Annotated in this window: 95 protein-coding genes and 1 tRNA gene (1 of these 96 cut by a window edge); 45 read left to right on the forward strand and 51 right to left on the reverse strand. The window is 72.0% G+C overall.

The window, feature by feature from the left end; translation table 11 throughout:
- Positions 1 to 383, forward strand: the 3' end of a protein-coding gene (locus tag MWU75_RS12925) for an NAD-dependent epimerase/dehydratase family protein (protein ID WP_247091334.1). Its footprint begins 550 nt before the window's first position; the window shows 383 of its 933 coding nt (coding positions 551-933); its start codon lies beyond the left edge, outside the window; it ends in the stop codon at positions 381 to 383.
- 67 nt (positions 384 to 450) lie between these two features.
- Here the strand turns inward: MWU75_RS12925 and MWU75_RS12930 are convergent, their stop codons facing one another.
- On the reverse strand, positions 451 to 1,860 hold the full coding sequence (locus MWU75_RS12930) for a sodium:proton antiporter (RefSeq protein ID WP_247091336.1): 1,410 nt from the start codon (positions 1,858 to 1,860) through the stop codon (positions 451 to 453).
- A gap of 165 nt (positions 1,861 to 2,025) precedes the next feature.
- On the opposite strand from MWU75_RS12930, the gene MWU75_RS12935 reads away from it, so the two are divergent.
- The 7 genes from MWU75_RS12935 (at position 2,026) to MWU75_RS12965 (ending at position 12,999) form a co-directional block, all read left to right on the forward strand.
- Positions 2,026 to 4,014, forward strand: coding sequence for a histidine kinase (locus tag MWU75_RS12935; protein WP_247091338.1), 1,989 nt, complete (start codon positions 2,026 to 2,028; stop codon positions 4,012 to 4,014).
- Positions 4,011 to 4,667 (forward strand): response regulator transcription factor, encoded by a 657-nt coding sequence (locus tag MWU75_RS12940; protein ID WP_247091341.1) that lies wholly within the window; start codon positions 4,011 to 4,013, stop codon positions 4,665 to 4,667. Before MWU75_RS12935 ends, MWU75_RS12940 begins: the two co-directional genes overlap by 4 nt.
- Positions 4,668 to 4,715: 48 nt before the next feature.
- Positions 4,716 to 5,828, forward strand: a complete 1,113-nt coding sequence (locus MWU75_RS12945) for a glutamate--cysteine ligase (RefSeq protein WP_247091343.1) — start codon at positions 4,716 to 4,718, stop codon at positions 5,826 to 5,828.
- Positions 5,829 to 5,940: 112 nt separating this feature from the next.
- On the forward strand, positions 5,941 to 6,447 hold the full coding sequence (locus tag MWU75_RS12950; RefSeq protein ID WP_247091345.1) for a SigE family RNA polymerase sigma factor: 507 nt from the start codon (positions 5,941 to 5,943) through the stop codon (positions 6,445 to 6,447).
- Complete coding sequence (locus tag MWU75_RS12955) at positions 6,440 to 7,936, forward strand: hypothetical protein (protein ID WP_247091349.1); 1,497 nt, start codon at positions 6,440 to 6,442, stop codon at positions 7,934 to 7,936. Before MWU75_RS12950 ends, MWU75_RS12955 begins: the two co-directional genes overlap by 8 nt.
- A 141-nt stretch (positions 7,937 to 8,077) precedes the next feature.
- Positions 8,078 to 10,108, forward strand: coding sequence for an NlpC/P60 family protein (locus tag MWU75_RS12960; RefSeq protein ID WP_247091351.1), 2,031 nt, complete (start codon positions 8,078 to 8,080; stop codon positions 10,106 to 10,108).
- Positions 10,105 to 12,999, forward strand: a complete 2,895-nt coding sequence (locus MWU75_RS12965; RefSeq protein WP_247091353.1) for a BTAD domain-containing putative transcriptional regulator — start codon at positions 10,105 to 10,107, stop codon at positions 12,997 to 12,999. Before MWU75_RS12960 ends, MWU75_RS12965 begins: the two co-directional genes overlap by 4 nt.
- Here the strand turns inward: MWU75_RS12965 and MWU75_RS12970 are convergent.
- The 8 genes from MWU75_RS12970 to MWU75_RS13005 all read right to left on the reverse strand — a co-directional run bounded on the left by MWU75_RS12970 (position 12,956) and on the right by MWU75_RS13005 (position 19,691).
- Entirely contained in the window at positions 12,956 to 13,495 is a 540-nt protein-coding gene (locus MWU75_RS12970) for a phage tail protein (RefSeq protein WP_247091355.1), read from the reverse strand. The genes MWU75_RS12965 and MWU75_RS12970 overlap by 44 nt on opposite strands.
- Positions 13,495 to 15,444 carry a putative baseplate assembly protein gene (locus MWU75_RS12975; protein WP_247091357.1) on the reverse strand — a complete coding sequence of 650 codons (1,950 nt, stop codon included), beginning with the start codon at positions 15,442 to 15,444 and terminating at the stop codon, positions 13,495 to 13,497. Before MWU75_RS12975 ends, MWU75_RS12970 begins: the two co-directional genes overlap by 1 nt.
- Before the next feature lie 16 nt (positions 15,445 to 15,460).
- A complete protein-coding gene (locus MWU75_RS12980) occupies positions 15,461 to 15,889 on the reverse strand; it encodes a GPW/gp25 family protein (protein ID WP_247091359.1) in 429 nt (142 codons plus the stop codon).
- Positions 15,890 to 15,894: 5 nt separating this feature from the next.
- On the reverse strand, positions 15,895 to 16,176 hold the full coding sequence (locus tag MWU75_RS12985) for a PAAR domain-containing protein (RefSeq protein ID WP_247091361.1): 282 nt from the start codon (positions 16,174 to 16,176) through the stop codon (positions 15,895 to 15,897).
- Positions 16,177 to 16,245: 69 nt separating this feature from the next.
- On the reverse strand, positions 16,246 to 18,060 hold the full coding sequence (locus MWU75_RS12990; protein ID WP_247091363.1) for a VgrG-related protein: 1,815 nt from the start codon (positions 18,058 to 18,060) through the stop codon (positions 16,246 to 16,248).
- A gap of 2 nt (positions 18,061 to 18,062) precedes the next feature.
- Positions 18,063 to 18,860 carry a peptidase M23 gene (locus MWU75_RS12995; RefSeq protein ID WP_247091579.1) on the reverse strand — a complete coding sequence of 266 codons (798 nt, stop codon included), beginning with the start codon at positions 18,858 to 18,860 and terminating at the stop codon, positions 18,063 to 18,065.
- Between the two features lie 5 nt (positions 18,861 to 18,865).
- Entirely contained in the window at positions 18,866 to 19,297 is a 432-nt protein-coding gene (locus tag MWU75_RS13000; protein ID WP_247091365.1) for a phage tail protein, read from the reverse strand.
- Positions 19,298 to 19,307: 10 nt separating this feature from the next.
- The gene (locus tag MWU75_RS13005) at positions 19,308 to 19,691 is read right to left on the reverse strand and encodes a hypothetical protein (protein WP_247091367.1); all 384 of its coding nucleotides are present in this window, start codon (positions 19,689 to 19,691) and stop codon (positions 19,308 to 19,310) included.
- A gap of 378 nt (positions 19,692 to 20,069) precedes the next feature.
- On the opposite strand from MWU75_RS13005, the gene MWU75_RS13010 reads away from it, so the two are divergent.
- Positions 20,070 to 20,207, forward strand: a complete 138-nt coding sequence (locus tag MWU75_RS13010; RefSeq protein ID WP_247091369.1) for a hypothetical protein — start codon at positions 20,070 to 20,072, stop codon at positions 20,205 to 20,207.
- A 2,598-nt stretch (positions 20,208 to 22,805) separates the two neighbouring features.
- Here MWU75_RS13010 and MWU75_RS13015 read toward each other — a convergent pair.
- The 4 genes from MWU75_RS13015 to MWU75_RS13030 are packed head-to-tail and all read right to left on the reverse strand — an operon-like array spanning position 22,806 to position 25,484.
- Positions 22,806 to 22,964 carry a DUF6760 family protein gene (locus MWU75_RS13015; protein ID WP_247091371.1) on the reverse strand — a complete coding sequence of 53 codons (159 nt, stop codon included), beginning with the start codon at positions 22,962 to 22,964 and terminating at the stop codon, positions 22,806 to 22,808.
- Complete coding sequence (locus MWU75_RS13020) at positions 22,961 to 23,431, reverse strand: hypothetical protein (protein ID WP_247091373.1); 471 nt, start codon at positions 23,429 to 23,431, stop codon at positions 22,961 to 22,963. The genes MWU75_RS13015 and MWU75_RS13020 overlap by 4 nt, the downstream gene beginning before the upstream one ends.
- Positions 23,431 to 23,874: a phage tail protein gene (locus MWU75_RS13025; protein WP_247091375.1), complete on the reverse strand. Its 444-nt coding sequence runs from the start codon at positions 23,872 to 23,874 to the stop codon at positions 23,431 to 23,433. Before MWU75_RS13025 ends, MWU75_RS13020 begins: the two co-directional genes overlap by 1 nt.
- A gap of 50 nt (positions 23,875 to 23,924) precedes the next feature.
- Entirely contained in the window at positions 23,925 to 25,484 is a 1,560-nt protein-coding gene (locus tag MWU75_RS13030; protein WP_247091377.1) for a phage tail sheath subtilisin-like domain-containing protein, read from the reverse strand.
- Between the two features lie 223 nt (positions 25,485 to 25,707).
- Here MWU75_RS13030 and MWU75_RS13035 point away from each other — a divergent pair, with 223 nt between their 5' ends.
- Positions 25,708 to 29,640 carry a hypothetical protein gene (locus MWU75_RS13035; protein WP_247091379.1) on the forward strand — a complete coding sequence of 1,311 codons (3,933 nt, stop codon included), beginning with the start codon at positions 25,708 to 25,710 and terminating at the stop codon, positions 29,638 to 29,640.
- Between the two features lie 70 nt (positions 29,641 to 29,710).
- Here the strand turns inward: MWU75_RS13035 and MWU75_RS13040 are convergent, their stop codons facing one another.
- Positions 29,711 to 31,480, reverse strand: coding sequence for a hypothetical protein (locus MWU75_RS13040; protein ID WP_247091381.1), 1,770 nt, complete (start codon positions 31,478 to 31,480; stop codon positions 29,711 to 29,713).
- 11 nt (positions 31,481 to 31,491) lie between these two features.
- Positions 31,492 to 32,226 carry a DUF4157 domain-containing protein gene (locus MWU75_RS13045; RefSeq protein WP_247091383.1) on the reverse strand — a complete coding sequence of 245 codons (735 nt, stop codon included), beginning with the start codon at positions 32,224 to 32,226 and terminating at the stop codon, positions 31,492 to 31,494.
- Positions 32,227 to 32,408: 182 nt separating this feature from the next.
- Here MWU75_RS13045 and MWU75_RS13050 point away from each other — a divergent pair, with 182 nt between their 5' ends.
- Both MWU75_RS13050 and MWU75_RS13055 read left to right on the forward strand, forming a co-directional pair.
- Positions 32,409 to 33,419 carry a hypothetical protein gene (locus MWU75_RS13050; protein WP_247091384.1) on the forward strand — a complete coding sequence of 337 codons (1,011 nt, stop codon included), beginning with the start codon at positions 32,409 to 32,411 and terminating at the stop codon, positions 33,417 to 33,419.
- The gene (locus MWU75_RS13055) at positions 33,416 to 38,689 is read left to right on the forward strand and encodes a hypothetical protein (RefSeq protein WP_247091386.1); all 5,274 of its coding nucleotides are present in this window, start codon (positions 33,416 to 33,418) and stop codon (positions 38,687 to 38,689) included. The genes MWU75_RS13050 and MWU75_RS13055 overlap by 4 nt, the downstream gene beginning before the upstream one ends.
- A 289-nt stretch (positions 38,690 to 38,978) precedes the next feature.
- On the opposite strand, the gene MWU75_RS13060 is transcribed toward MWU75_RS13055, so the two are convergent.
- From MWU75_RS13060 to MWU75_RS13070, 3 genes are read right to left on the reverse strand one after another with little or no spacing between them, the layout of a single operon-like run.
- Positions 38,979 to 40,952, reverse strand: coding sequence for an Hsp70 family protein (locus MWU75_RS13060; RefSeq protein WP_247091393.1), 1,974 nt, complete (start codon positions 40,950 to 40,952; stop codon positions 38,979 to 38,981).
- Positions 40,952 to 42,994 carry an ATP-binding protein gene (locus MWU75_RS13065; protein ID WP_247091395.1) on the reverse strand — a complete coding sequence of 681 codons (2,043 nt, stop codon included), beginning with the start codon at positions 42,992 to 42,994 and terminating at the stop codon, positions 40,952 to 40,954. The genes MWU75_RS13060 and MWU75_RS13065 overlap by 1 nt, the downstream gene beginning before the upstream one ends.
- Positions 42,991 to 43,662, reverse strand: coding sequence for a DUF4255 domain-containing protein (locus tag MWU75_RS13070; RefSeq protein ID WP_247091397.1), 672 nt, complete (start codon positions 43,660 to 43,662; stop codon positions 42,991 to 42,993). Before MWU75_RS13070 ends, MWU75_RS13065 begins: the two co-directional genes overlap by 4 nt.
- A 240-nt stretch (positions 43,663 to 43,902) precedes the next feature.
- Here MWU75_RS13070 and MWU75_RS13075 point away from each other — a divergent pair, with 240 nt between their 5' ends.
- Positions 43,903 to 45,552, forward strand: a complete 1,650-nt coding sequence (locus tag MWU75_RS13075) for a fibronectin type III domain-containing protein (protein ID WP_247091399.1) — start codon at positions 43,903 to 43,905, stop codon at positions 45,550 to 45,552.
- Between the two features lie 61 nt (positions 45,553 to 45,613).
- Here MWU75_RS13075 and MWU75_RS13080 read toward each other — a convergent pair whose 3' ends face one another.
- Positions 45,614 to 46,672, reverse strand: a complete 1,059-nt coding sequence (locus MWU75_RS13080) for a zinc ribbon domain-containing protein (RefSeq protein WP_247091401.1) — start codon at positions 46,670 to 46,672, stop codon at positions 45,614 to 45,616.
- A gap of 86 nt (positions 46,673 to 46,758) precedes the next feature.
- Between MWU75_RS13080 and MWU75_RS13085 the strand changes: the two genes are divergently transcribed.
- Positions 46,759 to 49,002 carry a dynamin family protein gene (locus MWU75_RS13085; RefSeq protein ID WP_247091403.1) on the forward strand — a complete coding sequence of 748 codons (2,244 nt, stop codon included), beginning with the start codon at positions 46,759 to 46,761 and terminating at the stop codon, positions 49,000 to 49,002.
- Between the two features lie 15 nt (positions 49,003 to 49,017).
- The gene (locus tag MWU75_RS13090) at positions 49,018 to 50,496 is read left to right on the forward strand and encodes a dynamin family protein (RefSeq protein ID WP_247091405.1); all 1,479 of its coding nucleotides are present in this window, start codon (positions 49,018 to 49,020) and stop codon (positions 50,494 to 50,496) included.
- On the opposite strand, the gene MWU75_RS20340 is transcribed toward MWU75_RS13090, so the two are convergent.
- Complete coding sequence (locus tag MWU75_RS20340) at positions 50,493 to 51,119, reverse strand: response regulator transcription factor (RefSeq protein ID WP_247091408.1); 627 nt, start codon at positions 51,117 to 51,119, stop codon at positions 50,493 to 50,495. The two genes, MWU75_RS13090 and MWU75_RS20340, sit on opposite strands and share 4 nt — an antisense overlap.
- Before the next feature lie 275 nt (positions 51,120 to 51,394).
- Between MWU75_RS20340 and MWU75_RS13100 the strand changes: the two genes are divergently transcribed.
- Positions 51,395 to 52,585 (forward strand): M20 family metallopeptidase, encoded by a 1,191-nt coding sequence (locus tag MWU75_RS13100; protein ID WP_247091410.1) that lies wholly within the window; start codon positions 51,395 to 51,397, stop codon positions 52,583 to 52,585.
- A 30-nt stretch (positions 52,586 to 52,615) separates the two neighbouring features.
- On the opposite strand, the gene MWU75_RS13105 is transcribed toward MWU75_RS13100, so the two are convergent.
- The 11 genes from MWU75_RS13105 to MWU75_RS13155 all read right to left on the reverse strand — a co-directional run bounded on the left by MWU75_RS13105 (position 52,616) and on the right by MWU75_RS13155 (position 62,105).
- Positions 52,616 to 53,989 carry a deoxyribodipyrimidine photo-lyase gene (locus MWU75_RS13105; protein WP_247091412.1) on the reverse strand — a complete coding sequence of 458 codons (1,374 nt, stop codon included), beginning with the start codon at positions 53,987 to 53,989 and terminating at the stop codon, positions 52,616 to 52,618.
- A gap of 25 nt (positions 53,990 to 54,014) precedes the next feature.
- Complete coding sequence (gene idi, locus MWU75_RS13110; RefSeq protein WP_247091414.1) at positions 54,015 to 54,572, reverse strand: isopentenyl-diphosphate Delta-isomerase; 558 nt, start codon at positions 54,570 to 54,572, stop codon at positions 54,015 to 54,017.
- Between the two features lie 4 nt (positions 54,573 to 54,576).
- On the reverse strand, positions 54,577 to 55,362 hold the full coding sequence (locus MWU75_RS13115) for a glycosyltransferase family 2 protein (RefSeq protein WP_247091416.1): 786 nt from the start codon (positions 55,360 to 55,362) through the stop codon (positions 54,577 to 54,579).
- Positions 55,355 to 55,909 carry a hypothetical protein gene (locus MWU75_RS13120; RefSeq protein WP_247091418.1) on the reverse strand — a complete coding sequence of 185 codons (555 nt, stop codon included), beginning with the start codon at positions 55,907 to 55,909 and terminating at the stop codon, positions 55,355 to 55,357. The genes MWU75_RS13115 and MWU75_RS13120 overlap by 8 nt, the downstream gene beginning before the upstream one ends.
- The gene (locus tag MWU75_RS13125) at positions 55,899 to 56,798 is read right to left on the reverse strand and encodes a prenyltransferase (protein ID WP_247091420.1); all 900 of its coding nucleotides are present in this window, start codon (positions 56,796 to 56,798) and stop codon (positions 55,899 to 55,901) included. Before MWU75_RS13125 ends, MWU75_RS13120 begins: the two co-directional genes overlap by 11 nt.
- The gene (locus tag MWU75_RS13130; RefSeq protein WP_247091431.1) at positions 56,795 to 57,106 is read right to left on the reverse strand and encodes a lycopene cyclase domain-containing protein; all 312 of its coding nucleotides are present in this window, start codon (positions 57,104 to 57,106) and stop codon (positions 56,795 to 56,797) included. The genes MWU75_RS13125 and MWU75_RS13130 overlap by 4 nt, the downstream gene beginning before the upstream one ends.
- Positions 57,106 to 57,444, reverse strand: a complete 339-nt coding sequence (locus MWU75_RS13135) for a lycopene cyclase domain-containing protein (RefSeq protein ID WP_247091433.1) — start codon at positions 57,442 to 57,444, stop codon at positions 57,106 to 57,108. The genes MWU75_RS13130 and MWU75_RS13135 overlap by 1 nt, the downstream gene beginning before the upstream one ends.
- A complete protein-coding gene (gene crtI, locus MWU75_RS13140; protein WP_247091434.1) occupies positions 57,441 to 59,072 on the reverse strand; it encodes a phytoene desaturase family protein in 1,632 nt (543 codons plus the stop codon). Before crtI ends, MWU75_RS13135 begins: the two co-directional genes overlap by 4 nt.
- Positions 59,069 to 59,935: a squalene/phytoene synthase family protein gene (locus MWU75_RS13145; protein WP_247091437.1), complete on the reverse strand. Its 867-nt coding sequence runs from the start codon at positions 59,933 to 59,935 to the stop codon at positions 59,069 to 59,071. Before MWU75_RS13145 ends, crtI begins: the two co-directional genes overlap by 4 nt.
- A 2-nt stretch (positions 59,936 to 59,937) precedes the next feature.
- Positions 59,938 to 61,035 (reverse strand): polyprenyl synthetase family protein, encoded by a 1,098-nt coding sequence (locus MWU75_RS13150; RefSeq protein WP_247091439.1) that lies wholly within the window; start codon positions 61,033 to 61,035, stop codon positions 59,938 to 59,940.
- A 152-nt stretch (positions 61,036 to 61,187) separates the two neighbouring features.
- The gene (locus MWU75_RS13155) at positions 61,188 to 62,105 is read right to left on the reverse strand and encodes a MerR family transcriptional regulator (protein WP_247091441.1); all 918 of its coding nucleotides are present in this window, start codon (positions 62,103 to 62,105) and stop codon (positions 61,188 to 61,190) included.
- A 225-nt stretch (positions 62,106 to 62,330) separates the two neighbouring features.
- On the opposite strand from MWU75_RS13155, the gene MWU75_RS13160 reads away from it, so the two are divergent.
- The 8 genes from MWU75_RS13160 to MWU75_RS13195 all read left to right on the forward strand — a co-directional run bounded on the left by MWU75_RS13160 (position 62,331) and on the right by MWU75_RS13195 (position 68,301).
- Positions 62,331 to 63,137, forward strand: coding sequence for a DUF4397 domain-containing protein (locus MWU75_RS13160; protein ID WP_348647768.1), 807 nt, complete (start codon positions 62,331 to 62,333; stop codon positions 63,135 to 63,137).
- A gap of 59 nt (positions 63,138 to 63,196) precedes the next feature.
- Positions 63,197 to 63,877: a class F sortase gene (locus tag MWU75_RS13165; protein WP_247091443.1), complete on the forward strand. Its 681-nt coding sequence runs from the start codon at positions 63,197 to 63,199 to the stop codon at positions 63,875 to 63,877.
- A complete protein-coding gene (locus MWU75_RS13170; protein WP_247091446.1) occupies positions 63,870 to 64,418 on the forward strand; it encodes a sigma-70 family RNA polymerase sigma factor in 549 nt (182 codons plus the stop codon). Before MWU75_RS13165 ends, MWU75_RS13170 begins: the two co-directional genes overlap by 8 nt.
- Positions 64,415 to 65,029: an anti-sigma factor gene (locus MWU75_RS13175; protein ID WP_247091448.1), complete on the forward strand. Its 615-nt coding sequence runs from the start codon at positions 64,415 to 64,417 to the stop codon at positions 65,027 to 65,029. Before MWU75_RS13170 ends, MWU75_RS13175 begins: the two co-directional genes overlap by 4 nt.
- Positions 65,026 to 65,820 (forward strand): tryptophan-rich sensory protein, encoded by a 795-nt coding sequence (locus tag MWU75_RS13180; RefSeq protein ID WP_247091451.1) that lies wholly within the window; start codon positions 65,026 to 65,028, stop codon positions 65,818 to 65,820. Before MWU75_RS13175 ends, MWU75_RS13180 begins: the two co-directional genes overlap by 4 nt.
- A 22-nt stretch (positions 65,821 to 65,842) precedes the next feature.
- Positions 65,843 to 66,562 (forward strand): CPBP family intramembrane glutamic endopeptidase, encoded by a 720-nt coding sequence (locus MWU75_RS13185; protein ID WP_247091453.1) that lies wholly within the window; start codon positions 65,843 to 65,845, stop codon positions 66,560 to 66,562.
- A gap of 3 nt (positions 66,563 to 66,565) precedes the next feature.
- Positions 66,566 to 67,582, forward strand: coding sequence for an NAD(P)H-binding protein (locus tag MWU75_RS13190; RefSeq protein WP_247091455.1), 1,017 nt, complete (start codon positions 66,566 to 66,568; stop codon positions 67,580 to 67,582).
- Between the two features lie 179 nt (positions 67,583 to 67,761).
- Positions 67,762 to 68,301 carry a pyridoxamine 5'-phosphate oxidase family protein gene (locus MWU75_RS13195; protein ID WP_247091457.1) on the forward strand — a complete coding sequence of 180 codons (540 nt, stop codon included), beginning with the start codon at positions 67,762 to 67,764 and terminating at the stop codon, positions 68,299 to 68,301.
- 284 nt (positions 68,302 to 68,585) lie between these two features.
- Here MWU75_RS13195 and MWU75_RS13200 read toward each other — a convergent pair whose 3' ends face one another.
- The 8 genes from MWU75_RS13200 to MWU75_RS13235 all read right to left on the reverse strand — a co-directional run bounded on the left by MWU75_RS13200 (position 68,586) and on the right by MWU75_RS13235 (position 71,782).
- Complete coding sequence (locus MWU75_RS13200; protein WP_247091459.1) at positions 68,586 to 68,789, reverse strand: DUF1214 domain-containing protein; 204 nt, start codon at positions 68,787 to 68,789, stop codon at positions 68,586 to 68,588.
- Positions 68,790 to 68,800: 11 nt separating this feature from the next.
- Positions 68,801 to 69,031, reverse strand: coding sequence for a hypothetical protein (locus tag MWU75_RS13205; protein ID WP_247091461.1), 231 nt, complete (start codon positions 69,029 to 69,031; stop codon positions 68,801 to 68,803).
- Positions 69,032 to 69,103: 72 nt separating this feature from the next.
- Entirely contained in the window at positions 69,104 to 69,289 is a 186-nt protein-coding gene (locus MWU75_RS13210; RefSeq protein ID WP_247091464.1) for a ribbon-helix-helix domain-containing protein, read from the reverse strand.
- Between the two features lie 136 nt (positions 69,290 to 69,425).
- A complete protein-coding gene (locus MWU75_RS13215) occupies positions 69,426 to 69,815 on the reverse strand; it encodes a hypothetical protein (RefSeq protein ID WP_247091466.1) in 390 nt (129 codons plus the stop codon).
- A 249-nt stretch (positions 69,816 to 70,064) separates the two neighbouring features.
- Positions 70,065 to 70,307 carry a YlcI/YnfO family protein gene (locus MWU75_RS13220; RefSeq protein WP_247091476.1) on the reverse strand — a complete coding sequence of 81 codons (243 nt, stop codon included), beginning with the start codon at positions 70,305 to 70,307 and terminating at the stop codon, positions 70,065 to 70,067.
- On the reverse strand, positions 70,297 to 70,515 hold the full coding sequence (locus tag MWU75_RS13225; protein WP_247091478.1) for a hypothetical protein: 219 nt from the start codon (positions 70,513 to 70,515) through the stop codon (positions 70,297 to 70,299). The genes MWU75_RS13220 and MWU75_RS13225 overlap by 11 nt, the downstream gene beginning before the upstream one ends.
- A 212-nt stretch (positions 70,516 to 70,727) precedes the next feature.
- Positions 70,728 to 70,804: transfer RNA gene (locus MWU75_RS13230), tRNA-Pro, on the reverse strand.
- Positions 70,805 to 70,873: 69 nt separating this feature from the next.
- Positions 70,874 to 71,782, reverse strand: coding sequence for a metallophosphoesterase (locus MWU75_RS13235; RefSeq protein ID WP_247091481.1), 909 nt, complete (start codon positions 71,780 to 71,782; stop codon positions 70,874 to 70,876).
- Between the two features lie 76 nt (positions 71,783 to 71,858).
- Here MWU75_RS13235 and MWU75_RS13240 point away from each other — a divergent pair, with 76 nt between their 5' ends.
- Positions 71,859 to 72,323, forward strand: a complete 465-nt coding sequence (locus tag MWU75_RS13240) for a GatB/YqeY domain-containing protein (RefSeq protein WP_247091483.1) — start codon at positions 71,859 to 71,861, stop codon at positions 72,321 to 72,323.
- Positions 72,324 to 72,344: 21 nt separating this feature from the next.
- Here MWU75_RS13240 and MWU75_RS13245 read toward each other — a convergent pair whose 3' ends face one another.
- From MWU75_RS13245 to MWU75_RS13260, 4 genes are all read right to left on the reverse strand, one after another.
- On the reverse strand, positions 72,345 to 74,948 hold the full coding sequence (locus MWU75_RS13245) for a penicillin-binding protein (RefSeq protein WP_247091485.1): 2,604 nt from the start codon (positions 74,946 to 74,948) through the stop codon (positions 72,345 to 72,347).
- A 259-nt stretch (positions 74,949 to 75,207) separates the two neighbouring features.
- On the reverse strand, positions 75,208 to 76,338 hold the full coding sequence (locus MWU75_RS13250) for an ArsA-related P-loop ATPase (protein ID WP_247091487.1): 1,131 nt from the start codon (positions 76,336 to 76,338) through the stop codon (positions 75,208 to 75,210).
- A complete protein-coding gene (locus tag MWU75_RS13255) occupies positions 76,335 to 77,375 on the reverse strand; it encodes an ArsA-related P-loop ATPase (RefSeq protein ID WP_247091489.1) in 1,041 nt (346 codons plus the stop codon). The genes MWU75_RS13250 and MWU75_RS13255 overlap by 4 nt, the downstream gene beginning before the upstream one ends.
- Positions 77,372 to 78,133 (reverse strand): alpha/beta hydrolase, encoded by a 762-nt coding sequence (locus MWU75_RS13260; RefSeq protein ID WP_247091492.1) that lies wholly within the window; start codon positions 78,131 to 78,133, stop codon positions 77,372 to 77,374. Before MWU75_RS13260 ends, MWU75_RS13255 begins: the two co-directional genes overlap by 4 nt.
- Before the next feature lie 64 nt (positions 78,134 to 78,197).
- Between MWU75_RS13260 and MWU75_RS13265 the strand changes: the two genes are divergently transcribed.
- From MWU75_RS13265 to MWU75_RS13285, 5 genes are read left to right on the forward strand one after another with little or no spacing between them, the layout of a single operon-like run.
- Positions 78,198 to 79,478, forward strand: a complete 1,281-nt coding sequence (locus MWU75_RS13265) for an FAD-dependent oxidoreductase (RefSeq protein ID WP_247091494.1) — start codon at positions 78,198 to 78,200, stop codon at positions 79,476 to 79,478.
- A 52-nt stretch (positions 79,479 to 79,530) separates the two neighbouring features.
- Positions 79,531 to 79,686, forward strand: a complete 156-nt coding sequence (locus tag MWU75_RS13270) for a DUF4177 domain-containing protein (RefSeq protein ID WP_247091496.1) — start codon at positions 79,531 to 79,533, stop codon at positions 79,684 to 79,686.
- The gene (locus MWU75_RS13275) at positions 79,683 to 80,156 is read left to right on the forward strand and encodes a RidA family protein (protein ID WP_247091498.1); all 474 of its coding nucleotides are present in this window, start codon (positions 79,683 to 79,685) and stop codon (positions 80,154 to 80,156) included. Before MWU75_RS13270 ends, MWU75_RS13275 begins: the two co-directional genes overlap by 4 nt.
- Before the next feature lie 3 nt (positions 80,157 to 80,159).
- Positions 80,160 to 81,110, forward strand: a complete 951-nt coding sequence (locus MWU75_RS13280; RefSeq protein ID WP_247091501.1) for an NUDIX domain-containing protein — start codon at positions 80,160 to 80,162, stop codon at positions 81,108 to 81,110.
- Positions 81,111 to 81,142: 32 nt separating this feature from the next.
- On the forward strand, positions 81,143 to 81,937 hold the full coding sequence (locus MWU75_RS13285; protein WP_247091513.1) for an MBL fold metallo-hydrolase: 795 nt from the start codon (positions 81,143 to 81,145) through the stop codon (positions 81,935 to 81,937).
- Positions 81,938 to 81,962: 25 nt separating this feature from the next.
- On the opposite strand, the gene MWU75_RS13290 is transcribed toward MWU75_RS13285, so the two are convergent.
- On the reverse strand, positions 81,963 to 82,640 hold the full coding sequence (locus MWU75_RS13290; protein ID WP_247091517.1) for a Crp/Fnr family transcriptional regulator: 678 nt from the start codon (positions 82,638 to 82,640) through the stop codon (positions 81,963 to 81,965).
- A gap of 56 nt (positions 82,641 to 82,696) precedes the next feature.
- On the opposite strand from MWU75_RS13290, the gene nth reads away from it, so the two are divergent.
- Positions 82,697 to 83,431, forward strand: coding sequence for an endonuclease III (gene nth / locus MWU75_RS13295; protein ID WP_247091519.1), 735 nt, complete (start codon positions 82,697 to 82,699; stop codon positions 83,429 to 83,431).
- Entirely contained in the window at positions 83,428 to 84,138 is a 711-nt protein-coding gene (locus MWU75_RS13300) for a CoA pyrophosphatase (RefSeq protein WP_247091522.1), read from the forward strand. Before nth ends, MWU75_RS13300 begins: the two co-directional genes overlap by 4 nt.
- Before the next feature lie 49 nt (positions 84,139 to 84,187).
- Here the strand turns inward: MWU75_RS13300 and MWU75_RS13305 are convergent, their stop codons facing one another.
- From MWU75_RS13305 to MWU75_RS13320, 4 genes are all read right to left on the reverse strand, one after another.
- Positions 84,188 to 84,613, reverse strand: a complete 426-nt coding sequence (locus MWU75_RS13305; protein ID WP_247091525.1) for a phage holin family protein — start codon at positions 84,611 to 84,613, stop codon at positions 84,188 to 84,190.
- A 100-nt stretch (positions 84,614 to 84,713) separates the two neighbouring features.
- Positions 84,714 to 85,616 (reverse strand): acyl-CoA thioester hydrolase/BAAT C-terminal domain-containing protein, encoded by a 903-nt coding sequence (locus MWU75_RS13310; RefSeq protein ID WP_247091528.1) that lies wholly within the window; start codon positions 85,614 to 85,616, stop codon positions 84,714 to 84,716.
- A gap of 272 nt (positions 85,617 to 85,888) precedes the next feature.
- A complete protein-coding gene (gene acs, locus MWU75_RS13315) occupies positions 85,889 to 87,883 on the reverse strand; it encodes an acetate--CoA ligase (protein WP_247091530.1) in 1,995 nt (664 codons plus the stop codon).
- Positions 87,884 to 88,021: 138 nt separating this feature from the next.
- Entirely contained in the window at positions 88,022 to 88,648 is a 627-nt protein-coding gene (locus MWU75_RS13320) for a hypothetical protein (RefSeq protein WP_247091532.1), read from the reverse strand.
- 142 nt (positions 88,649 to 88,790) lie between these two features.
- Here MWU75_RS13320 and MWU75_RS13325 point away from each other — a divergent pair, with 142 nt between their 5' ends.
- The 5 genes from MWU75_RS13325 to MWU75_RS13345 all read left to right on the forward strand — a co-directional run bounded on the left by MWU75_RS13325 (position 88,791) and on the right by MWU75_RS13345 (position 93,665).
- A complete protein-coding gene (locus MWU75_RS13325; protein WP_247091534.1) occupies positions 88,791 to 89,663 on the forward strand; it encodes a Fic family protein in 873 nt (290 codons plus the stop codon).
- Positions 89,664 to 90,356: 693 nt separating this feature from the next.
- Complete coding sequence (locus tag MWU75_RS13330; protein ID WP_247091537.1) at positions 90,357 to 91,094, forward strand: hypothetical protein; 738 nt, start codon at positions 90,357 to 90,359, stop codon at positions 91,092 to 91,094.
- Entirely contained in the window at positions 91,094 to 92,293 is a 1,200-nt protein-coding gene (locus MWU75_RS13335) for a TadA family conjugal transfer-associated ATPase (protein ID WP_247091539.1), read from the forward strand. The genes MWU75_RS13330 and MWU75_RS13335 overlap by 1 nt, the downstream gene beginning before the upstream one ends.
- Positions 92,290 to 93,015, forward strand: coding sequence for a type II secretion system F family protein (locus MWU75_RS13340; RefSeq protein ID WP_247091542.1), 726 nt, complete (start codon positions 92,290 to 92,292; stop codon positions 93,013 to 93,015). The genes MWU75_RS13335 and MWU75_RS13340 overlap by 4 nt, the downstream gene beginning before the upstream one ends.
- Entirely contained in the window at positions 93,012 to 93,665 is a 654-nt protein-coding gene (locus tag MWU75_RS13345; protein ID WP_247091544.1) for a type II secretion system F family protein, read from the forward strand. Before MWU75_RS13340 ends, MWU75_RS13345 begins: the two co-directional genes overlap by 4 nt.
- A gap of 89 nt (positions 93,666 to 93,754) precedes the next feature.
- Here MWU75_RS13345 and MWU75_RS13350 read toward each other — a convergent pair whose 3' ends face one another.
- Entirely contained in the window at positions 93,755 to 95,125 is a 1,371-nt protein-coding gene (locus tag MWU75_RS13350) for an FAD-linked oxidase C-terminal domain-containing protein (RefSeq protein WP_247091547.1), read from the reverse strand.
- 217 nt (positions 95,126 to 95,342) lie between these two features.
- On the opposite strand from MWU75_RS13350, the gene MWU75_RS13355 reads away from it, so the two are divergent.
- The 5 genes from MWU75_RS13355 (at position 95,343) to MWU75_RS13375 (ending at position 97,484) form a co-directional block, all read left to right on the forward strand.
- Entirely contained in the window at positions 95,343 to 95,825 is a 483-nt protein-coding gene (locus MWU75_RS13355; protein WP_247091550.1) for a DNA starvation/stationary phase protection protein, read from the forward strand.
- 120 nt (positions 95,826 to 95,945) lie between these two features.
- A complete protein-coding gene (locus tag MWU75_RS13360) occupies positions 95,946 to 96,299 on the forward strand; it encodes a hypothetical protein (protein ID WP_247091552.1) in 354 nt (117 codons plus the stop codon).
- Between the two features lie 227 nt (positions 96,300 to 96,526).
- On the forward strand, positions 96,527 to 96,739 hold the full coding sequence (locus MWU75_RS13365) for a DUF4244 domain-containing protein (RefSeq protein ID WP_247091554.1): 213 nt from the start codon (positions 96,527 to 96,529) through the stop codon (positions 96,737 to 96,739).
- A gap of 29 nt (positions 96,740 to 96,768) precedes the next feature.
- Entirely contained in the window at positions 96,769 to 97,107 is a 339-nt protein-coding gene (locus tag MWU75_RS13370; RefSeq protein ID WP_247091557.1) for a TadE family type IV pilus minor pilin, read from the forward strand.
- Positions 97,104 to 97,484: an Rv3654c family TadE-like protein gene (locus tag MWU75_RS13375; protein WP_247091559.1), complete on the forward strand. Its 381-nt coding sequence runs from the start codon at positions 97,104 to 97,106 to the stop codon at positions 97,482 to 97,484. Before MWU75_RS13370 ends, MWU75_RS13375 begins: the two co-directional genes overlap by 4 nt.
- Before the next feature lie 6 nt (positions 97,485 to 97,490).
- Here MWU75_RS13375 and MWU75_RS13380 read toward each other — a convergent pair whose 3' ends face one another.
- Positions 97,491 to 98,012, reverse strand: a complete 522-nt coding sequence (locus MWU75_RS13380; RefSeq protein WP_247091560.1) for a hypothetical protein — start codon at positions 98,010 to 98,012, stop codon at positions 97,491 to 97,493.
- Positions 98,013 to 98,191: 179 nt separating this feature from the next.
- The gene (locus tag MWU75_RS13385; protein WP_247091563.1) at positions 98,192 to 100,483 is read right to left on the reverse strand and encodes a DEAD/DEAH box helicase; all 2,292 of its coding nucleotides are present in this window, start codon (positions 100,481 to 100,483) and stop codon (positions 98,192 to 98,194) included.
- 216 nt (positions 100,484 to 100,699) lie between these two features.
- Between MWU75_RS13385 and MWU75_RS13390 the strand changes: the two genes are divergently transcribed.
- The 3 genes from MWU75_RS13390 to MWU75_RS13400 are packed head-to-tail and all read left to right on the forward strand — an operon-like array spanning position 100,700 to position 105,586.
- Positions 100,700 to 102,976 carry a sodium-translocating pyrophosphatase gene (locus tag MWU75_RS13390; RefSeq protein WP_247091565.1) on the forward strand — a complete coding sequence of 759 codons (2,277 nt, stop codon included), beginning with the start codon at positions 100,700 to 100,702 and terminating at the stop codon, positions 102,974 to 102,976.
- A 19-nt stretch (positions 102,977 to 102,995) separates the two neighbouring features.
- Positions 102,996 to 104,024 carry a hypothetical protein gene (locus tag MWU75_RS13395; protein ID WP_247091567.1) on the forward strand — a complete coding sequence of 343 codons (1,029 nt, stop codon included), beginning with the start codon at positions 102,996 to 102,998 and terminating at the stop codon, positions 104,022 to 104,024.
- A gap of 50 nt (positions 104,025 to 104,074) precedes the next feature.
- The gene (locus tag MWU75_RS13400) at positions 104,075 to 105,586 is read left to right on the forward strand and encodes a methyltransferase (RefSeq protein ID WP_247091570.1); all 1,512 of its coding nucleotides are present in this window, start codon (positions 104,075 to 104,077) and stop codon (positions 105,584 to 105,586) included.
- The last annotated feature ends 173 nt before the right edge of the window (positions 105,587 to 105,759 follow it).

Consider the following 105,759-nt stretch of genomic DNA (forward strand, 5'->3'; position numbering starts at 1 on the left):
GCACCTGGACCGACGTGCGTGACGTCGCGGCCCTGCTCGCCACGGGTGCCGGCGACGAGCGCGCCTGGGGTCGGGCGTGGCACGTGCCCAGCGCCGAGCCCCTCACCCTGCGTCAGCTGACCGCCGTGGCGGCCGAGCAGCTCGGCGTGCCGCACCGGGTCCGCGAGGTGCCGTGGCCGGTCCTGTGGACCGGTGGGCTCGTGGTGCCGACGCTGCGCGAGCTGCGTGAGACACGCCACCAGTTCACCCGGCCCTTCATCCTGGACTCGGATGCCGCGCAGCAGACCTTCGGGCTCGTCCCGCGGTCGGTCACAGACTCGGTGGCCTTCGACCTGGCGCAGCATGACGTGGCTCGCGAGGTGCAGGCCACGGCTGCGGGCTGAGGAGCAGTCCGCCAGCCTCCCGTCTCATCGGTCGGGAACGTGGAGAGGATCTCCTCCCCGTCGTGGCTCAGTCCGACGGTGAGGCGGTGGGCAGCGCACCCTGCTGGTGGGTGCGAGCCGTCAGCAGCGCACGGCCCAGCAGGATCACAGCCAGGGCGATGCCGGCCAGGGTGGTCCACAGCCCCGGCGCGATGAAGACCAGGACCATGGCGACCAGCGTCGGGACCAGGTAGACGAAGGCCTGCACGACGTAGCCGCCGAAGCTCGGCATGGTCACACCCGCGCTGTCGGCCACGGCCTTGACCATAAAGTTGGGGCCGTTGCCGATGTAGGTGATCGCGCCGCAGAACACGGCACCCAGGCTGATCGCCACGAGATAGGGCTCATAGACCCCGGCGACCGCTGGTTCACCGCCGAGCTCGCGGGCCATCTCGAAGAACGTCACGTAGGTCGGGGCGTTGTCCAGCACCGAGGAGAGGCCACCGGTGAAGATGAAGAAGGTCACCTCGTTGAGTGGGAGGCTCGGCGCCAGCTGGGACAGGTACTTCAGGGCAGGGATCATCGTCAGGAAGATGCCGATGAAGATGGCCGCCACCTCCAGGATCGGTCCCCAGGTGAACTTGTTGTCCTCGAAGCGAGCCACCTTGTCGCCGGTGAAGTAGGAGATGGCGGCCGCACCGAGGATGATGACCTCGCGCCAGGGGATCCAGTCCCCGAGGCTGGCGGTGCCGGTCTCGACGGCGTGCAGGTCGAGCGAGGGGGCGAGGGCGACGGCGGCGACGATGGCTGCCAGGTAGATGAAGTTCACCTTGCCCTTGACGCCCAGCTTGGTGACGGTGGTCCGGTCCAGGGTCAGGTCCTCGGGCCGCTCCTTGGCGTGGTACCGGCGGTCCAGCGCGTAGTAGGTCGCCAGCAGCAGGAGGTTGACGAACAGCCACATCGGCCACAGGGTGAAGGTCCACGTGAACGGGACGCCGCGAAGCATGCCCAGGAAGAGCGGTGGGTCACCCAGCGGGGTGAGCAGTCCGCCGCAGTTGGCCACGATGAAGATCGTGAACACGACGGTGTGGACGCGGAACTTGCGCTCGGCGTTGGTGTTCAACAGCGGTCGGATGAGCAACATCGCCGCGCCCGTGGTGCCGATGAAGGAGGCGATGAGGCCGCCGAAGGCCAGGAAGAGGGTGTTGTTGCGCGGTGTCGCCTCGATGTCCCCCTTGAGGAAGATGCCGCCGGAGACGACGAAGAGGCCGAGCAGCAGGGTGATGAACTGGGCGTACTCAAAGAGCGCGTGCACGACGGCGCTGGTGTCCCCGCCGAGGATGAACCACAGCGCCACCGGCACGCCCAGGACGAGCGCGACCAGCAGCTGGACGCGCTGCTTCTCCCACCAGTGTGCGGTGGCTGGGATGAGAGGGGCCAACGCGATGGTGCCGAGCATCGCGGCGAACGGCAGGACGCTCCACCACTGGACTTCCATGTCCCCTCCGAATCTTCGGTCATGAGGTTGAGGTCACCCTATGACCCTCCCGCACGTCACGTGGGTCGTGTCTGACCAGGGCCGGAGGCGGGACCGCCGTAGGGATGAGGGGTCACCATCCCAGGACGGTGCTGCGCACGACGCCGCCTGATTACGCTTCCGATCATGCAGAGTCTGTCGATCCGGGCCTCGTGGTGGCTGACCGCCGCGAGCTATGTCTGGGTCTGGGGGGTCCTGTCGGTGGCCTGGCCGTCGCAGCCGCTGCGCTGCTTCGGCCTGGCACTGTGCTTTGGGGTCATCGCGTGGGTCACCACCCAGCACCCGCTACCCGGGGTCCTGCTCACGACCGCTGCGCTGTCCGCGCTCGGCGTGATGGGCGTGGCGCCGCAGGATGCCACGATCGCCGGCATCGGGGCCGCGACCCCGGCGCTGTTGGGCCCGCTGTCCGTGGCGGGGCTCGTCGTGGGGTATCGGACACCGGTGCTGTGGGGTGTCTGGGCGGTGCCCTTCATGCTGACGGTCACGGCATACTTCGGGCGCTGGGAGCTGCCGAGCCTGGTCTTCGGGATGCCGTTGCTGATGGTGCCGTGGTGGTTCAGCGCACAGGTGCGCTCCCGTGACGTGAGGCGCCGACAGGCCGCCGCGGACGCGGCGCGGCTCTCGCTCGTGGACCCGACCCTGCGGGCCCAGGTGGCGGCGGAGGCCGAGCGCGAGGAGGTGGCATCGGCCGCCTTCGACGCGGTCGGTGAGTTCGTGCAGCACATGACGCGCACGGCGCAGGACAGCCGGGAGGGTCTCGAGATCGACGCGATCGGGTCGATCCACCATGACGGGGAGCAGGCCACCGGCCGACTGCGGGCGCTCGTCGAGGTGTTGCGGGACGATGACTCGCCGGCACCCCATGACCCGGGGTCGGGGCAGGGCACCACGCCCCCTGAGTCCACCACGTGGGGGTGGCGCCGGGTCGCGCAGGACATCTGGCCCTCGCTCTGGCTGCTGGCGGTCGTCGCACTGGCCCCCCTGACCTGGCAGGCCCTCGGGGGCGTGGAGAGGGCGGTGCTGCCTCCGGCCCGCTTCGTCGTGCTGGCGATCGTCCCGCTCGGGGTCGCGCTGGCCCTGCGGAACCGGCTCCCGATCACTGCCCAGTTGACGGCCGCAGCGATCCTGGTGGTGGTGAACCTGACGGGGACCATCGACGTGGCTCGCGACGCGATCTGGCTGGCCGTCATCGGCGTGGGGCTCTCCTGGTCGGCGGGCCGCTCGGGCGACCGGCTGACGACCGCGGCATGGCTCGTCTTCAGTGTCGCCACCTGGTCGTTGGTCTGGGCGGACACCCGGGACTACCTGTGGATCCAGATCAGTCTGCACGTCCTGCCCTACGGGGTGGCGGCCGTCTGGGCGGGGCACCACGCGGCGGAGATCGAGCACCGCGCGCGGGCGTTGAGCCGTCAGGCGGAGATCGAGACGGCCGAGCAGGCCGCGGTCTCACGGGAGCGCCTGAACCTGGCCCGCGAGCTGCACGACGCGGCCAGCCACGCGGTCGGCACCATGATGATGCAGGCCAATGCGGCCCGTGTGCTGCGCACCCGCGACCCCGAGGCGGCCCGGGCGGCCCTCGACGCGATCGCCGACATCGGCCGGGAGTCGGCCCGGGAGCTGCACGCCCTCAGGTCGTCGGCGCCCCCGGCTCCCCGCACGCTCACCGAGGCCGCGACCGGCGCCGACGGGCGGGTCGACGTCGCCGAGGCCGTCGCCCCGCTGGTCACCGGCGCCCGCCGGGGAGGCGCACACGTCAGCACGACGCTCGACCTCCGGGCGGACCCGTCCCCGTTGGACGTGGTGCTGCTGCTGCGCGTGGTCCGGGAGGGTCTGGCCAACGCGGTGCGCCACGCGCCCGGCAGCGAGGTGACGCTGGAGGTGACCGTCAGCCCGACACGGATCGACGTCACGGTCAGCAACAGCCCGCCGCGCCAGGATCCGGGGCAGGATGTCCGCGTGACCTCCTCCATCGGGCTGGGCCTCGGGCTGCGCGGACTCCAGGAGCTACTCACCGAGCGCGGTGGCAGCCTGACGACCAGCGCCGAGGGCGACACCTACGCGCTGCGAGCCAGCTTCCCGGCATACTCCCCCGCCGACCCGGTGGTCATCCCATGATCCGCATCGTGCTCGCCGACGACCAGGCGCTCCTGCGGGCCGGCCTCCGATCGGTCCTGTCGGCCGAGGACGACTTCGCCGTCGTGGGGGAGGCCTCGGACGGCGCCCAGGCCGCACGCATGGCGCAGGCCCTCGACGCGGACATCGTGCTCATGGACATCCAGATGCCCACGGTGGACGGCATCGAGGGGGTGCGCCGCATCGTGTCCGGGGGCGTGCGAGCCAAGGTCCTCATGCTGACCATGTTCGACCTCGACGAGTACCTCTACGGCGCGCTCCGCGCCGGGGCCGCCGGGTTCCTGCTCAAGTCGGCACAGCCCGAGGAGATCGTGCGGGCGGTGCGCGACGTCCACGAGGGAGAACTGCTGTTCTCCCCAGAGGTCACCCGGCGGCTGGTCGAGGCCTACGTGCGGACTCCTCCCCCCAGCGACGGGGTGCCCCAGGCGCTCGAGTCACTGACCGAGCGTGAGCTCGACGTCGTGGCCGGCATCGCGCGCGGCCTGTCCAACGCCGAGATCGGCGGGGAGCTCTTCCTGGGTGAGACGACGGTCAAGGCGCACGTCAGCCACATCCTCGGCAAGCTCGCGCTCCGCGACCGGGTGCAGGTCGTCGTCCTGGCCTACGAGTCCGGCTTCGTGGGGCGCCAGGGCTAGGCACCGGCCGGGCGAGCGCCGTCCTCGCCGGTGCCTGAGACTGAGGCGATGAGGACGGTCGGAGTGGAGGAGGAGATGCTCCTCGTGGACATGCAGGACGGGCGTGCCCAGTCGGTGCAGGGGCAGCTGGTGCTGCGCTCGGCCCTGCAGGACCCGGGGATGGCGCCCGCGGTGGTCGAGGGCGCGCTGGAGGGTGAGCTGCAGCGGGAGCAGGTGGAGACCCAGACGGCACCCTCGCGGGACCTGGCCGAGCTGGAGGAGCAGGTGCGCTACTGGCGGGGCGAGGCCGCCGAGGCGGCGCGGGCCGCGCACTGCCGCGTCGCGGCCATCGCCACCTCCCCGCTCCCGTCCGGGCCGTCCCCCGCCGCCGGGGAACGCTATGCCTGGATCCGGGAGCACTATCAGCTCCTCGCCCGGCAGCACCTCAGCTGCGGGTTGCACGTGCACGTCGCCATCGACTCCGACGAGGAGGGTGTCGGCGTGGTGGACCGGGTGCGGGTCTGGCTCCCGGTGCTGCTGGCCCTCAGCGCCAACTCGCCCTTCGCCCACGGCGAGGACGCCGGCTTCCAGAGCTGGCGCAACCAGATGATGACCCGCTGGCCGTCCAGCGGGCCCACCGATCTCTTCGGGTCGCCGGAGGTCTACCACGCCCTGGTGCAGGACATGACGGCCACCGGGGTGCTCCTGGACAAGGGCATGATCTACTCCGACGCGCGCCTCTCGCACCACTACCCGACCGTGGAGCTGCGCACCGCCGACGTCTGCACACGGGTGGAGGACACCGTGCTGATCGCCGCGCTCTCGCGCGCGCTGGTCGAGACGGCCGCCGCCAAGTGGGCCGCCGGCACGCCCGCCCCGCAGGTGCCCTCGACCTTGATCCGCCTGGCGAGCTTCCAGGCCAGCCGTCACGGGCTGAAGGAGGACCTGCTGGATCCCCTGACCTCGCGCCCCCGCCCGGCGTGGGAGGTGGTGGACGACCTCCTCGTCTGGGTGCGACCCGCCCTGGAGTCCGCGGGCGACCTGCCGCGGGTCGAGTCGGCGCTGGGGGTGATCCGCCAGGACGGGACCGGTGCCGACCTGCAGCGCCTCACGCTGGAGCGCACCGGGCAGCTGGTCGACGTCGTGGCGCAGGCGGTGCGGGTCACCGCCGGCCAGGAGTAGCCCGTCAGCTGACGTGGGCGAGCGCCGAGAGCCCACTCAACCTTTCGCCACCCCGTCCCGTTGAGAGGATGGGTCCGGCCGTCCGGGACGGACCCATGAGGACCGAGGTGAGATGAAGAAGGCGCACGAGGAGGAGTTCACGGACTTCGTCCGTGGCGTCTCCCCCCGCCTGCTCACCTCGGCGTGGATGCTCAGCGGCGACCCGCACGTCGCCGAGGAGCTCGTGCAGGAGGCCCTGGCCCGGGTCTATGCCAACTGGCGGCGGACCCGGGGAGACAACCCGACGGCCTACGCCCGGCGGGTCCTGGTCAACCTCCACACCGACCGATGGCGCAAGGGTCGCCGGGAGACACTCACCGACAGCGTCCCGGAGTCGGCGCTGCGCGCCGCCCCCGGGCCGGAGCATCGCGTGGACCTGGCCCTCGACCTGGCCAGCGCCCTGCAGGGGCTCCCGCGCCGCGAGCGTCAGTGCGTGGTGCTGCGGCACTACCTCGACGTGTCCGAGAAGGACGCCGCGGCCACGCTCGGCGTCTCGACCGGCACGGTCAAGAGCTCAACGTCCCGCGGGCTGGCCGCACTGCGCGCCGCCCTCACCGAAGGGGAACCAAGCCATGTCTGACCAACTCGACAACTCCGCTGAGCCGGAGCAGTGGGCGCCCGTGGACCTGCTCGAACGGGCTGACCAGCTGTCACCGCAGATGTCCCTCGATCCAGGTGCGGTCCTGGCCGCGGGGCGCCAGAAGGTGCGCCGCCGCCGGGCGCTCGCGGGGGGCGTCGGAGCGCTGGCTCTGGCCGGGGCCGTGGGTCTGGGCGGCGTGCTGGACCCGTTCACCACCGACGCCCCGATGGTCCCTGCCGCGGTCGACTGGGCGCAGGGACTCTCCGTCGAGGTGCTGGACAACCAGCCGCACCCCAGCGAGGTCGGCCGGACCCACTGGCAGGGGGAGCTGCGCAGCGGCGAGGGCGATGCCCGTCCCGATCTGGTCGTCACCAAGGACGGTGTGCAGCTGGACCCGATCCAGGCGGAGGACGGACCGGGGGACGTGCTGGTCTACCGGTCGGGCACCCTGGTCGTCGCAGTCTGGGCCTCACCGGCCGGCAGCACCGGTGAGCGGCCCCTGTGGAACCCCGGGTCGGAGTGGGGCCAGGGTGGTGACTTCATGGTCGACGGCGCGCGACTCTGGTATGCCAGCACCGAGTTCGTCGAGAGTGCCGACCCAGGACTCCAGGAGCTCTACTGGTTCAGCGAGGACGCGGGACACGCGGCCAGCGGCGCACCCGTGGAGAGCACCGTGCTCACCGCGGGGGACACGCGCGCTGTCGTCATGATCGACGAGGCGCGGGGCGTCTGGGGCACCAGTGCCCGAGCCACCACCATCGACGGCAACGTGCACATCGGCGACCTGGTGTCCGGCGCCGGCACGACCGGGTGGCTGTCGGGCCCGGTCGTCCCTCCCCCGAACGGTGGTCCCGCCCCGGAGCCCGCCGACGTCGTGCCCACCACGATCGCGGTCCTGCCCCCGGGGGCCACCCTGACCCCGAGCGACTCCGCCACGACCGAGGTGGTCCAGGGAAGGATCGGGTCCCACACCGTGGTGCTGGCCAGTGACCCCACGCTGACTGGGTCCGTGCCGCAGATCGAGTATGCCGTGGGAGACCAGACCTACAACCTCCAGTCCTTCATGGAGTCCGGTGCGCGCACCCTGGAGGTGGGTGACGTGAGCGTCCAGCTCAGCGGCACCCCGGACGGACTGCAGCTCTTCGTCGCACCCGGACGCTCCACCGTCCTGCCCAACGACGCGCTCGAGGAGGGCGGTGCCGTCCTCACCGCCGTCGCGGGCGGCCGGCTGCTGGTGGTGCCGGGCTGGGAGCCCGCCGATCTCGACGACGTGCAGGTGCAGGTGACCGGCGACCCCGACGGCTGGGTCTCACCTGAGGGTGCCTACGCCGGGCAACTCTTCGACGGCACCCCGTTCGTCGCCCTCGCCCTCGACGAGGGCGTGCTCGCCGAGGGCGAGACGGTGCAGGCCGTCGGTGTCGCCGGGGGTGACACGGTCGCCCCGCACGACCTTGAGGAGGGGGTGCACCTCAGCGCCCTGACGCCGTAGAACGCGGGTGAACCACCCCGGCGTGCACGCCCCGGGAGGACCCCAGCGCGCGGCATTATACGAATGGCCCTAGCCGTCGACACCCCGACCACCCTAGGATGGTGGGTAAGCAATGAGTGCGCGGACGGCAAGGGACATGCCATGGCGACGTATTCAATTGAACAAATCTTCCAGGTGGCCCTGGATGCCGGATTCACTCCGAGCCAGGCCGCGACGTGGACGGCGATTGCGCTGGCCGAGTCCGGCGGCCGGGTCGACGCGGTCAACGACCAGGGCGAGGACTCCCGGGGGCTGTGGCAGGTCAATATCGACCCGGGCGTCCGCACCAACGAGTGGGGCAACCTCGCGGACCCGCGGGTCAACGCGCAGGCCGCCTACGAGATCTCTCGTGGCGGGATCGACATGCGGCCGTGGACCACGACGCACGACAGCAACCGGGGGACCGCGCACGACTACCGGACCTACCTGGATGACGTCGAGGCGGCCGTGGGGGTGCCGGGCAATTGGTCCGGGGTGTCGGGCTATAACGCTCCGGCCCCCACCGGTCCGTGGCCCGAGCCGGAGGTGGCTCCGGGGTTCTTCGCCCAGCGGACCACAGCAGCGCAGCACGTCCAGCAGGACGCGACGACGGCCTGGATGACGGGCGCCCGGCAGACCGACACCGACGGCGACGGCCTCATCGACGCGCTCGAGGTGGCGGCCGGCTCCGACCCGACCGTCGCGGACACCGACGGGGACGGGCTGAGCGACGCGATCGAGGTCGGGGTGCTCGGCAGCGACCCGACCTCGGTCGACACCGACGGGGACGGGCTCTCGGACGCCTATGAGTACCTGCAGGGCACCGACCCGACCCGCTCGGACACCGATGCCGACGGCCTCACCGACGCGGCCGAGCTCCGGTACGGCACCGACCCCCTGCAGCAGGACGCCGGCGAGGGCGTCCACGCTCCGGAGGTGCCCGTCGGGCAACTGCCCGGTATGTCGACGCCCGGTATGCCGACGCCTGGCATGCCGACTCCCGGTATGCCGCCGGGTGGGGTCGTCCTGCCCGCGCCCCCCACCCAGTTCTCGGGTGGCGGGCCGGACGTGGTCCGGGTGACCTACCACCCCGCCGGAGGCGACACCGGCGCCTCGACCCTGGCGGCGACCAACGGCGGCACGACCTGGGCGGCCCCCTCCACCGCCGTCGACGGCTTCGTGGATGCCGCACTGGACCAGTTCGGCGACCCCTACGTCTTCGGGACTGACGCTGAAGGGCCCGACCCCGAGCAGTTCGACTGCTCCAAGCTCACCCAGTGGGCCGCCGAGCAGGTGGGTGTCGAGATCCCCCGCACCTCGCAGGGGCAGTACCTCGACCTCAAGTCCCAGTCCGCAACGATCTCGGTGGAGGAGGCGCTGCACACCAAGGGTGCCCTGTTGTTCTACTTCCCCTACGAGCCGACCGGCGGACCCCGGCCACCCGGCGCCCACGTGGCGATCAGCCTGGGCGACGGGCGCACCGTGGAGACGACCCCGGGCACGGGCGTGGCCGTCATGGATGCCGGTGACCGGTTCACCCACGCCGGGATCGTCCCCGGGCTCAGCGACACGGCGGCCCTGCCCGCCGCCGGGGCCTTCCTCCCACCCGTCGCGCAGCCGGTGGAGCCGGCCGGGGCGGGATACGACCTCATCGACGCCGGGCTCCCGCCCGACCAGTCACGGGACTCGGACGGGGACGGCCTGACCGACGCGTTCGAGGCGCTCGCCGGCACCGACCCGATGTCGGCCGACACCGACGGCGACGGCCTCAGCGACGGCTACGAGGCGATGGTCTCCAAGACCGACCCGCTCAGCGCCGACACCGACGGCGACGGTGTCTCGGACGCCCAGGAGCTGATGGACGGGACCGACCCGGGCACGCTGCCGGGGATCGCCGGTGTCGTGGGCCGGGGCGAGTTCGCCGAGAACATCCGGGACGGCTTCGTCGACAGCGACGGCGACGGGCTCTCCGACACCTTCGAGATCCGCACCGGACTGGACCCCACCTCGGCGGACACCGACGGAGACGGGCTCTCCGACGCCTGGGAGGTGGCGACGGGCAGCAACCCACTGCTCGCCGACTCGGACGGTGACGGGCTCACCGACGGGTTTGAGCAGACCGCCGAGGTCAGCGATCCGGACTGGTCACCATGATGCCGGCGTCCGTGGGGGCGGACGCGGTGACCGTGCCGTTCAAGACCCAGCCCCCCAAGCCCGTCGGCCTGGCCCGGGCCAGGCTGGAGGACGTCCTCCTTGGTCCTGACGCCACCGGGACGGCGCTGGTCGTCGCGCCGCCGGGTGCGGGCAAGACCACCCTGCTCGGCAGGGTGGCGGCAACCTCCGGAGCCGCCGCGTGGTACACCGCGGCGGTCGAGGACCACGCGGAGTCCGCGCTCGTCCGCTACCTGACGCGCGCCCTCCTGGGCGAGGACGCACCTCCTCTCCCACCGGACGCGGGCATCGACGCACTGCTCGCGGCCCTGGGCGACGGGCCGGCCACCGGCGGACAGCTGCTGGTGATCGACGACGTGCACGAGATCGCCGGCACGGCGGCCGAGGACGCCCTCGAGCGCTTCCTGCTGCTGCGTCCCGGGTCCGTGCGGGTGCTCCTCGGGGCGCGTCGACCGCCGTCGTTCAACACGACCCGCATGCTGGCCTCCGGCGACCTGGTCGAGCTGTCGGGGGACGACCTGCGGTTCCGTTCCTGGGAGGTCGAGGACCTGTTCCGCAACGTCTACGGCGAGCCGCTCAGCCCCGAGACCGCGGCCCTGTTGTGCCGCCGCGTCGGTGGTCTCGCGGCGGCCCTCCAGCTCTTCCACCTCTCCGTCCGGAGCCTGACCCACGTCGAGCGGGAGGCCGAGGTGGTCCGTCTGAACGGCCGGTCACGACTGATCCGGTCCTACCTGACCCGGACGGTGCTCGACGGACTCACGACCGAGCGCCGCCAGTTCCTGCTCCGGACCTCCCCGCTGGGCATCCTGGACGGCGCGCTGTGCGACGCGCTCCTCGACCGGGCCGACAGCGGGTTGGTGTTGCGTGGCCTGGAGTCCGACCAGATGTTCACGACGAGCCCCGACGAGGGCCTGACCTACCGCTACCACCAGGTGCTCCGGGACCACCTCGAGGTGGTCCTTGAGGACGAGCTGCCGGTCACGGAGGTGACCGCGCTGCACGCGGGTGCCGCACGGCTGCTGGAGAGGGCTGGCCACCACAGCGAGGCACTCCGCGCCTACAAGCGGGCCGGTGACTGGGGCGCGGCCGCGCGGCTGGTCCGCGAGCGCGTCGGCGTTGCGGACCCGGACGTCGGGGCCTTGAGCACGGGTGACCTGCGCCCCGCGGAGCAGAACGACCCCTGGCTGGCCGTGGCCCGCATCCGCCGGCTGCTGCGGCAGGGGTCGATCGACGACGCGCTGCTCTCCCTCCGCCTGGTCGAGGCCGCGGCCGACGACCCCGATCTGGCCGACTACTGCGCGCACGAACGGCTCAAGGCCTCAGCGTGGCTGGGCAACCGTGCCACGACGGTGGACGTCGCGAGCACGCCGTTGGGTGCGGTGCGCGCCCTGACCCGCACCCTGCAACCTGCCGGTCTCCCGGTCGATGAGGACCGCGAGTGGGGCCTGGTCTCGACCGTCGGGCACCTGCTGGCCGGTCGGCTGGTCGAGGCCCGGCTCGAGCTCGATCGCGTCTATCCGACCTTCATGGAGGGGACCTGGCCCAGGCTGGCCGCTGGGATGCTCGGCACCCTGCTGGAGGTGGGCACCCCCCTGCAGCGGGGGCAGTGCTGCGCGACCCTGGAGAACCTCAGCCTGGCCGCCGATGTCGAGGGGTATCCGTGGCTGGCGCGGGTGGCGCAGGGGCTGCAGGCGTGCCTGGTGCTGGAGACTGCTGGACAGTCCTGGCGGATCGACGCCTGCCGCAGCGCCATCAGCGCCTGCCAGCGGGACGGCGATGCCTGGGGCGAGCTGCTGGTCCGGGCCCTCACCAGCGTGGCGCTGGCCCGGCAGGGGGAGCATGCCGAGGCTCGCCTCCACCTGGACCATGCGGCGGCGACCGCCGTGGCCCTCGATGCGCCGGTGCTTGAGCTGTGGGTGCGGGCGCTCACCCTCGCGGTGACGGCGGCGGCCGAGGACGCGCCCGCGCTGCCGCTCGACCGCACGGTGACCGGGCTGGCGCGGCAGGTGGGGCTCGAGGACGTCACCGCACTCCTGGCCATGTGCCGGGTCGCCGTGCACCGCAACACCGCCCACCCCGTGGCGACCGGGACGATGCGGTCCGGGCAGCAGTGGGTGAAGTGCCTGGGCGGCTTCCGGCTGCACCACGGCACCGACATCGATCTGCAGCCGCTGCGGCCCCGGGCCCGCCTGGTGCTGATGCTGCTGGCCATGGAACACGGCACCGACGTGCACCGGGAGCGGCTGATTGACAGCCTGTGGCCCGGTGCGCAGCTCGCCACCGGCACTCACCGGCTGCAGGTCGCCGTGTCCAGCATCCGGCGGCTCCTGGAGGACCACGGCGTGCCGGCGACGGCCGTCCAGCGGCACGGCGACGCCTACCGGCTGGAGCTGCCGGGTGCCCGCCTCGACGTGCACCTGCTCGAGGAGGGCATCGCTGCTCTCGTGCGGGCCACGCGTGATGCTGACCCGGTGCCGATGGCCGACCGCGCGGCCGAGCTCCTGCAGCTGTATCAGGGGGACCTGCTGCCCGAGGTCGGGGCGGCCGACTGGGTGGTGGACGAGCGGGACCGGCTGCGGCACGGCGTGGCGAGCGCCCTGGCCTCGTCGGCGGCCGCCTGCCTGGATCAGGGACGGCCGGATCTCGGGTTGTGGCAGGCCCGTCGCGTGGTGCAGCTCGACCCCCTGCGGGACACCGCCTGGCTGGTGCTGGCCCGCATCCAGCAGCAGCTGGGCGACCACAGTGCGGCGCAGGTGACGCTCGCCGAGCACGCCCGGGTCCGCGACCTGGTCAACGTGCGGGTGCTGGACCCCACCGCGATGTCGCCTCCTAGGACCTCAGCTCGACCTGCCGCAGCACGTGCGCGGGCGTGACCGCCGCGACGACGGCCTCGACCCGTTCGCTGTCCAGCGGGTCCCCGGTGCTGGCGGCACCCACCCGCACCGTGACCGAGGGCACCGGGTCGCCCGGCAGCGGCGCATGCGGGTCCGTGGACCAGGTGGACCCGCCGGACTCCTCGATGTCGGCGGTGGCGCCGAAGAGCGCCTCCAGGGACAGCTGGACGCCCAGAGGGGTGCCGAGCCACCCCTGCAGGTCCACCGCGGACTGGAGCAGCTCGCGCTGGCGCTCGACCGGCATCTGTGCCTGGAGCGCCATGCCGACCCACCTGGCCAGCCAGGGCACCAGGTCGTCCGGTGCCGTCGCCAGGTCGAGGTAGGCAGGCAGGTTGTCGAGGGTGCCGATCACCGGGGCCAGGACCTCGTCGAGCCCGGCGCAGAGGGCCTGGGCGAAGAGGTCCTCGGCATAGAGCCCGGGGAGCGTGTCGCCCAGGGGGTGGGGGGTGGCCAGGCCGGGGACGGTGCCGCGCATCAGCGCACCCGGACCTGGTGCTCGTAGGAGTACACGAGCGAGGTGGGGCCGAGCTCGACCCGCTGCACCGGCTTGTCCCGCCGGCCGGTGCCCGGCTCGGCGGGGAACAACGACACGGTGATCTCCTCGGACATGTCCACCCCGGGGACGTGGGCCAGCGTCGCGTGCAGCTCGTGGGCCTGGACATGGCGGCCGAATGGCCAACCGGTGCCGGCGGGGCCGCCGTGGAGTGGATGGAAGTGCTGGTAAAGCGCTCGCAGGACGGCCTCACGCACCTCCTGCGGGTCGTGCTGCGGCAGGGCCGTCACGCTGACGACCGCGGTCACCCACACGTAGTCCGGTGGGCTGACCAGGATCCGGGTCCCGATGAGCCGCCGCTTGTCCAGGCTCTCGCTGATGCGCTCGAGCATCGCCTGCGGCGGATCGAGCTCGGCCCGCTCGACGCGGCCGACGAGGTCGCTGGAGACATGCGGGACGATGAGGAGCCGGACTCCGCCTGCCTCCTCCGGCGTGTGGCTGGTCACGCACTCCACCCGTGCGACATCCGGCGCGACCTCGAGGGTGAGCTCCACGAAGTCCTCGGCCGTCACCGCCCGTCCGCGTGAGCGAAGCAGCATCGGACCCCGGACCTTGGCGTCCTCCAGGGTCTCCGGGTCCGCCCCGCCGACCGCGGCCGACCGGTTCTCCACCCGGCCGACGTAGGGCACGCTCGACTTCAGCACCCGGATCTGGCCGGAGGCCACGTTGCCCCGGCGGCCCCCGCCGCACCGGTAGCCCAGGATCCGCACGGCCGCACCGCGGGGCGGGACCGCGCCGTAGTAGCGCAGCCCGCCGTCGGCCTGCCGGACGGCCGGGCCGAACTGGATCTCCCCCGCATACGCGTCGAGGCGGAAGTGCCGGTCGTCGGGCTCGGAGGCCGCGAAGTGGGCGACCTGCTCCCACCGCTCCGCGCCGGAGTCGGTGATCACCTCGAGCACCACGGGGTCGTCGGCCGGCAGCACCGGGCGCCGGTTGAGCATCATCCGTTGGCCGGGGGTGCCGTCGGAGCGACCCAGGTCCTCCTGACCGATGACCTCGGCGTGCAGGAAGCCGGTGGTGCCGCCCACGGTCATCGCCTCGATGCCCATGACCCGGGGGGAGGCGGTGTAGGTCGGCTGGTCCGGCTCGGCCTCCACGAGCCGGCAACGCAGCCAGCCCGCCCGGTGCCGGGCGATCACCGACGCCTGGTGGTTGTCGGGCACGTGCAGCACGATGTCACCCGGCCGGTTCAGACCGCCGGTGCCGTCGCTGTCCACCTGGCAGGGGACCCACTCGCTGCCCTGCCACGCCTCCCACACCAACGGCGGCCGCCGCGGGTCGACCCCGACACCGGCCACGGTGCAGTCCATCCGCAGCAGGACGGCGCACGAGGGCACCGCGTCGGAGAGCCCCACGAGCAGCTCGTCGCCGACCTCCGGGGTGCGGGAGAAGGCGGCGAAGCCCTGGTCGCTGTCCAGCGTGCGAGTCGTCTCCGAGGGGTTCTTGTCCAGCGGCCGCACGGCCGAGTGCGCGAACGAGCACGGCAGGATCTCCAGGTCCTGCAGGGTGGTGAAGACCAACGCCTCCTGCAGGTCGGTGCGTGGTGTCGCCACCTGCGATCCGCCCCGCACCAGCACCGTCTGTGGCTGCGGCGCCGACAGCCAGAAGGTCACCGCACCCCGTGCCGCGGCCGCCGACCGGAGCTCGACACCGATCATCTCCAGGAACTTCACATAGTTGCGGTCCGGCACCCGGTTGAGCCGGTAGATCAGCTGGTCGACCATCTGGGCGAACGCCTCGATGAGGGTCACCCCCGGGTCGGACACGTTGTGGTCGGTCCACTCGGGGCAGCGCTGCTGGACCAGTCGCTTGGCGTCGTCGACCAGCTGCTGGAAGCGACGGTCGTCCAGGTCAGGGGCTGGGAGTGCCACGGGTCACCACCTCTTCCTACTCGGGCACGTCGGGGGTGTCAGGGATCACGTAGAACGGGAAGACCAGGTTGCGGGGGTCGTTGTCACCGCGCAGCGTGTAGCTGATGTCGACATACAGGGTGCCCTCGGCGTGGGCGTCGAAGCTGACGCCGACGTCCAGCAGGTCCACCCGCGGCTCCCAGCGCTCGATCGCCTCCCGCACGTCCTGGGACACTCGCCCGGCCGTGGTGGAGTTCGCCGGCCCGAAGACGTGCTCGTGGATCCGGCAGCCGAACTCCGGGCGCATCGGCCGCTCACCGGGCGCGGTGCCCAGGATCAGCCGCAACGACTCCTGGATCTCCCGCTCCCGGGTGACCAGCGCCACCCGGCCGGTGGGGTCCACCCCCAGCGGGAACGCCCAGCCGGCACCGACGAAGTCGATCCCGCCGTCGAGGTGACCAGTCATCGTGCTCATCCTCCGATCAGCACCGTCGGGAGGCCCATGACGATGGGCGCTCCGCACGCGGACATGTCGCCCATGCGGGCCGCCGGCAGGCCGCCGATCAGCACCGTCGGGCAGCCGGGCGGGATGATCACGGTGGGCGGGTGCGGGGTCGGCCCCGGGAAGGAGCAGATGTGCTGGGTGCCGACGGTCGCCGCGGGCTGGCCGCCGATCAGGACGGTGGACACACCGGGCGGACCGATCACGCCGGGGTGCCCCGTGGGGTCACCCACCCGGGCTGCTGCGGGCACGTCTCCCGCCTCCTTCAGTATGTCGTGAGCGCGGGTGCTCCGTGCTCGTGGGCTGGTGCGTGGGTCGGGTCAGTTGATGCGGACAAGGGCTCCGGAGATGGCGCAGGTGGCACCTCCCTTGACCTCGGTCTGGGTGCTGCCCTCGAGCTTGGCGGTGAGCCCGGTGAGGTTCAGCTGGGTCTGGGCCTTGACCGTCACGCTGCCCCCGCTGCTGCTGAGGTCGACCCCGTTCTGACCGGCGATGGTGATCTTGCCGCCCTTGAGGTCCAGGTTGCTGGTGGCCGCGTCGACCACGATGCCCTGGCTGCCCTCGATCAGCACGGTGCCGTCGCTGTGCATGGTGATCTTGGTGCCGGCGGCATCGAGCGTGAGCATGAGCTTGTCGTCCGCGGTCTGGATGGTGACCCCGTCGGCCTGGCCCTTCTGGTCGAGCAGGTCGATGTGGTGGCCCAGCCGCGACACCATGGAGCGCCGGTTGACGGCGCCGCTGTTGCCGTCGACCAACTCCGGTCCCTTGGCGGGGAGCTTGTCCACGCCGTTGTAGAGCCCGCCGAGCACATACGGTCTCCGGACGTCACCGAGCTCGAAGTCGACGAGGACCTCGTCACCCACCTCCGGCATCACCAGCCACCCCCGGTCCAGGCCGGCCCCGGCGTGGACCGTCCGCGCCCAGGGCGAGACGTAGGTTTCGTCCAACCACGGCATCTTGACCCGGACCCGTCCCATCTTCTCGGGGTCCTTGACATCGGTGACCTGCCCGATGACCGGACCGCGCGGGCCGGCGGGAGCCGCGCCGGAGGCTGCGAGCCCGAGCATCGTTCGGTCGTTCCGGCCGGACACGGTGAAGGTCGTGACATAGCCGGAGGTGGCGTCGAACCGGTGCCGGGTGGAGGTGACGGTGTACTTGCCGTCGAAGGGTTCGCCCAGGCCCGCCAGGGTGACGGCGCAGTTGGCGGCGAGCTCCGGGTTGCCCAGGACCACGCCCTCGACCGCTGCGAAGCTCCCGGCGACCTCCTTGGCCAGCGACCTGGCCGCGCCGGCCACCTCGGCCTGGACTCCGAACGGCACGTCGGTGGACACGTACGTCTTGTTGCCGAAGATCCCGGCGAGCTTCGTGGCGTCCACGTCCGGCAGGTCCACGGTGTCGGTCTTCGCGGGTTCGGTGGCGGTCAGGGCCTTCTTGGTCTTCACGTCCCAGCCGCGGACCTCGACCTCCTTGACCTGCTGGGCGGAGGTGATCACCGTCCGCACGCGCAGCAGCTCGTGTCCGAGCCGGAGCGCGAGCGGCACGCGGCGGCCCGGACCGCCGGGCGCGGGAGCCGAGGAGGCTTCCTCGGGCAGACCCAGGTGCACCTTGCCCTCTCGGACCCACAGGTCCATGCCCTCCTCGCGGGCCAGCGCCTCGAGGAACTCCCAGTCCGTCTGCCCGCACTGGGAGACCTGCTCGTACACGGTCTTGGTGGCCTGGAGCCGCCCGACCTTGAGCTTGGCGCGATTCACCACGGTGGCGACGATGTCGGACGCGGTCATCTGGGTGTAGGCGGCAGTGCTCCGGCCGTGGAACAGCCGGTGGGCCGGGTCGTAGCCGCGGATGACGGTGAACGTGCCGGCCGAGTCGAACTCGGCCTCGATCGCGGTCACCTCGCCGACCATCAGCAGCGTCGGGGACTGGCCCTCCACGGTCTGCACGGAGATCGTGACCTCGGCGCCGATCGCGGCGCCGCTCTTCTTCACGACGGTGCGGCCGACGTCGCGGAACCGGAGGGTGAACATGTCGGGCAACCGCTGGCTGTCGTCGACGTAGGCCTCGGTGAGCAGCCCGGCGATGTCCTGGGGCAGGGCCCCACCGTTGACCTGGATCTGGCAGGTGCTGCTGATCGGCATGGTCAACTCACCCCCAGCTCGGCGGGGGTCGGCAGCAGCAGCCGGGTTCCGCTGCGCACCCGCAGGGGGTCGTCGATGCCGTTGAACGCGGCCAGGGGACGCCACATCGTGGGGTCGCCGTACTCGGCGTAGGCCACCGACGCGAGGCTGTCGCCGTCGACCAGCTGGTGGGCGCGCCGGACCGACCGCCCCCCGGACGTCGGGTTCTGCCGCCACTTCGCGACGGGCATCTCCTCCAGGGCGACCTGGCAGAGGGCCCGGATCGGGGTGCCGGTGGAGCTGAACAGGGTGTACTTCGCATTCACCGAGGTGATGAACGCCGCGAAACTGGTGACCTCGCCCCAGTGCAGAGCGACCAGCGGCGGGGAGGGCTTCTCCTTGCCGGAGCTCTTCTCGGTCGGGGTGCAGCAGGCGAACAGTGTCTCCACGGTGGTGACCACGCTGGAGTCGTGGGTCGCCGTCGCGTCCAGGAACATCTCCAGGGTCATCTTGCACGGCTCGGCGCCGGTGAACTGTGGCGGCCCCGCCTTCTCCGCACCGGTGGCCGGCTTGCGCTCCCACTTGGCGGCCTTCTGGATGGTCAGTTCCTTGGGGTTGAACTGGAAGGTGATCTCGGCCAGCTTTGTGCCGACCTTGGCGGTGGTCCCGTCCGAGGCGGGCTGCAGCTCGTAGATGATCAGCTTGGCCCGCTCCAACTGGGCGCGCGACTCTCCGGTGGCCATCTTCTTGTCGGCCGGGACCGGCGGGACGAGCGGTGCCTTCCCTGCCGCGGACACGACCAGTGCCATCGCTGAGGACATGGTGCTCACGCCCTCCCGACGGTGAAGCCGTGGTGGGCCAGCTCGATGGTCTCGGTGGCCGCCTTGGGCGAGTCCGCGGACAGGCTGGGCCCGGTCCACCGGACCGGGATGACCCCCTGCAGGGTCCACGTGGTGACGACCTTGCTCTCGGCGGTGAGCGCCCGGATCGTGGCGCCCACCGGCTCGGTCTTCTGGATGATGTTGTTGATCCAGTTCACGACCTTGTCGGTGTCCTGGCAGATCGGCCGGGACAGTTTGATGTTGGAGTACTTCACCCGGGTGGGCAGCTGCCACACGAAGCCGTTGTTGCCGCCCTCCTCGCGCTGCTCCATCACCAGCTCCATGCCCAGCCCGTCACAGCTGATGAAGGCGCCGAGGTCGTCGCCGCCGACCTGCACGCTCCAGCACGTGGTCACCGTGAGCAGCTGCTCCGTCATGTCCTCATCCTCACCGTCGCAGGTTGACCATCAGGCCGGACCGTTCCCGGTCCAGCCACAGCTCGGTCTTCAGTCGGGCAGTCAGCGGCTCGTAGAGCCGCTCGACCAGTGCGTCCAGGGCCCGGCCGGACGGCAGGCTCTCCTCGGGGTCGGCCGGCGCCCGGCTGGGTGTCTCTCCCGACTCCGTGGTGGCGGAGGACTCCGTGACGTCGTCCGCGCGGATCTGCTGCGCGGACGAGCGCTGCAACTGGACCTCGGTGAAGCCGGAGGACGCGGGCCCCGGGTCCTGCGGGCTGGCCGCCTGGGTCGGGTCGGGCGCGGGCGTCGGTCCAACGCCGTGGTCGTATGCCGTGCGCTGGAGCGGGAGGTGCGCCATCCGGTCTGTGCCGGTCACGGTCCGTCTGGTGCCGGGCACCTGGCCGGTAGGCCCGGACAGGGGTAGACCGATGCCGAGCCGGGGACCGCGACCCGGAGCAGCTGCGGAGTCGCTGGGGGTGGCGTGAGCGGGATTGAGACCTTCGGTGAATGGGTCAGTCCTGAGAGGGCTTGTCGCGAAGGGGCCTGTCGTGAATGAGCCGGTGGTGGACGGGTCGGTGGTGGTGGAGGGGGCGGCGACGGTGAGGTCGTCCGGGGCACCGGAGAACATGCGGCTCAGGGGGACCAGCGTCCGCGGGCGCGACGGACCGGAGGCGTCGGGTGCGTGGCTGAGCCGTTGCACCGGGTCCGCTGCCCGCCAGGTCGTCACCGGTGCTCCGACACGTAGGGCCGCACGATGACGGTCGTCGTTCGTGCGCGCGGGGGACGCACCGTCCGGCACGTCGGCCCCGAGGGTCTGCAGGCGGCTCAGCGGGTCCGCCTGACCGGTGAGTGGCGCCTCGACCGGGCGGGTGGCGAGCGGAAGCCGCTGTAGCGGCATCAGGTCCTCCGGTGTCCCGGGCACGAGATCACCGTGGCCGAGATCGCCGTGGCCGTGATCGCCGTGGCCGTGATTGTCGGGACCGTGATTGTCGGGACCGTGATTGTCAGGACCGAGACTGTCGAGGCCGAGACTGCCGGCGACGTGTTCTCCCCGCGGCACCAACGGATCAGCGTCACCCGTCAGGGGCACCTCGACGCTCTCGACGTCCGCCGGAGGTCCTGGATGCTCCGAATCCAGTTGGGCTCGTGGCTCCGGGTGCATCGTTGGTTCCGGATGGGCTGGTGGTTCCGGGCGCACTGCTGGTTCCGGGTGCCCAGCTGGTGCCGGGTGGCCAGCTGGTTCCCGATGCAGAACTGGTTCCGGGCGGGTTGGTGGCTCGCGGTGCGCTGGCAGCTCGAGCTGCACGGGCAGCTCCCAGTGCCCCGGCCTGGCGGAGGTCGGGGTGTGAGGTGCGGAGTGCCAGGTGGTGTCACCGCCGGCGAGGCCACGGGACTGGGGGCTCTCGACCGGGCTCGTGCCGGCACCAGGAGCTGGGGCCGCGGTGGTCTGGCGGCTGACCACGGGGTCGGGTGTCGGCCGGGCCGAGTGCCCCGTCAGCGACTCGGTGTGCCCGGTGAGGGGTGCCTGGCTGGAGTCGACCGACGAGCCCGCGACCACCGGGCCGTCAGCCGACGGGTTTGCGCCCGACGGGTCGGTGGGGGAGGCGTGCCGGCTGACGACCACCTCTGGCCTGGATCCGCCCGTCGGGGGACCCGGGGTCGGCACCGGCCCCGGCAGGGGCGTGGGACCGGCTGGGGCAGGGGCGGCGCCCAGACCTGCTGGTGTTGCCGCGGGGGGCGCCGCGGGCGGGATCAGTGGGTCGGCCCCACCGGTCAGGGGGACCTCCACGGCGTCGCTCCCGATCGAGTCCGCCGCGGGTGTGATGACGGCTTCGCCGCTGTCGGGGTCGGGCCCGGGCACGTCGGCCGTGCCCGACTCCGGCGCGGCCCCGGCCCGCTCGGTCGGCCCGGATGGGGCGGCCAGCCTGCTGAGGGTGAGCTCAGGCCCGTCCGCCCGCGGCGCGGGAAGTGGGCCGTCGCTGTCGACCGTGCTGGTCAGCGGCTCCGAGTCGCCGGCCAGCGGGCCCACGCCCGACGCTGAGCCCACGGCCGACGGTGAGTCCGCCCCCGACGGTGAGCCCACGCCCGACGGTGAGTCCACCCCCGATGGTGAGGGTGGTTCTGCAGGCTCGCCCGGCACTCTTGTCGCGGTGTCGTCCGTCGACCCCACCTCACGAGCCGATACCTCGGCATCGGGCAGGACCGGGTCGGGAGCATCTGGCGGTGGCGACTCGCCGTCGGCGGGTGACGGGACGGGCGCACTGGCCCCCCGCGGAGGAGCGGTCGAGTCCTGGGCGCCGGAGGCGGACTGGACCGCAGAGGAAGTCTCCCGGCTCACCGTCACGGCCGGGGTGTCAGCGGGCGCAGAGGTGATCGCAGGTGCAGGGGCGACAGGGGAAGGTGGCTCGAACGGCTGGGTGTGGGCCTCGGAGGGCTGCGACCCCGCGGGAGCGTTCTTACCGGTCATCGGGTCGGCAGCGCGGGAACGCTGCACGAGCGGCGGGCCGACCACGGTGCGGTATTGCCGGGTGCCGGTCCCCGGGTCCTGCGGCGGCACAGCGCTGCGCTGGATCGGCAGCGGCGATCCAGCGGCCGGCCGCGGCGCACCGAGCAACGGGGTCTCGGTCGCTGGAGGTGCCACCGGGTCTTCGGTCTCGGTCGCTGGAGGTGCCACCGGGTCGTTGGTCTCGCTCGCTGGAGGTGCTCCAGCGTTGTCGGTCTCGGCTGCTGGAGGCGGCACCGGGTTGTCGGTCTCGGCCGTCGCGGGCTCGGAAGGAGCCGTCGGAGGGTCAGAAAGGTCCTGACGCTCCGACACCTCCTGAAGCTCGGCGTCGGCGGGGGACTCGGAGACTTCCTCCCGGGGTAGCGTGGACGTGACGACCGGGGTGGGGAACGGCTGCACCGGGGGGAAGTCGAGACGCAGCGGGGCGGAGTCCGGTGGCGCGGCCGTGAGCCGACCGAGTGTGAGCGGCGGTAGGACCGGCGCGTCCGTGGCGGAGGTACCCGTGGCAGTGGTGATGGTTGGGGAGGGCGAGCCCCAGGGACCGGGGAAGTGCTGCACGGTGTGGGCAGGCTGCGCGCGTGGCGGGTGCGCCCCATCGGGCCCGACCACCAAGGGGGCGGTGGCGGAGCGTTGCACCGGGGTGCCTGCCCTGACCAACCCCTCGACCTGGCCCGCTGGTCCGGTGGAGCTGCGCAGGTGGCTGAGGGGTGCCAGGAAGCGGGGGTCCTGCTGGGTGCGGAGGTCTCCGGTGAACCGGTCGAGCGGCGCCATCGGCTCGATGGCCCGGGTGCTGCGTTGCATCGGCGCCAGGGCCCGCCAGCCCGGGTCGGTGGATCGAGCGACTCGGTCGGACCCGTCGACCGGTGGGGAATCCGCCGGGCTCGCGGAGGACGCGACCGGGCTCGTGGAGGACCCGCCCGGACTCGCCGAGGAGCCGACCGGGGTCGCCCGGCCGGACCGCCACCTCTCGGGCCACCAGCCCATGGCTCAACCCCCCTCGCTGATCCGCCGGTTGATGTTGCCGATCTCGGTGACGAACCGTTCCCGCTCGGCGTGCTCGAGGTCGAGAATGTCCTCGCGCGACCAGTGGAAGTGGTAGGCGACGTACGCGACCTCCTCGTAGAGGCGCTCGGGCGCGTACGTCACGATTCCCCCAGGCGACCACCGGCGATGTCCACCTCGAAGGACTCCTTGCACGACGGGCAGGTCACCGCGGCACGGGTGTGACCCTCCTGGTTGATCCGCCGGTAGAGGTCCTGCAGGAACGCCAGGTCAGCGGCGAACAGCTCCTGGATGATCTCGGCGTGGACGTTCTCGATGCCCCCGATCCGGGTCACCACCCGGCCCAGCAGCACCACGGTCAACCAGGCAGGGTTCTCCCGGACGCGGTCGTCCGTGAGGGGGACCAGCTCGTCGCGAGCGGTGGCCAGCCGCATCACGCCGTCGCGGTGGACCGTCCCCTCGCCGTCGACGTAGCCCCGCGGGAGCACGAAGGAGAACTCGGTGCGGAACTCCTCGCGCTCCGCCCGGCGGCTCTCCCGGCTCGCGCTGATGTCCTCCCCGGAGTCGGGCCGCTCGTCAGCAGGGGCAGGGAGGACCGCCGAGCGGCGCATCACTCAGCCTCGAGCTTCTCGTAGGTCATGACGAGCTTCTCGGTCAGCACCGAGGTGTCGCCAGCCTTGAGGGTGCTCATCTCCAGGCTCTTGGGCCACGCGTTGGTGAAGTTGTAGCGCGCGACGGGCTGGTTCTCGTAGTCGTAGAGGATGACGGCACCGCCCTTGCGCACGTCAGCCATCTTCCCGAGCTGCGAGTTCTTGATCCAGTCCTTGAAACTGTTGTCCGCGTTCAGCGGCCGGGTCACGGTGAGCTCACCGGCCTTCCACCGACCGGGGATCTTCTTGATGACGTAGTTGCCCTTGGTGTCGTTCTGCTTGAGCTCGACCACGTCCTGTTCCATCTTCAGGCCGCTGATCTCGGTGATGTGCTTGATCTGGATCCCGTCGACCTCCAGGCCGAAGGAGTAGCCGACGCCCGCGTCATTCTCTGGCAATGGCATGGTGTGTCACCTCTCGTATGTCGTGGTGCTGGGTGGGTGCTCGGGTCCGGCTACTCCGACACCAGGCTGGTGCCACCGGAGAACTGGGAGAGCCGGAAGATCACGAACTCGGCCGGCTTGACCGGGGCGACCCCGACCAGGCAGACGACCTGCCCCGCATCGATGCCCTCGGCCGGGTTGGTCTCGTCGTCGCACTTGACGAAGAATGCCTCGTCGGGAGTGGACCCGAACAGGGCACCCTTGCGCCACTCGTTGACCAGGAAGGCGCTGATGGTGCGGCGCAGCTTGGCCCACAGGGCCTGGTCGTTCGGCTCGAAGACGGCCCAGTTGGTGCCGTTGAGGATGCTCTCCTCCAGGTAGTTGAACAGTCGCCGGATGTTCACGTAGCGCCACTCCGGGTCCGAGGACAGGGTGCGGGCGCCCCAGACCCTGATGCCCTGCCCGGGGAAGGCGCGGATGCAGTTGATCCCCACCGGGTTGAGCAGGTCGTGCTCGTTGCGGGTGATCTGGGTCTCCAGGCTCACCGCGCCGCGGACGACCTCGTTGGCCGGCGCCTTGTGCACCCCGCGGGTGTCGTCGTTGCGCCCCCAGATGCCGGCCAGGTGGCCAGAGGGCGGCATGAAGGTCATCTGTCCGGTGATCGGGTCTGGAGACTTGATCCACGGCCAGTAGAGGGTGGCGTAGGGCGAGTCGTAGCCGGCGGCCTCGACGCGCCACTCCTTGATCTGCTGGGCGTTCAGCCCGGGCGGCGCGTCCAGGATGGCCATCCGGTCACCCATCAGCTCGCAGTGCGCGATCATGCCCAGCTGGACGGCCTGCACCGTGTCCAGGTCGATGGCGCCCTGTTGGTAGGCGCTCATCAGGTCGGGGACCGACAGCATGGTGATCTCGTCGACCGACTCCAGACCGGCGAAGCCGGTGCGCTCGGAGACGTCACCGACGTAGTCGTCGGCGTCGATGTTGGCCGGCACTGCGGCCGGGGGCGGCGGTGTGGCCAGGGCCGTCTCGCCGGACTCCGGGCGGGCGAGGGAGCCGCTGCCGGCGTCCTCGATGGTGATGAGCTTGGACGCGGCGTTGACCACCGTCGCCACGTTGGCCTTGCCGGACTTCAGGGTCGCCCGGTCATACTCCTCGACGACCTTGCCGTCGCGCTTGACGACGAGCTTGAACATGTCGTCGCTGGGACTCTCGCCCCCGGCGTCGGAGACCTCGACCGCGATCGACTCATCCTTTGCGGCAGGGTCGAGGGCGCGGATGGTGATGCGCCCGAGGGTCGCCTGGGGTCCGGGCGCCAGCTCGGGTGGGGCGTCCTTGGACCGGGAGGAGCCGCGCCCTCCGGCGCCGTTCTCGTGGCCGATCCGCACGACGTAGCAGTTGCCCCCGCCGTTGAGGAAGTATCCCTGGACGGACGTGGCCAGGTAGGAGCCGGGGATGAAGCCACCGAACGTCGAGGTGAACTGTGTCCAGTTGCTCACCAGCGTCGGCTCGTTGAACGGTCCCTGGGCCGCCAGGCCCACGAACGCGGCGACTGCCGTCCCAACGCCCTCGAGCGGCTTGGAACCGGCTGGCACCTCCTCCACATAAACGCCTGGGGAGAGGTATGTAGGCATGGGCCCTCCTTCATCAGATGGTTGCTAGCCAGCGTGCTGTGGTCTGCGGCATGGCGATAGGGCCACGTGGACGAAGCCGGGGGCAGGGTCGGCTGCCTCAACGGGAAGATCGATGGTGGGTCCGGAGAACCCGGCTCGGCTGCCCGTTCGCGCACGACCGCCTGCCCCCGGTGTTGCATGCCCGCCACCCGTTTCGTTGCGGGTTGCCGCCCATGCTTGGTCAATGGGCGCGGCGCGTCAGATGACCGACCCCGCCCGGCGACAGGCTGCCCGGGCGCTGGAGGGTGCGCGCCGTCGGACCGACGGCCCGACGCACGGTGCGTCTGGCGGGACGCACTCCGGGGGTGCCGCTCTGCTGGCTCTGCAGCGCCGGGCGGGCAATGCCGCCGTCTCCGCGCTGCTGACCGGGAAGGGACGGGCCGAGGGTGCGCCGGCCGAGCGGATGGAAGAAGCCCTGGGTCAGCTGCGCCGTGAGGATCCAGCGATCGACGTGGTCGAGACCGGGCTCAAGGAGGCCAAGGCGGCCGGAGTGCCGGTGGACCTGGAGGGCACGCCGCCTCCCGCGGCGGCGCTTGCGGTCACGCTGACCGGGTTCGGCCCGGGGTCGGTGGCTCCCAAGAAGGCCCCGCTGCCGCCCAAGAGCGTCCCGAAGGTGCCCGCTCTGGGGAAGGCGGCCAAGGGTGCCGGCGCGGCAGCCAAGGGCAAGGGCGGTGCCGCAGCCGCCAAGGGCAAGGGCGGTGCTGAGGCCAAGGGCAAGGTCTCCGGTGGCGGACCCGGCCCGGTCCCCAAGGGCGGCGCCGGTGCTCCCGCCGGGCCGACCGCCAGTCCCGCGGCGGGCCTGGCTCCGGATCAGGTGACGCAGCCGCCGGTGCCGCCTCCCGGCATACTGCCCGGGCAGGACCCAGCCTTCACGGCGGTGACGGGCGGGCTCTCCGGTGCCGCTGCCACGGCGCGCGCCCACGGGCCGGCGGCCGCGAAGGCGAAGGAGGCGCAGGCTGCGGCGATGCCTCCGGCGGGCGGGCTGGCCGCGCAGGCCGAGGCGGCCAAGGTCGATGAGATGGATGCCCAGCAGCCGGGGGCCTTCGACAAGAAGGCGTTCATCACGGCGGTGAAGGCGGCCATCGAGGCGAAGTCGCCGAAGACGCTGGAGGAGGCGGACGAGTACCGGGAGTCAGGCAAGGCCGGTGACGTCAAGGGCGACGTCGCAGGGCTGGTGACGCAGGGCAAGGGGGAGCAGACCAAGGACATCGCGACCGCGACCGAGGCGCCGCCGGACCAGTCCAGGGCCGTGGCCAAGGAGGTCGTGCCGATGGGTGGGGAGCCCGTCGGTCAGGTCCCGTCCGTCCCGGCCGGGGGAGCGGTGCCCAAGCCGGCGCCGCCGGAGCAGACCAACCTGCAGGCCGGCAAGCACCAGGCGGAGGCCGAGCTGGCGGGGGCCGACGTCACCGAGGAGCAGCTGGAGCGGTCCAACGAGCCGGACTTCCAGCAGGCCGTGGCGGACAAGCGGGAGGCCGCCGAGCACGCCGACACCGCACCCGGGGAGTTCCGTCAGCAGGAGCAACAGGTCATCGAGCAGGACCGGGCCGGGGCCACGGCGGGGGTGACGGAGGCGGTGGCCGGGATGCAGGGGACCCGCGCCGGCGCGATCGCCGGACTGGTGGCGGACAAGGCCGCGACGAAGGAGGAGGACGAGGGCAAGCGGGGCGAGGTCGCCGGCAAGATCGACGCCATCTACGTCGCTGCGGAGCAGGACGTCAAGGCCATCCTGGACGGCATCGACCCCAAGGTGGAGAAGGCGTTCGGCGACGGGGAGGCCGCGGCCCGCGCGGCGTTCGAGTCCTACGTGGACGCCAAGATGTCCGCCTACAAGAGGGACCGGTACGGCGGGTGGCTCGGCGGCCTGAAGTGGGCCAAGGACAAGCTGCTCGGGATGCCCTCGAAGGTGAACGAGTTCTACGAGGCCGGCCGCGAGCTCTACCTGAAGAAGATGGACGGGGTGATCTCGCGGGTCGCCGACATCGTCGGCGGGGACCTGACCCGGGCCAAGAAGCGGATCGCGGCGGGGAGAGCTGAGATCACGGCATACGTGAAGAACCTGCCCGCGGACCTGCGCAAGACCGGCGCGAAGGCGGCCCAGGAGATCGGTGACCGGTTCGCCTCGCTGGAGGGGGAGGTTACGGCCAAGCAGGAGGCAGCGGTCGACATGCTGGCCAGCAAGTATGTCGAGTCGCGTAAGGCCCTCGACTCCCGGATCGAGGAGCTGCAGGCGGCCAACAAGGGCCTGGTCGACAAGGCGATCGGCGCCATCAAGGGCGTCATCAACACCATCCGCGAGCTCGCGGCGATGCTGGAGAACGTGCTCTCGCGGGTGGCGGGCGTGGTCGGCAAGATCATCAAGGACCCGATCGGCTTCCTGGGCAACCTCATCGCCGGGGTCAAGGGCGGGATCCTGAAGTTCCGGGACAACATCCTGGAGCACCTGCGCAAGGGGCTGATGGGGTGGCTGTTCGGGGCGCTCGCCGAGGGTGGCGTCGAGCTGCCAGAGAGCTTCGACCTCAAGGGCATCGTCAAGCTGCTGGCCTCGCTGTTCGGTCTGACGTGGCGGACCATCCGGGACCGGATCCTCAAGCGCGTCGGGGCCAGGGCGATGGGCGCGATCGAGCGGGGTGTGGAGATCTTCCAGGTGCTGGCCAGCCAGGGGCTCGGCGGCCTGTGGGAGATGCTGCTGGAGAAGCTGGGCAACATCAAGGACATGATCCTGGAGCAGGTCCAGGAGTTCGTGGTCGTCAAGATCATCAAGGCGGGCATCACCTGGCTGATCGGCCTGCTCAACCCCGCGGCGGCCTTCATCAAGGCGTGCAAGATGATCTACGACATCGTGATGTTCTTCGTCGCGAACGCGGCCCGGATCGGGCGTTTCGTCAACACCGTGATCGACTCGGTCGCCGACATCGTCCGCGGCAACGTCAGCGGCGTGGTGGACAAGATCAACAACGTGCTCGGCCAGATGTTGCCGCTCATCATCGGCTTCCTGGCCAGCGCCATCGGCCTCGGCGGCATCGGCAAGAAAATCCGAGAGATCGTCAACTCTCTCCAGAAGCCGTTCCTCAAGGCCGTCGACTTCGTGATCGACAAGGGGCTGAAGCTGGCCGGGCCGTTGATCCGGGGGCTGAAGGCCTTGGGAGGCAGGGCCAAGGCCGGGGCCAAGCGGGCCTTCGGGCGGGCGAAGAGTGCCTTCGGGTTCCGCGAGAAGACACCGGAGGAGGTTGCCAAGGACAAGCGGGAGCGTCTGGACAAAGGGATGGCCGCTGGGGTCGCTGCGGTCAATCGCTTCGCACGTAAGCCTGTGGGCAAGAGCCTGCTCGCGCCGTTGCTCTCGGCCATCAGGATCCGCTACCGCATGAAGAGTTTGGAGCCGGTTCTCACCGGGAGGACATGGAGCGTCGCCGGCACGGTGAACCCGTCCGAGACCAGGGGCACGAAGGCGATAGGTGAGGACAGCATCGCGGAGGCGAAGAAGCACCTCGGGGAACGCTACCTGGTCAAGGCTACGAACCGTGTCGGGCAAGTCACCAGCGTGCTCGAGGACCATGGTTTCGTCGTCCTGACCTACGACCGCCAGCGGACCATCGGGGGAACCAGCCAGACCATGGAAGGTCGACCGTCGTTCCCGGTGGGGACGTTCCTGGAGAATGTCAAGAACAACGGACCCGCGCTGGTGAAGGCTGAGGGAGGTGCTGGGCAGACGGCATACACCCTCGACGGACGGACGCTTCGAGAGCAGTATCACCGGGTCCGGGCGATGTTCTACAAGGGCGACTACCAGAAGCACCTTGAGGGGAAGTTGAGCGCCGTCACGTCCATGAGTCCCCCCGGAATGTTCTTGTGCCCAGGCTATGGGCGCGAACCCCACCTGGCGCCCATCGCGTCCGCGTCGCTTGATCATCGTGATTCTGTGGCTTTGCACTGGAACACCACGGGGCGGAGTTCGAACCAGGCGGAACGTTCCCGCTTCTGGACCGACGAGACAAACCTTCAGGTGCTGTGTGGAGGGTGCAACTCCAGGAAGGGTTCACGTGGCCCGGACGGTAAGAAGGCCAATTACATGAAGGAGGTCGAGATCCCCGGATTTAGTGGTCCCGACGGCAAGGAGTAGGTATTGGGGCGCCCTTTGACCACCAGCACCCTGGTTCGCTCCCCCGGCCTGGAGCTAGGCGGGCACGGGATCATGGGCGTCTTGCGAGGAATCCGCCTATGTACGCCGTCACAGCCCCGACCAGCACCACGATCGCTCCACCGTTGACGCCGACTCCCGCCCGCACGCTCAGGGCCGCCAGGAAGGCCACGACGAACAGCAGGCAGAGCAGGGCCGCGATCCGGGTAAGTCGGCCGGTCCGGCCGGTCAGGCCGAAGAGCGCGACGGCCCCGAGCAGCAGCGCGATAGAACCGCCGCTGACCAGAGTGTCGACGAGATCGTGGACGCCGGCCTGGTCAAGGGCGTCGGTCAGTTCCTGGTCCTCGATCCCGGTGAAGTTGTCGAAGTTAGTGATCGACCACTGGTGGCCGGTGCCACGGGGGTTGGTGGTCCACGGTTGGAAGCTCCCCAGCACGATGGCGGCGCTGCCCAGCGTGGTCAGGGCGGCACGGGCCATCGGTCGTCGGTCTGAGGACGACTGCACGAACTGCCCCCGCGTCTCGGACACGTCCTCGCCGTTCCACGCCGTCACCGTGATGCTGCGACTCACTTCCTGCCCACCGTCCGGCCGCGCGGCCCGGATGGTGACGCGGGCCATCGCGGACTGCCCCGCGGGCACCTCGATCTGCTCGGGGGAGACCGTGAGCTCCACGAGGCCCTCGTCGTCGTCCGCAGTGAGCGAGACGAGCTGCGGGCGGGTGCCCCGCCGGTTGTCCAGGATCACTGAGGTGTGCCCGGCCGAGGCGTTCTGCACCTTGACGATGCTGGGGTCCAGCCGGAGTGCGACCGGCGGGTCCTCCACGGGAGCGGTGGCGACCTGGATGAAGGTGCCCCGCACCTCGTGCTCCTGACGACCGTCGAAGGCGCTCACTGTCAGGGTCCGGGTGAGTTGCTCACCCGGGTCGGGCAGCGCCGCGTCGACCCGCACGCGGGCCGCGACGGCGGTGCCGGGTGGCACCTCGAGCTCGGGGGGAGTGAAGACGAACCTCGCTGCCAGCTCGGGGTCGTGGCCGGTGAACTGCACGAACTGCGCCTGGTTGCTGCGCCGGTTGTCCACGACGACGCGGAAGAGTGCGGTCGTGCTGTCTCGCCCGCGAAGGGTGCTCGGCTCCAGGCGCAGCTCCAGGGGGGCCGCCACCGCACCGATGACCAGGTCGACGCTGGCGTCCCGCCGCAGCGGGACCGCCGACTCGCCCTGGACCCGCAGACGGAGACGGGCCCGCTGCACCGGCACCAGGTCTTCCGGTCGGATGGACAGGTGCACAACGACGACCTCGTCGGTGCCCGGGAGCAACTGCAGACGGCCGGGGGTCACCACCAGCCAGGGCGGTGGGTGCACCACGGAGACGTCATAGGCCTCGACGATCGTCGAGCTGTTGCTGACGCGCACAGACACGGCGCCGGGTGCAGCGCCAGGAGTGACCACGACCTCGCGTTGCAGAATCTCGGCCTGCAGCGCGCTGTCCGGGTCGATGTCGTCGGAGGTGACCTCCCGGCCGTCCGGGGGAGGAGACCGATGGTCCCGGTGCTCCCCCCGGGCGTGCTGCGGCACCTGGATCCGGGTCGTCGCATCGGGTGGCGGTGGCGGTGCCGACGGCGAAGATGACACCGCAGGGGGCTCGGTTTCCCCCTCGTCCGGCACCTGCTCGGTCCGCACCCGCTCCCGGACGGGCTCGCTGAGCACGACCGGTGCGGTGGGTGCGTCCTCGTCGTCCCAGCCGAGGTAGGCACCACAGAAGTTGCAGAACTGCGTGCGGACCGGGTTGCGTTCGCCGCAGACGGTGCACGGTTCCTCGGCCACCGGTCAGCTCCCTAGCCGGTCGGCTCTTCGGCCTCCTCTTCGGGGGCCTCCTCGCGTTGGACTGCCATGGCCTGCACGGGCTCCTCTTCCTCCTCGCCCTCCTGACGCTGTATGCCGAGGGCTGGCTCGCCCGTAGACCGCTGCACCGTCCCGACGCCGTGGTCGTGCGCCGGGGCCGGCCCCGCCATGGCCCGCTCGGCGGTCGCGGCGGCCTCACGCTCGAAGCGGTCTCCGGGATCGCTCACCGCGATGCCTCCGCCGGCGGAGGTGCCGTCGACGGGGCCGGAGCGCTGCTGCACGACGTGGGTGAGCTCGTGGGCGAGGGTCTGCTGCCCCGCACTGCTCGACGGGTCGTAGGCGTCCCGTTGGAACACGACGTGTGAGCCCACTGTGTACGCGTGTGCGTTCACCGACGCTGCGGAGGCGTGGGCCGCGCCGTCGTCGTGGACCCGGACGTCACTGAAGTCGTGACCCAGCCGGGCCTCCATGTCGGCACGGACGGGATCGTCCAGGGGCCGGCCGGGAGAGCCGATGACGTCGTGGACCGGCGACCGCTCCTCCTCCACGGCGGCACTGACACCGGCATTGCCTGCCAGGCGCTGCAGACCGAGCACGTCGGAGGCGGAGAGCACCTCGGTCCGACCCTCCCCTGCGGCACGGGCCGCCGATCCCATCGGCTCCTCGTCGATCCGAGCAGACTTGGGGCGGAGCGATGTGGCATCGGACTCTTGGCTGTGGTCACGCATGATCTGTCCCTCCAGGCGCACGTGTGCTTCCTAGTCTCTGCCCAGGTTGCGCGCGGGGCGAGTAACTTCCAGACTCCCTCAGGTGCAGCCCTGATCGCCCCATGGGGCAGTGACTCGCGGCGTCTGGGCAGACCTGGAGAAGATCGCTCCCATGAGCCGTCGTGCGGGTCTACGGTCACGCCATGGAGGTCGGACCACGCCGACGGATCCGGGGTGCGCCGCTGATCGCGGCGGTGGTCCTGGCGATCCTGGCTGCCGCCGTGCCGGGTGGCTCCGTGGGCGCGGGTGCCACTGCGGTGGCGGCACCCGAGGGGGACGAGGACGGGGTCAGCCTGCAGTGGGAGGCCGCCATCAACGGCCGTCCGGTCGCCGAGATCGACGCCAACGACCCGGTCCGGCTGGACCCGGCGGAGGGGGCGCTGATCGAACTCACCCTGACCAACACCTCTGCCGAGGAGCTGAGCATCCGGAGCGTGCGACTGGACGGCAAGGTCATGGGGTTGACCATGTACAACTTCACCACCCGTATCGACCTGCTGATGCCACCGGACTCCGTCACCACGCGCACCTTCGACATCGATCTGATCGACCTGGCCGGTCAGGCCAACGGACTCATCCCCTCCCGGCTGCAACTGCTCGATGACGAGCGAGGCGTCGTGGCGGAGGAGAGCTTCCCCGCTGACATCCGCGGCTCCGTGAACTCGGTGTACGGCGTCTTCGGGTTTGCCGTCCTCGGCATCACCCTGGTCCTGCTGGGCTCGCTGCTGCTGGGCATCCGCCGCTCACAGATGCCTGAGAACCGCTGGAAGAGGGCCATGCGGTTCCTCCCCTTCGGTATCGGCCTCGGGTTCGTGCTGACGTTCACCCTCTCTGCCACCCGACAGTTGGCCCCCAGCGCCGCCTCGTGGACCACCGTGGTGCTGCTCTGCGCCGCCGCCGCCTTCGCGGTCGGCTACTTCCTGCCGATCGGAGTGCCCGACGACCAGGAGTCGGCGTCCGGCGACGTTGACTCCACCGGCGAGGAGGTGCAGGACGACACCGAGATGCTCGAGACGGTGGACGCCGATCTCGCCACGGCCGGCGGGGCTGCCGGGACGGCGAGGACCGGGCAGTCGACCGGACACTATTGGACGAGCGGCAGCCAGGGGCAGACCGGTCTGGACCAACCGGACGCACCCGAGGACGACTGGTGAGACACCGCGCGTCGGCCAAGTGGGTGGGGGTGCTGGTGGTCCTCCTGCTCTCCCTGACCGGCGCCGCGGCGGCCTTCACGGGACTCTCCGCAAACGGACTTGGAGTCTCCCCCGCCGCCGCGGCGTCACAGCCGTGCCCGGACGGGCAGCCCGACGCGGTGCTGCAGACCGCGGTGCCGCAGCCGGAGCCGACGGAGTGCCTCGCCCCGACCGCCCCAGAGGTGTCGGCCCCCACCGCGACCGAAGCGCCGGCCCCGACCATGACCGAGGCACCCACCCCCACCGTGACGGAACCCGTCCCGACCACCGGCCCGCCGCCGACTGTGACCGCCGGGGAGACGCAGCCGAACCCAACAGGGACGGTGCCCGCCCCGACGGCCACCGAGGCGGAGCCGACCGCGACCATCGGCGAGCCCACCGAGGCGGAGCCGACCGCGACCATCGCCGAGCCCACCCCCACGGATGCTGGCCTTCCACCGACGGCCGTCGAGGTGTCCCTGGTGGTCAGCGCTGCGACCAATCCGGTCGGTTCGGACCTGACGGTGACGGCCACGGTGCTGGAGGACGGGGCCGCGGTGGAAGACGCCAGCGTGCATCTCCTCGCCCAGATGGAGGGTGGCGGCGAACCGGACATCACGCTCGATTCCGACACCGACTCCAACGGGGTGGCGTCCTTCACCTACAGCCGGGGCGTCTCCGGGACCGAGACGCTGACCGTCACCGCCACCTGGGGGGAGGAGCAGGCCACGGCGGCGGACAGCGTCGTCTGGGTGGAACCCGAGGGAGACCCCGAGATCGACATCTCGCCCCGCGAGGGCACCGGGACGGTCGGGGAGATGGTCGAGTTCGTCGCCACCGTGACCCACGACGGACTGCCCGTCTCCGGCGCCGACGTGTCGTTCATGGCGTGGAGGGAGGGTCTCGACACCGTGAGCCTGGACGGCGTCACCGCGCCGGACGGGACGGTCGCTTTCGAGCACACCCGGAGCGCGCCCGGGGTGGACGAGGTCACGGTGGTCCTCGAGCCGGTCGAGGATGAGATCTTCGCGGACACGACGTTCACCTGGGAGGCTGCCGTCCCCGTGGCGGAGATCGCGCCGTCGGCCTCCAGCAGTCTGGTCGGTGAGACGGTCACCTTCGCTGTCACGGTGACCCAGGGCGGGCAGCCGCTCTCCGGGGAGAGCGTCTCCTTCTCGGCGACGATGCCCGGCGAGGAGTCGGTGTGGCTGGAGGGCACGACCGGCCCGGACGGGACGGCATACTTCGAGCACCGCCGGGACGTCGCGGGCGGCGACGCCATCTCCGTCTCCTCCTACCCTGCTGGCGCCTTCGCCGAGACCACCTTCACCTGGTGGCCCCTCGGTCCGGCGGTCGAGATCACGCCCCCAGCCGCGGGCGGACTGGTGGGAGAGCCTGCCTCGTTCGTGACTACGGTGCTCGTCGACGGGGAGCCGGTGCCCGCCGAGACGGTGCAGTTCACGGCCTCCATGGCCGGAGCCGAGACCGTCTCGCTGTCCGGGACGACGGACGTCGACGGGAAGGTCGCCTTCGAGCACGGGCGGGACGTGACGGGGGTCGACACCCTCACGGTCGAGGCGCTCGGTGTCACGGCGCAGTCCACCTACGCCTGGTACCCGTCGGGCCTCGCCGTGCGCGTCGACCCGCAGGGCTCCAGCGCCCAACCGGGCACCGAGGTCGAGTTCTCGGCGACCGTGACACAGGACGGCGTCCCAGTCGTCGGTGAGAACGTCGAGTTCTTCGCGGTCCTGGCTGACACCGACAACTTCGTGTCCCTCGACGGGACGACGGGCCCGGACGGCGTGGCCCACTTCTGGCACTACCGCGAGCAGTTCGGGGTCGACAACATCACCGTCTCCACCGTCGTGGGTGAGCTGGACGCCTCGGCGCAGACCGAGTTCACCTGGCGTGGGCCCCTGCAGGTGTCGTTGTCCCCCGAGGGCGGCAGCGCAGACACGGGGACACCGGTGGAGTGGACCGTCACGGTGGACGAGCTCGACGACCCAGCCTTTCTCGAGGACTTCGGGCCGGCCTGGCGCGAGGGAGTCAGCCTCCGAGTCCTCGCGCAGATGGATGGCGCCGCCGATGTGGAGCTGACCCTGACGCCGGATGCCGAAGGCATCGCCACCTTCACGCACAGCCGGCCGACGCCGGGCGCGGAGAGCCTCCTGGTCGAAGCGACGGTCGGGGAGGAGACCGTGACCACGGCCGGGAGCTTCCTGTGGATGCCCCAGACGCTGGAGATCCAGGTCGAGCCCCTGAACTCCAGCGCGACGCCCGGCACCACGGTCGAGTTCGCGGCCACGGTGACCGCCGACGGGGCAGCGCTCGCCGGTGCCGACGTCTCCTTCTCCGCACTCCTGCAGGGCACCGAGGACTTCGTGAGTCTCGACGGGACGACCGGTCCCGACGGGGTCGTGCTCTTTGAGCACGTCCGAGAGGAGTACGGGATCGACGACATCACCGTCTCGACCTCACTGGGCGAGTTCGAGACGTCGACGCAGACGGTGTTCACCTGGCGCCGGCCGCTGGAGGTGACGTTGTCCCCGGAGAGCGGCAACGCCGTCGTGGGGACGCAGACGGAGTGGACCGTCACGGTGAGCGAGGCTGACCCGATCATCATCGACGGTGCCGGACCGGAGGGCATGGCCCCCGCGTGGCGCGACGGTGTCAGTGTGCGAGTCCTCGCGCAGATGGACGGCGTGCCGGATGTCGACGTGATGCTGACCCCCAACGAGGACGGGGTCGCCACCTTCACCCACACGCGTCTCGCGCCTGGCGCCGAGACGATCGAGGTGTTCGCCACGGTCGGGGAGGAGACCGCCACCGCCTCAGGTAGTTTCACGTGGGTCCCCGAGGAGCTGGAGATCCAGGTCGAGCCCCTGGACTCCAGCGCGACACCTGGCACCACGGTCGAGTTCGCGGCCACCGTGACCGCCGACGGGGATCCCGTGGCCGGCGCGCCCGTGTACTTCTTCGCCGTCCTGGAGGGGACCGAGAACTCGGTCTTCCTCGAGGGGACGACGGGCCCGGACGGTGTGGCCCGGTTCGAGCACACCCGGGAGGCGTACGGCGTCGACGACATCAGCGTCTCCACGGTCGCCTTCGACCTGGACGCGTCCGCCGAGACCGTGTTCACCTGGCGCCGGCCGCTGGAGGTGACGCTGTCCGCGGGCACGGGCAGCGCCGAGGTGGGGACGCCCGTGGACGTCACCGTCACGGTGGGTGAGTCAGACCCCGAGCCGGGCGCCGCCGCGGTCGCCGCCCCCGGTGCCATCGCTCCCGCGTGGGTCGAGGGTGTCGAGGTCCGCTTCCTGGCGCAGATGCCTGGTGAACCCACTGTGGACGTCGCCCTGGTCCCGGGCGCCGACGGTGTCGCCACCTACACGCATAGCCGGTCGACGCCGGGCACGGAGAGTCTCCTGGTCGAGGCCACGGTCGGGGAGGAGACCGTGAGCGCGACGGGCAGCTTCGTGTGGGAGGCGCCGCTCTTGCTCACCGTCGAGCCGCTGGACGCCAGCGGTCCGGTCGAGGAGCCCGTGGAGTTCGCCGCCACCCTCACGACGGACGGCGCGCCGGTCTCGGGCGAGACCGTGTCGTTCTTCGCGGTCCTGGAGGGCACCGACGACTCCGTCGAGCTCGAGGCGGTGACCGATGCCGACGGGGTCGCGCGCTTCGAGCACGTCAGGACCGTCGTGGGCCTGGACCTCATCGAGGTCTCGGCGGACGACGGCGAGGTCTTCGCGGAGACCACCTTCACGTGGGAGGAGCCGCCACCGGTCCTCACGCTCTCCCAGAACGCGACCTCGGGTGAGATCGGGACACCGCTGGAGGTGACCGCGACGCTCACCGTGGGTGGTGACGCGGTGGCGGGCACCAACGTCCGGCTCCTCGCGCAGCTGCCGGGCGAGCCCGACATCGACGTCACGGAGCAGACCAACGCCGACGGCGTGGCCACCTTCACCCACACGCGCACGGCGTCCGGCACGGAGAGTCTCCTGGTCGGGGCGACGGTCGGTGACGAGACGGTGTTCACCTCCGGCTCCTTCGAGTGGGTCGTCCCGCCCGTGGTGCAGCTCGTGCTCGAACCGCTGGACTCGAGCGGACCGGTCGGAGCCACGGTTGAGTTCGTCGCAACAGTGACGGCTGACGGGGAGCCGCTCCCGGGGGAGTCCGTGACCTTCACCGCGGCCATGCCGGGCGCGCCGGGCGTGTCCCTGGCCGCCGAGACCGGAGACGACGGCACGGCTCACTTCGCGCACACGAGGTCGGTGGCCGGGGTGGACGGCATCACGGTGGGCGCGCTCGTGTTGGACCAGGCGGTGTCGACCGAGACCACGTTCACGTGGGAGTCGCTGCCACTGCCGCCCGCCGTCCTGACGCTGACGCAGAGCGGCACGACCGGAGAGGTCCAGACACCGCTGGTGTGGACCGCCACGGTCACATCCGGTGGTGATCCCGTCGCAGGGGCGAGCGTCCGGTTCGTGGGCCAGCTCGACGGTGCCGCCGACGTGGACGTCACTCACACCACGAACGCCGACGGCGTTGCCACGCACACGCACACCCGCTCGGTGACTGGCACGGAGAGCCTGCAGGTGACCACGACCGTCGGCGGGCAGAGCCTGGCCGCTACGGGTTCGTTCACGTGGACCCCCGTGGTGCCACCACCTCCTCCTCCGCCTCCCCCTCCTCCTCCGCCACCACCGACGACCCCTCCGACCGCCCCACCGGTGGTCACGATCCCACCAGTCACCCCGACCGCGCCGCCCACGACCACGCCGGAGGAACCCGAGGCCGAGGACGAACCCACCACGGCCGAGCCGACCACCGAGCCGGAGCCAGAGCCTCAGCCGGAGACTCAGCCAGGGCCGGAACCGACAGGAGACTCGGGCACCCAGGTGCAACTCGGACGGGAGTCGGCCATCCCGGGCGGAGACCTTGAGGTCAGCGGATCCGGTTGCGAGCCCGGCAGCACCGTGGTCGTCACCCTGGCGGACGAGACCCTGGGCACGACCACCGCCGATGCCACCGGGGCCTTCTCGGTCCGGGCCGCGGTCGCCAACGTGCCGCTGGGGCAGTATGCCGTGGACGTCGAGTGCGGTGGGGCGACCGGCCAGGCGATGGTGGATCTGGTCTCGACCGTCGAGTCGTCGACGGCCGTGGCCTCGGCGGCCTCAGCCGCAGCGGTCCTCACGTTCTTCGTGCTCCTCGGCACCGGTGTCCTGAAGCAGGTGACCGGCGGGGCGGGGTGACGCCGGCACAAGAAGAGCCGCAGAGTGGGCACTCCGGCCTCCCTGAAGACCCGCCACCCCGAAACGTTGCTGTCGACGGCTGCGACGCCCGCACCCGCAAGCAGAGGTGCCGGGGGTCTCACCGGACGTCTTCGAACGCCCTCTGTCTCTTCGGGCCGACTGCAGCCAGCCCGAGGAACGCGGAGGCGCTCGAAGAAGAGGTGGTGGGGCTCGAAGAGGTGCCGGGGTCGCTCGAAGGAGAGGAGTTGGGGCTCGCAGAGGTGCCGGGAGCGCTCGAGGAGGTGCTGAGCTAGCCGCTGGACCTGGTCACGCCCGGGGCGCGCGCCGCCGGGCTGGTGCGGGACCGGGCGCGGCCCTCCAACCCGAGCGGAAGCACCGCCGCAGCCAGCACGCACCCGACGATCGCCACTGTCACGGACACCGGAGAGAGCAGCCGGGCGGCCAGGATCCAGACCGCCAGCACGAGGACGACCCCGAGGACTGCGCCGACCGCGCCCATCCCCACGACCGTGCGAGCGGTGACGTGCTGCCCGCGCCGCAGGAGCGGGCGGAGCAGGGATTCGGCATACGCCGCCGCGAACAGCAGGCCTAGCACCACCACGGCGCCGGGCAGGCTCAGCAGCCGGCCCCACGGCGCACCGTCGGCCGGATGGAGCTGTGCCGTGAGGTCCAGGTCGGAGCCGTCGGGTGCGGTGACGTCGGCACGTAACGGGCCGACGGCGTAGATGCGGGCGCCGCTCAGGTTCACCGTCTGCTCGTCGCTGACGAGGGCACTACCGGCGGGCAGGTCGCGGCCCGCCAGTGTGAGATGCAGGCCGGAACCCGGCTCCAGGGGCACACCCTCCAGAGTGGCCATCTGTCGGGCCGCGTCCAGCCGGGCCGTCACGTCGGGGTCGGAGGAAGCAGCTGGCCCGACCAGCGTGACGAGGACGGCCAGGGCGGCCAGGATCCCGCTGATGAGCAGGCCGTGCCGCGCGACGGTGCTCAGGCGTCCGGGCGGGCCCGGTGTCGGGGCGATCGCGGGCCCTGGGGCAGTGGCAGGCGAGGGGGTCGGTGAGGTCCCGGGGACCTCGGACGTAGCGGGCCTGGCGGCGGCGGTGGACGGGGTCCCGCTGGCCGTGGACGCCGGTGCCGACCTTCCACCACCTGCGGGTGGGGCAGGTGTCGCCAGGCCGGACACCTGCGCGCCGACCATGGCCGCCCCGAGGGCGACGCCGTGCTTGGGCTGGGCGCTGACCGCGACCGGCCGCCCGAGCCGCCGGGTGAGCAGCTCGGTGACCAGCGGGATCCGGGCTGATCCGCCCACGAGCAGGACGGAGTCGAGCTCGGCGGCCGCCACGTCGGCGCTGGCGAGTGCCCGCTCCAGGGCCGCCACGGTCTCCTCCAGCGAGGGCCGGATCAGCTCCTCCAGCTCGGCCCGGCCCAGCCGCACGGTGCGGTGCTCGCCGCCGAGGTCCACCGGGATCGTGACGTCGGTGTCGACCGACAAGGCCTCCTTGGCCTCCGTGCAGTCACGCCGCAGCCGGGACAGACCGGTCAGCACCGCCTCGTCCTCGGGGTCGGCGTCGACATCGCCGAGGGTGGTCCAGATGTGCTGGAGCACGGCCGCGTCGAAGTCCAGCCCGCCCAGGTGCTCGATGCCCTCGGGAGAGCCGAGGAGGGCGAAGTCGGCCTCCCCGTCCTTGCGCAGCACCGCCGCGTCGAAGGTGCCGCCGCCGAGGTCGTAGACCGCCAGGGTGTCGCCGGTCTCGAGCCGCTCGGTGGAGGCGAAGTGGACCGCGGCTGCGGACGGCTCGGTGCAGATGACCACCGACCCCACCCCGGCCATCCGACCGGCCTGCTCGAGCAGCTCCCGCCGGTAGGGCCCCCAGTTCGCCGGGCAGGTGAGGACGACCGTCGCAGGCGGTCCGCCCTGACCCGCGCTGACGTGGGCCACCACCCAGGAGAGCAGTTGCGCCATCAGCGCGTGGGCGGACATCGGCGTCCCGCCGACCATGATGCTCGTGTCGTCCCCGACCCGGCGCTTGAACTCGGTGGCCAGCCGGCCGGGGTCGCCCGCGCCCCGGCGCACGGCGGGCTCGCCGACCAGGAACTCCCCGTCCTCGGTGCGGAACAGCGCCGAGGGGATCTGGGGGGAGTGGTCGCCCAGGGGGACGATCTCGGCCCGGCCCCCACGCCATACTGCCGCGGCGGTGTAGGTCGTCCCCAGGTCGACGCCGAGGCTGTAGCCGCCCCCGCCCGTGGTCCCTCCCGCGCCGGCCATCAGCGCAGCAGGCTGAGGTAGTCGCCGAACTCGCGCTCCAGCACGAGCCTGCCCAGCTTGCGGTACTCCTGCTGCACGGCCGCCACGACGTCGCCCATCCCGACGGGCCGGCCTGCGGCCGCGGCCAGGTAGGCGGCCGTCGTGCTGGCCGCGCGGATGTCACCCCCGGCCAGCTCAAAGGAGCGGGCGCAGAAGTCGAGGTCCAGGTCGTCGGCCACCGGCAGCGGCGGCGCCAGGCAGCGGGTCCACAGCTCGCGCCGGAACTCCTCGGTCGGCGCGGGGAAGTCGATGATCGCGTCCAGCCGACGGGTGAACGCCTCGTCGATGTTGGCCCGGAGGTTGGTGGCCAGCACGGCCAGCCCGTCGAAGGACTCCAGCCGCTGCAGCAGGTAGGCGCTCTCGATGTTGGCGTAGCGGTCGTGGGCGTCCTTCACCGCGCTGCGCTTGCCGAAGACCGCGTCGGCCTCGTCGAAGAAGAGCACCGCGTTGACCCCCGCGGCCTCAGTGAAGATCCGCTCCAGGTTCTTCTCGGTCTCGCCGATGTACTTGTCGACGACCGTGGCCAGGTTGACCGTGTAGAGATCCAGCCCCAGGTCGTGCGCGATGACCTCGGCCGCCATCGTCTTGCCGGTGCCGGAGTCGCCCGCGAAGAGGGCGGTGATGCCGATGCCCCGGCCGCCGCCGCGGCGCATCCGCCAGGTCGTCAGGACAGTATGCCGATGGCGTGCCCGGGCGGTCACGTCCCGCAGGGCGGTGCCCACCGCGGGGGTCACCACGAGGTCGTCCCAGCCGACCTCCGGCACGATCCGGCGGGCCAGGCGCTCCAGCCCGGCGGCGTTCTGGGCCTGGACACCGAGCCGCAGGTGCTGCGGTCCCAGCGGGGCGCCGTCGGCCGCGGCGGCGGTCCGGGCGGCAGCCACCGCGCGGGCGACCTGGGCCGGGGCCAGGGCCAGGTGCTCGGCCACGCCGTCCAGGGCGCCGCGGTCGGCGCCCAGGTAGGTGGCCCACACCTGGGCGCGCTCGGCGGGCTCGAGCGGTGGGACCGTCACGCTCAGCGGGGTCTGGGCCGTCCACCGCGGGTCCCAGGAGTCGTGGCCGGTGAGGATAACGGGGACGTCCGCGGTGGTCAGCGTGCGCAACGCCTCGGGGGCCGAGCCGGCGAGCGCCTCGACGGGACCGGCGACGAGGCCCGCGGAGCGGAAGAGCGCCTCGCGGCAGGCCGCCCGGAGCAGCTCGACCGGTGCCGGATGCTCGGGCACCCGGGTGAGGTCGATCGCGACGGTCCCGAGGCCGGCCTCGCCCAGTGCGGCGGCGGCGACGGAGCCGCCGGCGTCGGGGGAGGGTTCGCGCAGGTGGAGTAGGTGGGCGCCGGAGGCCAGGGCCCGTCCCAGACGGGTGGCGAGCGGCACGGGGAAGGGATGGGTGTCGAGCAGGTAGGAGGCCAGCTCCGGCGCGGGGTCCTGGTGCCCGAGCAGGTGGGCCGTGACCCGGTCGGGGACGCGGAGCGCGCGGGTCAGGAACGGCCGGTCCTCGTCCTCCACGTGTAGCAGGCCACGCCGCACGAGACGCCCGGCGGGACCGAGCCGGGCCCGCGCGTCGGCGTCCTCCGGTGCCGCCCCCACGACCTCGAGCGCCAGGCCGGTGGTCGCGCGCCGCCGACTCACGTCGTCGTTGAGATAGCCGTAGAGCCGCTCGAACCGGCTGTCCAGGTCGGGCAGCAGGGTGGTCAGCACCAGGTCGAGGTCCAGGTCGTCGAGATCGGCGTCCCGGGCCAACTGCCGCAGCACCAACTGGTGTCCCTCACGCTCCAGGCGGTCACCGAGATCGGCCACCTCCTGTCGGCCGGCGGTGTCCACGTCGGGACGCACGGCCGCTGACGCGAGCAGCCGCACGGCGGTGTCGTCGCTGACGTAGAGCCCGCGGAACGGGTCCTCCGGTGCGGGGTCGTCGGCCTGGCGGTGCTCGACCAGCGAGCGCACCCGGTCCTCGATGAGGGCCAACCGGGCGCGCAGGTAGGCGAGGTCGGGAGGGACACCGCTCATGGCTTCTTCCTCGCCCGGGCCGTGCGCTTGATCGCGGGACGGCGCGCCTCCTGGCGCGTCTCGGCGTTGCGCGGTTCCTCGCGGGACGGCCAGCCGTCGACGCCGCCCATGGAGACCAGCGGCGCCTCCTGCACGGGCGGTCCGGTCTCGAAGCCCTGGCGGGTCTCCAGCGGCGCGGTGACCACGAGGTCCAGGGAGGGTTTGAGTTCGCCACCCAGCGCGGTCCACACGTCGGCGAACGACCGGTCCTCCGGTGGTGGGAGCGCGATCGTCATCGCCACGGACGTCTCTGCCTCCGCCAGCGACCCGGTGAGCAGGTCCGGGGGGACCTGGTCGAACTTCAGGAAGCACTCCAGCAGGTGAGCGAGCAGGCGGTGCTCGTCCTCGGGGCGCGCGGTCCACGCGGTGATCAGGTAGGAGAGCTTGAAGTGCCGTGGGGGCAGGCGTCGACCGATGACGACCTGGTCGGGGGAGTACTCGTTGATCATGCCCCGCGTGCGGCGTCGCATGTCCTCGCGGATGTCGTAGAGGTAGACGTCGATCGTGGGCGCGCTGCGGCGCCCCGCCCACTCCTTGGTCGGGGCATCGAAAACAACCTCCACGTCCTTCGCGCCGGTCGCCTCCCGCTCGATCAGCGCCTTGACGGCGGAGTCCACCTCGTGGATCACGTCTGCAGTCTTCCAGCCCGGCGCGGGCCGTGGAACCGGACGCGGAGCCGCTCTCGGGGCACCTCCGGTTGCCCCGAGGGGCAGAGCCCCGTGCCCGGTATGCCGTACCTGCCCCGGTGCCCTGTCGGTGTACCCCCGGCGCCCGTACGCTGGAGCGGCGGGGCGGCACAGGCCCGTTCCGCTGTTGACCCGTTCCGCGTGTGGCTCGTTCCGCGTGTGGCCCGTGAGGAGGCGTTGCCCGTGGCCGATCCGGTGGTCGAGCTCGAGCCGGTCGCGGCCGCCGTCGAGCCGGGGGGCCAGACCCGGGTCGTGGTCACCGTCGTCAACGAGGGCACCATCGTCGAGGGCTACCGGGTGGAGGTGCTGGACGATGTCACCGGCACCGGTCGGGACGTGGTCGGCCCCGCGTCATGGTCCGAGGTGCTGCCCGCCGAGGGCGGTCGGACCGGGGAGGGCGGCGAGCCGGACCTGACCGTCTATCCCGGTCAGCAGGGTGTCGTCGTGGTGGTCTTCTCCCCGCCCGTGGGCACCCGGGTGCCCGGTGGCCGGTGCGCGTTCGCCATCCGGGTCAGCTCCGTCGTCGACCCTGACACCAGCACGGTGATCGAGGGCGATCTGGACATCGGGAAGGTCACCGCCCTGCAGGCCAAGCTCGTGCCGGTGACCTCCACCGGGCGGTGGCGCGGCAAGCACCTGGTGGAGCTGTCCAACTGGGGCAACACACCGGCAAGGTTGCGCGTGGTCGCGGAGGACCCGGACCGGGCACTGGGGTTCCTCGTGCAACCCGACACCGTCGAGCTGCCGGTCGGGGCGTCCGCGCAGGTGCGGCTGAAGGCCCGCACGCGCAAACCCACGTTGCGCGGCACCGCGGCCAGGCTGCCGTTCACGGTGCGGGCGGAGCCCGCGGACGGCGCGCCGACCCCGCAGGCGCCCCCCGTGCCCGGCATGCCGCTCGTCGAACCTCACACGGCGACCGTCGACGGGGCCTTCAACCAGAAGCCGATCCTGACCAAGGGCGTGGTGCTCGGCGCCGGACTGGTGCTCGTCGGGGTGGCCGGCCTCACGGCATACGGGCTCATGACCCGCGGCGACGGCGCGCAGAACTTCCAGGAGTTGGGGGTTCCCGACACCCCGGAGGTGTCCGTGGAGGCGACCGGGCCGGAGTCGGTGCGGGTCAGCTGGATCCCGCTGGACCAGGTCGAGGGCTACAAGCTGTTCCAGCTGGACGCGCAGGGGGCGGTGACCACCGAGATGCCGCTGGCGCCGGAGCTGGGGGCAACGCCGGTCGAGGGGCTGGCACCGGACCAGGAGCACTGCTTCACGATGGCGGCGGTCCGCGGTGAGGTCCAGTCCCCGCAGTCGGCCCCCGTGTGCGCGCACACCCCGGTAGCTGCTCCCACCGATGAACCCACGACCACCGGGCCGCCCGAGGAGACGACCGAGGCGGCACCCACGACCGAGGGGCAACCCACGGACACCGGAGCGGCGGAGACCACCGGGGCCCCGACCACCGACGGCCCGGCGGAGACCGGCGCCACCGCCACCGCTGTGCCACCGGCGCCGCCCACCGACGAGCCGCCCTTCGAGCCGGGTGAGTGGGCCGCGGTGGTGGGCGTGTTCCCGGCGCTGGGCACCGCCGGGGAGACCGGGGCCACCCAGCTCGTCGAGGATCTCGAGGCGGAGGGGGTGGAGGCGCTGGCCGTCAACACCGAGGAGTTCCCGGACCTGGGGCTCGCCGAGCAGGGATGGCTGGTCCTGCTCGACGGGAAGACCACCTTCGAGGAGGCATCCCAGGCATGCCAGGACGTGCAGGCGGCACTGCCCGAGCTGGTGGGTTTCTGCAACCCGCCGGTCCAGCCGGTGAGTCCTGTCCCGGTGGAGACCGGTTAGCCGCACGGCTCCCTCTGCGATCCAACGGCCGCACGGTCGCCGACGACGAACCGTCAGCCGCTCACGGCCGCGCCAGCAGCGTGAGCTGCGACAGCCCGGCGACGTCCTGGATCCGCTCGTCGTCTCCCGTGTAGGTCTCCCCAATACTGATCGTGAGACGGCCCACTGCCCTCTCCGTGTCGAAGGGCACCTCCTGCAGCTCGGGAGCGCGGGTCAGATCCACCGTCCGGCAGGTCCCGTCCGGCAGCTGCACGTGCAGCTGGGTGGGGATGTGCTGGAGCGGCCGGTCGGACGGGTCGGTGACGCCGGTGATCACGTGCAGTTCCCGCACCCGGGTCTCCGGGAAGGTCAGGACGACTCTGCCCCCGCGGCCGTCCCCGCAGGACGGCCGCCCTTCCGGTGGGGTCCAGCCGGTGACCCACGCGGTGGTCGGGTCGGCGTCGAGGAGCCCGTTGGGGTCGTTGTCCCCGATCACCGAGTCCTCCGGCAGCGCCTGGGCACCCACGTCGCGGACCGGGTCGAGCCGGTTGGTCACGTCATACCACCGGTCCATGGTCCATCCGACGGGGTCGCTGCCCACGACGGCGAACCCGCCGAGCACCACCGCTGCGATGAGCGCAGTCACGCCGACACGACGCCACCGGTAGAGAGGGGGCAGGCTGCGCCGGTAGGCGCGGCGGGCAAGCCGCGTGTCCGACCGCAGGAGCCGACTCCACCAGCCGCGTCGCCTCGGCTCGGGGCCGCGGGCCGGAGCTCCCGTGGCCAGGACCTGGCCGCAGTGTCCGCAGAACCGCCGGTCCGGCCCGTTCTCGTGACCGCAGTTCGGGCAGGCACGGCCGGAGGTGACAGCCGGTGCGGTCGCCACGGGAGCGGGGGGTGTTGCCGCGGTCTCCGGCGCTCGTGTCACGGCGAGCGGCATCGTGACGTCGCGCTGCGGGATCGGGGCGGTGGTGTCGGCCAGTGGCGCGCCCTCCGGCCCCCCGTCCGGTGCTGTCTCGGCCCTCGCGGCCGGTGCGGCGTCCCCGTCACGCTCGTCCCAGCCCAGATAGATGCCGCAGAACAGGCAGAACTGGGTGCCCGGCGGGTTTGGCTCCCCGCAACCGGTGCAGACGTCATTCACGACAGTCACCTCCGTGGGACGAGGGTCGACGGGACGGGACAAATGCTCGATAGTAGGCAGGAACCAGGCGCTACGAAGGGGACACCGTGGCCGTGTGCACCAGTTGCGGCCTCCGCAACGAGGAGGGCGCGGTCTTCTGTGCCCGGTGCAACCACTTCCTGGAGTGGGAGGACACGCCGCCGCAGCCCCCCGCCCCGGAGCCCGAGCCGGAGGATGAGTCGGTCCCAGAGCCCGAGTCCGACCCGGAGCCCGAGCCGGAGGGTGAGTCGGTCCCAGAGCCCGAGCCCGAGCCCGACCCGGAGCCCGAGCCGGAGGATGAGGCTGGGCCGCCGGAGGAAGAGCTCGAGCCGGAGGAGGACCCGGTTTCGGAGGTGCCACTCCCGGAGCCTGAGCCTGAGCGTGAGGTAGAGCCGGTCCGAGAGGTCTCCGAGCCAGACGTAGAGCCCGTCCGGGAGGTCTCCGAGCCGGACGTAGAGCCGGTCCAGGAGCACTCCGAGCCCCGGCCCGAACCGGAGTCGACGGAGTCCCAGACAGCTGGGTCCGGGTCGCTCCCACCCGTCACCAGGGTCCTGGAGACCATCGACCAGGGCGCCCGGCTGGCCCGGGAGCAGGGCCGTCCGGACCTTGTGGAGCACCTGGAGCAGGCCCGGGGGCGGCTCCGGCACGGCACCGCCACGGTGGCGGTCGTGGGCGAGTTCAAGCAGGGCAAGTCGACCCTGGTCAACGCCCTGCTGCAGACCGCGGTCTGCCCGGTGGACGCCGACATCGTGACGGCCGTGCCGACCGTGGTCGGCCACGGGGAGAAGGTGAGCGTCACGGCATACTTGGAGCCGGTCGGTGACGGCCCGGTGCGACCGGTCCAGGCCTCGCTCAACGACATCCGTGAGCTGGTGGCCACGAGCTCGGGCGACGGTGGTCAGCGGTATGTCGAGGTGCACCTGCCGCACCGGATGCTGCGGGCGGGTCTGCGGCTGATCGACACTCCGGGGGTGGGTGGACTGGACTCGGCCTACGGTCAGCTGGCGCTCGGTGCCCTGCAGACCGCGGACGGCGCACTGTTCGTCACGGACGCCTCGCAGGAGCTCACGGCGCCGGAGCTGGACTTCCTCCGCTCCGCCACGAGCCGCTGCCCGAACACGGCCGTGGTGATCAGCAAGACCGACCTCTATCCCGAGTGGCGCCGCATGGTCGAGCTGAACCAGAGCCACCTGCGGGCCGCCGGGATCGAGGTCCCTGTGCTGCCGGTGTCCTCGTTCCTGCGGCTGCGGGCGACGACGGACCCCTCGTTGAACGAGGAGGCGGGCTTTGCCCCGCTCGTGACCTTCCTCGCCTCCGTGGTGTCCACCCAGGCGGGGCGCGCTGCGGAGCAGGCGGCCGCCGAGGTGGACTTCGTGGCCGAGCACCTCGCCGCGGCGACCCAGGCCGAGCGGGCGGTGCTCGCCGAGCCGGTCCGGTCCGCGGACGTCATCGAGGACCTGGACCGAACCCGGCAGCGCGCGGCCGGCCTGGCTGCTGCCTCGGCCGGCTGGAAGGTGGCGCTCGCGGACGGCGTGCAGGACCTCATCGCCGACGTGGACCACGACCTGCAGCAGCGACTGCGGTCGGTGCTGCGGGAGGTCGAGGGCATCATCGACGCCGGCGACCCGGCGGAGACGTGGTCGGACATCGAGGTGTGGCTGCGCCGGCAGGTGGCCACCGCCGTCCTGCAGAACCGCGAGCTCCTGCAGTCCCGTGCGACCGATCTGGCGACGGACCTGGCGGTCGACTTCGAGCTCACCGGCGGTGCGTTCGCGCTCCGGCTCCGGGGTCTGAGCGATGTGTCCGAGACCGCTGCGATGCCGGATGCCGCCGCGATCGCGCTCCGGCCCGGCCGGCTGCAGTCCATCATGATGGTCACCCGCACGACGACCTTCGGCCCGATGCTGATCATGGGTGTGGCGGGCCTGTTCGGGCTCGCCATGCCGCTCGTCGGTGTGGCGGCGGCCGCCGTGGGCGCGGGCCTGGGGAGGCGGGCGCTGCGCGAGGAGACCGAGCGGGTGCGGTCGGGCCGGCGGCTGCAGGCCAAGGCCGCCGCCCGCAAGTATGTCGAGGAGGTCTCCTTCGTCCTGGGCAAGGAGAGTCGCGACAGCCTCCGCGAGACACAGCGTCAGCTGCGCGACGACTTCCAGGCGCGGGCCGAGGTGCTCGAGGCGTCGGTGGCGGCTGCGCACCGTGCCGCCCAGCAGGCCAGCGCCCTCACCCCGGAGGCGCGGGCGGCCCGGTCCCGCGAGCTGGACGCGCACACGGACCGGTTGGCGCAGCTGACGAGCCGTCCCCGCGGCACGGGCTGAGAGGAGGCTGGGGTCATGTCGGAGAGTCTGGTGGGTCGGGTGGGCACGGCGGTCGACCGTGCCGCGGACCGCGCCCCGACGGCCGAGGCGGCCCAGGAGCTGCGTGCGCTGCGTGCACGGCTCGACGGGCCGCTCCGGCTGGCCATCGCCGGACGGGTCAAGGCGGGCAAGTCCACGCTGCTCAACGCCCTCGTGGGGGAGAACCTGGCGCCGACCGACGCGGGGGAGTGCACCCGGGTGGTGACGTGGTACAGCTACGGCGCGGCCCCGAGGGTGCTGCTGCACCCGCTCGACGGTCCGCCGGTCGACCGCCCGTTCCAGCGGGACGACGGCGCGCTCAACATCGACCTCGGCGGGCGGTCTCCCGAACAGATCGACCACCTGGAGGTCCGGTGGCCCACCCGTCGGCTGCAGGGTCTGACGCTGGTCGACACCCCGGGCATCGCCTCGATCTCCACCGAGGTGTCTGCGCGCACCCACCAGGCCCTCACCGGAGACGTGGGGCAGGTCGCGGTCGCCGACGCCGTCCTCTATCTGCTGCGCCACGCCCACGCCAGCGACATGAACTTCATGGAGGCCTTCCGCGACCGGCAGGTCACCGAGGGGACTCCGGTGAACACGGTCGGCGTGCTGTCGCGAGCCGATGAGATCGGGTCCTGCCGGTTGGACTCGATGACGGTCGCTGCCCGGGTCGCCGAGCGGTATGCCCAGGACCCGCGGGTGCGTCGCCTTTGCCCCACGGTGGTCCCGGTGAACGGGCTGCTGGGGCACGCCGCGGCGACCCTGCGGGAGTCCGAGTTCGCCCACCTGGCGGCGATCGCCCGTGCGCCGCAGGAGGAGGTGGCTCGCCTGCTGCTCACCGCCGACCGGTTCGGCCGCAACGAGGCCCCCCACGACCCGGGCCCGGCCGAGCGTCAGCACCTGCTGCACAGGTTCGGGCTCTTCGGGGTGCGGGTCGCGGTGCAGCTGATCTCGAGCGGTGCGGTGACCGACGCGTCCGGGCTGGCCGAGGCGCTGCGGAGCCGGTCCGGTCTCCAGGAGCTGAGGAGCCTGCTGACGGTCCAGTTCACCGAGCGCAGCCGGCTGCTCAGGGCCCAGTCGGTCCTCGCCGGGCTCCGGTCGGTGCTGCACCGGGCGGACTGGCCGGAAGCCGCGGACCTGCTGGGGGAGGTTGAGCGGTTGGTGTCCAGCTCCCATGAGCTGGAGGAGCTGCACCTGCTCGGGGAGCTGCGGACCGGGGCGCTGGAGCTGCCACCCGACCGGGCCGCCACGCTCGAGCGGCTCTTCGGCGGTGTCGGGACGGGTGCGGCCGCCCGGCTGGGCGTCCCCGATGCCCCCTCCGATGAGCTGCGCCAGGAGGCGGTGGCGCAACTCGACTCGTGGCACCGCGTGGCGCGGCACCCGCTCACCAGTCGACAGGTCCATGTCCTGTGCCAGAGCGCCGTGCGCAGCCTCGAGGCGATGCTGGACGGCGATCTTGCCCCGAGGTCCTAGATCAGACCCTCGCGCAGCGCGTACGCCACCGCGTGGGAGCGGTTGCGCAGCTGGAGCCGCGTGGTCAGGTCGTGGAGGACGTTCTTGACGGTGCGCTCGCTGTAGCACAGCTCGCGCGCGATCTCGGCCGTGTCGTGCCCGTCGGCGACGAGTCGCAGCACCTGCGCCTCCCGCGGGGTGAGTCCGGTGAACGTCAGCCCGCGCGGCGTGAGCACCTGGCGCTGCAACCGGCCGAGCTGGGTCATCAGCCGGCCGAGCATGTCGCCCGGGACCTCTCCCTCGCCCGAGTTGACCCGGGTGACGACACGGACCAGGTTCTCCGGCGTCGCGTCGCCGCGTCGCAGCAGCCCAGCGACGCCGGACTCGGCGGCGGTGACCAGGCCGGCGTCGTCGATGGAAGTGGCCACCACGATCAGGTGGGGCTGGTCTCCGCGGCGCAGGCCGTGCAGGATGCGGGTCGCGGACTCGTCGATGTGCTCGGTGACGACGATGGCGACCGTGGCCTGGTCCAGGCGGGACTCCTCGACGAGCCGGACCTCGGGTCGGCCTCGCAGTTGACTGACGACGCCGGCCTGGGAGATCGGGTCCGCGCCATGGACGTAGGTGGTAACTGGTGCACTCACGACAACCCCTCGTGTCTTTCCTCGGATAGCTGAGGGGACATCGTGGCGGGCACCGCTCAACAACCGCTCAACAGCGCAGTACACCTCCAGGATGACGCTACGCCCTCCGTCCCTTCGCCCCGAGAGCCGGACGGGCGTCCCAGGGGGCAGGCGTGCCTGCGCCTACGGGAAGCCCTGCGCGACCGTCAGGCCGCTGACGGTCGCTCCCGTGAGCAAGTCGCACTACTACAGGGCGCCGCACTACTACAGGGCATAGTGGAAGGATAGGCTCAGGCATGACGATGAGTGAGGACGCGCGCGCGATCCAGGAGGAGCTCGTGGCCCTGCGGCGCGAGCTGCACCAGATCCCCGAGGTCGGCCTGGAGTTGCCCCGGACCCAGGAGATCGTGCTCCGGGCGCTGGAGGGCCTGCCACTGGAGGTCACGACCGGCACTTCCACCTCCTCCGTCGTAGCGGTCCTGCGTGGTGGGCGGCCGGGCCCGACCGTGCTGCTGCGGGGCGATATGGACGGGCTGCCGGTGACCGAGGCGACCGGGCTGGAGTATGCCGCCACCACCGGCACCATGCACGCCTGCGGTCACGACCTGCACACCGCGGGGCTGGTCGGGGCGGCGCGGCTGCTGTGCGCCCGGCGTGAGGAGCTGTGTGGCAGCGTCGTCTTCATGTTCCAGCCGGGGGAGGAAGGGTTCGGCGGGGCGAAGATCATGCTGGAGGAGGGGTTGCTGGCGGCCAGTGGCGAGAAGCCGATCGCGGCCTACGCCCTCCACGTCTTCCCTGGCCAGCCCGGGCTGTTCGAGTACCGCCCCGGGCCGGTGCTGGCCGGCTCCAACCGGCTCACCATCACGGTCACCGGCAGGGGCGGGCACGGCTCACAGCCGCACACGGCGGTCGACCCGGTCGCGGCGCTGCTGGCGATCGGCGCAAGCCTGCAGACCATGGTCACCCGCCGCTTCAGCGTCTTCGACCCGGTGGTCCTGACGGTCACCCAGCTGTCTGCCGGCGAGGCCGTCAACGTCATCCCGGAGACGGCCTCGCTCGGCGCGACGGTCCGCACGCTGTCCCACGAGAGCCTGACGAGGGTCCAGGAGGAACTGAACCTGTTGGCCGAGGGTGTCGCCGGTGCCCATGGATGCACCGCAACCGTGGACTTCGTGGTGCAGTACCCCGTCACGGTCAACGACGACGACGAGGCACTGTGGGCCGGGGAGCAGCTCCGCGAGGCGTTCGGCGACGAGCGGGTCGAGCGGGCGGCCGACCCGCTCATGGGGTCCGAGGACTTCTCCTTCGTGCTCGACGAGGTGCCCGGCGCATTCCTGTTCCTGCACTGCAGTCCGCCCGGCGTCGACCTCGAGACCGCGGCGATGAACCACTCCTCGACGGTGCTCTTCGACGATGCCGTGCTCGCTGACCAGGCGGCCGCGCTCGCGCTGCTGGCGCAGCGGCGCCTGGAGCGGCAGGCCGGCTGAGCGGAGAGCCGCCGGAGCGCCACATCCGGGTCAGCGCAGCTGCCGAGCGGCGTGGTAGCGGCGCAGGGCCTCGCGCCGCTCCTCCGCATGGTCGACGATGCGTCGCGGGTAGCCGTGGGTGTATCCCTTCGGGTGGTCCCAGGGGCGGTGCACGCTCCCTCCGGGAAGGTGGCCGAGCTCGGGCACCCATCGGCGCACGTAGGTGCCGTCGGGATCGAAGCGCTCGCCCTGGGTCACCGGGTTGAAGACCCGCACGTAGGGCGCGGCGTCGGTCCCGGTCCCCGCGACCCACTGCCAGCCGTGGTTGTTGGAGGCCACGTCCCCGTCGATCAGCCGCTGGAGGAACCACCGGGCACCGACGGGCCACCAGACGTGCAGGTCCTTGGTGAGGAAGCTGGCCGTCACCATCCGCAACCGGTTGTGCATCCACCCCGTCGCCTCGAGCTGGCGCATGCCGGCGTCGACGAACGGGTAGCCGGTGCGGCCGCGGCGCCAGGCCTCCACCGCGTCCTCCGGTGTGTCGTAGGCCAGGGCCGACAGACCGGCCCGCAGGTCGGACCAGGCGCTGCGCGGGTGGTGGTGGAGCACGTCCGCATAGAACTCGCGCCAGGCCAGCTCGGTCACGAAGCGCTCGACCCCCGGCGCGCTCTCATCCGCGAGGTCGGCCAGCAGCGTCCGCGGGTGGAGGGCGCCGACCTTGAGGTCGGCGGAGATCCGGCTCGTGGCGTCGCGGTCGGGCCGGTCACGCCCCGCGGCATACCCGGTCAGGCCGTCCTCGCGAAAGGCCCGCCAGCGCTCCAGCGCGGCGCGCTCACCGGCCTCGGGCAGCGCTGGGAGGTCGTCGACGGTCAGCGCGTCGTCCAGCAGCCGCTCGGCGCCGGGGTCGCTGTCGAGTTCGGCGAGCAGCAGACGCCGGGGGTATGGCGCCGGGCCCGGCCACCCGTGCGTGCGCCACGCCCGCGCGAACGGTGTGAACACCCGGTAGGGCTCACCGGACCCGGACCGGACCACACCCGGCCCGACGGCGTAGGGCGTGCCCGTCTCGACCCAGGCCGCCCCGGCGGTGCTCACCGCCCGCGCAACCGACCGGTCGCGCCGGGCCCCGGCCGGGGTAGTCTCCCGGGTCACGTGGACCGACGCGGCCCCCGTCTCCCGGACCAGGGCCGGGACCACCTCCCGCGGGTCACCTACGCGCACGGTCAGCCGGCCGTCATACTCCTCCCGAGCGGCCCGGACCGATGCCGCGAGCCAGGCGCGGCGCACCGGTCCGGCCGGCCCCCACAGCGCGGGGTCGATGACGAACGCGACGGCGACCTCGTGGGACCCGGCCTCACCGCTGGCCGCAAGGAGGGCGGGGTGGTCGCCGCGTCGCAGGTCGCGGCGCAGCCAGAGCAGGCTCCTCACGTCCGCGTCCCCAGGCGTCCCAGGGTCATCGAGCAGCCCCTGAGCCCGGAGCCCCGCCGCGCAGCGTGCCGAGCTGGGTGAGCTGCTCCACGAGCCAGGGGCTCAGCGCCCACGGAGCTGCGCCCGCCGCGGCGGACAGTTCCTCCGGGCTGACCCAGCGCAGCTCCATGACCTCCGCGGGGTGGGGTCGCGGGGTGTCGACCGTCCGGGCGGCGAAGACCGGGCACACCTCGTGCTCGACCACGCCGGAGGCGTCGGTGGCGCGGTAGCGGAAGTCGGGCAGGAGCGACTGCACGTCGATGAGCTCGATGCCCAGCTCGTGCCGGGCGTGCCGGCGGACCGCGTCGAGGATGTCCTCACCCGGTCGGGGGTGTCCGCAGAACGCGTTGGTCCACACGCCCGGCCAGGTGCGTTTGGTGAGCGCGCGGCGGGTGAGCAGGACGCGTCCGGCCTCGTCGGAGAGGTGGCAGGAGAACGCCAGGTGCAGGGGCGTGTCCGTGCCGTGGACGGACTCCCGTGGCGCGGTCCCGGTCGGGGTGCCGCGCTCGTCGAGCAGTACGACCTCATCGGGCAGTGTGGTCATCGAGTCACCCTTCTTCTGGTGTGCTGCGGGGGTCGGAGTATGCCGTGCCGGTCCGGGTGGGTGCGGGCCGCCCGAGCGTGACGGCCCAGCGCTCCCAGGGCGGGGCCTCGGCCCAGTTGAGCCGCAACGTGCGAAACGCCCGGAACAGGCGTCGCCGCAGCTGGCGGACGCCCACGAGGGAGCGCACGGACACCTCGACCCGCAACCACGGGTCGAGGTGGACGTGCGCCCCGGGGCCGAGCACGAGTGCGAGGTCCATGTCGTCGTGCAGTTCGGGGTCCTCCCGGTGGACCTTCCCCGAGGCGCGCCGCCAGGCCTCGCTCCGCACCGCCATCGAGGAGCCCCACAGCACGTGGTGCCCGGTCGCCGCCAGGCCGAGCACGTAGTAGGCGCCGAGGTAGCCGACGGCGAGCACCTGCCGCAGCACCGGCGGAGCGTCACGGAACACGCCGGTGCCGGTGACGGCGACCGTCCCCGGGCGGCGTCCGAACGTGTCGACGATCCGCTCGACCCAGTCGGGCGCCGGGAGCGAGTCCGCGTCGAGGCGGGCGATGACCGAACCGAGCGCGGCGTCATACCCGGTCGCGGCCGCTGCCGGGATGCCGACGGCGAGCTCTGTCACCACGCGGGCACCGTGGGCAAGGGCCACTCCGGCCGAGTCGTCCGTGGAGGCGTTGTCCACCACGACGACCTCGAGGGGCGGGACGGTCTGCTGGGCCAGCGCAGCGAGACAGCGCCGGAGGTGCTCGGCGTCGTCTCGGACCGGGATCACCACACTCACCTCAGTCACGAGACCTCCCGACGGCCAGGGCCACGCCTGCGGCAGCCGACCCGAGGACGCCTGCCACGAGATCGCCGACCGTGTCGTCATAACCGACCTGGATGGCGTCGTTGATCCAGGTATGGCCCAGCCACTCGCCGGCCTCCCAGAGCACGCCGAGCAGCGCTCCCAGGCCGGTGGTCAGCACGACCAGTCCGGAGGCAGGCAACCGCGGGGGGAGCATCCCGACCCGCGGCATCGCCAGCACCGCTGCGGCCGCAAGCAGGCCGTTGGCGAGCGCATGCACGACGAGGTCGAGGTGCGGCAGTGCGACGTACCAGTCGAGGACCGCTGCCCACGCCCCGAGCAGGATGGTCGCGCCGGTCGCGACCTGCAGCGGCCCCGGCAGCCGGGCCACACGCGGGACGGTCAGCCCCAGCAGCACGAGCGCGAAGAGGGCGACCGCTACGGCGTCCCACCAGAAGGCGGCGACGATCGAGGCGACGCCGCCCACCGCGAGGGCGTCCGTCGCCACACGCGACCAGCGCGGCCCGGGCACGAGGAGTTCAGGACGCAAGGGCCATCCACAGGAAGAGTTGGGTGATGAGGAAGCCGGACACCTGGTTGAGCCAGAGGAAGCGGCGCCAGCCGCCGTTGGCCCGTTCGCAGTCACCGTCGGAGATGGTGAGGTAGGGCGCGATGCTGGCGGCGTAGGGGAGGGCCAGCAGGCCGGCGAGCGCGGCAGGCCAGCCGGTGGGGATCAGGAGCGCACCCGCGAGTAGGTAGCCGACGAACGCGGCGCGGACGGTGCGGGCCGCCCCCAGCCAGGTCGCGATGGAGGCGATGCCGGCCTCGCGGTCTGGCAGGATGTCCTGCACCGCGCCGAACGCCTGGGAGGCCATGCCCCAGACGAAGAACGCGGTCAGCGCGAGGAGCACGGGCGGCGTGAAGGCCCCGCCGGCCAGCGCCACGCCCAGGACGGCCGGGCTGACAAAGTGGGTGCTGGAGGTGATCGAGTCCAGGACCGGTAGCTCCTTCCATCGCAGGCCGGGCGCGGAGTAGGCGATGACCGCGAAGACGCTGACGCCCAGCACCAGGGTCGAGGCGAGGTCGCCGAGGACCACGAGAGCCAGGACGAATGGCAGGTTGGTCAGTACGGCGGCCCACAGGATCAGCCGGTGCCAGCGCGGGGAGAGCACGATGCCCTGGACCCCGCCCTTGCGCGGGTTGCGCAGGTCGGACTCGTAGTCGAAGACGTCGTTGACGCCATACATGAGCAGGTTGTAGGGGATGAGGAGCCAGAGGGTGCCGACCACGAGCGTGACCGTGACCCCCCCGCCAGCCAGCAGGTAGGCGGCGGCGAAGGGGTAGGCGGTGTTGATCCAGCTCACCGGGCGCGAGGAGCCGACCAGTTGCCGGACGGCTGGACCGAAGCCGGACTGCGCGGTCGTGGTCGCGGTCGTCACGGCACCTCCGGTGGTGCGGTCAGCAGCTCGCGCAGCGACGGCAGGAGGAGGCCGGCGGCCAGCGGCCACGCGAGGTCCTCGACGGGCGCGCGCCACAGACGCACCCCGAGCAGCGAGCTCTCATCGAAGCGGAACAGGTCGGCCAGGATCATCACGCTGTCGAAGACGACGGTGAGCACGAGGAGGACGATGATGGTGACGCCCGTCGTCAGCCACCAGCGGGCGCCGAGTCCGCGGCGCACCGTGGCGAGGAGGGCCACGGCCGCGGAGAGGGCCACGAAGACGACAGCGAGGCCGGCGTAGCTCATCAGCCGGCCTCCCGGGAGGCCGGGGCGCGGGAGATGACGATCCGCACCAGACCGTGCAGGACCAGGGTGATGTAGCAGAGGAAGGTGATGAAGAGCAGCTCCTCGACCGGCAGCTCGGGAGCGAGCATCACGCCGGTCATCGCCGCGCTGTCGCCGCGGTGGTAGAAGCCGAGCGCGATGGCGACGATGTCCCAGAGCAGGAAGAATCCGATGCCGACCGCGAGCACCGCGAGTGAGCGGCGCCGGTCACGCCAGAGCACGAGCTGGAACCTGGCGTCGAGGAGCGCCATGCACCCGGTCGAGGCGAGCAGCGCGGCGGCATAGGCGAGGGCAGTCACGCGACCCCGCTGCGGTGTCTGGCCGGAGTCGGCACGGGGGAGGGGCCGGCAGAGGTGTCACCGCGCAGGTGCTTGAGCACCAGCTCGGCGCTGATCAGGCACATCGGCACCCCGATGCCGGGGATGGTGCTCGAACCCGCGTAGTAGAGACCGGCGACGTGGCGTGAGGTGTTGCGAGCTCGGAACATCGCGCTCTGCCGGAGAGTGTGGGCCGGGCCGAGCATGCCGCCTCGCCAGGCCGACAGGTCTGCGGAGAAGTCGCCGGGACCTACGGTTTGCCGCACGACGACCCGATCGGCGAGGTCGGGGATGTCGGCCCATCGGGCGACCTGGGCGACCGCGCGGTCCGCGATCGCCTCGACCGCGGCGTCGCCGCCGCCGTCCCGTCCGCCCCGGCCCAGGTCCGGGTCGGCGGGGACCGGCACGAGGACGAAGAGGTTCTCGTGACCCTCCGGCGCGACGGCGGGGTCGGTTGCGGACGGTTTGCAGACGTAGACCGAGGCCGGGTCGGGGACGTGGCCGGTGGAGATCGCCTCGAAGTTGGCCCGCCAGTCGTGAGTGAAGAAGAGCGAGTGGTGCGGCAGCTGCGGCAGCCGGTCGCGCACGCCGAGCAGCACGAGCACCGCCCCGGGACCGGAGGTGCGCCGGTCCCAGTAGCGCTGGGGGTAGGTCCGCAGCTGCTCCGGCAGGAGTCTCGTCTCGAGGTGGTGCAGGTCCCCGGCACCGACGACCACGTCAGCCCGGTGCAGGTGCTCGCCGCCGTCGGCGTCGCGCCACCGCACGCCGGTGACGCGCGCGCGGCACCTCCGGCCGCGCACAAGGGTGCGGTCGGCTGCGGCGGTGGTGACCTCGGTGACCGTCGCGCCGGTCCGGATCCGCACCCCCCGCTCGAGGGCGAGGTCGGCGACCGCCTCGACGAGCCGGCTGAAGCCGCCGTGGGGGTAGAGCACGCCGCCGGTGAGGTCGAGCGCGCTCATCAGGTGGTAGAGGCTCGGTGTGCGGTCCGGCGAGGACCCGAGGAAGACGGCCGGGTAGCCGAGGACCTGCCGCAGCCGGGGGTCGCGGAAGCGGGACGCGACGAGGGTCTCCAGCGACCGCGTCAGGAGTGGCAGGATCCGGGGCAGGTGGGCCAGGACCTCCGGGGAGGCGAGGTTCGTGGGCGCCGTGAAGCTGGTGTAGAGGAAGCGCCGCAGGGCGAGATCGTAGACCTCCCGGGCGGAGCGCAGGTATGCCGTCAGTCGCCTGCCCGCCCCCGGCTCCACCTGGTCGAAGGTGGCGGCGTTGGCACCGGCGTCGGCCACGACGTCCAGGTGCGGCGGCTGCTCCTGCCCGGGTGCTCCCTCGAAGAAGACGCGGTAGGCAGGGTCCAGCGTGTGCAGGTCGAGCTGGTCCTGCGCCGAGGTCCCCAGCAGCTGGAAGAAGTGGTCGAAGACCTCAGGCATGAGATACCACGACGGCCCGGTGTCGAACCGGAAGCCGCCGGCGGCATGGGAACCGGCGCGACCGCCCACGGCGGGCCGCTGCTCGAACAGCTCAACGACATACCCCTCCTCGGCGAGGAGGGCCGCGGTCGCGAGCCCGGCGATGCCACCGCCGACGATCGCCACACTGTTCCCTGTGCTGCTCATCGGGCCCCCAGCGCGTTCCGTGCCAGGATCTGCGCCTTGACCAGGTCCGGCACGCGCACCCGCTCGCGGGCGATCTGCACGGCGGGCGTCACACGCAGCCGTGAGGACAGGGCCGCGAACAGGTCGTGGGCGGCACGCACCGCGCCGCGGCTGCTGCGCGGCAGGCGCGGGATCGTGCCGGCCGCGGTGGCCAGGTCCGCGTCGACCTCGTCGAGGAGCAGGTCGCGCTCGCGGTCGGTGAAGGCGGCCGGTTCGGTCCCTGGCAGGTAGGTGCGGCCCAGCCGGCTCTGATCGGCGTGCAGGTCGCGCAGGAAATTGAGCTTCTGGAAGGCGGCGCCGAGGTGGCGGGCGCCCGGTGCCAGCTCGCTGTAGAGCCGGTCGTCTCCGTCGACGAAGACACGCAGACACATCAGACCGACGACCTCGGCGGAGCCGTAGAGGTAGCCGTCCAGGCTGCTCCGATCGTGCACCTGCACGGTGAGGTCGGCGCGCATCGAGTCGAAGAATGGGTCCACGAGCGCACGGCTGATGCCGTGCTCGGTGGCGGTGAGGGTGAAGGCGTGGACGACCAGGTTGGCGCTGCCACCGGACACCAGCGCACGGTGGGTCTCCTCCTGGAGGCCGTCGAGCAGCGCCGCGCGCCGGGCCGCGTCCCACGGCTGGCGGTCGTCGTCGACAAGCTCATCGGCCACGCGCACCAGCGCGTAGATCGAGCGCACGTCGGTGCGCACGGGCTCGTGCAGGAGGCGGGTCGCCCACCCGAAGGAGGTGGAGTAGTGACCGATGATCACAGCGGCGCTCGCCCGAGCGGCCTCGTCGTAGGAGGTCGGGGCGGCGGGCGTGCGGAGACCGTGGAGGAGCATGGTCACGCGGCTCCCCGCACGGTCTCCCCGTCCGGCGTGCGACCGGGGGTGCTGGGCTCGGCTGTTCCGGGGAGCGTGAGGGCGACCATCTCCTGCAGCGCCGCGCGTGCCGGCACCGGGAGCCCGGCCGCCGCCGTGAGCGCGGCGTCTCGCAGGTCCTGCACCAGGGCCTCCACCGCGCGGCGTGCCCCGCACGCCACGAGCAGCTCCCGGGCCCGCTCGGCACCCTCGGCGGTCAGGGCGGAGTCGCCGACGTAGCGAGACAGCTCGGCCCAGCTGCGGGTCGACCGCGCGATGGTGACCAGCGCGGTGCCCTTGCCCTCACGGAGGTCACCGAGCGGGTCCTTGCCGGTCTGCCTGGCTCTGCCGAACGTGCCGTCGAGGTCGTCCTGGAGCTGGAAGGCCACCCCCATGCTCCGGCCCACGGCGCCGAGCGCCGCCACGACCTCGTCGGGGGCGTCCGCCAGCACCGCTGCCGCCTGCAGGGGCAGCTCGAAGGAGTAGGCCGCGGTCTTCCACTCCGCGATGTCGAGGGTGTCGGCCAGCGAGGCGTCGGCGGTGAGGCTGGCCCGGACGTCGGCCAGCTCGCCGGCGGCGCTGCGGTGGAGCACCTCCTCCAGGAGGTCGAGGAGACGGACGACGACGTCGGGCCGGGCCCCGCAGAGGGCGACGGTGCGCACCGCGCCAGCCAGGGCCAGGTCGCCGGCGAGGATCCCTGCCGTCTCGCCGTAGCGCCGCGCGCGGTCCGACCCTGCACCCGCGGCACGGGCGCGGGCGCTGAAGATGCCGCCGACGTTGGGCCGCCCGCGGCGCACCTCGTCCGCGTCGATGACGTCGTCGTGGATGACGAAAGCGGTGTGAAGAAGCTCGATCGCGTCCGCCACCGCCGCAGCGGCCCGGTGGTCGTAGCCACCGAGCGCGTCGTGGAGACGGATGAGCAGGGCTGGCCGGAACCTCTTCCCGCCCTCGGTCTGGGCGCGCAACGCCTGCCAGAGCACCTGGTCGTGCTCGTCGACGACGCGGTCCTGGCCGTCCATGAGGAATCGTTCGAGCCCGAGCCCGGTGTCTGGCGGCCCTGTGGGTGCGGTGGTCGTGGTCATGTCGGCTGTCCCGTCGTTCTCCGGAGACCTCGGGGCGAGGTCCTGCCACGGTTGGGTCAAAGCCAGGATGCACCATGAACAGACATTTGACAAACTCTCGACGAGGCATGCATCCGCTGCCGCTCAGCTGGTTGGTGCGCGCCCCTGGATCGTCAGGTCTGAGCGCGCAGCCGCCCGGCGACCTCCCACGCCGCCGCCACCACCGACTCGGGCAGGGTCGTGGCCCGAGGAAAGTCCTCCCCCGCCGCGGCGCCCTGACCTCCGACGAAGACGAGGAGCTTGGCGTCCACCTGACGGAGCCGAGCGGTGACGGCGGCCGCCGCGGCCGTGTCCGCCCCGGTCGGGACCGACAGCACGGCTGCGTCAGGGACGAGTCGGCGCACCGCGTGGACCCAGCTGTCGAGCGGGACGTCGCTGCCCAACCAGCGGACGTCGACCCCGAGCCGGCGCAGGCAGACCGCGAAGGTGTGCGCACCCAGCTCATGCAGGGACCCGGGGGGAAGGCCGACGAGGGCAACCGGGCCGCCGAGCGCCGTGCCCGCCGCATCGAAGGCGCGGGCGAGTCGGCCCTGGACGGCTGCGCTGACGAAGTGCTCACCTGCGACGTCGACCCGGCCATCCGCCCAGGCCTCACCGAGGCCGTGCAGTGCCGGCAGCAGCCAGTGCTCGGCGACCGACTCGAACGAGCCGGCGGCAAGGGCCTGGTCCAGGACGCGGTCGACCTGTCCGCGGTCCAGGTGCTGGGCTGGTGCCACCAGGGCGTCGACGGCAGGCGTCGGGCCGGCAGGGGCGATCGGCGCGCCGGACTCTGCCCTCGGGGGGGACGGCTCGGCCGGCGTCGCATCCTCGGGCAGCTCGGCGATCACCTGCTGGGCGGCCAGCGAGGCGGGGGCGCCTGCGGCCACGAGCCGGGCCATCGTCCGCAGTCGGTCCAGGTCGTGGTCGTCGTAGAGGCGGTACCGCGACTCGCTGCGCGCGGGGGTGACGACTCCGTAGCGTCGCTCCCAGGCGCGGAGCGTGTCGGGGGCGACCCCGGTCATCGCGCTGACCTGCTTCACGGTGTATCGCATCTGTCCACCTCCTTCGAGGAGGAAGCCTAACGGTCTCTAGACAAACCCTGGACGACGTGTGGGGATCCCGGTCTGTCGACCGGGGTGCCTTGCGGCCCAGCCATGTCGTCCTGCATATGACAAACTATAGACAAAGATTTTGCGAACTTTGAATCCGTCGAGGCTGTCCGGCCCGTAGTAGTGGATGAGACGGAGTCGTTCCGTCCCGGACACGAGGAGAAACCCATGATGCTCAAGACCACCACCGCCGTCGTGCTGGCCGGCGTCACCGGCGCAGCGTTCGCCGTGCCCGCCGCAGCCGATGACCACGAGTCTGCTGTCTCCGTCCTGCACGGTGTGCCCGGCCTGACGGTCGACGTGTACGTCAACGGTGAGGAGGCCATCCCGGACTTCGCGCCGGGCACGCTCACCGAACCGATGATGCTGGCTGCCGGCCGCTACGACATCGAGATCTACGCGGATGGTGACGATCCCGAGACCGCCGAGCCCGCGCTCTCCGCCGAGGACCTGGAGGTGCCCGGCGGCGCCAACCTGACCCTCGCCGCCCACCTCTCCGAGGACGGGACACCGACGCTGGGCGCGTTCGTCAATGACGTGACCCGCACGAGCGCCGGTGAGGCCCGCCTGACCGTTCGCCACGCCGCGGCGGCCCCCGCGGTCGACGTCCGTGCCGGTGGCAGCGCCGTCGTCGAGGGCCTGACCAACCCCGACGAGCAGGTCCTGGACCTGCCCGCAGGCACCGTGACGGCCGACGTCGTCCTCGCCGGCACCGAGGACGTCGTGCTGGGCCCGGCCGACGTCAACCTCGCCGAGGGCACGAACACGATCGTGTATGCCTGGGGCTCCGCGGAAGAGGGGACCCTGGACCTCGCGGTCCAGGTGATCGAGGGCCTGCACACCCCGCCGGATGGTGTGCCGTCCGGGCAGGGCGGTCTCGCCGACACCGGTGCCCTGCTGGTGCTGGCTCTCGCGGGGGTTGCCGGTGCCGTCGTCACCGGTCGCCAGGTCATCCGCGCCACCGCCCGGGACTGACCTTGGCGCGCCACCCCGCCCCCCGTCGCGGTCCGACCCGAGCCCTCGCGCTCGTCGTGATGCTGGTCAGTCTCGTCCTGGCCGGGTGGGCGGCGCGTGGCCTGCTCGACGAGCCCGTCCCAGAGGTTGACGCGTTCGGGTCCTCCCCGCTCTCGCTCGGACTCCCGTCGCCCTCGGCCACCGGTATGCCGTCCAGCCCAGACGCACCGCACCTCGCCCGCAGCCTGCCCCGACCCGCCCGCGCCCCGGCTGCACTCGCGCCCGTGGCGGAGGGGCGTGAGCCCGTCCGCCTGAGGGTGCCTGCGGTCGAGCTCGACGTCGAGCTGGAAGCAGTCGGCGTCGCCACCGACGGGCAGATGGAGATCCCAGATGACGGGGACCGGGCCGGGTGGTACCGCCACGGTCCGAGGCCCGGCGATGACGGCTCCGTAGTCATCGCCGCGCACGTCGACACACGGTCCGGGCCGGGAGCCTTCCTGGCACTTACCGGTGTCGCCGAGGGTGACGTGGTCCGGGTCGAACTCGCCGACGGGAGCAGCACGGCATACCGCGTCGTGGGCGGCGAGCAGGTGGCCAAGCGCGACCTTCCGGTCGACGAGCTGTTCCGCCGGGACGGTGACCCGGTCCTGCGCCTGGTCACCTGCTCGGGTGACTGGTCACCGGGCGCGAGCAGCTACACCGACAACCTCGTCATCAGTGCGGTCCCGGTGGGACCAACGGAGGCCACAGAGGGTGTCTAGGACGAGCTCTCCACCCGCCACGGACGCAGCGATCGGCCTGGACTGGGCCAACGACGAGGACGGTGCTCTCGACCACGCCTACCAGCGCTGGGGTCCGCTGGTGCACGGTCTGGCGCGCAAGGCGGTGGGACCGGTCGAGGCGGAGGACGTGACACAGCAGGTCTTCCTCTCGGCCTGGCGGGCCCGCGAGACCTACAGCCCGGACCACGGGCCGCTGGGCGCCTGGCTGGTCGGGATCACCCGCCGCGTGGTCGCCGACACCCTGCGGGTGCGTCGGCGCAGCGCCCAGGTGCCGGTTGCGGACGACCAGGACGTGCCAGAGGGGCGCTGGGAGGATGTCGACCGCGACGACCTCCTGAGCGTCTATGAGGAGCTGGAGCGGATCGGTGACCCGCCCCGGCAGATCCTCCTGCTGGCCTACGTGCACGACAAGACCCAGAAGGAGATCGCCGAGCTGCTTGACCTGCCGCTCGGCACCGTCAAGACCCACACGACCCGGACGCTGGCCCGTCTCCGCACCCGACTGGGAGGTGCCCCATGAACAACGACGACCACCCCACGACGCCGCCGCCACGCGGCACCGGCGGACGGGTGGCAGAGGTGCTGGCGCGCGGCGGGATCATCGAGCACACCCCGCCTCCCCGTGTGTGGGACGCGATCGTCCGCTCGCTGCCAGGCCCGTTGTCGCTTCCCGACGACTCACGCCAGTCGCCCGTCCGGCGGCGCAGGACCAGGGGGGCAGGACCGTTGCTGGCGGCGGCCGCTGTCGGTGCGGTGATCAGCTGGGCCGTGACCGAGCTGATCGACCAGGACCCGGTGGTCAACCCGCTCGTGGCCGGCGAGCTGGCTGCCCTGACCGAGGGGGGCACCCAGGGCCGCGCCGAGATTGTGGAGGTCGCGGGCCAGCAGCACCTGCGGATCGATCTCGCTGAGCGTCTTGATGCCGGGGACGGTTACCTCGAGGTGTGGCTGCTGCGCCCCGATGCCTCGGGCATGGTCACCGTGGGGGTGCTGCGGGGAGACACCGGTGACTTCGTGCTGCCCGCTGGCCTCGACGTCGCCGAGTTCGCCGTGGTAGACATCTCACGAGAGCACCTGGACGGTGACCCGGAGCACGGTGGGGACAGCCTCGTGAGAGGGGAGATCGGATGAACAGCCTGCGCAGCGACCAGGTGGTCGTCACCCTCTCCGCAGTCATCTGGGTCGTGGGGACCCTCATCGGCACCGGCTTGGTCGGCAGCGACGGAGGAGTCGCGGAGCAGGGCGAGGGTCTCTTCTCCGATACCGCCACACTCATCGCCCCGGCCGGCCCGGCGTTCTCGATCTGGTCGGTGATCTACGTCTTTCTCGCCGGTTATGTCCTGTGGCAGTGGCTCCCCGGCAACGACGACTCGGCGTGGGCCGCACGGACCCGGCTGCCGGCCGCCGCCTCCCTCGCGCTGAACGGCATATGGCTCCTGGTGGTCTTCGCCGGCTGGGTGCTGGTCTCGGTGCTGGTGATCGCCGGGATCGCAGCCTCCCTGGGCGTCATCCTGCGTCGCACCGCCGACCTTCCGGACGAGGGGTGGTGGCCGCGGGTCCTCGTCTCGGTGACCTTCGGCCTCTATCTGGGGTGGATCTGTGTCGCGACGTGCGCCAACGTGGCCCTCTGGCTGGTCGACCTCGGGGTGCCGGCGGAGGGCACGCTCTCGACGGCCACCACGGTCGGTGTGCTCCTCATGGTCGTCGGCCTGGTGGCCTTCCTGTTCACCCGCACCACCGACCGCGTCCTGCAGACAGCCCTGGGCGCTGCCGTGGTCTGGGGCACCGGCTGGATCACCGCCGGCCGCCTCGATGGTGATCCGACCAACGAGGTCGTCGGCTATGCCGCCGGCGCGACGGCCCTGCTCGTCGTGGCCGCCTGGGGACTCCTGGCCGTCCGTCAACGGGTGTCCCACGCGTGAGGCCGCGCCCCCCGATGCCGAAGTGACCCCGCTGAGCGAGCTGCGCGACTTCCTGCGGGCCGCCCTCGTGACCCCGGTGCCGGGCCCACGGCGGGACCCGGTGCAGGCCCCACGTCGCCGGACCGTCTCGGCCGCGACGCTCATCGTCGGGGCGCCGGTGCTCTGGTGGACGCTGCAGCTGCGCCCTGGCGACCCTCTCTTCTACGCAGGCACCGCGGCACTGGCCGCCACCTGGCTGCTCGGTGCCCTCCTCGCCGGACCCCTCCACCTCGGCCACGCACACACCCGGACGGGCACGGCATACTCCCGCCCGGTTGTTCAGTCGCTCGCGCTCAGTGCCCTGCTGCTCGGGATCTTCCTGGCCGGGGCGCTCCTCGTGGCGCGGATGCCCTCCCTGCGCGGGCCCGTCGACGACTTGCTCGACCACGCGCAACACGGCTCTCTGCTGCTCGTGCTCGTCCTGACGGCCGTCACCGGCGTCGCGGAGGAGCTCTTCTTCCGCGGAGCCCTCTACGCAGCCGTCCCCGAACGGTGGGCCGTCGCCGTGACGACCGTCGCGTACACCTTGACGACGGTCGTCACCGGCATCCCGCTCCTGATCCTCGCCGCGGCCTGCCTCGGTCTCGTCTGCGGGCTGCAGCGGCGGGTCACCGGCGGAATTCTCGGCCCGGCGATCACGCACGTCACGTGGTCGGTCGGCATGCTCCTGCTCCTCCCGCCCCTCCTGAACGTCCTGAGGTGACCCATGGACCCACGCACCGCACTCGTCACGGGAGCGACCGGCTACGTCGGCGGTCTGCTCGTCCCTCAGCTGCTCGAGGAGGAGTATGCCGTGCGCGTCCTCACCCGCTCCGGCTCGCTCGAGGCCCCGTGGGCCGACCGGGTCGACGTGCTGCGGGGGGACGCCGCCGTCGAGGACGACCTGAGATCCGCCCTGCGGGGCGTCGACGTCGCGTACTACCTCATCCACTCGATGGACGGCGGCGACTTCGTCCGGCGCGACCGGGAACTCGCGGGAGGCTTCGGTCGCGCCGCCAGCCAGGAGGGCGTGACACGGATCGTCTACCTGTCCGGGCTGCACCCGGACGATCAGGAGCTGTCCACCCACCTGGCTTCCCGGGTAGAGGTCGGTGGAATCCTGCTCGACAGCGGTGTGCCGACCGCGGTGCTGCAGGCGGCGACCGTGATCGGCCGCGGGTCGGCCAGCTTCGAGATGCTGCGCTATCTCACGACCAGGCTGCCCGTCATGATCGCCCCCAAGTGGCTCAGGAACCGCGTCCAACCGGTGGGGATCGATGACGTGCTGCACTGGCTGGTGGCCGCCGCCCGGCTGCCGGCGGAGGTGAACCGCACCTTCGACATCGGCGGCCCGGACGTGCTGAGCTACGCGCAGATGATGCAGGTCTTCGCCGAGGAGACCGGTCAGCGCCGTCGTCTCATCGTCATGCTCCCCGTGATGACACCGTGGCTGGCCAGCCACTGGGTGGGGTTGGTGACCCCGGTCAAGGCCGGGGTGGCCAGGCCGCTCGTCGGATCCCTCGTGCACGAGGTGGTGTGCCGAGAGCACGACCTTGAGGAGCTGGTCGGCAGCCCTCCGGGCGGGAGCACGTCCTACCGAGAGGCGGTGCGCCGCGCGATGCGCAACGTTCAACCCGACCCACGTCACGCGGTCGGGTTCGCCACGGCATTCCTCGGGGTGGGGCTGCTGGTGGTGGGGGCGTGGACGGCGGCGCGGACCCGGAGCGGCCGTGCGGCACCTTGACCCGGCACAGGCTGCGAGCCGGGACCCGTCCTTCACGTCGGGTGGCCTCGTGCGGGCCTCACGTTCGAGCAGCGCGCGGCGGGCCTAGCGTCTAGGTTCGACCGAGGAGTCCCGCACCCGGATTCGGCACGCACGGGCTCCACCGGTCCGCAGATCACCGTCCGTGAAAGAGGTGCACGATGACCCAGCACGAGTCCCACGACACGAACCCCGCCGACACGGTGCGGGTGAGCGACGACCCGCAGGACGTCGCGCAGGTCCACGACCTGATCTCCGGCATGGACGTCGCGATGGTGACGACCGTCGACTCCAGCTCGCCCGACGGACGACTGACCAGTCGACCGCTGTCGACCCAGGTCGCGGAGGAGGACGGTGACGTGCTCTTCCTCGTGCGCCGGAGCAGCCCGGTGGCCAGCGACGTTCAGGTCGACCCTCGGGTCAACGTCGCGTACTCCTCTAAGAAGGCATGGGTGTCGCTGGCCGGCGTGGCGACTCTCGTCGAGGATCGGGCGCTCGTGGAACGGCTGTGGTCCAAGGGTGCGGAGGTCTTCATGGAGGGAGGCCCGCAGAACCCGGACAACGTCGTCCTGCGCGTCACCGGCGACACCGCACACTACTGGGGCGGAAGTTCTTTCGTGGGCACCGCCGTCAGCACCCTCAGGGCGCTGACCGGGCGCGCGGAGGGCGAGCCCTCGTCGACCGTCGTCGACCTGCCCTGATCAGGCCAGCCATGTGCGGGCCGGCCTGCGCACCCGAAGCCTGATCCCGTCCGAGGACAGCACGGCTCTTCTCCTTCGAGTCCTCGGCGACCTGCAACGCCCCTTCAGCTGGTTCTGGTGATCGGCGGGAGCCGGTAGCTGCCGTTGAGGACGGCGATCTGGAGCCGTACATACGCATGGTGAGATTGAACGGTCCTGTCGCAGGCGGGAAGCCAGTTGGAGGCGTCGTCGGGACGCTGATGCTGGATCTGGATCGTGAGGGACCCGTGTGCTGCGGTTGTGATTCAGTCGGTTGTGCTGCCGATCGAGTAGCGGCCGAAGTCGTTCTCGATGAAGGCCATCCCGGGTTCGTACATGCTCAGGTTCCAGAGCACCGAGACCGGTGGTGTCTCCCCGGCCTCGAAGCGGAGCTCGTAACGATGCTCGCCGCTGAGCGGTTCACCTTCTCGGTCGACGGCCGTATTGGGGTACACGAGTTGCTCGGGCACGTTCGCGCCGATCAGATACGTGGCGAACGCGGCCGTGCGGCAAGGTCCTGGCCGGCGCGTCCGGTGGCGAACGTGTAGCGCCAGCCGTCGACGGTGGTGGCCGCGCCGAAGTACGCGTGATCGATGATCTGCTCCGCCATGGGAATCGCTCGGGCCAACCCGCGCCTGGTCGCGCCATCCAGCATCTCCCCCTCGAAGCCGCGCGCCACGCTGAGCCCGATTCCGTGGAAGACCTGCAGCATATGCGGGGCGCCCAGCGGCGTACAGGATGTCTTCCTCGTTGGTGCCGTGTTTGAGCGCGGAGGGGTTGACCTTCACGCGACGTAGGCGCGGATCGCAGCCCGGATCACATCAGAGCGAGAGGAATGCTCACGCTCCGCCTGGGCGTCGAGGGCCTCCAGGAGGGTGTCGTCGAGTCGGACCGGCACCACTCGTGCGGGGCCGTCACCCTTGGGCTTACGCCCGCGCTTGCGCAGAGCTTCCACGGGCCGGACGGCCAACACCGAAACCCTCAACTGCCGCGTCGGGTGCTCTAGTGGCTTATCGGCGAACGTCTGTCGGCCATCCCCGGGACGTGCTCTGACGTTCCGCTGCCATGGGCTGATGGAAGCCGACCGTGGCGGCCTTGGTGCTGATCTAGGGCTGTTGCAGCGTCACGGCGATCGCATCGATCCTGCCGTTCTCGGTGAGGCGGAACCATTCCTCGTCGAGTTTTTCCCACAGTGCCTCATCCTCGGCGCTGATCTCCTCCTCACCGGTGGGGCGCATGCGGCGGTACTCGGCCGCGGCACGTTCCACCAAGTCTGCGACGTCGGTCAGGACGAAGCGACGCAGCCCCGCAACGCCATCGGCGATGACACGCGGGGAATCAGTGATGTGCAGCTCGCCGATGCCGCCGACCAGGCCGCCGTTGTCGGCCATGCCGCCGAGCATCAGGACGGCGCCGTAGGCGAGGTTCTCGTGCCGGGCGTCGGCCCCTGACAGGTAGGCGTCGATGCAGGCCTGCTGCAAGGCGAAGTCGTCCATGTGCGGAACCTATCTGCCGTGCCGGTCAAGAGATACCTATTGCTGCATCTCTCCGCATGGGGATGTTGCGAACTCCACCCTCACCCCCCCTGGGAGATCCGCGCTTCTACCCGCTGGGGCGAACCGCGCCGGGGTGTATGCACGTGCGGGCCTCACTGGACCCGCTCGAGATCCCCAACGGCTCCCCCTGATCGTGAGCGGGGCCGACCCACACACCCTCATGCCGCGCCGCGTGCTGGGCTCGGGGAGTCAGACGGGGCGAGACAGCTCGTGCTCGACGGCTCGGCGGATCCAGGCCGAGACTGAACGGTCGTCAGCTTCTGCGGCGCGCTTCACTTCCTCGAGCAGGTCCGGTGGGAAGCGCACCGGCACGGGTGTGCTCAGTGGACGCTTGCGGCGACGCGGAGGTCCCTGTGGCTCCTGGTTGCGCGGGTCGGCGTAGAACTCGTACTCCTGCTCCGGCGTCATCGGTCGGCTGTCGTCAGTGCTCATCACGGTCCCTCCCGTACGTAGCGGCGAGGCCCGAAGACGCCTCGTAGCAGCCGATCGGTCGGTACTTGCTCGGATCGCCCGATCGAGATGGAGCCAGCGGCACGATCAGTACTCGCCCACTGACTTCCGCGAGCATCAGCCAGTGAGCAGGCGGCCTGGCCGGGTAGAACAGCGGGTCGCTGCTCCACGCATCGATCACGTCGTCCATCCCCAGGTGGGGATGCTTGAACAAATGAGCGGCTTGCTTGTCGATCTCGAAGGGCTCGATGTCATCGAGCGCTTACAGGTCGAAGGGTTCGCTCATACGCCAAGTGTATTACATACGACTACGCACGCACATGCCGCGTGCCCGTGCCGGTTCAGAGGGACAAACGAAACCGGCTCCAACTGCGTTTCCGCAGGTCAGAGCCGGTTTTCAGATGGTCGGGGTGACAGGATTTGAACCTGCGACCTCTTCGTCCCGAACGAAGCGCGCTACCAAGCTGCGCCACACCCCGTGGCTCGTGCCGTGCGGCACGCAGCGTCGGCAATGTTAACCCAGGATCGGACGCTGCAACGAATCGCTCTCACACGAGGGTGAGCAGCGTCGCCTCCGGACGGCAGGCGAGGCGGAAGGGTGAGTATGGCGAGGCACCCAGTCCCGCGGACACCTCCAGCCAGGCGGCGCTCTGGGGTGCCGCAGACGACGGCGTCGACCCGGCACCCGGCCACCACCGGGACAGGCCCTTGACCCGACCCGTGTCCAGGTCGCAGTTGGTGACCAGGGCCCCGTAGAACGGCACGCAGACCTGCCCACCATGGGTGTGGCCGGCCAGCAGCAGCCGGGCGCCGTCGGAGGTCATGGCGTCCAGCACCCGCTGGTAGGGCGCATGGGTCACCCCGATGAGGAGGTCCGTGTCCGGGGCGGGTGGCCCCGCGACCTCGTCATAACGGTCGTAGCCCAGGTGCGGGTCGTCGACGCCGGCGAACTCCAGACGGACCCCGTTCACTTCAAGGCTCTGGCGCGAGTTGGTCAGGTCGAGCCACCCTGCCCCCGTGAACCCGTCCACGAGGTCCCGGGTGGGCAGTCGTTCCGCCGTGCGCTCGGCGCCCTTGGTGTGGCTGTCGTTGAAGTAGCGCAACGGGTTCTTCGGCGACGGGGGGAAGTAGTCGTTGCTGCCCAGGACGAACACCCCGGGCAGGTCCAGCAGCCCCTCGTAGCAGTCCAGCACCGCGGGGACCGCGTCCTGGTGGGCCAGGTTGTCGCCGGTGGTGACCACAAGGTCGGGGCGCAGCGCGGCCAGGGACCGCACCCATTCCTGCTTGGCGCGCTGTCCCGGCACCAGGTGCAGGTCGCTCAGGTGGAGCACCCGCAGCGGCGCCGCGCCACTGGGCAGCACGGGGACCTCGAACTCGCGCAGGACGAAGGCCCTGGGCTCCACGAGGGTGCTCCAGGCCAGCACACCCGTGCCGAGACCGGCCAGACCGGCTGCCACACGCCATACAGGGTTCACCGGTCGATCATCGCAAATCCGAGCCCTCCCGCCGCGCGGCGGTGAGAGACTTGGCCTCATGACCGAGCAGACCGCACTCAAGGACACCCTCCAGCACGACCTGCACGACGCGATGCGCGCGCAGGACAAGGTGCGCTCGGCGACGCTGCGCATGGCACTGACCGCCGTCTCCAACGAGGAGGTCGCCGGCACGCACGCACGGGTCCTCACGGACGAGGACGTCCTCAAGGTGCTCGCCAAGGAGGCCAAGAAGCGCCGCGAGGCCGCGGAGGCCTATGCCGGGGCGGGCCGTCAGGAGCTGGCCGACCAGGAGGAGGCCGAGCTCGCGGTGCTCCAGGGCTATCTGCCCGAGCAGCTCGACGACGCAGCGCTGGACGAGCTGGCGGTGGCCGCGGTCGCCGAGGTCGGCGCAAGCAGTATGGCGCAGATGGGCCAGGTCATGAAGGTGCTGCAGCCGCGGGTCGCCGGCCGGGCCGAGGGTGGCCGGATCGCCGCCGCGGTGAGGCGGGCACTCGGCGCCTGACGCCGCGGGCCGCTCGCGCGCTCAGTCCTCCTCACCGGGCGGGTCGTTGCCGGGCGGGTCCGTGCCCGGGGGTTCGCGGGGGCCATCGTCCGGAGGACCGGGCTGGCCGATCGGCGGCTCCGGAGTCGGCTCAGGCTCAGGCTCAGGCTCAGGCTCAGGTTCCGGCTCGGGCTGGGGATCCGGCCGTGACGACGGCGGGTCGGGCTGCGTCACCGGTGGCGGCGGAGGCGGAGGGATGTAGCCGCCCGAGATGTAGACGTAGACCGTCTTGCCGGCCAGCATCATCGTCCCGGACGAGGGCGTGGTGTAGAGGACCGTCCCCTCAGCTTGCGGCGAGCTCCGGGTGTACTGCTCGACGATGAACCCGGACTCCCCGAGGGTCCGGATCGCGTCCTCGATCTGCAGGCCGCGGACGTCGGGCACCGGACGCTCCTCGCCGTACAGGATCTCGTTGGACGGCGGGTCGAAGTCCATGACCGGCTCGTCCTCGAGCGCGGTGTCCATCAGGTCCTTCCAGAGGATCGCCGACAGCTTGGAGCCGTAGAACCAGCCGTCGATGTAGTGGTCACCGAGGGTGAAGTCCTTCAGGTCGCCCTCGTACTTGGCGCCGGGGCTGCCGATCCACACCACAGTCGACAGCTGCGGGGTGTAGCCGGCGAACCAGGTGTGCTTGCTCTCGTCCGCGGTGCCGGTCTTGCCGCCGGCCGGACGGTCGCCCGCGAGCACGGCGCGGAAGCCGGAGCCCCGAAGGCTGACGACCTCCTGCATCAGCTCGGCGGTGCCTGCGGCGACGTCGGGGTCGATGACCTGCTCGCACCCGGGCAGGTTCAGCGGGATCTCCTTGCCGTCGGCGTCGACGATCTTGGTGACCGGGACGGGCGGGCAGTACATTCCGCCGGCGGCGATCGTGGCGTAGGACGCGGCGACGGTCAGCGGGCTGGCGTTGTCGGCGCCGAGCACGAAGGTCGGCGCCACGCTGGCGGGGCCGGAGCCGTAGGGCTCACCGCTGGCGGCGTGCAGCCCGACCTTGGTCATCGTGTCGCGGATGTTGCACGTGCCGACCTGCGAGGCGAGGGTCGCGAACGCGGTGTTGACCGAGGACATGGTCGCCTTGCGCAGGCTCATCACCGACTCGTGGTTGGCGCCCTCGGCGTTGCGTACGGCCCACTCGTCCGTGCCGATCGAGCAGCCGTCCTGGAAGTCCTCGCGCTCGAAGATCACCGCCGGCTGCGTGTCGCCCTCCGGGTGCGATCCCGGGACTTCGGGGTTGGCCCAGTTGTTGTTCCTGTCGACCTGGACGGCGTCCCGGATGCTGAGCTGGGCCTCGATCGGGACACCGGTCTCCAGCGCGGTGATGAGGGTGAAGGCCTTGGCGACGGAGCCGATCTGGAAGCCGGTGCTGCCGCCGTAGCGGTTGTCGACGCTCCAGTTCACCGCGGTCTGGCTGAACCGGTCGCGGGACTCCTGGATGTTGTACTCCGAGCTCTGGCCGAACGCCAGCACCTTGCCGGTCCCGGGCTCGACCATGGCGGCGGCCGAGGCGAGCTTGTACTCGTTGCCCGGCGGGGCGTACTCCGCCGTCTTCTCCGCGATGAGGTTGGACATGTCAGGCACCAGGGTGGTGGTGATGGTGAGCCCGCCGGTGGTCAGCTTGGTGAGCCGCTCCTCGCGGGTGGCGCCGAGGGCCTCGTGCTGCAGCAGCCACTCGGTCACGTAGTCACAGAAGTAGGGGTAGCGCGACTTCATGCACGAGCGCTGGTTCTCCCGGACGTCAAGCTCGATCTCGGAGTTGCGGGCCTTCTGCCACTCGCTTTCGGTGATCATCCCCTGCTGGTGCATCTTGTCCAGCACCACGTTGCGGCGGGCCAGGGCGTTCTCCGGGGAGTTGATCGGGTCGGTGGCGCTGGGTGCCCGCACGATGCCGGCCAGGGTCGCGGCCTCGGGCAGGTTGAGCTCGGCGGCGCTCACCCCGAAGTAGTGACGGGCCGCGGCCTCCACGCCATAGGCGCGGTCGCCGTAGTAGGCCAGGTTCAGGTACCCCTCCAGGATCTCGTCCTTGCTCAGCCGCTGCTCCAGGGTCACGGCATACTTCAGCTCGCGCAGTTTGCGGACGTAACCCTCGATGCCGCTCCGGGCGCGCAGGCTCCTGAGGGCCTCCGCGTCCTCCTTACGGAGCGCCTCGTCCTCCAGCAGCATCTTGACGTACTGCTGGGTGAGGGTGGAGCCACCCTGCGTGGAGTCCGAGGTGGCGTTACTGACCAGGGCACGGGAGAGCGCGCGCAGGTCCAGGCCCCCGTGGTCGTAGAAGCGCTCGTCCTCGATCGCGACCTGCGCGTTCTTCATGAACGGCGAGATCTGATCCAGCCCCACGAGGATGCGGTTCTCCTGGGCAGGGGTGGAGATCAGGTTGCCGTTGGCGGCCAGGATGCGGGACTGCTGGGCCAGCGGCCTCTGCTCCAGGTCGCCCGGGAGCTCCTCAAACAGGCCGACCCCCTCACGGGCAGCGGTGCCACCGGCGCCGATGACGGGCAGGAGGAGCCCCGCGCCGATCAGGCCCATGAGCACCGAGATCGCCAGGAACGCCCCCAGCAGGGACGTCACTCGGGCAAGGGAGGTGGCACGCATGGGCACCAAGAGTACCGGCCGACCCTGAGAAAACCGTGGTCTGAGGACGACCCCACCCCACCTACCGCACCCCTGGCGCCCACCTCCCGCACCTTGGCGGGACCGCGACACCCCACCACTGCGTCTTCGAGCCCCGAACGGTTCTTCGGGCTGGTTGCAGTCGGCCCGAGGAACACGTGGGCGCTCGAAGTGGTCGATGAGCCTACGGGTCGGCGGGTGGTGTGGCGGTGTGCAGGCGACCACCGACCCGGCGACGGGGTCAGGGCGTGGTGAGGGCGCGCCCGACCTCGCGCAGGGCCGGCAGGTCCGCGATGTCGGCACCGGCCAGGGGCACCTGCACGCTGGCCAGCCGCGGGTAGGCGGCGGTGGTGTCGCGGATCAGCCGCCGGTGCCGGGCCGCGACCTCGGCGTGGTCGGCGTGCACCCGCAGGACCGCGGCAGTGTGCCGGTCGCCGGCTTCCTCGAGCGCCTCGGCTGCGTCGCGGGCCCGGTCCGCGGAGATCCGGGCCCTTGAGATCGCCACGCGGTTGAGGACCAGCCCAGCCAGGGGCATCCGGTCCCTGGCCAGGCGCTGCACGAAGTAGCCCGCCTCACGCAGGGCGTCCCGCTCGGGTGCGGCCACCACCACGAAGCGGGTGCCGGGGGCCTGCAGCAGGGCGTAGGTCTCGTCGGCCCGCGCCCGGAACCCGCCGAACACCGTGTCCATGGCGGCGACGAAGGTGCTGACGTCGAGCATGAACTGCTTGCCGAGGAGCTTGCCGATGGTCGCCGCCGCCACGGACATCCCGACGCCGAGCGCCCGGGCACCGATCCGCCCGCCCGCCCGGGCCGGCGCGCTGATCAGCCGGATGAAGCGACCGTCCAGGAACGAGCCGAGGCGGGTGGGTGCGTCGAGGAAGTCCAGCGCGGACCGGGACGGTGGGGTGTCCACGATGATGAGGTCCCAGGTCCCCTCGGCGTCGGCCTGGCTGCGGAGCTGGCCGAGCCGCTCCATCGCCATGTACTCCTGGGTGCCGGCGAAGGAGGACGACAGCGCCTGGTAGATCGAGTTGTCCAGGATCTGCTGGGCGGTCTCCGGGTCGGCGTGGGTGAGCACCACCTCGTCGAAGGTGCGCTTCATGTCCAGCATCATCGCGTCCAGCGAGCCACCGGCCGCCAGGTCCACCCCGACGACCGGTCGCGGTGTGTTGTCCAGCTCGGTGAGCCCGAGCGCCTGGGCGAGACGGCGTGCCGGGTCGATGGTCAGCACGACCACCCGGCGTCCGCGCTCGGCCGCGTGCAGCGCCAGGGCGGCGGCGGTCGTCGTCTTGCCCACGCCCCCGGCGCCGCAGCAGACCACGACCGAGGTCTCGGGGTCCTCCAGCAGCGCGCCCAGGTCAAGGTCGCTCACGGCTGCACCCCTTGGTCGGTCAGCTCCGACGCCAGGCGCCACACGGCGTCCGGGCCGATCCCCTCGGGCAGGTGCGGCAGGGTCAGGACCGGCCGCCCGGCCCCGGCGACAGCCTCCTCGAGCGAGAGCTCCAGGTCGCGGCGCTGCACGGCCTCGGCCGCGGTCTGCACCAGGCCGTCGATCATGGCCGGCGTGGTGCGGATCGCCACCGACTCCAGCTGCTCGGCCAGCCGTGCCGGGTCCGGCTCCTGTGTCGCGATGACGTCGACGGTGGAGCGGACGGTGTCGTCCCGGGCCTGGTTGACGACGATGGCGCCGATCCGCAGGCCGTCGGCGCCGAGGTCGCGCACCGCGTCGAGGGTCTCCTGCACCGGCAGCTGCTCCAGCAGGGTGACGACGTGCACGACGGTGGTCCCGGAGTGCAGCAGGCCGTGGATCGCGTCGGCCTGGTTGCGGATCGGCCCGACCTTGGCCAGGTCGGCCAGCTGCCCGGTCACGTCCAGGAAGCGGCCCACGCGGCCGGTCGGGGGAGCGTCCAGCACGACCGCGTCGTAGGCCGGCGGGGCATCGCGGTCGCGTGTCCGCCGGGCAGAGGGTGACCGGCCGGAGGGTGACCGGCCGGAGGCCGTGCGGCGGACCGACTCATAGATCTTCCCGCCGATCAGCACGTCCCGGACGCCGGGCGCGATCGTGGTTGCGAACTCGATGGCCCCCATCTTCTGCAGCAGGTCACCGGCCATGCCGAGGCGATAGAACAGCCGGAGGTACTCCACCAGCGCCGCCCCGGCCTCGATCGACAGACCCCACACGGAGCCGCCGTCCAGTCCGGTGGCGACCTCCGTCTCCTCGGTGCCCAGCGGCGGGACGTCCAGCACCTGGCTGATGCCCTGTCGCTCCTCGGTCTCGACCAGCAGCACCCGGCGGCCCTCGCCGGCCAGCGCGGCGGCCAGCGCGGCCGCGACGGTGGTCTTGCCGGTGCCGCCCTTGCCGGTGACGATGTGCAGCCGGGGGGTCCCGTCGGTGCCGTGCCAGGTCATGGCCCCGCCGTCCCCGCGAGCTCGGCCACGCGCTGCAGGACCGTGGGCCAGGCCTCGGACGCCGGGTCGATCACGTCGAAGTGGTCGGCGTCCTCGAGCACGGTGAGCGTGTCCCGCCCCGCGGTGCCGCACCGCGCCATCCAGGACTCCGACACCGCGAGCGGCACCTGCTCGTCGGCACGACCGTGCACGAGGTGCACCGGCACGGGGGCAGGACCGAGGTCCACCGGGTCGGCCCCCAGGAAATCCGCCTGCCGCCAGGCGCCGCCGCCCATCAGGGCGTCCGCCGCACCGTCGTCCAGGTCGAGCCGACCCACCATCCGCAGGTCGAGGCAACCGGCGAGGCTCACCGCCCCGAGCACCCCGGCCGCCTCCGGACGGTGCAGCAGCCATACGGCCAGGTGACCGCCCGCCGAGTGCCCGACGAGCACGGTGGGCGAGGGCAGCCCGGGGTCGTCGCGGATGGCCTCCAGCGCGGCCGCGAGATCCTCCCCCGGTCCGGGCCAGGTGCCCCCGGGCATCCCGGAGCGGCGGTACTCCGGCAGCCCCACGGCATACCCCTGCCCGGCCAGCGCCTCGGCGGTCGCCCGCAGGTGGCTCCGGTCCCACGCGGCCCGCCAGAAGCCGCCGTGCACCAGCACCACGGTGACCTCGGCCCCGGGAGCCAGCCACACGTCATACTCCTGGTGCGGCGCCGGCCCGAGGGAGACGGTGCGGTCGGGGTCGCGCGCCGGGCGGCTCAGGACGTCACGGGACACACAGACAGTCTGCCCCGACCGGCCGCCCTGCGCAGACGCAACCCCACTTGGTAGCGTCCGCAACATGGCAACGTCGCCGCAGCACACGCGTGCACCTGAACACGTCATCATCGTCGGAGCCGGCATGGTGGGTCTGTCCACCGCGTGGTTCCTGCAGCAACGGGGGGTCCGGGTCACCGTCCTGGAACGGTCCGGCGTCGCGGCCGGCGCCTCCTGGGGCAACGCGGGCTGGATCACCCCGGCGATGGCGATCCCGCTGGCCGAGCCGGCCGTCCTGCGCTACGGCGTGAAGGCGCTGCTCGACCCGTCCGCGCCGCTGCACGTGCCGGTCCGGGTCGACCCCGGGCTGTGGAGCTTCCTGCTGAGGTTCGCGGCCCGGTGCACCGGCCGGACGTGGCGCAAGACGATGGCGGCGCTCGTGCCGCTCAACGTGCAGGCGCTGGACGCCTACGACGAGCTGGAGACCGACCCCGGGCTGTCGGTGCGCCTGTCCGGTGGGCCGATCATCGCGGCCTTCCGGGAGGGTGACCACGCCGACGGCCTGCTGGCCGAGTTCGAGCACATCCACGAGGCCGGGCTGGAGCTCGACTTCAGCGAGGTGCCGGTCGGTCAGATCCGCGACCTCGCTCCGGTGGTGTCCTCCGAGGTCAGCCGGGCGATCCGGATCGACGGTCAGCGGTTCATGAACCCGGCGGAGTATGTCGCCGGGCTGGCCGACGCCGTCCGTGCCCGGGGCGGGGAGATCCGCGAGGGTGCCGACGTGCGCGGCCTGCGGCACGGCCCGGGCGGGATCGCCGTCGACCTGGTCGGAGCCGCCCCGGTGCTGGCGGACGCGGTGGTGCTGGCGACCGGTGCCTGGCTGCCGACCCTCGCCCGGCAGTATGGCGTGCGCACCAGTCTGCGGGCCGGCCGCGGCTACTCCTTCTCCGTGGCCCAGCCCGAGGACGAGCGCACGGTGCGACACCCGATCTACTTCCCGCACGAGCGGATCGTCTGCACGCCGCTGGGCGACACCGGGCGGATCCGGCTGGGCGGCACGATGGAGTTCCAGCCCACCGACGCGCCGCTGGCGGTGCCACGGATCGAGTCGATCGTGGCCAACGCCGAGCCGCTGATCGAGGGGCTGGACCTCAGCGACCGCCAGGACCAGTGGGTCGGCGCCCGCCCGGTGACCGTCGACGGACTGCCCCTGGTCGGGCCGACCAACGCGCCCGGCGTCTGGGTGCACGGCGGACACGGCATGTGGGGCATGTGCCAGGGCCCCGCGACCGCCCGGCTCCTGGCCGAGCAGATGACCACCGGCACGACCCCCGCGGCCCTGCGTCCCCTGGCCCCCACCCGCTGACCCACCCCGCCCGCCCGTGCGTGGGTCCGGGCCGCCTCGGTACAGTCAGGCCATGGCCAACTGGGAATACGCAACCGTGCCGCTCATCGTGCACGCCACCAAGCAGATCCTCGACCAGTGGGGGGAGGACGGCTGGGAGCTGGTGCAGGTCCTCCAGGGACCTGACGGCGGCAACCTGGTCGCCTATCTGAAGCGGGAGAAGGCATGAGCGCCGTGGAGGCCCGCCTCGCGAAGCTGGGCCACACGGTGCCCGAGGTCGTGCCACCGGTCGCGGCCTACGTGCCCGCCGTTCAGCAGGGCGAGCTCGTCTTCAGCTCCGGCCAGCTGCCGATGGTCGACGGCAACCTCGTGGCCAGCGGCAAGGTGGGCGAGGGCGAGGGGCTGGTCGACCCCGAGGAGGCCAAGCGCCTCGCCGGGATCTGCGCCCTCAACGCCATCGCCGCGGTGAAGTCGGTCGTGGGCGACCTGGACAAGGTCACCCGGGTCGTCAAGGTCGTCGGGTTCGTCGCCAGCGACCCGGGCTTCACCGGTCAGCCGGGCGTCATCAACGGCGCGAGCGAGCTGCTCGGCAAGGCCTTCGGCGAGGCGGGCGTCCACGCCCGCTCGGCCGTGGGCGTCGCGGTGCTGCCGCTGGACACGCCCGTCGAGGTGGAGATCACCGTCGCCGTCGAGGTCTGATCGGTGGCCCACCGCGACTTCCCGATGCCCGAGCGGCTGCGGTACCACGCCCGCGCCTGGCTCGACCGGGACGGCGCGGCGGACGACCCGGCACCGGCCAAGCCGTCGGCGACGGTGATGCTGCTGAGGCCCGGCCGGTCCGGCTGTGAGGTCTTCGTGCTGCGGCGCGCCGCGACGATGGCCTTCGCCGCCGACATGCTGGCCTTCCCCGGCGGAGGTGTCGACCCGCGCGACGCCGACCCGAGCGTGCCCTGGGCGGGGCCCTCACCGGAGGAGTGGGCCGCCCTGCTGCGCGCTCCCGTGGACCGTGCGCGTGAGCTGGTGATCGCGGCTGTCCGCGAGGTCTTCGAGGAGTGCGGCGTGCTCCTGGCGGGGCCCGATGCCGGCACCGTCGTCGCCGACCTCACCGACCCGGTCTGGGACGACGAGCGCGATGCCCTGCTGGCGCGGGACCAGTCCTTCGCCGAGCTGCTGGTCCGCCGCGACCTGGTCCTGCGCACCGACCTGCTGGGTCTGCGGGCGCACTGGATCACCCCGGAGTGCGAGCCGAAGCGCTATGACACCCGGTTCTTCGTGGCGCTCCTCCCGGAGGGCCAGATCGCCGACGACCGCAGCTCCGAGGCGGCGGAGGTGTTGTGGGCCGACCCGCAGGACCTGCTCGACGAGCAGGAGGCCGGCCGGCACCTGATCCTTCCGCCGACCCGCGTGATGCTCGAGCAGCTCGCCCGGGCGGGGAGCCTGGAGGAGGCGGTGGGCGCGCGCACACAGGTGTGGCCCGTCATGCCGAGGCCCGTGGAGCACGACGGGCGGTTGTGGATGCGTGCGCCGATCGACGAGCGGGGGGACGGCGCGCCCGCAGACGCCGCACCGGCAGACCTCGCACCCGCAGACCTCGCACGGGCCGCCCAAGTCGCCGAAGACCCGGTCCGGGACCCAGCGGCGCGTCCCGACTGACGCAGCGAACGGCATACTGAAGGGAAGTCGAGATGGAGCCCTGGACCGGAGGTCCGCTGAACGAGCGGGTGACGTGCCGGCTGTGCCCGAACCCCGGGCCGATGACGCTGGACGGCACGAACACCTGGGTGCTGTCCGCCCCTGGCTCTGACGAGGCGGTGGTGATCGACCCCGGCCCCCTGGACGAGGAGCACCTGCAGCGGGTGCTGGCCGACGTCGCGGATCGTGGGGCGCGGGTCGCGCTGATCCTCGTCACCCACGGGCACTTCGACCACGCGGAGTCCCTGGGGCGGTTCGCCGAGCTGACCGGGGCGCCGGTGCGCGGCAACTGTCCCGGCGCCGAGCCGGTCACCGACGGTGAGGTGCTCGAGGTCGACGGCACCCGGCTGGTGGCGGTGCTGACCCCGGGCCACACGATGGACTCGGTGTGCTTCCGGCTGGAGCCCGACGGCGTCCTCTTCACCGGCGACACCATCCTCGGGCGCGGCACGACGGTGGTGGCCCACCCGGACGGACAGCTCGAGGCCTACCTGACCTCCTTGACCACCATCGAAAGCCTGGTCGAGCACGGCGCGGTCACCACCCTGGCCCCGGGCCACGGGCCCGTGCTCGCCGACGCCGCGGCCACGGTGCAGGAGTATGTCGTGCATCGCCAGGAGCGGCTGGCGCAGGTCCGCGAGGCCTCACGCGGGCTCGAGGACCTCGGCCGGTCGGAGCTGGCGGACCGGGTGGTGGCCAGCGTCTATGCGGAGGTGCCGCAGAACGTGTGGCCCGCCGCGCGGCAGAGCGTGCTGGCGCAGCTGGACTACCTGGAGCTGGGCCGCTAACTGTCTGCAGCTGGGCCGCTGGGCGTCAGCGCGACCGGCGGCGCAGCCGCTCGAGGTCGATCAGCGTGACGGACTTGGCGCCGAGCACGAGCCAGCCGCGGGTCGCGAAGTCGGCGAGGGCCTTGTTGACGGTCTCCCGGGAGGCGCCGACGAGCTGGGCGAGCTCCTCCTGGGTCAGGTCGTGCGCCACCTTGACCCCCGCGTCGGTGCGCTTCCCGAACCGCACGGACAGGTCGAGCAGAGCCTTGGCCACCCGGCCGGGCACGTCCGTGAAGACCAGGTCGGACATGTCCTCGTTGGTGCGGCGCAGACGCCGGGCCAGGCCGGCCAGCATCATCATCGCGACCTCGGGGTGGAGGCCGAGGAAGTGCCTCAGGTCCGCGTTGCCGAGCGAGATCAGCTCGGCCTCGGCCACGGCCCGGGCGCTGGTGAGCCGCGGGCCGGGGTCGAAGAGGCTGAGCTCCCCGAACATCTCGCCGGGCCCCAGCACCGACAGCAGGCTCTCCCGGCCGTCCCCGCTCGTGCGGGCGAGCTTCATCTTGCCGGTGACGATCACGTAAAGAGAGTCGCCGGGGTCCCCCTCCTCGAAGACGGCCTCGCCGCGCGCCAGGCGGATCGGCGTCATCGAGTCGGCGAGCCGCATCGCGGTCTCGTCGTCCAGGGCCGCAAACAGCGGGGTCTTCTTCACGACTTGACGGTCCACGGTGGTCATCCTGCCATTAACCCGCCTCGTCGTGTCGAGTGACCGACCCGATGTCTATGGTGGGACGCGTGATCGACCCCGCCCCCACTCCCACCGGTGAGACCCCGCTGGCGCTCACCAGGCGGGCCCGCCGGATGTATCGCCTTCTCGCCGAGCGCTATCCCGACGCCCATTGCGAGCTCGACTTCCGCACGCCGTTCGAGCTGCTGGTCGCCACGATCCTGTCGGCGCAGACCACGGACGTGCGGGTCAACAGCGTCACCCCACAGCTCTTTCGCCGCTACCCGGACGCGCACGCGCTGGCGGGTGCCGACCGCACCGACGTGGAGACGATCATCGCCTCCACCGGCTTCTTCCGGGCCAAGACCGAGTCGCTGCTGCGGTTGGGTGCCACCCTCGTCGAGGAATATGACGGGCAGGTCCCGTCCCGCATGGCCGACCTGGTGAAGCTGCCCGGTGTCGGCCGCAAGACGGCCAACGTGGTCCTGGGCAACGCGTTCGGCGTGCCGGGGATCACGGTGGACACGCACTTCGGCCGGCTGGTCCGCCGGTTCGGCTGGACCTCGCTGGAGGATCCCGTCAAGGTCGAGCACGAGGTCGGGGAGCTCATCCCGCGCAAGGAGTGGACGCAGCTCTCCCACGTCCTGATCTTCCACGGCCGGCGCACGTGCCACGCCAAGAAGCCCGCGTGCGGGGCCTGCCCGGTGGCCAGGCTGTGCCCGGCGTACGGCACCGGCGAGACCGACCCGGACAAGGCAGCCGCCCTCGTGAAGGACGGGCCGCCGCGGTGACCGTGCCGGGGTGGCTCACGGATCTTGCGCAGCGGGCCGGTGATGCCGTCGAGGGTGCGCCGTGGCGGCGTGACCTGCCGCCGACGGGTGGGCCGGGTCAGCGGCAGTCGGCGGTGCTGATGCTCTTTGCCCCGGGCGCCGGTGGGGATCCTGGCTCGGCGAGCCAGACTCCGGTGCCGGCCCCCGTGAGCCCGGTGCCGGCCCCGGTGAGCCACCCGCCGCAGGAGGTCACCATCCTGCTCACCGAGCGGGCGCACACGATGCGCTCCCACCCCGGGCAGGTGTCCTTCCCGGGCGGGCGGGCCGAGCCCACCGACCGTGACCTGGTGGACACCGCCCTGCGGGAGACCAACGAGGAGGTTGGTGTCGAGCCCGCGAGTGTCGAGGTGGCCGGGGTGCTCCCGCCGCTCAACCTGGTGGTGAGTTCGCACGACGTGTCGCCGGTGCTGGGCTGGTGGCCGGCGCCGGGTCGGGTGTGGGTCCGGGAGCCCCGTGAGGTCGCCCGGGTCCTCCAGGTGCCGGTCACCGACCTGATCGATCCCGCCAATCGGTTCCGGGTCGGACACCCGGGCGGTTGGGTGGGCCCGGCGTTCCAGGCGGACGACCTGGTCGTCTGGGGGTTCACCGCCCTGCTGCTCGACGGCATCCTGCGGCTGGCCGGCTGGGAGGTCCCGTGGGACGAGTCGGACGTGCGCCCGGTCCCCTGAGGGCTCTCATTCCCCTGAGGACCCTCATTGCGCCGCGACCTGGGTGCTGCTAGGCCGAGGCCTCGGAGTTGGTCGGCTTGACCGACGCCTTGAGCGTGTTGACGGTCTGCTGGGCGTTGGCGATGGCCTTTTCCGGCTTGGGCTTGACCTTCTTGAACTCCTTGATCCCGAACAGGACCAGCCCGCCCACGACCAGCAGGATCACGCCGGCCACGATGAGCAGCCCCGCCCACAACGGAAGGCCCGCTGCCTCGATGCCCCACGCGGCGGCGAAGAACAGCAGGCCCAGGGCGTAGAGGGCGAGCACCCCGGCGATGGCCATGGCGACCCCGCCCTTGCCCGCGCGGTTGACGCTCTCGGTGACCTCACTCTTGGCGAGTTCGATCTCACCCCTCACCAGGGTGGACAGATCGTTGCTCGCGTCGGACACGAGCTGTCCGATGGTGCGCTCGGGAATCTGGTTGCCGGTCGTCATGCGCAAACCCTAACGCCTGAGCGGCGGGCGCACAGGTCGATCCGCTGGCCACCCCGCCGGACCGGGTGGCGGGTCCACCCGGTCGCTGCCCAACTCCTCGTCACTGGAGCTCGCGCCGGAGGAACGCGAGCGTGAGCTCCCAGGCCCGGGCCCGGCCGGTCGTGTTGGCCTCCGCCGTGCCGCCCATCTCGAAGGTGGTCCCCGGGCCGGGTGCGAGGGTACTGGCGAAGGGATCCCCCGGTGGCCCGGCGATGGGGTGCCCGACGCCCGGCAGCACGATGTGCTCGATGTCGGTGGCCCGTCCGGCCGCAGCCATCCGGTCGACGGCCACCTGCGTGTAGGCCGCGCTCGGCCAGCTCTGGTCGTCCTCGCCGCAGACGGACAGGATCCGCCCGCTGACCCGCTCGACCGGGATGCTGACCAGCTCCAGCTGGGCGGGATCGGTCGGGACCGGCGGGAAGCCGAGGGCGAGGGGGACCGGCTGACCGGCGTCGACGAGGGTCTGGATGCGGTCGATGTTGGCATAGGGGAGATAGGGCAGTGGCTCGCCGCCGACCGTCCAGGACGGCACGTCGCGGCTCAGGATCTCGGGCAGCACCCCGGCTGTGAAGTCGATGCCCTGGGTGAGCAGCCCGCTGCCCGCGATGCTCACGGCGGCCCGGATGCGTGGCTCCCGCGAGGCCACCAGCAGGGTCGCCTCCCCGCCGCGCGATCCTCCGACCATGCCCAGACCGCCGCCCGCGCTCACCGACTCCAGGTGGTCGAGGGCGGCGGCGAAGAGCTCGAGCGGGATGTCGACCAGGACCGGCGTCACCCCCTCGTCCGCGAAGTAGGACAGCGAGAGCACCGTGAAGCCCTCAGCCGCGAGCAGCGCGGCGTCCCGGTCGTGCCGGCCACCCTCGGAGCCGCCGACGAGCAGCACCCCGGGCGCCGGGCCCCGAGCGGGCGAACAGACCAGGCCGGTGAGGCCCTGGTCGGTGACGCGGGTCCGGGTGATCTCCATGGGTCAGCACGCTACGGGGCACCACCGACAAGGGAAGCGTGGGTGAGGCCATCCGGGGGCAGACAAAGGGGTGTCCACCCGACACCCCCTGTTCGTGTCGGGTGGACACCCTGTCGACTCCGGTCCCGTGACAGCCGGTGCTTGCCGCTATCCGAGGGAGTGGACCGCGGCCGCTATGTCGATAACGACAAGTGTGCCGCGCCCACCCTCAGGAACGGCCCCCGAGATAGTAAGTTCTTCGCAAAGAATTCCCGGGGCACACGACATACTGCTCAGTCATCGCCGGAGTCCGAGCCGGACCCCGACGGGGTCAGCCCCTCCTTGATGAGGTCCATCACCGAGCTGTCGGCCAGGGTCGTGACGTCCCCGACCTCCCGCTTCTCGGCCACATCGCGCAGCAGCCGACGCATGATCTTGCCGGAGCGCGTCTTGGGCAGCTCGGCGACCACCAGGATCTGCCGCGGCTTGGCGATCGGGCCGATCTCCTTGGCCACGTGGTTGCGCAACTCTGCCACCAGCTCGGCGCCCTCACCGTGCTCGTCCGCCTCCTCGACGGCCTCGGAGCGCAGGATCACGAAGGCGACCACGGCCTGCCCCGTCATGGTGTCGGTCGCCCCGACGACGGCGGCCTCGGCGACCTTGTGGTGGCTGACCAGCGCGGACTCGATCTCGGTGGTGGAGAGCCGGTGCCCCGAGACGTTCATGACGTCGTCGACGCGGCCCAGCACCCACAGGTTGCCGTCCTCGTCCTTCTTGGCCCCGTCGCCGGCGAAGTACAGACCGGGGTAGCGCGACCAGTAGGTCTCCTTGTAGCGCTCCAGGTCTCCCCAGATGCCGCGCAGCATGCCCGGCCACGGGCTGCGGGCGACCAGGTAGCCGCCGGACCCGTCCGGGACCGAGTTGCCGGCCTCGTCCACCACGTCCAGCTCGACGCCGGGGATCGCCAGCTGGCAGGACCCGGGCCGGGCCGCGGTGACCCCGGGCAGCGGGCTGGCCATGATCGCGCCGGTCTCGGTCTGCCACCAGGTGTCGACGATCGGGGTCCGGTCGTTGCCGATGACGCGGCGGTACCACATCCACGCCTCGGGGTTGATCGGTTCGCCGACCGAGCCGAGCAGGCGCAGCGAGGACAGGTCGTGCGCCTTCGGGAACTCCTCGCCCCACTTCATGCAGGCGCGGATCGCGGTGGGGGCGGTGTAGAAGACCGTCACCTTCTTGTCCGCGATGATTTCCCACCAGCGACCCTGGTGCGGGGTGTCGGGGGTGCCCTCGTACATCACCTGGGTCGCGCCGAGGGCCATCGGGCCGTAGACGATGTAGCTGTGCCCGGTGACCCAGCCGATGTCGGCGGTGCACCAGTAGACGTCGGTCTCGGGGTGCACGTCGTGCACCACGTGCGAGGTGTAGGCGCACTGCGTCAGGTAGCCGCCGGTCGTGTGCAGGATGCCCTTGGGCTTCCCGGTCGTGCCGGAGGTGTAGAGGATGAACAGCGGGTGCTCGGAGTCGAAGGCCTCGGCGGTGTGCTGCGGCTCGGCGGCCTTGAGCTGCTCGTGCCACCACAGGTCGCGGCCGTCCTGCCAGTCCACCTCGGTCTCGGTGCGCCTGATGACCAGGACGTGCTCGATGGTGGTCTCACCGGAGATGGCCTCGTCCACGGCGGGCTTCAGGGCCGACGGCTTGCCGCGACGGTAGCCACCGTCAGCGGTGATGACGACCTTGGCCTCGCCGTCGGCGATGCGGCTGCGCAGCGCGTCGGCGGAGAAGCCACCGAAGACCACCGAGTGCGGGGCGCCGAGGCGCGCGCAGGCGAGCATGGCCACGACCGCCTCGGGGATCATCGGCAGGTAGATCGCGACCCGGTCACCGGTCTCGACGCCCAGGCCCGCGAGCACGTTGGCGGCGCGCTGCACCTGGTCGTGGAGCTCGGCATACGTGATGTCCCGGGTGTCACCCGGCTCGCCGACGAAGTGGATCGCGACCCGGTCCCCGTTGCCCGCCTCGACGTGCCGGTCGACGCAGTTGACCGCGGCGTTGAGCCGGCCGCCGACGAACCACTTGGACACCGGGGCCTCCGACCAGTCCAGGACCTGGTCGAAGTCGGTGTCCCAGGTCAGATACCTGCGCGCCTGGTCGGCCCAGAACCCCTCGCGGTCGGCGGCGGCCTGGTCGTACAGCTCCTGGGTGCCGTTCGCCTGGGCGGCGAACTCCTCGGAGGGCGGGAACGTCCGCTCCTCGTGCAGCAGGTTGGACAGGGTCTCCTCGGCCACGGTGCCTCCTCGATCGCGCGGGTGTCTCCCGACAGCCAACACTCTCACCCGCCCCGTGGCAACCGTCCCCTGCCCCCGCCGCGACGACCGGTGTCCCCGGTGGGGCCAGCGGTCGCCGCGAGCGGGTTCAGTGGTGGGTCACCACCGGTGGGCCACGTCGATCACGAGGCGGGCGCCGTCGCCGGGTCCGTCCAGGACGAAGGACCGGAAGGGCAGCCGCGCCCGCACACCGAGCCCGACGGTGGTCTGTCCCTCGAAGCTCCCGGCCATCGCCACCTGGCGGAAGGTGGTCCATCCCTTGACGTGCACCAGGTGGGCGGGATCGGCGGGGGAGTAGGTCGCGGCGCCGCCCTCGTAGGCCGGTGCGCGGACGATGACCTGCAGGTCGGCCCCGCCGGCCAGCGGGACGGCCGCCCCGGAGCCGTCCTCACGGACCGTGTCGACGTAGCGCACGTCGTAGGTCAGCGACCCCGGCACGTCGTCCACGTCGATCACCAGCCGGTCGTAGCAGGCGTGCCGGCCGGCCCGGACGTCGTCGACGGTGCCGGTCGTGTGACTGGTGCCGTTGGTCTTGGCCAGCGAGCCCCAGTAGATCCCGCAGTAGGGGCTGCCCTGCATGACAGCGCTGATGCCGGTGCTCGACGACCGGGAGTATGCCGTGGAGTCCGGTGGGCTCGCCAGCGCCGGTGCCCCGAGGCCGAGTGCCGCGGCGAGGGCCAGGGCGGCCCACGCGCGGGAGGTGCGGTGCGATCGGATGGTGCTCATGGTTCTCCTCCTTCGGTTCGGGTCGTGGCCCCCGTGGGTGGATGGTCCGTGCCCGTCTGTTGTTCCTGTATGACGTCGCACCCGTGGGTCTGGTTGGTCCCCGGCCCTCCTGGGGCCGGGACGGGGTCCGTACCCTGGGCAGGTGGACTCCGGGACGGTCGTCGCTGGCCAGGTGCAGGCACTGCTGGGACTGCCCGGTGTCGCCGACGCAGTGGAGGAGGCCCGCGGGGCCTGCACGCAGCTGCGCTGGCACCAGGCGCTGCGCCGCCGGATCCCCGAGGCGGCCGCGGAGTCACGGGTCCGCGGGGCCACCGCGAGCGCACTGCTCGAGGGGGCTGAACCGGCCGGTTCGCAGGGCACGGTCGCGCTGGTGCGGGACCTCGTGCGCGGTGCCGCGTCCTGGCCCGCCAAGCCCGATCCGGTCGAGCGGGTCCTGAGGTCGGCCGTCCAGGTCACGGCGGCGACGGAGTCGGCCACCGGGGCGGCGCTCACCACCCCGGCCCAGCTGCTCGCGGGCCTGCACGTCGCCGCGGCCGCCGGTCTCCTGCCGGCGGAACAGGTGGGCCGGCCGCGTCAGCCGGGCGAGACCTCCGCCGAGTTCGAGGAGTTTCTGGGCGAGGCCATGCCGGCCGAGGGGCTGCCGGATCGGCTGCACCTGGTCTACGACCTGCTGGCGACGCTGCGCACCGGTGGGTCCGCGCTCGTCGTGGCCGCACTGGTGCACGCCGAGCTGGTCACCGTTCGCCCCTTCGTGACCGGCAACGGACTGGTGGCCCGCGCGCTCGAGCGGGTCGTCCACCGCGTCGGGGGACTGGACCCCACGGGGGTGGCTGTGCCGGAGCTCGGCCATGCGCAGAAGGTGGGCGCGGACTACCGGGGTGCCCTCACGGCATACTCCCAGGGCGGTGCCGACGGAGTGCGACTCTGGCTGCTGCACTGTGCCGAGGCCGCGGTGACGGGGGCCGGGGCGGGCACCGCGGTCGCCGACGCCGTCCTCGCCGGACGACTGACCTGAGCAGGCCCCCAGCGCCTGCACTTCCCAAGGCGCCGGATCTGGAGTACAAAGGTGGTGTGTGGCAGAGCCACAGGCCCTGCCGCCGGCGGTGACAACCCGGGCACCCACGCGCGGGCAGTCCACTGGTGGACCGTTCGAGGCCCGGCTTGCCGGACCCGACAATACTGTGCACGCACTGTTCACCCGGGTGGTCACCGCCGCGGATGACGCCTCCGGAGTGAGGCGTCATCCCCATGTGGGGTGGTGGGGCGTCGTCCCCGGGTGAGGTCGCCGCTTCCCCGTCGCCCAGCGCTCCGGAGTGACCGCGCCCCGGTGGCGCGGTCACGCTCGGCACCCGCTCGCCATACGCCGTTCACCCGCAGTTTGCTCCCGCTGCCCGGTGTGGTGCATACTTGTCAGTACAGCGCTCCCCGCAAGGGTTGCAGCGCGGGCGTTGCAGGTCATCCCCCCCTGACCTGCAGCGTCGACGGCCCCCGCTCCCCCCGCGGGGGCCGTCCCCTTTCCCGGGCCTTTTCCACAGCCTTCCCGCGTCCTTTGCGGGGCCTCTCCCGGGTCCTTTCCACAGCCTTCCCGCGTCCAGTGCGCGCGGCCTCTCCCCGGGTCCTGTCCACAGCCTCAGCGCGCCCCAAGTCGGCGTCCACAGCGGCGGTGTCCTGCGTTGTCCGGCGTGACCTCGGCACGCAGGCTCGGGGCATGGATGTGACGAGTGAGGACAACGGCCCAGGAGGAGCGGCCAACGGCTTCGTGCTGGGAGTTCTCGGGGCCTCCGGCGGGGTCGGCTCGACCGCGCTGGCGACGGCGTGCGCGGTGCGTGCGGCGGCCGCGGGCCGGGAGGTCGTGCTCGTGGACGCCCACCCCTGGTCAGGGGGCATCGAGATCATGGCGGGCACGGACGCGACACCTGGCCTGCGGTGGGCCGACCTGCAGGGCGTCCGGGGTGACGTCGACCCCGGGCGTCTCATCGCTGAGCTGCCCGCCGGTGAGACCGGGTTCCGGTGCCTGTCGTGGGGGCCGCACCCTCCGGGCAGTATGCCGCCGGGCCCCGATCCCGTGCTGGCGGCAGTGCGGGCGGCCGCGGAGGTCGCCGTCATCGACCTGCCCCGCCCCGGCTCTCGTCACCAGGAGTGGTGGTCGGCCTGCAGCGACATCGTGCTGGTCGTCGATGCCTCCGTTGGCGGGATCGGCGCGGCGTCGGTGGTGGCCGAGGCCGTCTCCGGGCTCGCGGGCCTGGTGCTGCGGGTGCCCGCCGCGATCGACGACGGTGATCTCGCCGCCGCGCTCGGCGTGCCGCTGCTGGCGCGGCTGCCCGTCGACCGCACGGTCGCGCGGTGCCTCGACCGGGGGCGTGCGGTGGCCAGCGAGACCGGCCCACTCGCGGAGGCCGCCGACCATCTCCTGGCTGGTGTGTTGCCCGGGCTGCGGGCGGCCTGATGAGTGGCGACGCTCCTGGCGCGAACGACTATGTGTGGCAACAGATTCGGGACGGACGCGCGCCATCGGCCGACGCCGTCGACGGCATTGCCGATCGGGACGCGGTGCGCCTGGGCTCCGACGGCGTGGCCCGGCTCCGGCGTGACCTGCGTGGTGAGGTCCTGGGCGCGGGCCCGCTCGAGCCGCTGCTCGCCGACCCGGCCGTGACCGACGTGCTCGTCAACGGGGTCGACGGGGTGTGGGTCGACCGTGGCGAGGGCCTGCGGCCCGTTCCGGTGCGCTTCGCCGACCCCGACTCGGTCCGCCGTCTCGCGGTGCGCCTGGCGACGTTGGCCGGTCAGCGCCTCGATGACGCCTCGCCATGGGTCGACGGGTTGCTGCCCGGGGGAGTCCGGCTGCACGGCATACTGCCGCCGCTGGTGGCTGATGGCGCGCACCTGAGTCTGCGCATCCCGCGCCGGACGAGCCCGGACCTGGCGGCGCTGGAGCAGTGGGGGATGGTCGACGGCCCGTTGGCCCGGGTGCTGGGAGCCGTCGTGACACGGAGGGTGTCGTTCGTGATCACCGGCGGCACGGGTTCGGGCAAGACCACCCTCCTGGGGGCCATGCTGCGGGCGGTGGGTCCGGAGGAGCGAATCGTCCTGGTCGAGGACACCCGGGAGCTGGCCGTTGAGCACCCGCACGTCGTGCGCCTGCAGGGACGCGCCGCCAACGTCGAGGGACGGGGCGAGGTGACGCTGACCACGCTGGTCCGCCAGTCCCTGAGGATGCGGCCGGACCGGCTCGTGATCGGGGAGGTGCGGGGAGCCGAGGTGCGCGAGATGCTGAGCGCGCTCAACACCGGTCACGAGGGCGGGGCGAGCACGCTGCACGCGAATGCCATCGCCGACGTCCCGGCCCGGTTCGAGGCTCTGGGAGCCCTGGCCGGTCTGCCGACCGACGCCGTCCACGCCCAGCTCGCCAGCGCGCTCGACGTCGTCATTCACCTGGGGCGCCGCGAGGGCCGACGCACCGTGCGCGAGGTGGGCGTCGTGGTCAGGGAGGGTGGGGCACGGCTGGCGGAGGTGGTGCCGGCACTCGGCCCCGGTGGGCGAGAGCTGGCGGGATGGCCCGCGCTGAGCGCCCTCCTCGGGCCGCTCGAGGGCACGCCGGCGGGCGCCACGGCTAGGGTCGCCGAAGATGACGGAGCCCCGCCATGACCTGGGTGGCTACGCTCCTGATCGCTCTGGCCGTGCTCACGTGGCCGGGCCGCCGGACCGGGCGCGCGGTGCGGGCCGGCCTGTTGCGCCACCGCGGGCCGATGGACACCTCACCGGGACCGTGGCGCGGCCTCTGGGCCCGGGGACGCCGCCGACTCGGCTGGCCCGGACGCTCGCAGGCCCACCAGACACAGCAGTGGCTCCCGGTGCTCGACCACCTGTCGGCATCGCTGCGGGCCGGCCTCCCACCTGCCGATGCCCTGGAGCTTGCGCTCACCGGGGTCGGCCCGGGCGTGCGCGCCGTGCTGACGCCCGTCCTCGAGGCGGCTCGCGAGGGACGGCCCGCTGCACCGGCCTGGGCGAGGGTGGCGCGCGCGACGGCCAGCCCGGAGGTCGAGCTCCTCGCCCGGTCGTGGGGCATCAGCGAGCAGCTGGGCGCGCCGCTCGCCGACGCGGTGGACAGCGCAGCCCGGGCGCTGCGGTCGCGTCGCGACCTCGCCAGCAAGCTGGAGACGGCGACGGCCGGTGCGCGCACGACCGCCACCATCCTGACCCTGCTGCCGGTGGCCGGCGTCGGTCTCGCGCTCCTGATGGGGATCGCGCCGGCCACGCTCTACGGCTCGGTCCCTGCGGGAGCCAGCCTCCTGGCCGGACTCGTGCTCCTGGCCGTGGGGCGGGTCGTGGTCACCGGGATGATCGCGCGGGCCACGGTGCAGCGGTGACCGGGTGGACGGTCCCGGAGGCAGTGCACACGGCACTGCCGGCCATCCTCGTGGCGCTCGCCGTGCTCCTCTGGCCGGCTCGCGGAGGCCGGATCGGCTTTGTCGCGGGGCGGCAGGGACCGAGGTGGTGTGTGCTGTTCCCGACCGCGCGACTGTCCCCGATCGCACGGCGCTGGCATCGCGGGCGCCAGGAGCCCGAGCTGGACGTGCCGGATGTGCTGGACCTCGTCGCACTGGCGCTCGACGCCGGTGCGGGCACGGTGGCGGCCCTGCGGACGACGGCCGACCGCCTCCCCGGCGCAGGCGGTGCCGAGCTGCGCACCGTGGTGGCTGCCCTGGAGTGGGGCCTGCCCGGCGACGCCGCCTGGGCCGCCGCCCCCGAGAGGTGGGAACCCGCCGGACGCGCCCTCCGGCTCGCGGCCAGGGCGGGGGTGCCTCCCGCGGCGCTGCTGCGGCGTGCGGCCGAGGACGTCCGGCGTGAGCGGCTCAACCGGGTCGAGACCGCGACCGCGCGGCTCGGGGTGCGTCTCGTGCTCCCGCTCGGGCTGGCGTTCCTGCCGGCCTTCGTCCTGACGACCGTCGTGCCGGTCGTGCTGGCGCTCGCCGGGGCCCTCCTCGCGGGAGGCGCCGGCCCGTCACTGGTGCCGTAGCCGACGGGTGTCTCCGTGTGCAAGCCCGGCTTGACCAGCCAGGTTCAGAACGTCACACAGGATTGATCAGAGGATCAGGACGTCACGCATCAGAACATCACGCCGGGGTTGAGCAGCCCGTCCGGGTCGAGGGCGGCCTTGATGGTGGCGCTCAGCCCCATGACGTCGGGCCCCACCTGGTCCGGCAGCCAACCCTTCTTGAGGCGGCCCACGCCGTGCTCGCCCGTGATCGTCCCACTCAACGAGATCGCCAGGTCCATGATCTGCCCGAAGGCCACCTGTGCCCGCTCCTGCTGGGCGGCGTCCGCGGGGTCGTAGGCGATGAGGGGGTGCGTGTTGCCGTCCCCGGCGTGCGCGACCACCGAGATCGTCACGGCCTGGTCGGCAGCGATCGCAGCCACCCCCTCGATCAGCGCGGGGAGCGCGGGCAGGGGCACACCGACGTCCTCCAGCAGGAGGGTCCCGAGCCTCTCGACCGCGGGGATCGCTGCCCGGCGGGCGGCGGCGAACGCCTCGCCCTCGGCCGGGTCGTCGGTGGAGAACACCTCGGTGGCTCCGTGGGCGCCGAAGGCCTCCTGGATGTGCTCGACCTCAGCTCGACCGGCGGCCCCCGGCGCGTCGGACTGGGCGAGCAGGAGGGCGCCCGCCTCACGGGGCAACCCCATGCGGAACTGGTCCTCGACCGCGTTGATGGCCACCGAGTCCATGAACTCCAGCAGGGCCGGCCGGGTGTGGTTGGTCACGGCCAGGACGGCGGCGCCGGCCTCGGAGACGGTGGGGAAGACGCCGACGACGGTGCACGCCGGTGGTTGTGGGGGCAGCAGGCGCAGCGTGACCTCGGTGATGACGCCGAGCACGCCCTCGCTGCCGACGAAGAGTTTGGTGAGGGACAGCCCCGCCGAGTCCTTGATCTGGCGACCACCGAGCCGGAGAGCCCGACCGTCGGCCAGCACGACTTCCAGCCCGAGGACGTAGTCGGTGGTGACGCCATACTTCACGCAGCACAGCCCGCCGGCGTTGGTCGCGACGTTGCCGCCGATGGAGCAGATCTCGAAGGAGGAGGGGTCGGGCGGATACCAGAGCCCGTGCTCGGCCGCTGCCGCCTTGACCTCGGCGTTGAGCAGGCCGGGTTGGGCGGTGGCCGTCCGGGTCGCCGGGTCGATGGTCAGCCCCCGCATCCGCTCGGTGGAGAGCATGAGCACCCCGTCGACCGCCGTCGACCCGCCGGACAGACCCGTGCCCGCGCCGCGAGTCGTCAGCTTCACCCCGTGCGCAGCGCACCAGCGCACGACCTCCTGGACCTCGGCCGTGGTGGTCGGACGCACCAGCGCGAGGGGAGTGCCCGCGGTCGGGTCGAGGGCCCGGTCCTGCCGGTAGCCCCCGAGCACGTCGGGGTCAGTCACGACCATCCCCTCGGGCAACCGGCGAGCCAGGTCTGACAGGGGAGCGCTGGAAGCCATGGGGACCACACTAAGCGAGCGCGGGAACGACCGGTTCTGGATGGTTGTCGGGCCCGGCCCCCACCAAGCCGCCCACCGTCGCCGGCACGGTCGCGCACACCGTCTGAGCAGGCTAAGGCCAGCCTTCTCTTGCTTGCGGCGGGGCGTGAATCGCGCGAGATTGGACCATGAGGGGGCGCTCTGACGAGCGACCCGACCGACTCTCGAGGAGGCTTCTATGACGACCCGCACCGCCGACGCCCTGACCACCTCGTCCGAGGTAGCCGCCGGGGCTGCCCAGCTGCTGACGCCCGTTGTCATCGACCTCGAGGCCCTGGTGGTCGACGGCAAGCAGGCGCACTGGCACGTGCGCGGCCCCAACTTCGTGGGTGTGCACGAGCTGCTGGACGACATCGTCGAGCACGCCCAGGAGTTCGCCGACACCGCAGCCGAGCGCATCATCGCGCTGGGGCTCCCCCTGGACTCGCGGATCGAGACCGTCGCAGCCAAGAACACCCTGCCCGCGCTGACCGAGGGCTTCACCTCCTCGGCCGACCTGATCCCGCAGGTCATCGCCCAGCTGGACGCCGTCATCGCCACGACCCGCGAGGCCATCAAGGGGCTGGACGAGGTCGACCTGTCGAGCCAGGACGTGGCGATCGCGATCGAGCAGGGTCTGGTCAAGGACCGCTGGTTCCTGCAGGCGCACATCGCCGGCTGAGCCCCTCGACGCTCGCGGAGGACCGCTTCGTCTGCTGGGTCACATTCGCGACGGTGCCCTTTCCAAATTTGGTTAGGCTCACCTACACTCGCGGATGTGAGTCGCCGACGAGGACCTTCCATGAAGGTGTGCATCTTCGCTGGCGCCTGCGATGCTGCCGCCGCGCAAGAGGTGCTGCTCAGCCTTCCGGCCGACGCCTACGGCCAGGTCTACGTCGCTGACGACACCATGCCGCTCGGGGCTCCCGAGCGCGTCCAGATCAACCGGGTGACGTCCAGACCGGGTGCCTGCGCGATGGCGGAGGCACTGTCCGGCTGGTCGGCGGAGTGGCTGCCCGAGTGCGCCGCAGCGGCCGGTGAGAGCCCCACGGTGTGGGTCCTGCCCGGAGCGGCCGCCGCACTCGCCGCCGCCGACCACGAGAGCGTCACGCGCCTGATCACCGTGCTGCCCAGCAACCAGCTGATCCACGGCTAGACACCCCGCCAGGCACGCGCACCGACCCACTCCTGTCGCTCGCACAGACCCATCCTGGTCAAGCAGGTGGGGTCGGCTGGTGGCCGCTGCCGGAACGGCGTTGTGCACAGCGCCTGGCAGGCAGCTGCCCTCGTCCACAGATCGAGCGACGACCTCGCTCGGTGAGGGCTCAGCGGCAAGCCTCGTCTCAGGGGAACAACCGGTTCCCGTGAGATGGAGGGATCACCATGAGGAAGTCACTGGACCGCCGGCACGGCTGCAGGCGGTTGGGCGAGCAGCTCTCGGCTGCCCGTGAGGCGGGGATGACCACGGCGGAGTATGCAGTGGGCACAATCGCCGCGTGCGCGTTCGCCGCTCTGTTGCTGGCCATCGTCCAGTCGGGCGGTATCGAGTCACTGGTGACCAAGGTCATCAAGGCCGCCCTGTCGGTCTCGCTGTGAGCAGGTGCGGGCGTCGTCACGAGGACGGCATGGCGACCGCCGAGCTGGCGATCGCCATCCCGGCCCTCGTGGCGGTGCTCGCGCTCTGCCTGAGCGGGCTCGGTCTGGCGGTCGACCAGATCCGGTGCGTGGACGCCGCTCGGATCGCGGTCAGGGCGGCGGCCCGAGGCGAGCCGACCGAGGTCGTGCAGGAGCTGGCGCTGCAGGTCGCCCCGGAAGGAGCCTCCGTGGAGGTGGACCACTCCGGTGACCGGGTCCGCGTCTCGGTGAGCGTGCCGGCCCGCACCCGTTTCCTACCTGGCCTTCCGAAGGCGAGTGCGACGGTCGAGGCTGTGCTCGAACCGGTTGCGCGGATGGGATCACCATGATGCGCGACCCGGAGCGTGGCTCGGGGACCGTCCTGGGCATTGGCGCGATCCTGCTCCTGATGTCCCTGCTGGTGGCCTTCCTCATCCTCGCCGCCGCGCTGCAGGCGAGTCTGCAGGCCCGTGCCGCCGCCGATGCCGCGGCACTCGCTGGGGCAGCGGTGCTCCTCGAGGGCGGGAGCACGGACGCCGCGTGCAGCGCTGCGACGGAGCTGGCCGAGGCCAACGGGGCCGAACTGACCGCCTGCTCGCCCAGCGAGGACACGCAGACCGTGGCGGCCACGCTGCGCGTCGAGGTCGCGATGCCCGTGCCTGTGCTGGAGGGTGCGCGGGCCCGGGCAGTCGCCGTGGCGGGCGCGGTGCCGGACACGGCCGGCTGACCAGTCTCAGGCGCGGCGGGCGCCGCCCGGGGGGTCGTCGCTCCGGTGGTCGCTGGGCAGGTCGATCGAGGAGTGGTCCTCGTCCACGGTGCTCGACCCTCTCGGTGCGGTCGTGGGGGAGCCCGAGCCTGACCGAACGTCTGACGAGGCAGGTGCAGGCGGAGGCGGGACCTCACGGTCATAGGGTGCGCGGTCCGTGTCATGAGACGCGCGGTCCGTGTCATGAGGCGCGCGGTCACGTTCGACGGGGCTCGCATCCCGGGGCGGGCGCTCCTCCACCGCCTTGCGCAGCTCCTTGACCTCGCGCTGCCGACGGCGGCTGGCCCGCAGCCCCATGGTCGCCAGGAGCAGGCCGAGGACCAGAACGACCAGGGTGGCCGCTCCGAGCAGATAGAGCTGAAGAGACGTCAGTTCCACGGTGAAGACGCCGAGGTCGATCTGCAGCGGCTCCAGGTCACTGGTGCCGAAGAAGAGATAGCCGAAGACCACGAGCGCCACGATGACCAGCGCGAGTCCGAGGATGAGCATCAGTTCGCCTCCACGAGTTGCCGTCGACCTGGACGATTCGTGTTGACACTAGCCGCGGTGCTGGGGGAGCGCCTGTCCGCGATGCGGGTCGTCACGGTGGGCTTTCACCGTGCGGGTCTCCGCGGTGGGTGAGTCGTCGGCGTGGGTAGTGGGCACGGTGAGCCGTCCACCCCGATCGGTCAGCGACCGGTGAGCAGGTGGTCCAGCACCCCGACGGCACCGGGCTTGCTCAGCGGGTCGTTGCCGTTGCCGCACTTCGGCGACTGCACGCAGGAGGGGCAGCCGGCCGCACACGCACAGGCGCGCACCGCCTCCAGCGTCGCCGTCAGCCACACCTCGGCCTGCCGGAACCCCTGCTCGGCGAAGCCGGCGCCGCCCGGGTGCCCGTCGTAGACGAGCACCGTCGGCAGTCCGGTGTCGGGGTGCAGCGCGGTCGAGACCCCGCCGATGTCCCACCGGTCGCACGTGGCGATGAGCGGCAGCAGCCCGATGGAGGCGTGCTCGGCGGCGTGCAGCGCGCCGGGGATCTCGGCCTCGCCGATGCCGGCCAGGGCCAGCTCGTCCTCCGGGAGGGTCCACCAGACCGCGACCGTGCTGAGCGTGCGCCGCGGCAGGTCCAGCGGGTGCTCACCGATCACCTCCCCGGTGGGGAGCCGGCGCAGGAACGAGGTGACCTGGGTGGTGACCTCTACCGACCCGAAGCAGAGGTGGCCCGGTCCCCACCACACCTCGCGTGCGGTGGACAGGATGTGGAACTCGCTGACCGACCGGGCCTGGGTGCTCCATCCGGGGTCCCCGGCGACCACCTGCGCGGCCGCATTGGCCAGATTGAGCTCGGTGACGACATACTGCTGGCCCTGGTGGAGATAGACGGCTCCGGTGTGCACCGCCGCGTCCGCCCGGGCCTCCTCCACGGTGCCGAGCACCCGCCCGGTGCGACTCTCCACGATGCGCACGGTCTGCCCGATGCCGCGCAACTCCACGTGGTCGCTGGGGCGGTCCGGGCGCGCCCAGTACCAGCCGGCCGGTCGTCGGCGCAGCACGCCCCCCGCGACGAGGGCCTCAGCGAGGGCCGGGACGCTCGGCCCGAACCACTCTGTGTCGGCCTCCGTCAGGGGGAGCTCCGCGGCCGCAGCCGCCAGGTGGGGCGTCAGCACGTGCGGGTTCTCCGGGTCGAAGACGCTGGCCTCCACGGGCGCCTCGAACACCGCCTCCGGGTGGTGCACCAGGTAGGTGTCGAGCGGGTCGTCGGAGGCGACCAGGACCGCGAGGGACTCCGCCCCCGCCCGCCCGGCCCGCCCCGCCTGCTGCCAGAGCGAGGCGCGCGTCCCCGGCCAGCCCGCGATCAGCACGGCGTCGAGGCCCTCGATGTCGATGCCGAGCTCCAGTGCGGTCGTCGCGGCCAGACCGAGCAGGTCCCGGTCCCGCAGGGCCCGCTCCAGCTCGCGCCGCTCCTCGGGGAGGTAGCCGCCGCGGTAGGCCGCGATCCGCGGCGCGAGTGCCGGGTTGACGTCCGCCAGGTCGCGTCGGGTCGCCGCGGCCACCGCTTCCACCCCGACCCGCGAGCGGGCGAAGGCCACCGTCTGCACGTCCTGCAGCACCAGGTCGGCCAGCAGCGAGGACGTCTCGGACACGGCGCTGCGGCGGGTGTCCTCGCTGAGCATCGGCGGCTCCCAGAGCGCGAAGGTGGTCGCCTCGCGCGGCGAGCCGTCCCGGGTCACCGCCGTCACCTCCTGCCCGATCAGGGCACCGGCCAGGGTTGCCGGATCCGCGACGGTGGCCGAGGCGAACAGCACGGTGGGGCGGGACCCGTAGCGCGCCGCGACTCTCAGCAACCGGCGCAGCACGGCCGAGACGTGGGACCCGAAGACGCCGCGGTAGACGTGGCACTCGTCGACCACGACAAAGCGCAGCGCCCGCAGGAAGGGCGCCCAGTGCCGGTGCCCGGGCAGCAGCCCGTGGTGCACTAAGTCGGGATTGGACAGCACGTAGTGCGCGTGGTCACGGATCCAGCGCCGCTCGTCGGGCGGGGTGTCCCCGTCGTAGACGGCGGCTCGGACGCCGGGCACCGCCATCGCCTCGAGCCGGGCCAGCTGGTCGGCTGCCAGCGCCTTGGTCGGTGCCAGGTAGAGAGCGGTCGCGCCACGCCCGGTCGGGGCGTGACTGCCCTCGGCGAGGGCCGTGAGCACCGGCAGCAGGAAGCCGAGGGACTTGCCCGAGGCCGTCCCCGTCGCGCAAACAGTATGTCGTCCGGCCCGGGCCAGCGCGGCCACCTCGGCCTGGTGGGACCACAGGTGAGTGATCCCCGCACCGGACCACGCGGCATACACCCCGGGGTCGACCCAGGTGGGCCACGGGACGAGCTCGGCTTCCCGGCGCGGCAGGTGCCGAACGTGCACCAGCCGTTCCTCACGCGCCCCACGGGCCAGGTGGGCCAGTGCGGTGCGGGCGTCGAAGGGGGTGCCGGGCATCGTGGCAACGGTATGTCCTGGCACCCACGGCCGAGTGTGTGGGATGTCACAGGTAGAGTCGCGCGCGGCCCCCGTTACAGTGGCGGCCACAAGGCGCACTCACCAGAAACCGGCGCGCCCCGGTCGATCACGCCCGGGGCGGTCTCCAGGAGGACACATGCCCAACCCCTCGACCTGCTCGGGGTCCATCCCCTCGCGCTGCCCGGAGGTGCTGTCGTGAACACCGGCGACATCGACCTCGGCACCAGTGGCATCACGATCGTCATCGTCGTCGGACTGATCGCGCTCGCCGCGCTGGCGATGGGCTTCAAGTTCCGCGGGGAGGTGCTGGCCACCTCGTCCGGCACCCCGAGCATGCAGCAGATCGGGCAGGCGGTGCAGGAGGGCGCCCAGGCGTACCTGCGGCGGCAGTTCAAGACCCTCGGCGTCTTCGTGGTGATCGCCTTCCTGCTGCTCTTTGCGCTGCCGGCGGACGACACCGCGGTGCGCATCGGCCGCTCGGTCTTCTTCGTGCTGGGCGCCGGCTTCTCCGCCGGCATCGGCTACCTCGGGATGAACCTGGCGACCGCCGCCAACATGCGCGTCGCCGAGGCGGCCCGCAACGGCGACCGCGACAAGGGCATGCAGATCGCCTTCCGCACCGGCGGCACCGTCGGCATGGCCACGGTCGGCCTGGGGCTGCTCGGCGCGGCGCTGGTCGTGCTCTTCTACCAGGGCAACGCGCCCAAGGTGCTCGAGGGCTTCGGCTTCGGTGCCGCCCTGCTGGCGATGTTCATGCGTGTCGGCGGTGGCATCTTCACCAAGGCTGCCGACGTGGGCGCAGACCTGGTCGGCAAGGTCGAGGCCGGGATCCCCGAGGACGACCCGCGCAACGCCGCCACCATCGCCGACAACGTCGGCGACAACGTCGGCGACTGCGCCGGCATGGCGGCCGACCTCTTCGAGTCGTATGCCGTGACCCTGGTAGCGGCGCTCATCCTGGGCTCCGCGGCACTCGGCGCGGACGGGCTGACGTTCCCCCTGATCATCCCCGCCATCGGCGCGCTGACCGCGATCGCGGGCGTCTACCTCACCAAGGGGCGGGCCGGCGAGAGCGCCCTGGTCACGATCAACCGCGGCTTCTACATCTCCGCGCTCGTGGCGGCCGGTGTCTGTGCCGTCGCGGCGTTCATCTTCCTGCCCGGGGAGCTTGAGGTGGGCACCGGCACGCTCGACCCGAGCATCCGGGTCGCGGCGGCCGTCATCATCGGCATCGTCCTGGCGGCGTTCATCCTGTGGTTGACCGGCTACTTCACCGGCACCGAGTCCAAGCCGACCAACGACGTCGCCCGGACCTCCCTGACCGGCCCCGCCACGGTGGTGCTCTCCGGCATCGGCGTGGGCTTCGAGTCCGCCGTCTACACCGCGGCGACCATCGCCGGTGCGGTCTACATCCTGTTCACCCTCGGTGGCGGCGGCCTGATCTTCTCGCTGTTCCTGGTCGCCATGGCCGGCTGCGGTCTGCTCACCACGGTCGGCATGATCGTGGCGATGGACACCTTCGGTCCGGTCTCCGACAACGCCCAGGGCATCGCCGAGATGTCCGGTGACGTCGACGGCGAGGGCGCCCAGATCCTCACCGAGCTGGACGCGGTCGGCAACACCACCAAGGCGGTTACCAAGGGCATCGCGATCGCCACGGCGGTGCTCGCGGCCACGGCTCTGTTCGGCTCCTACTACGACGCGATCAACAACGCCATCGGCGAGCTGACCGGCGGCTCCGTGGACGACGGTGCGGACATCTTCCAGTCGCTGCTGGTCTTCGACCCGCGGGCCCTGGTCGGCATCATCATCGGTGGCTCCGTGGTGTTCATGTTCTCCGGCCTGGCGATCAACGCGGTGACCCGCGCGGCCGGTGCCATCGTCTTCGAGGTGCGCCGCCAGTTCCGCGAGAAGCCCGGCATCATGAACTTCTCCGAGAAGCCGGACTACGCCCGCGTGGTCGACATCTGCACGAAGGACTCGCTCCGTGAGCTCGCCACACCCGGTCTGCTCGCGCTCCTCGCCCCGATCGCCGTCGGGTTCGGCCTCGGTGTCGGTGCCCTCGCCGGCTACCTCGCCGGCGCCATCGGCACCGGTGTGCTGATGGCCGTCTTCCTGGCCAACTCCGGTGGTGCCTGGGACAACGCGAAGAAGATCGTGGAGGACGGGCACTTCGGCGGGAAGGGCACCGAGGCCCACGCGGCCACGGTGATCGGTGACACGGTCGGCGACCCGTTCAAGGACACCGCCGGCCCGGCCATCAACCCGCTGATCAAGGTGATGAACCTGGTCGCCCTGCTCATCGCGCCGGCCATCGTCGCCATGTCCTACGGCGACTCCGCCAACGACGTGGTCCGCTGGGCCATCGCACTGGTCTCGGTGGCCGTCATCGTGGGCGCCGTGTGGGTCAGCAAGCGCCGGGGCATCGCCATCGGGGACGACACGCCTTCGCAGCAGGCACAGCTGGGCTGAGAGAGGCGTGGGGGTCCGGATGATGCCGAGCCGGTGGGAGAGGCAGGACGGTGTCGCCGCGGAGTCCACAGGGCTCCGCGGTGACACCGCTGTCAGGGACATGGTCAGCGGCACGGGCCAGCGCAGCACCTCGGAACTGCTCCGTCACCTGCTGACCGGTGACTCGGCATACCGCCGCCGCTGGCGCGCCGAGGTGCGCCGGGCCTCTGCTCGGGACCCGCACCAGAGCGCCGTCGCGGCGGTCCTCGCCGACCACCTGTGGGACACGGGCGAGGTGCCCGAGTCCGACACCGACCTGCCGCGGCGTCTCAAGGACGTCGTGGCCCGGGCCGTCAGTGGTCGGGGCATCTCACACCAGACGCTGGGCTGGTTCGTCCGGGCCTTCGACATGAAGGACGAGCACGAGCGGGCGCTCTGGCAGCAGCTGGAGGCCGATCTGAGGGCGGACCCGCCGGCCGTGCCCGGCGGTCCTCGCCGCCGAGCCTCGCCGGTCCCTCCCGAGCACCCGGAGAATCCGCAGACCTCCGCGTCCTACCGGACACAGTCGCTGATCGAGCAGTTCGAGGTGGGCGCGGACCGGTCCCGGCGCAGACACGCACTGGAGCACATCATCCGTGCCCAGGGCCTGGTGGAGCGGGTCACCTACCGCTTCGACACCCCGGAGGTGCGGGTGGAGGTCGCCCGCGGGGGCGTCCCCGGGCCGTTGCGGGCGGACGACGCTCCCGGCATGTTCCGCATCGACATCGAGCTGCCCGCCCCCCTGGAGCCCGGGCAGACGACGGTGCTGGAGACCATCGCCACCTATCCCGCCGGTGGACCGGTCACCCACCACTTCCGGCGCGGTCTGCGGGAGACGGCCGGCGGGGTGTCCCTGGAGGTCCGCTTCGACCCGGATGCCGTGCCCGAGCGGGTGCGCTGGGTCGAGCTGGTCGATGCGGGGACCGGGGTCGCGGCCACCGAGGAGGTGCCTCTGCCGCCGGACCACGTCGTCCACCGATTCCTGACCCCAGCGAGGGACTGCGCGGTCGGCTTCGAGTGGGACTGGTGAGCCGACCACGGAACACGCGCGGCCCGGGCGGTGGGAGCCCGAGCCCACGCGTGCCCTCGGGAAGCGCCGACCAGCTCGACGACCTGCGTGCCGACCTGCTGGAGACCGGCTACACGACCGAGCGTCTCGCGGAGGTGCTCGGCCCGCTGGCCTCGGCAGCCCTGCACCGGGACCAGGTCCTGCCGGTCCGGCGCGCCCTCGCGGCCACCAGCGCCCCGGTGTCGGCCCTGGTGCGGCTCCTCGTCCTCGGCGAGGAGGTCCCCGTCGCGGACGTCGCCGCGGCCGTCCCCCGCACCGGTGTCGCGGGTCTGCTCGACCTGGGCCTCGCCGTCACGGACGTGGAGGGCGCTGCGGAGACTGCCGGTGCCCTGCTGCGAGGCACGTGCGACCTGCGTCCCTACGGTGACGACCAGCACGACTGGTGGTTGGCGTCCGACCTCTCCGAGCTGGCCCTGGGTGAGCCGCTGCCGACCGACCACGTGCTGGGGGTGGGCGGAGCCTCGACCACGCTGGCCTCGTGGACGCCCCGGCCCCGCGTGGCGCGCGCCCTCGACCTGGGCACCGGCTGCGGCGTCCAGGCGGTGCACCTGAGCACGCACGCCGACCGGGTCGTCGCCACGGACCTGTCCGAGCGGGCACTCGGCTACGCCCGGTTCACCGCGCTGCTCAACGGGATCGACCTCGACCTGCGCGGCGGGTCGCTGCTCGAGCCGGTCGCGGGGGAGCGCTTCGACCTGGTCGTGTCCAACCCGCCGTTCGTGATCACCCCGCGCAGCCCGGACGTCCCGCTCTATGAGTACCGCGACGGTGGCGCCCCCGGCGACGCCATCGTCGCGGGGCTGGTCCGCGACCTCGGGTCCGTCCTGGCCGCGGGTGGCATCGCCCAGCTCCTGGGCAACTGGGAGCTGCGGGAGGACGAGACATGGACCGACCACGTGGGCGCCTGGCTGGAGGGCACCGGCCTGGACGCGTGGGTGATCCAGCGGGAGGACCAGGACGTCGCGGAGTATGCCGAGACCTGGGCACGCGACGGAGGTCACCGGCCGGGGAGCGCCGGGTTCGAGGACCTGTATGCCGCGTGGCTGGATGACTTCGCGGCCCGCGGCATCGAGCGGGTCGGGTTCGGGGTGATCACCCTGCAGCAGCCGACGACCGAGCGCGACCCCTTCCGGTATCTGGAGGACCTGCGCGGTCCGGTGGAGCAGCCGGCCGGTCCCGCGATCCTCGCCGGACTGCGGGCCCGGACCTGGCTCGCAGAGCACACTGAGGCCGAGTTGCTCGGCACTCCGTGGTCCGTGGCCCCGGACGTGACCGAGGAGCGCGTGGGGCGCCCCGGCCAGCCGGACCCGATGGTGATCCAGCTGCGCCAGGGCGGTGGGCTGCGGCGCCCTGTGCGCCTCGACACGGTCGGTGCGGGACTCGTCGGCGCCAGTGATGGCGAGCTCACCCCTGCTCAGATCGTGCGGGGCATCGCCGTGCTGACCGAGCAGTCTGCCGACGACCTGGAGGCCCAGGTCGTGCCGACGCTGCGGACCCTGGTGGCCGACGGGCTGCTGCAATAGGCGTGCTGAAGTAGGCCTGCTGCAGGAGACACGCCGCGGCCCGGCCGCCCCCGTGGGTGGGGTGGCCGGGCCGTGGTGTGTGGGGGTGTTGGGTGTTAGCCGAAGTAGGCGGCTAGGTCGATCTGGATCTGGTTGGACACGGCCTGGGAGCCGCCGAGGATGATGATGCGTTG

It is taken from the genome of Ornithinimicrobium sp. F0845, from assembly GCF_023015765.1.
Taxonomy (GTDB): domain Bacteria; phylum Actinomycetota; class Actinomycetes; order Actinomycetales; family Dermatophilaceae; genus Ornithinicoccus.

Bases quoted from the DNA above. Each gene is read 5' to 3' on its own strand.
- MWU75_RS12930 (WP_247091336.1), bottom strand. From the start codon at position 1,860: ATGGAAGTCCAGTGGTGGAGCGTCCTGCCGTTCGCCGCGATGCTCGGC.
- MWU75_RS12935 (WP_247091338.1), top strand. From the start codon at position 2,026: ATGCAGAGTCTGTCGATCCGGGCCTCGTGGTGGCTGACCGCCGCGAGC.
- MWU75_RS12940 (WP_247091341.1), top strand. From the start codon at position 4,011: ATGATCCGCATCGTGCTCGCCGACGACCAGGCGCTCCTGCGGGCCGGC.
- MWU75_RS12945 (WP_247091343.1), top strand. From the start codon at position 4,716: ATGAGGACGGTCGGAGTGGAGGAGGAGATGCTCCTCGTGGACATGCAG.
- MWU75_RS12950 (WP_247091345.1), top strand. From the start codon at position 5,941: ATGAAGAAGGCGCACGAGGAGGAGTTCACGGACTTCGTCCGTGGCGTC.
- MWU75_RS12955 (WP_247091349.1), top strand. From the start codon at position 6,440: ATGTCTGACCAACTCGACAACTCCGCTGAGCCGGAGCAGTGGGCGCCC.
- MWU75_RS12960 (WP_247091351.1), top strand. From the start codon at position 8,078: ATGGCGACGTATTCAATTGAACAAATCTTCCAGGTGGCCCTGGATGCC.
- MWU75_RS12965 (WP_247091353.1), top strand. From the start codon at position 10,105: ATGATGCCGGCGTCCGTGGGGGCGGACGCGGTGACCGTGCCGTTCAAG.
- MWU75_RS12970 (WP_247091355.1), bottom strand. From the start codon at position 13,495: ATGCGCGGCACCGTCCCCGGCCTGGCCACCCCCCACCCCCTGGGCGAC.
- MWU75_RS12980 (WP_247091359.1), bottom strand. From the start codon at position 15,889: ATGACTGGTCACCTCGACGGCGGGATCGACTTCGTCGGTGCCGGCTGG.
- MWU75_RS12990 (WP_247091363.1), bottom strand. From the start codon at position 18,060: ATGCCGATCAGCAGCACCTGCCAGATCCAGGTCAACGGTGGGGCCCTG.
- MWU75_RS12995 (WP_247091579.1), bottom strand. From the start codon at position 18,860: ATGTCCTCAGCGATGGCACTGGTCGTGTCCGCGGCAGGGAAGGCACCG.
- MWU75_RS13000 (WP_247091365.1), bottom strand. From the start codon at position 19,297: ATGACGGAGCAGCTGCTCACGGTGACCACGTGCTGGAGCGTGCAGGTC.
- MWU75_RS13010 (WP_247091369.1), top strand. From the start codon at position 20,070: ATGACGGTCGTCGTTCGTGCGCGCGGGGGACGCACCGTCCGGCACGTC.
- MWU75_RS13020 (WP_247091373.1), bottom strand. From the start codon at position 23,431: ATGCGCCGCTCGGCGGTCCTCCCTGCCCCTGCTGACGAGCGGCCCGAC.
- MWU75_RS13025 (WP_247091375.1), bottom strand. From the start codon at position 23,874: ATGCCATTGCCAGAGAATGACGCGGGCGTCGGCTACTCCTTCGGCCTG.
- MWU75_RS13030 (WP_247091377.1), bottom strand. From the start codon at position 25,484: ATGCCTACATACCTCTCCCCAGGCGTTTATGTGGAGGAGGTGCCAGCC.
- MWU75_RS13035 (WP_247091379.1), top strand. From the start codon at position 25,708: ATGGGCGCGGCGCGTCAGATGACCGACCCCGCCCGGCGACAGGCTGCC.
- MWU75_RS13045 (WP_247091383.1), bottom strand. From the start codon at position 32,226: ATGCGTGACCACAGCCAAGAGTCCGATGCCACATCGCTCCGCCCCAAG.
- MWU75_RS13050 (WP_247091384.1), top strand. From the start codon at position 32,409: ATGGAGGTCGGACCACGCCGACGGATCCGGGGTGCGCCGCTGATCGCG.
- MWU75_RS13060 (WP_247091393.1), bottom strand. From the start codon at position 40,952: ATGGCCGGCGCGGGAGGGACCACGGGCGGGGGCGGCTACAGCCTCGGC.
- MWU75_RS13065 (WP_247091395.1), bottom strand. From the start codon at position 42,994: ATGAGCGGTGTCCCTCCCGACCTCGCCTACCTGCGCGCCCGGTTGGCC.
- MWU75_RS13090 (WP_247091405.1), top strand. From the start codon at position 49,018: ATGTCGGAGAGTCTGGTGGGTCGGGTGGGCACGGCGGTCGACCGTGCC.
- MWU75_RS13100 (WP_247091410.1), top strand. From the start codon at position 51,395: ATGACGATGAGTGAGGACGCGCGCGCGATCCAGGAGGAGCTCGTGGCC.
- idi (WP_247091414.1), bottom strand. From the start codon at position 54,572: ATGACCACACTGCCCGATGAGGTCGTACTGCTCGACGAGCGCGGCACC.
- MWU75_RS13130 (WP_247091431.1), bottom strand. From the start codon at position 57,106: ATGAGCTACGCCGGCCTCGCTGTCGTCTTCGTGGCCCTCTCCGCGGCC.
- crtI (WP_247091434.1), bottom strand. From the start codon at position 59,072: ATGAGCAGCACAGGGAACAGTGTGGCGATCGTCGGCGGTGGCATCGCC.
- MWU75_RS13145 (WP_247091437.1), bottom strand. From the start codon at position 59,935: ATGCTCCTCCACGGTCTCCGCACGCCCGCCGCCCCGACCTCCTACGAC.
- MWU75_RS13150 (WP_247091439.1), bottom strand. From the start codon at position 61,035: ATGACCACGACCACCGCACCCACAGGGCCGCCAGACACCGGGCTCGGG.
- MWU75_RS13155 (WP_247091441.1), bottom strand. From the start codon at position 62,105: ATGCGATACACCGTGAAGCAGGTCAGCGCGATGACCGGGGTCGCCCCC.
- MWU75_RS13160 (WP_348647768.1), top strand. From the start codon at position 62,331: ATGATGCTCAAGACCACCACCGCCGTCGTGCTGGCCGGCGTCACCGGC.
- MWU75_RS13165 (WP_247091443.1), top strand. From the start codon at position 63,197: ATGCTGGTCAGTCTCGTCCTGGCCGGGTGGGCGGCGCGTGGCCTGCTC.
- MWU75_RS13175 (WP_247091448.1), top strand. From the start codon at position 64,415: ATGAACAACGACGACCACCCCACGACGCCGCCGCCACGCGGCACCGGC.
- MWU75_RS13180 (WP_247091451.1), top strand. From the start codon at position 65,026: ATGAACAGCCTGCGCAGCGACCAGGTGGTCGTCACCCTCTCCGCAGTC.
- MWU75_RS13190 (WP_247091455.1), top strand. From the start codon at position 66,566: ATGGACCCACGCACCGCACTCGTCACGGGAGCGACCGGCTACGTCGGC.
- MWU75_RS13195 (WP_247091457.1), top strand. From the start codon at position 67,762: ATGACCCAGCACGAGTCCCACGACACGAACCCCGCCGACACGGTGCGG.
- MWU75_RS13205 (WP_247091461.1), bottom strand. From the start codon at position 69,031: ATGCTGCAGGTCTTCCACGGAATCGGGCTCAGCGTGGCGCGCGGCTTC.
- MWU75_RS13215 (WP_247091466.1), bottom strand. From the start codon at position 69,815: ATGGACGACTTCGCCTTGCAGCAGGCCTGCATCGACGCCTACCTGTCA.
- MWU75_RS13220 (WP_247091476.1), bottom strand. From the start codon at position 70,307: ATGAGCACTGACGACAGCCGACCGATGACGCCGGAGCAGGAGTACGAG.
- MWU75_RS13225 (WP_247091478.1), bottom strand. From the start codon at position 70,515: ATGGACGACGTGATCGATGCGTGGAGCAGCGACCCGCTGTTCTACCCG.
- MWU75_RS13240 (WP_247091483.1), top strand. From the start codon at position 71,859: ATGACCGAGCAGACCGCACTCAAGGACACCCTCCAGCACGACCTGCAC.
- MWU75_RS13245 (WP_247091485.1), bottom strand. From the start codon at position 74,948: ATGCGTGCCACCTCCCTTGCCCGAGTGACGTCCCTGCTGGGGGCGTTC.
- MWU75_RS13255 (WP_247091489.1), bottom strand. From the start codon at position 77,375: ATGACCTGGCACGGCACCGACGGGACCCCCCGGCTGCACATCGTCACC.
- MWU75_RS13265 (WP_247091494.1), top strand. From the start codon at position 78,198: ATGGCAACGTCGCCGCAGCACACGCGTGCACCTGAACACGTCATCATC.
- MWU75_RS13270 (WP_247091496.1), top strand. From the start codon at position 79,531: ATGGCCAACTGGGAATACGCAACCGTGCCGCTCATCGTGCACGCCACC.
- MWU75_RS13275 (WP_247091498.1), top strand. From the start codon at position 79,683: ATGAGCGCCGTGGAGGCCCGCCTCGCGAAGCTGGGCCACACGGTGCCC.
- MWU75_RS13285 (WP_247091513.1), top strand. From the start codon at position 81,143: ATGGAGCCCTGGACCGGAGGTCCGCTGAACGAGCGGGTGACGTGCCGG.
- nth (WP_247091519.1), top strand. From the start codon at position 82,697: ATGGTGGGACGCGTGATCGACCCCGCCCCCACTCCCACCGGTGAGACC.
- MWU75_RS13305 (WP_247091525.1), bottom strand. From the start codon at position 84,613: ATGACGACCGGCAACCAGATTCCCGAGCGCACCATCGGACAGCTCGTG.
- MWU75_RS13310 (WP_247091528.1), bottom strand. From the start codon at position 85,616: ATGGAGATCACCCGGACCCGCGTCACCGACCAGGGCCTCACCGGCCTG.
- MWU75_RS13320 (WP_247091532.1), bottom strand. From the start codon at position 88,648: ATGAGCACCATCCGATCGCACCGCACCTCCCGCGCGTGGGCCGCCCTG.
- MWU75_RS13330 (WP_247091537.1), top strand. From the start codon at position 90,357: ATGGATGTGACGAGTGAGGACAACGGCCCAGGAGGAGCGGCCAACGGC.
- MWU75_RS13335 (WP_247091539.1), top strand. From the start codon at position 91,094: ATGAGTGGCGACGCTCCTGGCGCGAACGACTATGTGTGGCAACAGATT.
- MWU75_RS13340 (WP_247091542.1), top strand. From the start codon at position 92,290: ATGACCTGGGTGGCTACGCTCCTGATCGCTCTGGCCGTGCTCACGTGG.
- MWU75_RS13350 (WP_247091547.1), bottom strand. From the start codon at position 95,125: ATGGCTTCCAGCGCTCCCCTGTCAGACCTGGCTCGCCGGTTGCCCGAG.
- MWU75_RS13355 (WP_247091550.1), top strand. From the start codon at position 95,343: ATGACGACCCGCACCGCCGACGCCCTGACCACCTCGTCCGAGGTAGCC.
- MWU75_RS13360 (WP_247091552.1), top strand. From the start codon at position 95,946: ATGAAGGTGTGCATCTTCGCTGGCGCCTGCGATGCTGCCGCCGCGCAA.
- MWU75_RS13365 (WP_247091554.1), top strand. From the start codon at position 96,527: ATGAGGAAGTCACTGGACCGCCGGCACGGCTGCAGGCGGTTGGGCGAG.
- MWU75_RS13370 (WP_247091557.1), top strand. From the start codon at position 96,769: ATGGCGACCGCCGAGCTGGCGATCGCCATCCCGGCCCTCGTGGCGGTG.
- MWU75_RS13375 (WP_247091559.1), top strand. From the start codon at position 97,104: ATGATGCGCGACCCGGAGCGTGGCTCGGGGACCGTCCTGGGCATTGGC.
- MWU75_RS13380 (WP_247091560.1), bottom strand. From the start codon at position 98,012: ATGCTCATCCTCGGACTCGCGCTGGTCATCGTGGCGCTCGTGGTCTTC.
- MWU75_RS13385 (WP_247091563.1), bottom strand. From the start codon at position 100,483: ATGCCCGGCACCCCCTTCGACGCCCGCACCGCACTGGCCCACCTGGCC.
- MWU75_RS13395 (WP_247091567.1), top strand. From the start codon at position 102,996: ATGATGCCGAGCCGGTGGGAGAGGCAGGACGGTGTCGCCGCGGAGTCC.